This is a genomic window from Parapedobacter pyrenivorans (assembly GCF_014636865.1).
In the GTDB taxonomy this organism is placed as follows: Bacteria; Bacteroidota; Bacteroidia; order Sphingobacteriales; family Sphingobacteriaceae; genus Parapedobacter; species Parapedobacter pyrenivorans.
In genome coordinates this window covers 286,405-401,747 of sequence record NZ_BMER01000006.1, presented here as the reverse complement: position 1 = coordinate 401,747, position 115,343 = coordinate 286,405, and the positions used below count along the sequence as shown (strand labels likewise).

Annotated in this window: 84 protein-coding genes (2 of these 84 only partly in view); 72 read left to right on the top strand and 12 right to left on the bottom strand. The window is 49.0% G+C overall.

All coding sequences use genetic code 11. The features are described 5' to 3' along the window. The 30 genes from IEV98_RS22845 to IEV98_RS22700 all read left to right on the top strand — a co-directional run. Positions 1-1,684, top strand: partial view of a GH92 family glycosyl hydrolase gene (locus IEV98_RS22845; RefSeq protein ID WP_188508360.1) — the 3' portion only. Its footprint begins 485 nt before the window's first position; only the last 1,684 of its 2,169 coding nucleotides appear in the window; its start codon lies off the left edge, out of view; its stop codon occupies positions 1,682-1,684. A 4-nt stretch (positions 1,685-1,688) separates the two neighbouring features. Continuing rightward, complete coding sequence (locus tag IEV98_RS22840) at positions 1,689-2,984, top strand: hypothetical protein (protein ID WP_188508359.1); 1,296 nt, start codon at positions 1,689-1,691, stop codon at positions 2,982-2,984. 185 nt (positions 2,985-3,169) lie between these two features. Continuing rightward, entirely contained in the window at positions 3,170-6,325 is a 3,156-nt protein-coding gene (locus IEV98_RS22835; protein ID WP_188508358.1) for a SusC/RagA family TonB-linked outer membrane protein, read from the top strand. Between the two features lie 11 nt (positions 6,326-6,336). Then, complete coding sequence (locus tag IEV98_RS22830; protein WP_188508357.1) at positions 6,337-8,232, top strand: RagB/SusD family nutrient uptake outer membrane protein; 1,896 nt, start codon at positions 6,337-6,339, stop codon at positions 8,230-8,232. An 18-nt stretch (positions 8,233-8,250) separates the two neighbouring features. Beyond that, on the top strand, positions 8,251-8,955 hold the full coding sequence (locus IEV98_RS22825) for a DUF3823 domain-containing protein (RefSeq protein WP_188508356.1): 705 nt from the start codon (positions 8,251-8,253) through the stop codon (positions 8,953-8,955). Positions 8,956-8,965: 10 nt separating this feature from the next. Beyond that, positions 8,966-10,882 (top strand): GxGYxYP domain-containing protein, encoded by a 1,917-nt coding sequence (locus IEV98_RS22820; protein WP_229738926.1) that lies wholly within the window; start codon positions 8,966-8,968, stop codon positions 10,880-10,882. A 14-nt stretch (positions 10,883-10,896) separates the two neighbouring features. Beyond that, positions 10,897-12,642 carry a GxGYxYP domain-containing protein gene (locus IEV98_RS22815; protein ID WP_188508355.1) on the top strand — a complete coding sequence of 582 codons (1,746 nt, stop codon included), beginning with the start codon at positions 10,897-10,899 and terminating at the stop codon, positions 12,640-12,642. A 49-nt stretch (positions 12,643-12,691) separates the two neighbouring features. Beyond that, a complete protein-coding gene (locus IEV98_RS22810; protein WP_188508354.1) occupies positions 12,692-14,995 on the top strand; it encodes a GH92 family glycosyl hydrolase in 2,304 nt (767 codons plus the stop codon). Between the two features lie 27 nt (positions 14,996-15,022). After that, the gene (locus IEV98_RS22805; protein ID WP_188508353.1) at positions 15,023-16,225 is read left to right on the top strand and encodes a fascin domain-containing protein; all 1,203 of its coding nucleotides are present in this window, start codon (positions 15,023-15,025) and stop codon (positions 16,223-16,225) included. A gap of 75 nt (positions 16,226-16,300) precedes the next feature. Continuing rightward, positions 16,301-19,327 carry a SusC/RagA family TonB-linked outer membrane protein gene (locus IEV98_RS22800; RefSeq protein WP_188508352.1) on the top strand — a complete coding sequence of 1,009 codons (3,027 nt, stop codon included), beginning with the start codon at positions 16,301-16,303 and terminating at the stop codon, positions 19,325-19,327. A 62-nt stretch (positions 19,328-19,389) separates the two neighbouring features. Further along, a complete protein-coding gene (locus IEV98_RS22795) occupies positions 19,390-21,009 on the top strand; it encodes a RagB/SusD family nutrient uptake outer membrane protein (protein WP_188508351.1) in 1,620 nt (539 codons plus the stop codon). Positions 21,010-21,042: 33 nt separating this feature from the next. Then, positions 21,043-21,891: a hypothetical protein gene (locus IEV98_RS22790; RefSeq protein WP_229738925.1), complete on the top strand. Its 849-nt coding sequence runs from the start codon at positions 21,043-21,045 to the stop codon at positions 21,889-21,891. A gap of 11 nt (positions 21,892-21,902) precedes the next feature. After that, on the top strand, positions 21,903-23,213 hold the full coding sequence (locus IEV98_RS22785) for an alpha-amylase family protein (RefSeq protein WP_188508349.1): 1,311 nt from the start codon (positions 21,903-21,905) through the stop codon (positions 23,211-23,213). 105 nt (positions 23,214-23,318) lie between these two features. Beyond that, positions 23,319-25,676, top strand: a complete 2,358-nt coding sequence (locus IEV98_RS22780) for a PSD1 and planctomycete cytochrome C domain-containing protein (protein WP_188508348.1) — start codon at positions 23,319-23,321, stop codon at positions 25,674-25,676. 19 nt (positions 25,677-25,695) lie between these two features. Then, positions 25,696-27,174, top strand: coding sequence for a DUF1501 domain-containing protein (locus IEV98_RS22775; protein WP_229738924.1), 1,479 nt, complete (start codon positions 25,696-25,698; stop codon positions 27,172-27,174). Positions 27,175-27,190: 16 nt separating this feature from the next. Beyond that, a complete protein-coding gene (locus IEV98_RS22770; RefSeq protein ID WP_188508347.1) occupies positions 27,191-28,225 on the top strand; it encodes an NHL repeat-containing protein in 1,035 nt (344 codons plus the stop codon). After that, positions 28,225-30,381: an FN3 associated domain-containing protein gene (locus IEV98_RS22765; protein WP_188508346.1), complete on the top strand. Its 2,157-nt coding sequence runs from the start codon at positions 28,225-28,227 to the stop codon at positions 30,379-30,381. Before IEV98_RS22770 ends, IEV98_RS22765 begins: the two co-directional genes overlap by 1 nt. Before the next feature lie 48 nt (positions 30,382-30,429). Then, positions 30,430-31,263: a class I fructose-bisphosphate aldolase gene (locus tag IEV98_RS22760; protein WP_188508345.1), complete on the top strand. Its 834-nt coding sequence runs from the start codon at positions 30,430-30,432 to the stop codon at positions 31,261-31,263. Positions 31,264-31,266: 3 nt separating this feature from the next. Next, the gene (locus IEV98_RS22755; protein WP_188508344.1) at positions 31,267-32,412 is read left to right on the top strand and encodes a Gfo/Idh/MocA family protein; all 1,146 of its coding nucleotides are present in this window, start codon (positions 31,267-31,269) and stop codon (positions 32,410-32,412) included. Further along, a complete protein-coding gene (locus IEV98_RS22750; RefSeq protein ID WP_188508343.1) occupies positions 32,409-32,975 on the top strand; it encodes a D-lyxose/D-mannose family sugar isomerase in 567 nt (188 codons plus the stop codon). Before IEV98_RS22755 ends, IEV98_RS22750 begins: the two co-directional genes overlap by 4 nt. Before the next feature lie 34 nt (positions 32,976-33,009). Then, a complete protein-coding gene (locus tag IEV98_RS22745; RefSeq protein ID WP_229738922.1) occupies positions 33,010-34,065 on the top strand; it encodes a carbohydrate kinase family protein in 1,056 nt (351 codons plus the stop codon). 11 nt (positions 34,066-34,076) lie between these two features. Next, a complete protein-coding gene (locus IEV98_RS22740) occupies positions 34,077-35,813 on the top strand; it encodes a GMC family oxidoreductase (protein ID WP_188508342.1) in 1,737 nt (578 codons plus the stop codon). A gap of 17 nt (positions 35,814-35,830) precedes the next feature. Then, positions 35,831-36,460: a gluconate 2-dehydrogenase subunit 3 family protein gene (locus IEV98_RS22735; RefSeq protein ID WP_188508341.1), complete on the top strand. Its 630-nt coding sequence runs from the start codon at positions 35,831-35,833 to the stop codon at positions 36,458-36,460. Between the two features lie 22 nt (positions 36,461-36,482). Next, positions 36,483-37,316 carry a sugar phosphate isomerase/epimerase family protein gene (locus IEV98_RS22730; protein ID WP_188508340.1) on the top strand — a complete coding sequence of 278 codons (834 nt, stop codon included), beginning with the start codon at positions 36,483-36,485 and terminating at the stop codon, positions 37,314-37,316. Continuing rightward, positions 37,306-38,208 (top strand): SMP-30/gluconolactonase/LRE family protein, encoded by a 903-nt coding sequence (locus tag IEV98_RS22725; protein WP_188508339.1) that lies wholly within the window; start codon positions 37,306-37,308, stop codon positions 38,206-38,208. The genes IEV98_RS22730 and IEV98_RS22725 overlap by 11 nt, the downstream gene beginning before the upstream one ends. A 19-nt stretch (positions 38,209-38,227) precedes the next feature. Continuing rightward, positions 38,228-39,937 (top strand): IlvD/Edd family dehydratase, encoded by a 1,710-nt coding sequence (locus IEV98_RS22720; protein WP_229738921.1) that lies wholly within the window; start codon positions 38,228-38,230, stop codon positions 39,935-39,937. A gap of 17 nt (positions 39,938-39,954) precedes the next feature. Next, positions 39,955-40,728, top strand: a complete 774-nt coding sequence (locus IEV98_RS22715) for an SDR family NAD(P)-dependent oxidoreductase (protein WP_188508337.1) — start codon at positions 39,955-39,957, stop codon at positions 40,726-40,728. A 45-nt stretch (positions 40,729-40,773) separates the two neighbouring features. Beyond that, on the top strand, positions 40,774-41,439 hold the full coding sequence (locus tag IEV98_RS22710; RefSeq protein ID WP_188508336.1) for a 3-keto-disaccharide hydrolase: 666 nt from the start codon (positions 40,774-40,776) through the stop codon (positions 41,437-41,439). An 85-nt stretch (positions 41,440-41,524) separates the two neighbouring features. Continuing rightward, positions 41,525-42,913 (top strand): Gfo/Idh/MocA family protein, encoded by a 1,389-nt coding sequence (locus IEV98_RS22705; protein ID WP_229738920.1) that lies wholly within the window; start codon positions 41,525-41,527, stop codon positions 42,911-42,913. An 85-nt stretch (positions 42,914-42,998) separates the two neighbouring features. Next, complete coding sequence (locus IEV98_RS22700; protein ID WP_188508335.1) at positions 42,999-43,427, top strand: c-type cytochrome; 429 nt, start codon at positions 42,999-43,001, stop codon at positions 43,425-43,427. A 14-nt stretch (positions 43,428-43,441) separates the two neighbouring features. Here IEV98_RS22700 and IEV98_RS22695 read toward each other — a convergent pair whose 3' ends face one another. Beyond that, positions 43,442-44,341 (bottom strand): AraC family transcriptional regulator, encoded by a 900-nt coding sequence (locus tag IEV98_RS22695; RefSeq protein ID WP_188508334.1) that lies wholly within the window; start codon positions 44,339-44,341, stop codon positions 43,442-43,444. A 244-nt stretch (positions 44,342-44,585) separates the two neighbouring features. Between IEV98_RS22695 and IEV98_RS22690 the strand changes: the two genes are divergently transcribed. The 12 genes from IEV98_RS22690 (at position 44,586) to IEV98_RS22635 (ending at position 65,635) form a co-directional block, all read left to right on the top strand. Beyond that, on the top strand, positions 44,586-47,693 hold the full coding sequence (locus tag IEV98_RS22690) for a SusC/RagA family TonB-linked outer membrane protein (protein WP_188508333.1): 3,108 nt from the start codon (positions 44,586-44,588) through the stop codon (positions 47,691-47,693). Positions 47,694-47,708: 15 nt separating this feature from the next. After that, the gene (locus IEV98_RS22685; RefSeq protein ID WP_188508332.1) at positions 47,709-49,355 is read left to right on the top strand and encodes a RagB/SusD family nutrient uptake outer membrane protein; all 1,647 of its coding nucleotides are present in this window, start codon (positions 47,709-47,711) and stop codon (positions 49,353-49,355) included. Position 49,356: 1 nt separating this feature from the next. Then, positions 49,357-52,050: a glucosidase family protein gene (locus IEV98_RS22680; RefSeq protein ID WP_188508331.1), complete on the top strand. Its 2,694-nt coding sequence runs from the start codon at positions 49,357-49,359 to the stop codon at positions 52,048-52,050. 3 nt (positions 52,051-52,053) lie between these two features. Further along, positions 52,054-53,676 carry an SLC5 family protein gene (locus IEV98_RS22675; protein ID WP_188508330.1) on the top strand — a complete coding sequence of 541 codons (1,623 nt, stop codon included), beginning with the start codon at positions 52,054-52,056 and terminating at the stop codon, positions 53,674-53,676. 15 nt (positions 53,677-53,691) lie between these two features. Beyond that, on the top strand, positions 53,692-54,459 hold the full coding sequence (locus IEV98_RS22670) for a PIG-L deacetylase family protein (RefSeq protein ID WP_188508329.1): 768 nt from the start codon (positions 53,692-53,694) through the stop codon (positions 54,457-54,459). Then, positions 54,452-55,369, top strand: coding sequence for a DUF5107 domain-containing protein (locus tag IEV98_RS22665; RefSeq protein WP_188508328.1), 918 nt, complete (start codon positions 54,452-54,454; stop codon positions 55,367-55,369). The genes IEV98_RS22670 and IEV98_RS22665 overlap by 8 nt, the downstream gene beginning before the upstream one ends. A gap of 28 nt (positions 55,370-55,397) precedes the next feature. Then, positions 55,398-56,573 carry a mandelate racemase/muconate lactonizing enzyme family protein gene (locus IEV98_RS22660; protein WP_188508327.1) on the top strand — a complete coding sequence of 392 codons (1,176 nt, stop codon included), beginning with the start codon at positions 55,398-55,400 and terminating at the stop codon, positions 56,571-56,573. A 1-nt stretch (position 56,574) separates the two neighbouring features. Continuing rightward, positions 56,575-57,333, top strand: a complete 759-nt coding sequence (locus tag IEV98_RS22655; protein ID WP_188508326.1) for an SDR family NAD(P)-dependent oxidoreductase — start codon at positions 56,575-56,577, stop codon at positions 57,331-57,333. A gap of 8 nt (positions 57,334-57,341) precedes the next feature. Continuing rightward, complete coding sequence (locus IEV98_RS22650) at positions 57,342-58,097, top strand: SDR family NAD(P)-dependent oxidoreductase (protein WP_188508325.1); 756 nt, start codon at positions 57,342-57,344, stop codon at positions 58,095-58,097. Positions 58,098-58,332: 235 nt separating this feature from the next. Continuing rightward, complete coding sequence (locus IEV98_RS22645) at positions 58,333-59,184, top strand: fumarylacetoacetate hydrolase family protein (protein WP_188508324.1); 852 nt, start codon at positions 58,333-58,335, stop codon at positions 59,182-59,184. Between the two features lie 15 nt (positions 59,185-59,199). After that, entirely contained in the window at positions 59,200-62,643 is a 3,444-nt protein-coding gene (locus IEV98_RS22640) for a pyruvate carboxylase (RefSeq protein WP_229738919.1), read from the top strand. Positions 62,644-62,689: 46 nt separating this feature from the next. Next, complete coding sequence (locus IEV98_RS22635; RefSeq protein ID WP_307726875.1) at positions 62,690-65,635, top strand: FAD-binding and (Fe-S)-binding domain-containing protein; 2,946 nt, start codon at positions 62,690-62,692, stop codon at positions 65,633-65,635. Positions 65,636-65,653: 18 nt separating this feature from the next. On the opposite strand, the gene IEV98_RS22630 is transcribed toward IEV98_RS22635, so the two are convergent. The 10 genes from IEV98_RS22630 to IEV98_RS22590 all read right to left on the bottom strand — a co-directional run bounded on the left by IEV98_RS22630 (position 65,654) and on the right by IEV98_RS22590 (position 75,717). Then, positions 65,654-66,058, bottom strand: a complete 405-nt coding sequence (locus tag IEV98_RS22630; RefSeq protein ID WP_188508323.1) for a response regulator — start codon at positions 66,056-66,058, stop codon at positions 65,654-65,656. 18 nt (positions 66,059-66,076) lie between these two features. After that, a complete protein-coding gene (locus IEV98_RS22625; protein WP_188508322.1) occupies positions 66,077-68,374 on the bottom strand; it encodes a PAS domain S-box protein in 2,298 nt (765 codons plus the stop codon). 213 nt (positions 68,375-68,587) lie between these two features. Beyond that, positions 68,588-70,024, bottom strand: coding sequence for a Glu/Leu/Phe/Val family dehydrogenase (locus IEV98_RS22620; RefSeq protein ID WP_188508321.1), 1,437 nt, complete (start codon positions 70,022-70,024; stop codon positions 68,588-68,590). A gap of 226 nt (positions 70,025-70,250) precedes the next feature. After that, on the bottom strand, positions 70,251-70,469 hold the full coding sequence (locus IEV98_RS24550) for a CcmD family protein (RefSeq protein WP_229738918.1): 219 nt from the start codon (positions 70,467-70,469) through the stop codon (positions 70,251-70,253). Positions 70,470-70,537: 68 nt separating this feature from the next. After that, entirely contained in the window at positions 70,538-71,206 is a 669-nt protein-coding gene (ccsA, locus tag IEV98_RS22615; RefSeq protein WP_188508320.1) for a cytochrome c biogenesis protein CcsA, read from the bottom strand. A gap of 67 nt (positions 71,207-71,273) precedes the next feature. After that, positions 71,274-71,933 (bottom strand): heme exporter protein CcmB, encoded by a 660-nt coding sequence (locus tag IEV98_RS22610; protein WP_188508319.1) that lies wholly within the window; start codon positions 71,931-71,933, stop codon positions 71,274-71,276. 47 nt (positions 71,934-71,980) lie between these two features. Then, positions 71,981-72,328 carry a hypothetical protein gene (locus IEV98_RS22605; RefSeq protein WP_188508318.1) on the bottom strand — a complete coding sequence of 116 codons (348 nt, stop codon included), beginning with the start codon at positions 72,326-72,328 and terminating at the stop codon, positions 71,981-71,983. Between the two features lie 94 nt (positions 72,329-72,422). Then, on the bottom strand, positions 72,423-74,249 hold the full coding sequence (locus IEV98_RS22600; protein WP_188508317.1) for an ABC transporter ATP-binding protein: 1,827 nt from the start codon (positions 74,247-74,249) through the stop codon (positions 72,423-72,425). Positions 74,250-74,304: 55 nt separating this feature from the next. Beyond that, positions 74,305-74,739, bottom strand: coding sequence for a hypothetical protein (locus IEV98_RS22595; RefSeq protein WP_188508316.1), 435 nt, complete (start codon positions 74,737-74,739; stop codon positions 74,305-74,307). A gap of 198 nt (positions 74,740-74,937) precedes the next feature. After that, the gene (locus tag IEV98_RS22590) at positions 74,938-75,717 is read right to left on the bottom strand and encodes an SAM hydrolase/SAM-dependent halogenase family protein (RefSeq protein ID WP_188508315.1); all 780 of its coding nucleotides are present in this window, start codon (positions 75,715-75,717) and stop codon (positions 74,938-74,940) included. Positions 75,718-75,949: 232 nt separating this feature from the next. Between IEV98_RS22590 and IEV98_RS22585 the strand changes: the two genes are divergently transcribed. The 11 genes from IEV98_RS22585 (at position 75,950) to IEV98_RS22535 (ending at position 85,245) form a co-directional block, all read left to right on the top strand. After that, entirely contained in the window at positions 75,950-76,912 is a 963-nt protein-coding gene (locus tag IEV98_RS22585) for a PhoH family protein (RefSeq protein WP_188508314.1), read from the top strand. Between the two features lie 61 nt (positions 76,913-76,973). After that, positions 76,974-77,924 carry a phosphoribosylaminoimidazolesuccinocarboxamide synthase gene (locus IEV98_RS22580; protein WP_188508313.1) on the top strand — a complete coding sequence of 317 codons (951 nt, stop codon included), beginning with the start codon at positions 76,974-76,976 and terminating at the stop codon, positions 77,922-77,924. 44 nt (positions 77,925-77,968) lie between these two features. Beyond that, positions 77,969-78,352 carry an STAS domain-containing protein gene (locus tag IEV98_RS22575; protein WP_188508312.1) on the top strand — a complete coding sequence of 128 codons (384 nt, stop codon included), beginning with the start codon at positions 77,969-77,971 and terminating at the stop codon, positions 78,350-78,352. Continuing rightward, a complete protein-coding gene (locus tag IEV98_RS22570; RefSeq protein WP_188508311.1) occupies positions 78,349-79,260 on the top strand; it encodes a ribonuclease Z in 912 nt (303 codons plus the stop codon). The genes IEV98_RS22575 and IEV98_RS22570 overlap by 4 nt, the downstream gene beginning before the upstream one ends. Positions 79,261-79,268: 8 nt before the next feature. Further along, the gene (gene hisC / locus IEV98_RS22565) at positions 79,269-80,324 is read left to right on the top strand and encodes a histidinol-phosphate transaminase (RefSeq protein ID WP_188508310.1); all 1,056 of its coding nucleotides are present in this window, start codon (positions 79,269-79,271) and stop codon (positions 80,322-80,324) included. Positions 80,325-80,372: 48 nt separating this feature from the next. Beyond that, a complete protein-coding gene (gene hisB / locus IEV98_RS22560; RefSeq protein WP_188508309.1) occupies positions 80,373-81,512 on the top strand; it encodes a bifunctional histidinol-phosphatase/imidazoleglycerol-phosphate dehydratase HisB in 1,140 nt (379 codons plus the stop codon). Next, positions 81,509-82,102, top strand: a complete 594-nt coding sequence (gene hisH, locus IEV98_RS22555; RefSeq protein ID WP_188508308.1) for an imidazole glycerol phosphate synthase subunit HisH — start codon at positions 81,509-81,511, stop codon at positions 82,100-82,102. Before hisB ends, hisH begins: the two co-directional genes overlap by 4 nt. A gap of 19 nt (positions 82,103-82,121) precedes the next feature. Next, entirely contained in the window at positions 82,122-82,871 is a 750-nt protein-coding gene (locus tag IEV98_RS22550) for a 1-(5-phosphoribosyl)-5-[(5-phosphoribosylamino)methylideneamino]imidazole-4-carboxamide isomerase (protein WP_188508307.1), read from the top strand. A gap of 6 nt (positions 82,872-82,877) precedes the next feature. Continuing rightward, positions 82,878-83,630 carry an imidazole glycerol phosphate synthase subunit HisF gene (hisF, locus tag IEV98_RS22545; RefSeq protein ID WP_188508306.1) on the top strand — a complete coding sequence of 251 codons (753 nt, stop codon included), beginning with the start codon at positions 82,878-82,880 and terminating at the stop codon, positions 83,628-83,630. Between the two features lie 31 nt (positions 83,631-83,661). Beyond that, a complete protein-coding gene (gene hisIE, locus IEV98_RS22540; RefSeq protein WP_188508305.1) occupies positions 83,662-84,258 on the top strand; it encodes a bifunctional phosphoribosyl-AMP cyclohydrolase/phosphoribosyl-ATP diphosphatase HisIE in 597 nt (198 codons plus the stop codon). 63 nt (positions 84,259-84,321) lie between these two features. Continuing rightward, entirely contained in the window at positions 84,322-85,245 is a 924-nt protein-coding gene (locus tag IEV98_RS22535) for a WD40 repeat domain-containing protein (protein ID WP_188508304.1), read from the top strand. 4 nt (positions 85,246-85,249) lie between these two features. Here IEV98_RS22535 and msrC read toward each other — a convergent pair whose 3' ends face one another. Next, positions 85,250-85,723, bottom strand: coding sequence for a free L-methionine (R)-S-oxide reductase MsrC (gene msrC / locus IEV98_RS22530; protein WP_188508303.1), 474 nt, complete (start codon positions 85,721-85,723; stop codon positions 85,250-85,252). A gap of 166 nt (positions 85,724-85,889) precedes the next feature. On the opposite strand from msrC, the gene IEV98_RS22525 reads away from it, so the two are divergent. From IEV98_RS22525 to IEV98_RS22435, 19 genes are all read left to right on the top strand, one after another. Then, entirely contained in the window at positions 85,890-86,969 is a 1,080-nt protein-coding gene (locus IEV98_RS22525; RefSeq protein WP_188508302.1) for a LacI family DNA-binding transcriptional regulator, read from the top strand. 414 nt (positions 86,970-87,383) lie between these two features. Next, positions 87,384-90,455 carry a SusC/RagA family TonB-linked outer membrane protein gene (locus IEV98_RS22520; RefSeq protein ID WP_188508301.1) on the top strand — a complete coding sequence of 1,024 codons (3,072 nt, stop codon included), beginning with the start codon at positions 87,384-87,386 and terminating at the stop codon, positions 90,453-90,455. A 25-nt stretch (positions 90,456-90,480) separates the two neighbouring features. Continuing rightward, complete coding sequence (locus IEV98_RS22515; RefSeq protein WP_188508300.1) at positions 90,481-92,199, top strand: RagB/SusD family nutrient uptake outer membrane protein; 1,719 nt, start codon at positions 90,481-90,483, stop codon at positions 92,197-92,199. Between the two features lie 18 nt (positions 92,200-92,217). Further along, positions 92,218-95,346: a SusC/RagA family TonB-linked outer membrane protein gene (locus IEV98_RS22510; RefSeq protein WP_188508299.1), complete on the top strand. Its 3,129-nt coding sequence runs from the start codon at positions 92,218-92,220 to the stop codon at positions 95,344-95,346. An 18-nt stretch (positions 95,347-95,364) separates the two neighbouring features. Then, positions 95,365-96,849, top strand: coding sequence for a RagB/SusD family nutrient uptake outer membrane protein (locus IEV98_RS22505; RefSeq protein WP_188508298.1), 1,485 nt, complete (start codon positions 95,365-95,367; stop codon positions 96,847-96,849). A 37-nt stretch (positions 96,850-96,886) separates the two neighbouring features. Next, the gene (locus IEV98_RS22500) at positions 96,887-98,245 is read left to right on the top strand and encodes a DegT/DnrJ/EryC1/StrS family aminotransferase (RefSeq protein WP_188508297.1); all 1,359 of its coding nucleotides are present in this window, start codon (positions 96,887-96,889) and stop codon (positions 98,243-98,245) included. Positions 98,246-98,264: 19 nt separating this feature from the next. Next, the gene (locus IEV98_RS22495; RefSeq protein ID WP_229738917.1) at positions 98,265-99,572 is read left to right on the top strand and encodes a Kelch repeat-containing protein; all 1,308 of its coding nucleotides are present in this window, start codon (positions 98,265-98,267) and stop codon (positions 99,570-99,572) included. Positions 99,573-99,633: 61 nt separating this feature from the next. Continuing rightward, a complete protein-coding gene (locus IEV98_RS22490; RefSeq protein ID WP_188508296.1) occupies positions 99,634-100,626 on the top strand; it encodes a Gfo/Idh/MocA family protein in 993 nt (330 codons plus the stop codon). A 22-nt stretch (positions 100,627-100,648) separates the two neighbouring features. Further along, complete coding sequence (locus IEV98_RS22485; RefSeq protein WP_188508295.1) at positions 100,649-101,656, top strand: Gfo/Idh/MocA family protein; 1,008 nt, start codon at positions 100,649-100,651, stop codon at positions 101,654-101,656. An 11-nt stretch (positions 101,657-101,667) separates the two neighbouring features. Beyond that, positions 101,668-102,852 carry a Gfo/Idh/MocA family protein gene (locus IEV98_RS22480; protein WP_229738916.1) on the top strand — a complete coding sequence of 395 codons (1,185 nt, stop codon included), beginning with the start codon at positions 101,668-101,670 and terminating at the stop codon, positions 102,850-102,852. Further along, positions 102,852-104,021, top strand: coding sequence for a dienelactone hydrolase family protein (locus IEV98_RS22475; protein WP_188508294.1), 1,170 nt, complete (start codon positions 102,852-102,854; stop codon positions 104,019-104,021). Before IEV98_RS22480 ends, IEV98_RS22475 begins: the two co-directional genes overlap by 1 nt. Positions 104,022-104,241: 220 nt before the next feature. Then, a complete protein-coding gene (locus IEV98_RS22470; RefSeq protein WP_229738915.1) occupies positions 104,242-107,430 on the top strand; it encodes a SusC/RagA family TonB-linked outer membrane protein in 3,189 nt (1,062 codons plus the stop codon). 18 nt (positions 107,431-107,448) lie between these two features. Then, on the top strand, positions 107,449-109,170 hold the full coding sequence (locus IEV98_RS22465; RefSeq protein ID WP_229738914.1) for a RagB/SusD family nutrient uptake outer membrane protein: 1,722 nt from the start codon (positions 107,449-107,451) through the stop codon (positions 109,168-109,170). A 39-nt stretch (positions 109,171-109,209) separates the two neighbouring features. After that, entirely contained in the window at positions 109,210-110,412 is a 1,203-nt protein-coding gene (locus IEV98_RS22460) for an Nramp family divalent metal transporter (protein WP_188508292.1), read from the top strand. A 21-nt stretch (positions 110,413-110,433) separates the two neighbouring features. Continuing rightward, positions 110,434-111,450: an NAD-dependent epimerase/dehydratase family protein gene (locus tag IEV98_RS22455; protein ID WP_188508291.1), complete on the top strand. Its 1,017-nt coding sequence runs from the start codon at positions 110,434-110,436 to the stop codon at positions 111,448-111,450. A gap of 3 nt (positions 111,451-111,453) precedes the next feature. Further along, positions 111,454-112,518, top strand: a complete 1,065-nt coding sequence (locus IEV98_RS22450; RefSeq protein ID WP_188508290.1) for a dihydrodipicolinate synthase family protein — start codon at positions 111,454-111,456, stop codon at positions 112,516-112,518. A gap of 12 nt (positions 112,519-112,530) precedes the next feature. Then, complete coding sequence (locus tag IEV98_RS22445) at positions 112,531-113,673, top strand: plastocyanin/azurin family copper-binding protein (protein ID WP_229738913.1); 1,143 nt, start codon at positions 112,531-112,533, stop codon at positions 113,671-113,673. After that, on the top strand, positions 113,673-115,154 hold the full coding sequence (locus IEV98_RS22440) for a PQQ-dependent sugar dehydrogenase (protein ID WP_188508289.1): 1,482 nt from the start codon (positions 113,673-113,675) through the stop codon (positions 115,152-115,154). The genes IEV98_RS22445 and IEV98_RS22440 overlap by 1 nt, the downstream gene beginning before the upstream one ends. Positions 115,155-115,190: 36 nt before the next feature. Then, on the top strand, positions 115,191-115,343 hold the 5' end (the start) of the coding sequence (locus IEV98_RS22435; RefSeq protein ID WP_188508288.1) for a PQQ-dependent sugar dehydrogenase. It continues 1,299 nt past the right edge of the window; the window shows 153 of its 1,452 coding nt (coding positions 1-153); the start codon lies at positions 115,191-115,193; its stop codon lies off the right edge, out of view.

The following is a 115,343-nucleotide window of genomic DNA, read 5'->3' as shown; positions in this document are numbered from 1 at the left end:
AAAGACGCAGGGGGATAGTGCCTTTGTCGGCGAAGAACACTATAACGGAATGCGGGTATTTTTCTATGCTTCTTTTGACGGATCCATCAAAGACCTCGACGTGCAGGGACCCGAAGGACGGAGGAATGTGCTCGCAACGGTCGTTTCGGACGGTAGCGTGCTCGAACTGCGGTATGGCGTTTCCTATATCAGCATTGAGCAAGCGAAGCATAATTTGGAAGCGGAAATCGCCGGGAAGGATTTCGCGACCGTGAAAGCGGAGGCTAAACGTACTTGGGCGGGCGCATTGTCGAAAATACAGGTGCGCGGTTGGGACGAAAGCAAGAAGCGGATATTTTACACAGCGCTGTATCGTACTTACGAACGGATGGTGGATATCAATGAATACGGTCAGTATTACAGTGCCTTCGACCAGCAAATTCATCAATCAGATGAGCCGTTTTATGTTGATAATTGGATATTTGATGCACATATTGCTCCCCATCCGTTAAACATGATTCTCGATCCCGAAAAGGATCAGGCCATGCTTCGATCCTACATCGAGATGTACGGGCAAACCGGATGGATGCCGACGTTCGCGGCCACGTTTGGGGATTGGCCCGCCATGGTGGGCAATCATACGGCGGCATGGATGGCCGATGCATGGACCAAGGGCCTACGTGATTTTGATGTGAAGACGGCCTACCAGGGCCTGCGTAAGAACTCACTGGAGGCTACCCTACTGCCTTGGCGTAACGGGCCACCGTCAACATTGGATGATTTTTACAATGCGAATGGTTATATGCCCGGTTTAGTACCCGGAGAGCCGGAAACAGTGAGCGAGGTGGAACCGAGCTGGGAAAAACGTCAAGCGGTTTCCGTGACGCTGGAGAATAGTTACAGCGATTGGTGTGTAGCACAGTTGGCCGAACCTGCCGGTAGAGGTGGTGAAGCGGCCCTATTCTTAGACCGAGCGCAGTACTATCGCAACGTATTTCGCGAAGACAAGGGAATCGTATGGCCAAAAAATGCAAAGGGCGAATGGATCGAACCCTATGATCCGAGCTTAGCCGGACGGGAATACTTTACGGAAAATAATGCCTATACCTATAATTGGCACGTGAAGCATGATTTGGACGGATTGTTTAGCTTGATGGGCGGCAAGGTCGCCGCCGAAGCGAAGTTGGATGAACTGTTTCGAACCGATTTGGGATTGCCCAAATGGAAATTCTGGGCCATTCAGCCGGACGCCTCTGGCCTGGTTGGCCAATTTGCTATGGGCAACGAGCCGAGCTTGCACATCCCGTATCTCTATAACTACCTGGGTAACCCTTGGAAAACGCAGAAGCGCATCCGCATGCTGGTAAATACGTGGTTTACCGATAATGTATTTGGTATGCCCGGCGATGAAGATGGTGGTGCGATGTCGGCTTGGTTGGTCTTCTCGATGATGGGCTTTTACCAAGTAACGCCTGGCATTCCGCTATATGCCATTGGCAGCCCTTCGTTTGAGGAGATCAGTATTCAATTGCCCAACGGCAAATCATTCGGCGTATTGGCTAAGGGTAATACGGACAAAAATATCTACGTGCGTACGGCAAAGCTTAACGGAAAGGCGTTGGACGAACTTTTCTTTACGCATGAACAGCTTATGGGGGGCGGAGTGCTGGAATTGGAGATGGATAGTCAGCGAACAGCACATTAACGAGATGATTTTACAACGTATGAAAGCAATCGGTTTAGTTTGGGCTACCCTATTGGTGGCGGTTGCAACTATCGCGAATCCGACGCATCGGTTAGGTGGCTTGGATAGACCAGCAGCTGATCATGTAGACCAGGAGGGATGGATCAATCTCCGATCTTTTGGGGTATTGCCGTCAAACACCGGAACGATAAACCGTGATAACCTGCAGCGGGCCATTGATGAGGCGTCACGAGACGGTGGCGTGCTGTTTTTGGAGCCTACTGCCGAGGGGTACGAAATTGCATCAGGGGTGGTTTTGAAGGAAAATGTGTCGTTGAGGGGCGGGAGCCCGGTTTCCCCACGAGGGAGCAAGCATCCGGACCGCGCGGCTCCTGTAGGTAGTTTGATCAAGATCGTCGACGATGCGCATCCGTTTATTGCGGTCCAATCGGCGACAGCGATTGCTAACCTCCAATTTTGGTATCCGGAACAAACCCATGCAAACCCCGACGCTATCAAGCCGTACCCGCCCACCATTACCCTGGAGAAATCCGGCCGCGTGGAAGGGGTAACGCTATCTGCATTGACGTTTTATGGCGAATACGAGACAATGGACTTCCGCGCAACCGCAGAACGCCATTGCGAACTGCTATTAATCCGCGACTGTTATGGGTATCCGTTGAGCGGAAAGTTTATTACCATCGATTATTGTTATGATATCCCCCGGATATTGGATTGCCATGTGAATCCGGCAATCATGCGCCGGTTTGATCGCACCTATGGCAAGGCCATGGTAGATGCGGTAATCCGTAACCAAACTTATGCCTACCGAATCGACCATACGGACAATGCACAACTGATCGATGTATTTTGCTTTGGTACCTATGGAGGTATCCTTCTCGGGGCCGAATCGTATGGGCAGTTGACCAATTTCAATTTGGATTGCGTGACCATCGGTATCCATAAATTGGGAGCGAATACATTTAACCGAAACTGGATGGTAGCACAGGGTTCAATCATTGCCAATACCGGTGAAGACATCCAGTCGATCCACCCGATTTTGGTCGAAGGGAGCGGCCATTTATCACTCAATAACGTTGAGGCTTTTTCGGGTCACAATCCGGCACTCACAACAGTGGGCAAGTCATTCGGCTATTTAATGGTGCGCGACGCGAAAAAGTTGACCATTTCGGTCGTGGGCGCACGCATGGCGAACTACGTGGCCGATACGCCAATTTTGAAAGTTAACTCGGACGATGCAACCATCGCAGTTACTGCGTCGTTTGACAAAGACAACCGCTTGGTTTCAGGCACTTTTTGAAAGCAATTAAGATACTCCGGATACGCGCAGGTCACGCGACCGGTTAAAAAACCAACTTATAAACAACATGAATCCAACAAGATTTGATAGTGGAAATACTGGCTGAACTTTCGCATGGCAGCGCTAAGCGATATGAACAATGACAATTCAATAGGTTAAATGATTTGATACTTATACTAACAAAAATGAACAATGTAGTGAAATTAATTGCTCAACGGATCACTAAATGTATTTTGGTGTTATTGGGAGCCTTTTTCTTGGCCAGTCACGTGACCGCTGCAGCACATGGGATAAGCCATGGCCAGGAACAGGTAAACGTAATCGGTGCTGTGCGATCGGGAAATGAACCGCTTGCAGGGGTATCGGTGTCATCTGCAGCTAATCCCGGTTTGGGCGTATCGACGGACGACGATGGGGGGTATCGGATTTCGGTAAATGCCAGTGATACGTTGGTGTTTTCGTTCGTAGGCTACGCCCAGCAGCGCATCGCAGTCAATGGCAGAAGCCGGGTTGACGTGACCCTGCTTCCGCTGGATCAGCAATTGGAGGAAATCGTCGTGGTGGGCTATGGCACACAAAAGCGGGCGAACCTGACAGGGGCGATCAGTACAATCCAAGCCGAGGACATCCAGACAACGACGCACTCCAGCCTTGCACAGAAATTGCAGGGAAAAGTGCCGGGGCTGCAAATACGCCAGAATACCGGTGGTCCTGGCGATTTTAATGCGATGATCAACATCCGCGGATTCGGCTCACCGCTCTATGTCATCGATGGGATTGTGCGCGATGGCGGTAGTGAATTCCAACGGTTGAATCCGGAGGATATCGAAAGCATTTCAGTACTGAAGGATGCATCGGCTGCAGTATACGGCGTGAATGCGGCCAACGGGGTTATCATCGTGACCACCAAGCGGGGAAAGCAGGGGAAACCGCAATTCCAGTATGGAGTGGTGGTCGGAATGCAATCGCCGACCGATATGCCGCAGATCGCAAATGCGGCGCAATGGATGGAGATGCGTAACGATGCGGCGATCAATGTCGGGCTTCCGCCTTATATCTCGAAAGAAGAGTTGGAAAAATACCAGCAAGGTGCCCCCGGTTATGAAAGCACCAATTGGTACGACGAAACGATGAAGCCGTGGGCAGGGCAGCAGCAGCATACGTTGTCCGCGCAGGGGGGAACCGAAAGCGTAAACTATTTCTCGAGCTTTGGTTTTGTGCGGGATGGAGGATTGCTGAAGTCTGAGGCAATTGGTTATGACCGATACACATTCCGTACGAACCTGACGGCCAAGTTGACCAACGAGTTGACGGCATCGGTGGAACTCGCCGGGAGGTATGACCGGAAGGACGGCGCGGGATACAGTATTTTTGATATTCTCCGGGGTACGATATCTGCATTGCCTACAAATAAGCCTTACCTCAACGGGAACACCGATTACCCGACCCACATCACGGATGGGCAGAGTTCCAATCCGGTGGCGATTGCCGACCCGAACATTTCAGGATATACGCAGGACGTCGACAAGCAGTTCCAGTCGGCCGTCACACTGACCTATAAAGTGCCATTCCTGGAAGGATTGCAACTGAAAGGGGTGGCCTCATACGACGGAAATAATTATTTAAATAAGGCCCTATCGAAGAGCTACAAATTGTATTCGTACGATGCTGCCGCCGATCAATACAATGCCGCCACGCTAAGGCACCCTACCGTACTGGGCAATGGGTATTCCGACATGAACCGCGTGAGCGTGCAGGTACAGGCTTTGTATAATACGGTGCTGGCTGATAGCCATAATATTGGCGCCACCTTGGTGTATGAGGAGCGCAATGGATGGACCCGGTCGTCTGGCCTTTCGCGTGAATTCCAGTTCTTTACGAATGATCAGATCGACATGGGCGACCAAAATAACCAACGGACCAGCGGCATGGAAAGCCAATGGGGGAACCGGTCGTTCATCGGTAGGTTAACCTATGATTATGTAGGGAAATACCTGCTTGAGGTTGCGGCCCGGTATGATGGATCATACCGATACCACCCGGACCGGCGTTGGGGCTTGTTCCCTGTGGTATCGGCGGGATGGCGCGTTTCGGAAGAGCGCTTCTTCAAAGATAATGTGTCATTTATCTCCAACCTGAAGCTGCGCGGTTCGTACGGATTGGTGGGTGAAGATGCCGGTAATCCCTTCCAATATGTGCCCGGGTTCTCGACAAGCGGCGGTGGGGGGTATGAGTTTTCCAATGGTGCCTACGTATCCGGCGTGGCTGCCCCCGGAATCGTAAACCAGGAGCTGACATGGTTTCAGTCAAAAATCGCAGATATCGGAGTGGACCTGGGTTTGTTTGATGGGCGCCTGAATCTTGAATTTGACGTGTATCAGCGTGACCGTACCGGACTACTAGCCGTGCGAAATGTATCGCTGCCCAATACGTTCGGCGGGTCGCTACCGCAGGAAAACTTGAACAGCGACCGCGTTCGCGGTATTGAGTTTGCCGCGGGTTATTCCCAAGCAATTGGCGATTTCCGCTTCGATATTGGCGGTAATTTCAACTTCGCACGTACCATGAATGTATATGTTGAACGTGGACCGTTTGTAAACAGTATGGACCGGTGGCGGAACGGACAAGCCAATCGCTGGAGTGATGTGGTGTGGATGTATGACAAAATCGGTCAGTTCCAATCGGAGGATGAATTGCTAGGTGCCCCGATACAAAATGGCGAGCTCGGCAACAGCCGTGAAATGATCGGCGACTTCAGGTATCGGGATGCGAATGGCGATGGCGTGATTGATGGAGAAGACGCACAGCCGTTGGCTTGGGGTGGCAATCCAAAAATGTTCTTTGGGTTGACTTTGGCAGCTAACTGGAAAGGTTTTGACTTCAATATGCTCTGGCAGGGATCCGGCAATTATTCGGTACGGTTTACACATGCGTATGCGGAGACCTTCTGGGGAGACGGTAACCTACCGGCATATTTCTACGACCGTTGGCATCTTTCCGATCCGTACGACCCGACTAGCGAATGGATACCGGGCGAATGGCCTGCCACCCGCAGGATATCTGATATCGGCGCGATGTACCACGAGAGTTCGGTGTGGCGCAGGGATGCCTCTTATGTTCGCCTGAAGAACCTTGAGCTCGGCTATTCCTTCAACCAGCAGTTGTTACAACGCTTGGGATTGCAACGGATGCGGGTATACGCGAACGGATACAACTTGTTGACCATCACGGATCCGTTTGTGAAAGCATTCGACCCCGAACAGATTGAAGGTGCGTTGAACACCGGTTGGGTATATCCACTGAGTAGGAGTTTTAACATTGGGGTTAACTTGACTTTTTAATCCATTATAACATGAAAATACGTATTTTAAGCATAATTATGGTCATGGTCTTATCGGTGTCGGGCTGCCGGGACGTGTTGGATCTTAGGCCATTGGATAAATTGGATGGCGAAACGCTATTTGCGACGCCGGAAGGGGTAAGGGTATACTTAGCCAACCTCTACGGCCAGCTGCCGATTGAAGATTTTTCATTCGGACGGTTAGGATTCAATACCGCAAACATTAATACGGCCGGTATCGCGCCGGCTACGCAGACTGACGATGCGGCAAATTCGGAGTTCAGCCATTTACTAGACGGTGGGGGTAATTTCCAATGGTGGGATCCCGGTTATAAGCTGATCCGGGACATCAACCTCTTACTAGAAACCATTCCGACCGTGTCTTCACTGAACGACGCTGATAAAGCCACGTTATTGAGCGAAGGACATTTCCTCCGCGCATTTACCTACTTTGCATTGGTGAAGCGTTATGGCGGTGTTCCGTTGATTACCAGCGTTCAGCAATATACACCAGACGTGGAGAGCTTAAAAGTACCGAGAAGTACTGAACAAGAGACTTGGGACTTTGTACTGGGGGAGTGTGACGCTGCCATTGAAAATTTACCCACTTCGCGGACGGAAGATAACCGGCGAGCAACGAAATGGGTAGCCTACGCGCTGAAGTCACGCGTTGCGTTGCATGCGGCCTCCTTGGCTAAATATTGGTCGAAGGCACCACTTTCGGGCCCCGCTGTATCTCAAGGTCTTGTGGGGCTGGAATCATCATTGGCCAATCATTATTACGAGCAATGCATCGAAGCGTCGCGTAAAATCATGGATGAAGGCGGTTTTTCTTTGCACAAGCCCACACCTGCCTCTCCAGAAGAGGCCACTGCCAACTATATGGAACTTTTCCAAAATCCCAATGGCGCAGCCAATGAAGTGATTTTTACCAAAGGTTACACCAATCCCGGGTCGTCGGGGCATAGCTACGATTTTTGGTTCAACCCGAACCAGACGTCTGATGGTGCGCCGCATCCAGGCCGGATGAATCCAACACTTGATTTCGTGGATTTGTACGAAAGCTACAGCAACCCGGGCCAGCGTGCGCCAATAGTGACCACTACAGACGGTAATGTAAATGACTACAATGGGTTTAATCCCAGCAAAACGTATCTGCGATTTGACACACCATATGACATCTTCAAAGATAAGGATGCCCGGCTGTGGGCTACCGTCGTATTGCCCGGTACAGAATGGAAAGGGAAAACCATTATTATACAGGGTGGTTATATCCAGCCGGATGGTACCCCGAAAATTGAGACAAAGGATGAAATTGCAGTGAATGGTGTAACGTATTACACCTACGGCGCTGCGAATTGGGCCAACTATTCGGGGTTTGAGGTGTACCTGGGGAATATGACACGCACCGGATTCAGCTTCAAGAAATTCCTGTCGCCGAATCCCGTTCCACCTAACCTTACCTATTCGACAACTGACTGGATTGAATTCCGCTATGCAGAAATCCTGTTGAACTATGCCGAAGCGGTAGTGGAAAGTAACTATACCGCCAACAACGCACAAGCAACGGCCAAAGATGCAATCAATGCAATCCGTAGCCGGGCCGGACATACCGTAGACATTGAACTGAGCTTGGAAAATGTACTGCGCGAACGCCGGGTGGAGCTGGCGTTTGAAAATAAACGCTATTGGGATTTGGTTCGCAGGCGTGACTACCATGAGGTTTTCAACAACACCATCCGCAAGGCATTGGTGCCGATATTGGATTTGCGCGTGAGCCCAGCCAAATACATTTTTGTTCGTAAGAATTTGTCGAGGGAAAATCCGCTGACATTTCCGACCAATTTTTACTATGCGCACATCCCCGGAGTGGGCGCAAATGGCTTAGTTCAAAATCCGCAATACTAACGACTACAAGTGATTCTAATGAAAAAGATAGCGATAAATATAAAGCAAGTGTTAGCCATCGCGATACTGGTGGTTACAGCAAGTGCTTGCGAGTTGGATAATTACGATGCGCCCAATGCGCAGCTTTCAGGAACAATCATTGATGAGGAAACCAATGAATTGGTAGAGCAAGACATCATCCGGGGAACAACCATCAAAATCATCGAGCATGGCTATGATCCTGTTCAGCCACAATACCTGCGTGTGAAAAATGACGGTACCTATGCCAACACGCTGTTGTTTGCCAATACCTACACGATACAGCCGGAGCTACGGAATTTTGTTCAAGTAGCGGAACAGGAAATACAAATAGGTAGCGATACGAAACTGGATTTTCGGGTGCAGCCGTACATCCGGGTGAAGGACGCGTCGATCGTGAAAGAAGGAACAAAAATCGTAGCGACTTTCAAATTGCAGCAAACGGTGCCGGAAGTGGTAAGCAGGATAGGCCTTTATGCCCATGCGGAGCCGATTGTGGGCGAGCCTATCCGGAGCGTTGCTTCTGAAACGCAACTCGGCAGAACGGTTGACGAGGATGAAACGTTTACCTTGGTAATCGATGCTGCGGAAAACCGGGCGGCGTTGAAATCGGGAAGCCAATACTTCTTCCGGATTGGAGCGGTAATCACTGTGCCGGAAGCTAAATTTAACTACGCGCCAGCGATTAGACTAACCATCGATTAATCAGTTTGCTATGCGTGTTGTAAGTCTGTTTGTGTTTATTGTGGGTGTGATGATGTACAACAGCATGTCGTATGGGCAGACCGCTGTGTCGTCCAATACGATTGCTGTATTCGACCTGGGGTATGCATTGGAGGGCACCTGGGCTCATCCCCGCGAAGTGAAACGTGCATGGGACCACGCCCATACATTAGCCACGCTACAAGGAGTGGTCAACCGCGAGTCTCCCCGGTTGTATACCTATTTCGTGAAAAATGGCCAGCACGATATCGACCGTTATTGGTGGAGTAAATACCGTACGGAAGGGGCGTGGTTGGCGGGTAGGGATACCGTGGTGTATCCGGATATCGTTTCCCTGATCGGGGCGTTCCGGAACGACATCGGCGGCGTGGTCGTGTACGATCCTGCGGTGCCGGCTACCAGTAATGTCGCCTCTGCGGTTGCGGGTGCCGAACGGCTGATCGCTGTGCGTTATGACCCTGAAGCGGGGAGCCTGTACCATCAATTGGTGAAGACGGGCCCCCGGCTACCGGTAAAGGTTTGGTTGGTGAAGAAGGATGGAAAGCCGCTTTTCACGGGGTCAGGAACGATATCGGGTACTTCGCGTCCATCCAGCGGATCGGCGAAGAATGATGCTTATCGGTGGTTCATCGAACACTATCTCAAAAAGGGCAAATGCAATACCGCATTCGGTGCGTATTACATCGACCAGCATTGGATGACCGACCCCACGCGGATAAACCGCAACCACCATACGCTGTCCAATCACGACTACTTTGTCAGCAAAAATGCGTTTTTCTTCGATCTCAGCCCCTGGGCTGATGAGCCCGCCACGGACGATCCCAAACAACGGCTGGGGACCGACTTGGAAACGTTGAAGGAATTCCTGTTGCTTGCGTATCAGCAAAACGGCAACGGGAACACATTTACTCATATCGGGGGATTTCCACCATGGGCCTTCAAGTACACTCAGCATGCGGGCGGCAAGCATGACGACGTGCCCACGGAATGGGAATACTCGCGGATCATCAGTGCCTACAATGCATTTAAGGATGCGGATGCCATCGGCTATGGTGCGTTGGCGAATGCTTCGTTCTGGCAGCACTATCCGTTGAAAGACAGCTATCCACAGCAGCGGGTGACCGATGAGGAACTGGTGGAACGGGGCTACCTGACCGCGGACGGCAAGCTGGTTGAAAATGGAAAAGAATACCTGGTATTTTATGTAGGCGATTATGACGCCGCTTCCTGGCTATCGCAGACTACCCCTACGCTTTGGGATGATCCCAACCGGGGGAAGGTACCCTTGATGTGGTGCATCAGCCCGGTGCTTGCACAGCGTGCACCCATGGTTATGGAATACCGTTGGCTATCGGCTACGCCGAACGATTATTTTGCGGCGGCCGATAACGGAGCAGGATACTTGATGCCGGGCATGCTGCAGGCACCGCGCGATGTATCGGGGCTGCCCGACGCGACCCAACAGTGGGCTGCGCACAACATCCCTTATTACAAGCAATGGGGGCTTTCCATCACGGGCTTCGTCATCGATGGAGAGGCACCGGGATTGAATGAGGCAGGTTTGGATGCCTATGCGCGGTTCAGCCCGGACGGCATCGTGCCGCAGAAAGTGCCATTGACATTGTTGCATGGTAAGATGCCGGTATTCCGTTCGGATGAGGACGTCAATCAGGAAGATCCGGCTGTGGCGGCCCAGATCATCGTCAATCGGGTGGATAAGCGGCCGCTGCGTTTCCATTGGTTCCGCAATATCCTGAAATCACCGACGTGGTACGTGCAGGTGGTGGATGAAATCCGCGATCGCAATCCGAATATCGAGTTGCTGGATGGGGCTACTTTTTTCGCGCTGTACCGCAAATACCTCGAGAACACACCGGATGCAGCCAAAGGGCTGTGGCCGGAAAATTAATAAAAGAACCGAGTATGAACGCGATGAATTTTAATAGTTCGAAATGCCTGCTGTTTATGTTGCTATGCGGGATATTGGCGGCTGCCTGTGAGCCGACAGTGCATACAAATAAGCTGTATACCTATACCCTGAGCGGTGATAATACGGCAGACGCCTACGATGAAGCGGTGATGGTGGCTTGCATCCAGGGAATATTGAATAGGAATACGACGCAACTCTATTTGCTTTCCGACACGTATGAGCGCCCAGCATATTGGCTCGATACCTTATCCGCATCGGGCAAATGGTTGGAAAATAAGGAGCACACAGCAATTGCTACCCTGGAAGAACTGATGGCATTGGCAGGCGACCAGGTAAAAGGAGCCATCATCTGGGATCCGGATGTGCCGGCATCCCTGAATGTAGCCACTACGTTGGCAGGATTGGAGGACGGAATTGTCGTGAGCCCTGGGCAGGCAGACCTGTATCTGGATAGGTGGGAGTTGCCCATCATCAAAGATTTCAGGGGGATGTTTACCGGACAGGAAACCGGTAGTAAGAAAAATGACGCCTACCGCTGGGCAATCCGGGAGTTTTTGGAAACGGGCCGATGCGATCCCCATTGGCTGTGTTTGTATGAGGATGCGTATATGACCCGGGAAAAAGGAGATATCAACTACGTCGTAACCCGGGATTGGCCGGTACGCAACCAATCGTTTGTGTACGACCTTTCGCCATGGGGGGATGAGGCGCCGTTGGATGATCCTGATCAACGGCTTGGGACAGACCTGGAAACCTATAAGCTGATGCTGGAGGCAGTAATGAAGCTGACAAAGGGGAAGCAAATGACTGAAGTGGCGGGGTTTTTCTCGTTTCCCAAATATAGCAATATCCCGGGATATGAAAGCAAGCACGACCCCGTTCCCACCGAATGGGAAACCGTACACCTCATATCGCCTTACAATTGCTACCAGAATACGGTTGCCCACCTGTGTTTCAATCAGTCCATACACGCACAAGCAGCTGTAGGTGAATTGCAGCAAGGCCGACCTGAATTGAAGGACCCGGAGGGTGGGAAAACCTACCTCTGTTTCTTGATGGCGGACTACGACTCGGCGACGCCATTGTATGATTTTTTACCCAAGCATTGGAACGATAGTGCACGTGGTGAAATTCCACTGGCGTGGGGTATTAATCCGAATTTGATTGAAACCTACCCGGATGTCATCCAATACTTTTATGACACGAAGAGCCCTAACGATTTCTTCACAGCTGATGCAAGCGCTGCGGGCTATATGAACCCGAATCGGATCGGTTCGGCGCATCTTCCGCTATTTATTGATCACAACAAACGTTTTTATCAGCGGTTGGATATGTCACTCTCGCCCATGGTACTGGACTGGGATGAGCCGACCGCCGCAGTTAAAGATGCATTTACCCAATTTTCAGGTGATGGGTTTTCGACGATTGTAATCGATTTTCACAATGCTGGAGGCAAACTTCCTAAACCGCACGTTTGGAAGGAAATGCCCGTGATGGAGTTGATCAATTCGGCGTGTAATTTTTCAACGCCCCAACAAACAGCCAATGAGCTGTCGCTGGAAATACCTGCTCCCCGTGACGGCGCTAAACCAGCATTCTATTTTTTCCGTATTGTATGGACGAGCCCGAGTCAAGTAATCGCGGCCTTGGAAGAACTGCGAAAATTGAGGCCGGAGCTCGACATCGAAGTGGTAGACCCCTATAATTTTTTCCACTTATTTAAATCTACCGAAGGCTAGGGGCAGCATCATATCGGTAATCAAGAACAAAACGACTAAATATAGATTTATGAATTCATACGCTAGCATTTGTATCAAGTGCGTCCTATCCTTTTTTGTCGTATTTCAAATCGCACCCAGTCAATCACTTGCCGGAATTGACCGAAATCCCGTGGATTGGGTGAACCCTTTGATGGGGACCGATTCGAAGTTCGAATTGTCAAACGGCAATCAATATCCAGTCATTGCATTGCCTTGGGGCATGAATTTCTGGTCGCCCCAAACCGGAAAAATGGGTGATGGGTGGCTGTATCAATATGCCGCGGATAAAATCAGGGGCATTAAGCAGACCCATCAAGCCAGTGTATGGATAGGGGATTACGGCCAGTTTTCACTCATGCCCGTAACCGGCTCGCTGAAAGTAGACGAGGAAGAACGCGCCAGCTGGTTTTCGCACAAGGCGGAGGTGGTTAAACCGCACTATTATAGTGTATACCTCGCCGACCATGATGTGACAGCCGAGGTGACACCCACTGAACGGGCAGCGAAGTTCCGTTTTACATATCCCGAAACGGATAGTGCTTACCTGATCATTGATGCATTTGACAACGGATCGTTTATCAAGGTAATCCCGGAAGAACGCAAGGTGATCGGTTATACCACGAAAAACAGCGGTGGGGTACCAGCGAATTTCAGGAATTATTTCGTCATAACGTTTGATAAGCCCTTTACCTATGCGGCTACGTATGACAATAAGCAAAAGCAGCCCGGCTTGGAATACACTGGAAACCATGCAATCGGCGTCATCGCTTTTCAAACCAAGCGCGGTGAAAAGGTACACGCAAGCGTTGCCTCCTCGTTCATCAGCCAGGAACAGGCGGAGCGCAACCTCAACGAGCTTGGAGACGATGAGTTTGATGCCGTGAAAGCCAAAGGAGAGGCCGTGTGGAATACGGAGTTAGGCCGTATCGCGGTAACGGGCGGGACGGACGATCAATTGCGTACGTTCTATTCCTGCCTATACCGCGTGTTGCTTTATCCACGCAAGTTCTACGAGTACGATGCGAATGGTGGTATCGTGCACTATAGCCCTTACAACGGACAGGTGCTGCCGGGCTACCTATTTACCGACAATGGTTTTTGGGATACATTCCGGGCAGTGTTTCCTTTTTTCAATCTGATGTATTCAACGCTTACGGGGCAGATCATGGAAGGACTGGTTAATACCTATAAGGAAAGCGGTTGGCTTCCCGAATGGGCAAGTCCGGGCCATCGGGAAAGCATGATCGGATCGAACTCGGCCTCCATCGTTGCCGAGGCATACTTGAAAGGTGCCAGAGGGTACGACATCAATACGCTGTATGAAGCATTGTTGAAGAATAGTGAAAAGGAAGGTCCGTTAAAGTCGGTAGGGCGGCTTGGGGTGAACTATTATAATAAATTGGGTTATGTGCCCTATGATGTGGGTATCAATGAAAATGCAGCACGCACGCTGGAGTATGCCTACGACGATTTTGCGATCTACCGGCTCGCCAAGGAATTGGGTCGCCCCGCAGAAGAAATTAAGCGGTTTGCCGCGCGTGCAGGCAATTATAAAAACTTATTCGATCCGACAACCGGATTAATGCGGGGAAAAAATGAAGATGGATCTTTCCAATCCCCGTTCAATCCGTTCAAATGGGGTGATGCCTTTACCGAAGGCAACAGTTTGCATTACAGCTGGTCTGTTTTTCACGATATCCAGGGGCTCATCGACCTCATGGGAGGAAAGGACAATTTCACGGCTAAGCTAGACTCGGTGTTTACCCTGCCGCCGGTGTATGACGAGAGCTACTATGGGATTGTTATCCATGAAATCCGTGAGATGCAGATCATGAATATGGGGCAATATGCCCATGGCAACCAACCGATACAGCACATGACGTACCTATACAACTTTGCTGGCCAGCCATGGAAGGCGCAATATTGGGTGAGAGAGGTGATGGACAAGCTGTACCATTCCGGGCCGGATGGTTACTGCGGCGACGAAGATAACGGACAGACTTCAGCTTGGTACGTGTTTTCCGCATTGGGTTTCTATCCCGTCTGCCCCGCGATGGATCAGTATGTGATCGGGTCGCCCCTCTTCGAAAAAGCAACGTTGATGCTTGAAAACGGAAATCAAGTGGTCATAGAAGCTTCGGGAAACCAATCACAAAGCCGGTATATCCGCAATGCGGCAATAGACGGAAAGAAACTCACCAAAAATTGGCTGGGCCACCAAGAATTGATGAAAGGCGCCAATATCGTGTTCGAGATGTCTGATACGCCGAACAAAAGCCGGGGTGTAAATGAAGCAGACTTTCCCTTCTCACTATCCAAGGACGAACAATAACCATGTTAACCAAATAAAAACCAACTGATGAAAAAGCTGTCTTTTGTAGTCTTGTGCATTGTTGCGATGGGTTGCTCGCATCAAGAAGCGGAGCTGGAGTTAAATACGATAGGCTTAGACGTATCTAGTCGTTTTGGAACAACGCTTGCGGTGCTTCCAAACGGACCGGTAAAGATCCAGTTTGCGGTGACCGGAAAATATGTAGGCGTCCTGAATAGCTATAACGGCGCTGAGGCCCTGAAGAATGGTGTTGGTACGCATGAAGTATATGATGTTGTTGATGCGGGAAGTGGCTACGTGGGGTTAATATCCCGGAGAAACGGGCAATTCCTTCAGGCCGCTGCTACCGGTAATCATTACGTCTATGCCAATGGCGGAACGGCCTGTGATACTGACTGGGAAAAATTCCTTGTGGAAGATGGAATAGGTGGCGGATTCGCGTTCAAATGTAAAGCCAATAACAAATACTTAAACGTTGAGAACATTCCAAATATGCCCATCCGGGCATTTGCCGCTGCAATCAATACGTGGGAAACGTTCGAAGTAAAGCAGGTCGTGGATATGTGGCAGGCGGTTACTGCTTTTGCCGATAATTTTCCCGCGAAGAGCAAGTTTCAAGGCGCCGGTCCGCTAACTGATTGGATAAAATATACCGACGAAAAGCGAAACGGCACGTATTTATGGCAATTCGAATTGTTTGGTACGGATAGCCGTTATCCGAATAACGAACATCCGGTATGGAATCCGTATAGTTTAATGTGGATTGGGGACTGGGAGGTGCTGGTGTCGTATGGTACGCAGCCCAAATATAATCCGGCAGACAATCCAGCTTCCGCTTGGACCATCCCGCGTTGTGTTAGGTATTTGGAGCCTGTCGCTTCGGTATCACCAGCCATTACACGCAACCGGTACTTACTTAATCTGTCAAGTTGTGCAAAAACAAGCACCGCAACGCCTAATGAATACGGATCGAACTCAGCGGCATATATGCTTGATTTAAGTCATGTGGGTTCGCAGGAGAATATGGGTTTGCGTTGGGTCATCAACCTGCATTATAAGGAGGGGCCGGAGTATTTTATCTATGACCTCGGGCCCGCTGCTGGCGTATTTGATCCTAGATACGGGATTGTCGGTTATGACAATGGACTGGGTGTCTGGGAACATTACACGAATATCCAGAATAGACCCGCCCACGACGATATTTATTGCCCATTAGGGGTAGGCGACTAAACACGAGCGGATAGGTGTTCCGTACTCATTTTCGACAACGAACAAAAAATAATACCAACCAAATTATATATTACTATGAATCGATTTTTATGTTTTTGCATGTTGCTTTTTCTTTTTGAGGGAACAGCATTTAGTGCTGGTAATCAACAAGAACAACTCGCTATCATCGGTACCGTATCGGCCAATGATGGCACACCGCTATCGGGTGTATCGGTCACACCCTTATTGTACCCCAATAATAGGGCGGCGACCGGTGCCGATGGTCAATATCGTATCCGAACGGTCGACACCGATACCTTGCTTTTCACATTCGTGGGTTATCAGCAATTGAAAATAGCGGTTGCGGGAAGAACGCAAATCAATGTGGTATTGGAAGGCACAGATACCTTTATGGAGGAAGTGGTGGTAGTGGCTTATGGGGAGCAAAAGAAGGTAAGCCTTACGGGGGCTATTTCCTCCGTTGCCACTAAAGAATTGCGCCAAAGTCCGGTGTCCAATCTGAGCAATGCCCTTGCGGGCAGATTGCCCGGGCTGGTGGCTTTTCAACCTACCGGTGAGCCGGGTAATGATCTTTCCCAGCTGTTCATCCGTGGGGTATCTACATTCAATAATGCTGCTCCATTGGTGGTGGTAGACGGTGTTTTAGGACGTGATTTTGCACAACTCGATCCCAATGAAGTAGAGAGCATCAGTATTCTGAAAGATGCTTCCTCCACGGCGGTATACGGTGTGAGGGGAGCCAATGGGGTTATCTTGGTAACGACGCGACGTGGTAAATCAGGGAAACCACAGATATCTTTTTCGTCAGAGCTCGGATACCAAAGCCCAATCAGATTGCCAAAATTCGTAGGTTCCTATGATTATGCGACACTCTACAACGAAGCGTTGGCTAATGACAACCTCCCTAAGAAGTTCAGCGATCAGGACCTGGAATACTACCGAATTGGTGCGGACCCTTACTTATACCCTAATACCGATTGGTTTGAAGAATTTCTCAAGCCGTTTACACCGATGACAAGGGCGAATCTCAACATCAGTGGTGGTGGAGACAAAGTGCGGTATTTTGTTTCGGCCAGCGCGTTGACTCAAGACGGGGTATACAATTTTACGAAGTTGAATGATTACGATGCTAATGCCAAGTTCAACAGGTACAATTTCCGTTCAAATATTGACATCAACCTGAGCGATAACCTCACTGTTGGACTTGATTTGGCTGGACGTGTCGAGAACCGTAACTACCCAGGGAGGGATACCTGGCTGATTTTTACGATCCTCAATCGGATTCCCCCGAATATGCCGATAAAAAATGCAGACGGTTCACTAGCTGGCGATGGTCTTAATCCAGAGAACCCAATGGGATTGATTGCGCACGGTGGATACCGCGACTTTTACGGAAACTTTCTACAGGGCACGTATCGGATGAGCCATAAGTTGGATTTCCTGACGAAGGGTCTTTCCGCAAGGGCAGCGTTTGCGTTTGACGGATCATTTGACTATAACATCCATGCGAGCCGTGGCTATGCAGTCTATCAGCTGCGTGAGGATGGCGGCTACAACCAATTTGGTAATGATACCGAATTGGGTATTGGCAAGGGATATGCGTACAATCGAACGGTCAATTTTGAGGCGGCCTTCGATTATAACCGCACCTTTGGTGATCATCAGGTAACAGGGTTGGCGCTATTCAACCAAAATAGGCTTGTAAGACATGATGACGGCTATAACATTCCGTTTTCATACCTCGGCTACGTTGGCCGTTTCACGTATGCCTACCAGAGCCGATTATTTGGCGAGGTTAATATCGGGTATAATGGTTCCGAGCAGTTTCCGAAGGGCAGTCGGTTTGGCTTCTTCCCTTCCTTTTCTGCTGGCTGGGTAATTTCAGAAGAAGGGTTCTTCAACAAAGACCAAGAGGTACTCAATTTTGCTAAACTGCGTGCATCCTATGGAGAAGTCGGGAACGACCGGTTGGGAGCACGTAGGTTCCTTTATCAGCAAACCTTTCAAGGAGCTGGCGGATACCGCTTTGGCAGTGCTCAGGCTGGATATGGCGGAATTGGAGAAGGACCGCTAGCTAACGAGGACATCACGTGGGAACGAGCACGGAAGACCAATTTAGGAGTAGAGCTTGGGTTGTTCAATGACCAATTGTATTTAACAGCAGATGTTTTCCATGAACGCAGAGATAATATCTTAACCACCCGTGGAACAGTATCGGCAATTGTAGGTAGGCAAGGCGGTGACCTGCCCCCGGTCAATATCGGGATTGTCCAAAACCGTGGAGTTGATGCAGAATTGACCTATAGAAATCCTTCGAGTAACAAAGTCAACTACAGTATTAGTGGGAATGTGACGTTCGCTCGGAATAAGGTGCTTTTCATGGATGAAGAGAGCCGGGAGTTTGATTACCAATACCGTACTGGATTACGCGTAGGGCAACCGTTTGGCTTAAAATGGGATCGCTTTTTCGAATCATATGAAGACATCAACGCGAGTGCACCTCACACATTTGTAACCCAGGAATCACTGCGGCCAGGGGATATCAAGTATAAAGATATCAATAACGACGGCGTCATCGATGCAAATGATGAGGTACCGCTCGGGTTTAATACCGGTATTCCAGAGTTGATGTTCGGACTATCCGGCCGGGTTTCGTATGCGGGTGTAGACTTCAGCGTGCTATTCCAGGGAGCGGGTAATTCTTCTGTATTTATGGACAACTTCGCAATCTGGGAATTTAGAGGTGGAGGTGCGGGAAAAGTAAATGAGTGGCACATGAATCGCTGGACTCCTGAAACGGCTGCAACAGCTACCTATCCACGCCTTTCCAGTACGGATAATCCGAATAACCAGCGCCTATCTGACTTCTGGATGCGGCCACGTGATTACGTTCGTCTGAAAAACATCGAACTTGGCTATTCGTTTAGTGCGACTGCATTAAAAGCGGTCAAAATCCAGAAAGTGAGGCTGTATCTGAATGCGCATAACCTGGTGACTTGGGACAATGTTAAAATTGTCGATCCGGAGAACCCAGCATGGGCCGGTGGAGACTTTTATCCACAGCAACGGGTTATCAACGGCGGAGTTACAATTGATTTTTAGTCGATACACGGATTACCTTGAATGGTTTTGGTGAAGACTGATAGAAATATAAGAATAACAATATGAAAAGATTATTGAATTTCCTTGTGCTGATCGTTTTGGCAGCAGGGTGTGATAAAAGTATACTGGATCGACAACCCAATGACCAGATGACAGAGGCGGCGGCTTTCGAAGACTTATTAGTTACGGAGAAGTTTTTGAATAATGTGTACAGTGAATTGTATGGAGGTATCTACAACCGCACGCCCAATTATTTGTTGTCATCTACCACAGACGATGCGGATGCAGCAAACCTGACAACAGGGGGATACACCTTTAACATCGGCGCATTGAGCCCTACTGGGAACCCGTTGGGTGATTACTGGGGCATGTATTATTCCGCAATCAGGAAAGCTAATATATTCTTGAAGAACATTGATCATGTTCCAGGAAGTGCAGCGGTCAAAGAACGCATGAAGGGTGAAGCGATTTTCCTGAAAGCATTTTTCTATCAACAATTGCTTAAGGGCTATGGTGCTTTTATCATTGTGGACGGCGTTTTAAGCGTAAATGACGATTTGGCGTTGCCTCGGAATACCGTTGATGAGTGTGTTGCTTATATCACAGGTCTGGCTGACCAGGCAGCAAGCCTGCTTCCTGTTGTTCATGAGTCCAGTCAATTAGGTCGCGCAACGAAGGGCGCTGCGCTCGCGTTGAAAGCAGAAGCGTTGTTGTTCTATGCGAGTCCAATGCACAACCCGCTCAATGACAAACAACGTTGGAAGGTTGCAGCGGATGCAGCCAAGGCCATTTTGGACGACAGCGAGCTTGGTTACGAATTGTTTAACGACTACCGGAACCTGTTTTTGGTTAATAATAATTCAGAGGTGATCTTTGCTTTTATGGCAGGGGGAAGTCTCAACACGATGGAGGTGGCAAATGGCCCTTCAGGGTACGGTGGTTGGAGTGGGACATCTCCTACACAAGAATTGGTTGATGCTTATGAAATGGCTAACGGTGTAGCCCCGTTCTTGGCCGACGGTTCGGTGAACCCGGCTTCAGGGTATGATCCGCAAAATCCCTATGAGAATAGAGACCCTCGGTTTTACGCCAGTATCCTATACAACGGAGCCCCTTGGCAAGGAAGAGCCATTGAATCGTTTGTTGGAGGCGCTGACGGAATCTCCGTTGGAACACACACGAGAAGCCAAACAGGCTATTTTATGAAAAAATTCCTTGATGAGTCGCTCACGGTCAACAGTGCGCAGCGTAGAGCCGCTACGTGGATCCTTTTCCGATTGGGCACGGTGATGTTAGATTTTGCCGAAAGCCGAAATGAAGCGAGCGGGCCGGATGCCGATGTGTATGCCGCAGTTAATGCCGTACGCGCACGTTCGAGTATGCCAGCCTTGGCCGAAAATCTATCACAAGATGAAATGCGGGTTCGCATCCGTCAGGAACGCCGAATTGAGTTGGCATTTGAAGATAATCGGTTCTGGGACGTAAGGCGCTGGAAAATAGGGGTTCAAGCGTTTGGAAGACAAATGCATGGGATGCGCATTACGCGTACAGGTACTGAACTGAAATACGAGCGGATACCCATCAGAGCACGGGTGTTTGACGAGAAAAGACACCTATTCCCGATTCCGCAGTCGGAATTGAATAAAAACCCGAATCTCGAGCAAAACGAAGGTTGGAAATAGCAACAGATAAACCGAATAAACATGAAAACAAAAATGAAAAGGAACAATATGAAACAGGGGTTAGTTTGGGTGCTGGCTTCATTGGTGTTCGTTGCCTGTAAAGAAGATACTAAAATGGCACCCTGTGAGTCCGACTTCTTTTACGACGGTTCGCCATTCCGGCAAGGCGAAGTTGGTACAATATTGCCTGACTACAATTCCGGGGAGGACATTCCCGGAGTTTTTTCTGCCTCAGAAGGGCTCGTGTTGAAAGATAATTTAACGGGTGAAATTGATTTGGCAGCAAGCGCACCAGGGGCTTACTCCATTCGCAAGACCATGATCGGTAACACGACGTGCGGCAATCGGATAGCGATGACTTATCTTTCTATTTTACCGCCACCTAGTGTTTTAAATCGTGCGGATAATGGTGACGGTTGGGGTTGGGCAGGCGAGGGGTTTGTGGATCAAGAGGATAAAATGGAAGGGCTCGCCGCTATAAAGACCAAGGTAAACGGAGCAGGCAACTTGCTGTTGCTACAGCACCATTTATCGGAGCCACTCAATACCCAAGTGAGCAAAGCGTTAGGCGAGTTGCATGTTTGGTTTTATGTATCGGATCCATCTCAGTTTGATCCGATGGCTGAAATCGGTCAGTTCGAGTTGACAAGTTCAGGAGGGCCAGATAAAAATGAGTTTACTTGGCCTATTATTTTAAATAATATGAACATCAATGCCGGGTGGAATGAACTGGTGTTGAAATTTAAGGATGCGTCTATCACAGGTGGTGATCCGGACCTCGCTGCAATTAACTTTTTCCGGCTTTACATGTTTACGAAAGGGGACTCCGATTCGCCGGTTACTATCGGGTTGGATGATTTAAGAATCTTGGCTGCTGAATAAACGGAGAAAAAATGAGATTTATGAATTGGTTGGGGATAGGAGTGATTGCAACATTGTTTGCGTGTGCGGCAAAAACGGATACAGACCATGCTGGCAAGCCACAGGACAAACCGGAGGAAAAGTCAGTTTGGAAAATTGAGGATGGAAAATTTTACCGGGATGGCGAATGGGTATTCCTGAAAATTGCAAAGCCCCTCCGGAATTTTGCCGATGACAATGCTGTACAGCAGTTGATTGGCGACCTGGATCGACTCAAAGCCAAGCATTACAATGTGATTGAGATCAACTGCTATTGGCATCATTTTGACCACGATGGTGATGGGGTTCCCGATGTGTCGTTGGAACCGTTAAATCGGCTGATTAAGACGATCTATGCCAAAGGAATGATGCCCTGTTTGTCGGTAGAAACGTATGCCGTGGGTGGCGGGCAAATGCCCGCTGGTTTTTGGGACCGTTTTCCGGATGCGGATGCCATCAACGATCAGGGAAAGACGGTGACGGATACGGAGTATGGGTTTGGATCAAGGGTGGTGTCGATTTTTCATGACGGCTACCGGGGTGCAGCCAGAACGTTTATCAAAAAACTTGCAGCTGGGGTCGATCACGAAAAAATCCTATATTTTGAGACCACGGTGGAACCACAGTACATGGGCACGATAAATCTATGTTACAGTGAGCATGCGAAGAATGCGTATGAGGGGTGGTTGACCGAAAATGGGATTACCGACGTCGCTGCGAAAATGCCAACAACGTTTCCCACCCCGCAGTCGTTCATCAACAATGCGTATTGGAACAAATTCAGAGCACAGTTTCTAGCCGAATGGGTTAATGGAGATGCGGCCGCATTCCGTGAAATAGCGGGAGCGGATGCCTATATTGCCGTTGATTACCTCGACGCAGACGAAGACACCATGGTAAAAAGGAATGGTAACCCGGAAGAGTTCTTAGCCCATTTGGACGCACCGAATATTATTCAGGTAAATTGGAGCTGGTTTTTTCCGACGAATAGCCCGAACCAAAAAGCCTATGACCGGGTGAAGCACGCAAAGGATACCTACAATCGGGATTGGGCGATTACCGAACATATGACATTTAATGGAAGTGATTTCAACCACTTTAGCGATGAAGAGCTCCGGCAGATTTTAGGGAATACACTGAACCAGGGAACTCGTTTCGGCTGGGAGTTTGTTTCCATCGATAATGCGACAAACGGAAGTTTTAGCTTGTACAACGATGACTGGTCGCCAAAACGGGTAATGGGGATCGTGGATCTTCACTGGGATGAATGGTTAGTCCGCATACGCGAAATGGAAGCACAATAATCATACATTCTCTTGTATACACAAGCTAAATAAGTATATTTGCGTGAGCGTCAATCGTGTTTGGGCTGATTCTGCCTTTTGTAAACGATATTATTGCCTTCTGTTATGATTCAGAAAAAGTTAACCCGTATAGCGGCGAAGCCTTTCCAAAAATGGATAGCGGCGTTGGGTATCAGTGCAATCGTCTTTTCGCTAGCTACTTGCAATTCTAGTGGTGAGCAAGGCGGAGCGGACGTGGGTATTCCAGATGTGGTGGACTATAATTTCCACATTCGCCCGATCCTGTCGGATAAGTGTTTCGCATGTCACGGTCCCGATAACAATACCCGTGAGGCCGGTTTGCGTTTGGATACGGAAGAAGGTGCCTACGGCGCGCTAGCGGACCATCCGGATATGTTTGCCATTGTACCGGGGAAACCGAAGGAAAGCGAAGTATACCATCGGCTGGTCACTGATGACGATACGTACCGCATGCCTCCCGTTTCGTCAAACCTGACCCTGACTGCGCGGGAGATTGATTTATTAACGAAATGGATCGAACAAGGAGCCGTATACAAGCCCCATTGGGCATTTGCGGTACCGACTAAAACCGAATTGCCCGATGGCGATGACTGGGCACGCAATGAAATCGATCATTTTGTTTTGAACAAAATGAAGGAAGTGGGTTTTAAACCGAATGCGGCAGCGGAAAGTTACCACCTCCTGCGGCGGGTAAGTTTAGATTTAACGGGCTTGCCCCCAACAGCCGAACAGATAGACCGTTTCTTGGCGGAGGATTCGCCCGAAACTTATGAGAAGATGGTGGATGAGCTGCTCGCATCGACGGCTTACGGTGAGCGAATGGCATTGCATTGGTTGGATGTAGCGCGTTATGCCGATTCCTATGGCTATCAAGATGATGACATCCGTACCCAGTGGCCCTGGCGCGATTGGGTGATTCACGCATTCAACGAGAATATGCCCTATGACCGGTTCGTCACCTGGCAATTGGCAGGTGATTTGTTGCCCAACGCAACGAAAGAACAGATACTGGCTACTGCTTTTAACAGGAACCATAAGATTACCGAAGAAGGTGGCGTAATCGAAGAGGAGTATCGGGTTGCATATGGACTTGATAAAACCAATACGTTTGCAAAGGGTATCTTGGGCATCACCATGGAATGTGCACAATGCCACGATCATAAATACGATCCCTTTTCTCAGAAAAACTATTACAGCTTATTCGCATTTTTCAACAACACCACCGAGAAGGGGCTTGAAGGCCTTGTCAATTCCGGACCATCGAAGACTCCCCGATTGACCATTACCCAAGAAGATTTGAATGGCATGCTGGATTTTGTTAATAAGTGGGACGAGAAAGAGGAAGTTTCGGTATCGATTATGGGCGAGCTTGATACGTTGAGGCCGACGTTCATCTTGGATCGAGGGGTATACGACTCGCCAACGGAACGCGTGTATCCCGGGACACCCGAATCCGTTCTTCCTTTTGATAGCCTGAAGTTTGCGCAAAACCGGCTTGGATTGGCACAATGGACTTTTAGTAAGGATAATCCCCTAACAGCGCGTGTATTCGTTAATCAAATATGGGCTTTGTTTTTCGGTAGAGGGCTGGTGCCGACAATTGCCGATTTCGGCAATCAAGGTGAGCTTCCCAGTCACCCCGAACTACTTGATTGGCTTGCGGTGGATTTTCAGGAACATGGTTGGGACATCAAGCGGTTGGTAAAGCAATTCGTGATGAGTGCCACCTACCGCCAGTCTTCTCAGATTACGGACAAGCATCGGGAAAAAGATCCGGATAATATTTATTATGCACGCGCAACACGCATTCGGCTGCCTGCAGAGGCAATCCGCGATCAAGTGCTCGCAAGCAGCGGCCTATTGGACCGTACCATTGGTGGGCCAAGTGTAAAGCCGTACCAACCTGAAGGGATCTGGGAGATCGCAAGTCCGGGGAGGGGGGCACTCGCTCATTACGTGCAGGATCACGGTGACGACTTGTACCGAAGGGGGATGTATGTGTTTTTCAAAGTTACGCTACCCCCACCCAGTATGCTTATTTTCGATTCGAGCAACCGGGACATGTGCGAGGTGACCCGCCAGCGCACGAACACGCCACTGCAGGCATTGGTCATGTTGAACGACCCGACAGTACTGGAAGCAGCCCGCGTATTTGCCGGGGAACTGATGGAGACGGGCGACAAGGCTTCGACGGATGAACTGATACAAGCAGCATTCAAACGGATTCTGTGCCGGGTTGCCACGAAAGATGAAGCGGATGTGTTGAGCCAGTTTTATCAAGAAGAGAAGACACGCTTTGATAAAGCCCCTACTACGGCCGAAGCATTTTTGAAAGTTGGGGAAGCGCCGCAATCAGAAAATCTACCAAAGATAGAACAAGCCGCATTAATGGCGGTAATTCACGCGATTTACAACCTCGAGGAGACCGCAACACGAATATAGAACACTTAAATGCTGATGAATGGAAGCGAAGAATAAGTCATCCATGGAAAAAGAAATCGGGAATGCCAAACTGTTTCAAAATCGACGCCAGTTTTTGTCGACATTGAGTGTTGGTATCGGTAGTGCTGCGTTGGGTTCATTGTTGATTCCTAAATTATTTACGGGAGGGCAGCAAGGGCAGGAAGCACTGGCAAAGGCGATTCCGCATTTTGCACCGAAGGCAAAGCGGGTTATTTATTTATTCCAGTCAGGAGGTGTTTCGCAGCTCGAATCTTTCGATTACAAACCCAAGTTGCGGGAGATGATGGGGCAAGATTTGCCCGCGTCTATACAAGGCGGGCAGCGTCTTACCGGAATGACATCCGGACAGGCATCCTTCCCATTGGTAGGCTCGTATTATGATTTTGCACAATATGGCCAAAGCAGGGCATGGGTAAGTGATCTTTTCCCACATACCGCCAAAATAGTCGATGATTTATGCATTATCAGATCGATGCATACCGACGCGATCAACCATGACCCGGCGATCACTTTTTTCCAGACCGGCGCCCAACAGGGTAACCGTCCGAGTATGGGAGCGTGGTTGAGCTATGGATTAGGGAGTGAAAATGAAAATCTTCCCGCGTTTTGTGTATTGATATCCAAAGGAAAGGGTGATAGTCAGGGAATTTATTCGAAACTCTGGACGAATGGGTTTTTGGATTCCGTGCATCAAGGGGTGCAGTTTATGGGTGGCCCCAACCCGGTATTGTATTTGAATAACCCCGAAGGTACGGATAAGGTGAGCAGGCGGAATTTGCTCGATAAGCTGGGGGAATTGAACGCCATGCAGTTTGAGGTTTTTGGCGACCAGGAGATCACGGCCAAGGTGCAGCAGTACGAAATGGCTTATCGCATGCAAACATCAGTTCCTGAGGTGACCGATGTTTCGAAAGAACCCGATCACATCGTGAAAATGTACGGTCCCGAATGTTTGGTGCCGGGAACCTATGCGGCCAATTGCTTATTGGCAAGGAAGCTTTCCGAGAACGGGGTCCGTTTTGTGCAGCTTTATCACCAAGGATGGGATCAGCATGGTGCACTGCCTGGACAGATGGCATTGCAGGCCAAGGATGTCGATCAGGCGTCAGCAGCATTGGTGACGGATTTGAAACAACGGGGATTGCTGGATGAAACACTGGTCATGTGGGGCGGCGAATTCGGTCGGACAAACTATTGCCAGGGGCATATGTCTTTCGACAACTATGGGCGGGATCATCATCCCCGCAGCTTCAGCGTTTGGATGGCTGGTGGTGGTGTAAAGCCGGGGCTTGTGTATGGAGAGACGGATGAGTTTGGCTACAATATTGCCAAAGATCCGGTTCACGTACATGATTTCCACGCTACAATACTCCATCTGCTAGGCTTAGACCACGAAAAGTTGACTTACCAGCATCTGGGTAGGCGGTATCGGCTTACCGATGTAGCCGGTAACGTTGTAAAAGGTATTTTGGCTTAATTTTAATCGATAGAATATGAATAGAAGAGTTTTTATTGGTCGTGCTGCCGTCGGATTAACGGCCATTGCAGCCGCGAAGGATGTGTTGGGTAACGCAGATCCGATTTACGGGCATCATGGCTTGTTTTACCGTCAAGTAAAGGGGTGGGGTGTATTGGATGCCAATCGTTTTCCTGTTAATGACTGCCACGAAATGGTGCAGGATAGCCGTGGACGTATCTTCCTGCTTACCAACGAAACCCGAAATAACGTACTTATATACGATACGAAAGGACGGTTAAAGGCCTCATGGGGTAAAGAATATCCGGGCGCTCATGGGTTGTCCATCGCAGGTGAAGGTTCCGATCAGTTTTTATTGATTACCGATACAGAAAAGCATCAAGTATACAAGACCACATTGGATGGGCGTGTATTAATGACTTTGGACTATCCGCAGGAAGCCGAAATATATGCCAATAAAGATGCTTATGTGCCCACCGAAACGGCGGTTGCGCCGAATGGCGATATCTATGTGGCCGATGGGTACGGACAGCAGTATATTCTCCATTATGGAGCAGATGGCAAGCTGAAAGGATGGTTTGGAGGAAGAGGCGAGGGAGATCGATTTCTTGACAATGCACACGGAATCGCCATTGATCAGCGCGCGGGTAAGCCGACCTTGTTGGTGACAGATCGGACAAGATGTTGCTTCAAGCGGTTTAGCCTTGCCGGCGAGCTTTTGGAAATCATTGATTTACCGGGAGCAGGAGTCTGCCGTCCTGTTATCCATGGAGATCGGCTCTATGCAGCGGTGCTTCGTTCGCCGGATATGAATCAAGCTAACTCCGGTTTTGTGACCATATTGGACAAAGCAAATAAAGTAGTGGCCAATATCGGTGGTACTGAGCCTATCTATGAGGGGGGTAAATTACAAGTGATGACCCAATCGAGCCCGTTGTTCGCTCATCCACATGATGTCTGTGTCGATAAGGATGAGAATATTTATGTAGCCCAATGGGCTTCCGGTAAGGTTTACCCGTACAAATTTGAGCGCGTAGCAGGTAAAAATTAATGAAGGCAACCTATTGGAGGTTTAACTTACTGGTTGGCCTCAATTGTTTTATTGTTTTTTTTCTGCTGGTCGAACATCTGATTAAAGTGCCTTCGGGGATCCAGGTTATTGGGAGAATGCATCCCATGTTGCTGCACTTCCCCATCGTTTTATTGGTGCTTACCGGCCTGTTTGTTAATTTTCCCAAGCGGTTTCAGGAGTCAGTTTCTATTTCGGTATTGATTCGGGAGTTGCTGTTTGTAAGCGCACTGACCAGTGCCCTCACGGTGATTATGGGTTTGCTTCTTGCACGTGAAGGCGGGTATGACGGGCGTGAGTTCCAGTGGCATAAATGGATTGGTGTTGCGATTTCCTTTGTTTCGTGGGGTCTCCTGTGGATACAGGCTAATCAACATAAGCTTCATCGTTATTTCTTTGTCGGCGCTACCAACCTGTGCTTAGTTTTGGTATTGATTGCTGGCCATTTTGGAGCATCGTTGACTCATGGGGCCGATTTCGTATTATCGCCCCTGAGGTCTGGTGATGCAAAGGCCTTTGATTTGGAGCATGCCAAGGTATTTGAAGATGCGGTACTTCCAATATTCAAGGCGAAATGCCTATCCTGCCATAATCCAAGTAAGCCGAAGGGTGATTTGGTGTTGTCGGACTCTGCATCTATTTTAAAGGGTGGTGAAAATGGGCCGTTGCTGCTGGGGGGAGGTACAACGGAGAGCCTGTTGATCCAGCGGTTGTCTTTGGACATCAGTCACGAACACCATATGCCACCGGAAGGGAAGCCACAATTAACTGCGGAGGAACTAGCGCTGCTTGAGGCATGGGTGGCCAACGGTGCTCAATTTGGATTGCCGGTGGCGACACTCAGAGCGGATGACACCCTGATGCTCGCTATCCAGGCAATTTATCAGGTGGAGGAGGAAGAGCATTTCGACTTTCCATCCGCTGATGAAGCGTCGATCAAAAAGCTAGCAAGTCCATATCGTGTAATCAGATCGGTGGCCAACGGATCGCCGGCCCTTGCAGTCAGTTTTTATGGCACAAGTTTTTATAATCAACAGTCCTTGTCAGATTTGAAGCCGATCGTTCAGCAGATCGTCACCCTGAACCTGAGTGGCATGCCGATTGACAAAAAGGATTTGGAGATGCTCAAAAGTTTCAGTAACCTACGGAAGGTAAACCTAAATAATACCCCGTTGGATGATGAAGGCATCGCCTTATTGAATGCCGTGCCAACATTGAAAAGTGTCAGTCTGAGTGGTACCGGTGTGACGGTTGAAGGAGCCAAATCCTTGCTGGCAAACGAGGCGATCCAAAAGCTGTACGTTTGGAATACCGCGATCAATACGGAAGAAGTCGGTCAATTGGCCGCATCCTATCCTACCAAGTATATCGAAGGCGGGTTTGTAAGCGACGAAACATCCCTGTTGCCGCTGACCACACCGCAGGTTACACCTGCCCGCACATTTTTCCGTGATAACCTGGAAATCTCATTGAGCCATGCTATTCCCGGAGTAGAAATCCGCTATTCGCTGGATGGAAGTGAGCCGGATAGTATAACCGGGACTCTATTTGATAACCCCATTGTAATCGATCGCGCACAAAAACTTCGGATGAAGGCCTATAAAAAAGGCTGGCTGCCCAGTGGTATCGTAGAGCGCGAATATGTAAAGTCGCCAAATCTGCCTGATCGGATGGAATTGCAATCTAGGCCCCATTATTTATTCCCCGCGAGAATGGAATTGTCATTAATGGACTTAGAAAGCGGTGGGGACAATCATGCTGATGGCAGATGGCAAGGATACCTTCAGTCATCATTTGCGACGGCGTTGTACTTTGATAAGCCGACCACGATAGATACGCTTATGCTTAGTGTGTTGCAGAACTACGCCGGAGTTACGTATATGCCCGTTTATCCGCCCGAGCATATTGAAATATGGGGTGGAAAAGATTCCGTGAATACGAGATTACTTGCTAAAGTGGCACCGGACCTAATGAAACATGAGCACCTGACAAGAAGAAGACTTATCCATTGCCCGGTGAAGGCATCAAACGTTCAGTATTTGAAATTAGTGGCAAAACCATACCAAAATATTCCAGCTGGCTATCCGGGTTCTGGAGCCCCCGCATGGCTTTTTGTCGATGAGATTATTTTGAAATAAGTTGCATTACTTGTATATACAAGTTGTTTATTTGTTTATATTTGCTTCATGAAAACTTATCGATTAAATAGACTTTTCAATAGCAGATCTGGTAACTGTTTCGATGTTGCTATTGATCATGGATTTTTTAATGAATATCCATTTTTGCAAGGGATTGAAAGTATCAAGAATGCGGTGAATGTATTGGTAGATGCCGCTCCGGATGCCATCCAACTTACAGTTGGTCAGGCCCATTACCTACAGTCTATTCCAGGACGCGAAAAGCCTTCGCTGGTTTTACGCACGGATGTGGCCAATGTCTATGGAAAGCAATTGCCCCGCGCGTTATTTAGCCGGATGATCGAAAATCCCGTGGAGCAGGCAATACGACTGGACGCCGTTTGCGTGGTGGTGAACCTATTCAGTATTCCGGATGAACCGGAGGTGACCGACCAATGCATCCAGAATATCCTGAGAATAAAGCCCGAAACCGAGCGTTACGGTATTCCGCTGATGGTGGAGCCTTTGGTATTCCGTCCGAACAGCGAGGCGGGGGGATACATGGTGAACGGTGATCCCGAGAAAATCATTCCATTAGTGAGGCAGGGTGTAGAGTTGGGTGCGGACATCATTAAGGCCGACCCCACCGATGATGTGAACGATTACCATCGCGTGGTGGAAATTGCGGGCGATATCCCGGTTTTGGTACGCGGTGGCGGGAAAGCGACCGATGAAGAGATTCTGCAGCGGACATATGGCCTCATGCAACAAGGCGTGAAAGGCATTGTATATGGCCGAAACGTCATCCAGCATGCCAATCCAAGCGGGATGACCCGAGCGTTGATGGCTATTGTCCATGAGGGTGCCAAGCCTGAGGAAGTAATCCAATTGTTAAACAGCTAACAAATGAAAACGGTCAATATAGGCATCATCGGCGGCGGTCTGATGGGACGTGAGGCAGCCAGCGCGTTCGGGCGGTGGTTTGCGCTGAAGGATTTTCCGGTTCGGGTGCGACTTACTGCGGTATGCGACCTGAACGAAGGAATATTATCCTGGTATAAACAGATTGACAGCGTTTCGTTGCTGACTACGGACTACAGGGAGCTGATCAACAGCGACGAGGTGGATGTGGTATACATCGCTGTGCCACATAACCTGCACCGCGAGATCTATCTGGATATCCTGCGGGCGGGCAAGGATTTGCTGGGGGAAAAGCCCTTCGGCATCGATCAGGAAGCGGCGGAGACGATTGCCGCCGAAGCCACGAAATTAGGGCGATTTGTACGTTGCAGCTCGGAAATGCCTTTTCTGCCCGGGCCGCAGCGGGTGATCGCCGAAGTGCAGTCGGGAAGACTGGGTCGGATATTTGAAATCCGGTCGGGTTTCCTTCATGCGAGCGATATGAACGCACAGAAGCCCATCAATTGGAAGCGCCAATCGCAATACTGCGGCGAAATCGGTGTGATGGGAGACCTGGGTATGCATGCCCTTCACGTACCACTGCGGTTGGGTTGGAAACCGTCGAAGGTATTCGCTCAATTGCAGAAAATCATTACCGAACGACCTGACGGTAAGGGAGGAATGGCGGTATGTGATACTTGGAACAATGCGACATTGAGCACCCAGGTTGATATCAATGGTGAGCAGGTGCCCATGCAATTGGAAATGAAACGCTTGGCGCCGGGTGAAACCAATACATGGTATATCGAGATTTACGGGACGGAAGGCGGTGTACGGTACAGTACCAAAGACACCAAGGCTTTTTGGCAGTTTACCAATGGTGCAGAGCAATGGTGGAAGCGCACGGACCTCGGATTTCAAATGCCCTTTGAAACCATTACCGGCGGTATTTTCGAAGCGGGTTTTCCCGACTGCTTCATGCAGATGATTGCGGCATACGTTGCCGAGCGCGAAGGCCTGCTGAATGGAAAATTCGGTTGCGCTACACCGGAAGAAGCGGTAGATAGCCATCGGATCTTCAAAGCAGCACTGCTTTCCCAGGAATCCGGTTCCTTCGTAGATGTCTCATTTCCTTCAACGCTTGTGATATGAAAAGGTCAGAAATAAATTATGCAGTTCGATCTGCGATCAATTTTTTTGAACGTAACGGTTGGGTGCTGCCACCCAATCCGGCATGGGATGTGACGGACTTTGGATTGGGTATTTTCCGCAAAGAAGGGCTGGTATTGGTAAACCTTGCCGCTGAATCCGAATATTGTGAAAAACTGATGTATGCCTGGCGGGATCAAACCACACCGGCACATTACCATAAACAGAAAAAGGAAGATATCATCTGCAGGGTGGGTGAACTCGCCGTTACGCTTTGGGGAGAAAGCCCGGATACCGTTGGGGGGCAAGTTATAAACGTCAAAATCAATGGTGAATACCGGGCGGTTAGCAATGGTGAGCCTATTTTGCTAAAAGCCGGAGAACGTATCACGATCACACCGCTGCTTTGGCATGCATTTTACCCGGTTTCTGCCGAGTGCATTATCGGTGAGGTTTCCACTGCCAACGATGACGAAAACGATAATTTCTTTTGGGATACTGAAATCGGGCGATTCCCCGAAATCATAGAAGATGAACCTCCGCTGGTGAAGTTGCTTAGTGAATAGCAAAGCAGCAGCGGAAAGAAGAACCAATTAGACCATGTCAATAAATCAAATGAATCGGTCGGGGTTGCTGATAGCCGGCAACTGGATATTGGATCAGGTGAAGCTGATCGACAAGTTCCCGGCAGAACAGTCTCTTGTAAATATTCTGCACGAGTACACGAGCAATGGGGGGTCGGCTTATAATATTTTGATGGATTTAACCAAACTGGGGGCTCCCTTTCGGTTGGAGGCCGTTGGCTTGGTAGGCAATGACTTCAATGGGGTACGGATCGTCGACCATTGCCGTGAGGCGGGCATCGACGTGCGGCAGCTGCAAATGACCCCTGATACGCCGACGTCCTATACCATTGTGACCTCGGTAAAGCAAACCGGGAAACGTACGTTTTTCCATCACCGGGGTGCCAATTCGCTTTTGGATATCGGTCATTTCGATTTCCGTATTTCGAATGCCAGGATTTTTCACTTGGGTTACCTGCTCCTGCTGGACCGGTTGGATGAAATCCAGGACAACGGCAGGACTAAGGCTTCGCATTTGCTGGAGCAAGCCAAGAAGGAAGGATTTTTGACGTCCATTGATTTGGTGAGCGAAGATTCGGATCGTTTCGCCACGATCATTCCCTGCGCGTTGCCGTACGTGGATTACCTGTTCCTCAATGAATATGAAGCAAGCCGGCTGTCGGGGATCGATGTGATGAACGTGGCAGGCCAGGAGGAAATGGGCAGCCGATGTGTGGAGGTTTTTGAGATCATCTTCCGGATGGGGGTTAACGAATGGATCATCATCCATCACCCGGATGGTGTATGGGCAGCGCACCGGGATGGTAGGCAGTTATACCAGCCCAGCCTGCAACTCCCCCGGGAGCAGGTGGTTGGGGCAAATGGAGCGGGCGATGCCTTGGCAGCCGGTGTATTGCTAGGTATACACGAAGGATGGAAGATGGAAGTGTGCCTTGATCTTGGGGTTTGTGCTGCAGCAGCCAGTTTGTCTCATGTGACGTGCTCAGACGGGATAATCCCTTATCCGGATTGTTTGTCGCTTTCCGAAGTGTATGGGTACCGAGCGGGAAATAAAGTCGAAATTCAGAAATAAAGAATATGCGTATGAGTTCATTTCAAATTAAGGAAAGTCCCGTTTTGTATGACGCTATTGTTGTCGGTTCCGGTGCGGGCGGCGGGATGGCTGGTTATGTATTGGCACATGCTGGATTGAACGTATTGATGCTCGAGGCTGGTCCTTTTTTTGACCCCGCTAAAGATGCTCTTCAAATGCGCTGGCCGTGGGAATCTCCGCGCCGCGGTGCAAGTACAACCCGGCCATTCGGCGACTTCGATGCTGCTTACGGTGGTTGGGAGCTTGACGGGGAACCTTACACGCGGGTTGGCGGCACACAGTTCGATTGGTTTCGGGCTCGTATGCTTGGCGGGCGCACGAACCATTGGGGTCGCATTTCTTTACGTATGGGGCCAGATGATTTCAAGCCTGTTGACGGTGTGACGGATGCTTGGCCGATTAGCTACGACGAGGTCAAACCCTTTTACGACCGCATAGACCGCATGATCGGGATATATGGCACAGTGGAAGGGATAAAGAACGAGCCCGACGGTATATTTTTAAAGCCGCCCAAGCCAAGACTGAATGAACTTTATATCAAACGGGGAGCACAGAAAGCAGGAGTTCCTGTTATCGCCGGCCGCGGTTCGGTACTGACGGAAGCCCTCCCGGGAGTCGAAGGCCGCGGTACTTGCTTTTATTGTGGTCAGTGCGGCAGGTCATGCAAGGTGTATGGTGATTTTTCATCGTCGTCATGCCTCGTTATACCGGCAATGAAGACCGGTAACCTGACGGTCATTGACCATGCGATGGTACGGGAAGTGCTTACCGACAACGAAGGGTTGGCCACTGGTGTTTCTTACGTCAATACACAGAACCTTGAGGAACATACCGTGAAAGGGAAACTGGTGATCCTCGGCGCAAGCGCCTGTGAAAGTGCACGGTTGCTGCTCAACTCTAAATCTTCGGCACACCCGGGGGGACTTGCGAACAGCAGTGGGCTTGTAGGCCGGTACCTGCACGATTCTACAGGCGCAGGAGCAGGCGGACTGCTCCCACAATTGTTGGATAGGAAACGCTATAACGAAGATGGTGTTGGAAGTGTGCACATTTACTCGCCTTGGTGGGAAGACAATAAAAAGCTCAATTTCCCTAGAGGGTACCATATCGAATACGGCGGTGGTTTGCATATGCCTTCCTTTGGCTTTCTGGATGGTGTTCCACATGTAAACCATATGGTGCCGACGAAAGACGGCGGCCAACGCGAACAAGGGGGATACGGTGCTGCCTTGAAGGATGACTATCGACGGTTCTACGGTACCGGCGTGGGCATGGCAGGCCGTGGTACGGCGCTTGCCCGTTATGATAATTACTGCGAAATAGACCCTACAAGGGTAGATAAATACGGTATTCCGGTGCTGCGATTCCATTATAAATGGGGCAGTGAGGAGATTGCGCAAGCTAAGCATATGCAAGAAACTTTTCAAGAAATCCTGCACGAGATGGGTGCCATTGCCATTTCGCCGATGCCGGGGCCTGAAACGCTTTACGGATTGGAAGCGCCCGGTAAGATCATCCATGAAGGCGGCACAACGCGTATGGGAGATGATCCGAAAAAATCGGTACTAAATAGATGGGGGCAGGCTCACGACTGCCAAAATCTGTTCGTTGTAGATGCCGGTCCTTTTGTGCAACAAGGTGATAAAAATCTGACGTGGACCATTCTTGCACTGTCGATGCGCACGGCGGAATATATTATTGAAGAGCGGAACAAACTAACTATTTAACAACAAAATTCTAGCTTATGAATAGGAGAGATTCGATCAAGGTTCTTGGGCTTGCAGCAACCGGTGGGGCGTTGCTACTGGACGCTTGTAGCCCTGGAGCGAAGACAGCAAACGGAAGTAAGGCCGATGTGGAGAAGCTGCCCGGTATTACCGGTACCGAGCATGAACGCAATCAACGGTTAGCGGCCGAAACGTTTTTTACGGACCACGAACTGACCACGATTGCCGTGCTTTCCGATATCATCATCCCCGCCGATGGCGTCTCAGGTAGTGCCACGGATGCGGGGGTGCCGGCATTTATTGAGTTTATGGTAAAGGATATCCCTTCCTACCAGGTGCCGATGCGTGGTGGGTTAAAATGGCTGGATATACAAAGCCATCGGCGTTACGGCAATGCGTTTGTAAAGTGCGAAGAAAAACAACAATTGGAGTTGGTGGATGCGATCGCCTATCCGGCAAAAGCCGATGCTGATATGATGCCCGGTATTGCTTTTTTCAATTTAGTCCGTAATTTGACGGCCTCTGGGTTCTTTACCAGTGAAATTGGCGTAAAAGATATCGGATATATGGGCAACCGTCCGGGAAATTGGGATGGTGTGCCAGAAGACATCCTTCAGCAACATGGATTCGAAAGTGCATGGGGGTAATGATGCTTGTCGTAAACGTTAGATGATGAAGATAAAAATAGTAATGATGTTGGCGGTAGCCGCCTGGTGTGCAGGCTGTACCCCAGGGGAGCAAAACGAAGGCTCCAAAGTAGGGGTTGCCCTATACTCGTTTAATCGCTTCTCGCTGGAAGAGGGATTGCAAAAAGCGAAACAAAGCGGGGTAGATTACGTGGAGGGCTTCTCTTTCCAGCAACTGGGTGGAAAATTCGGTGAGCGACCGCTTTCCGCGTTGAGTGAATCCGAACTTGCTGACGTCCGGTCGCTCGTGCAGGAAAATGGTCTGCGTATGGTTTCCATGTATGCCGACGGTAAGACCAGTGCCGAATGGCAGGTGCTGTTCGAGAAGGGAAAACAACTGGGGTTGAAATTTCTGGTGGGTGAGCCGGAACCGCACCTTTGGGATGAGCTGGATCGTTTGGCCGGGGATTATGGTCTCAAGCTAGCTATCCACCAACATGCCAAGGAACAGAGCCGATTCTGGCACCCCGATTCGGTTCTCGCCGCTTTGGAAGGCCACCCGAATTTCGCGGTCTGTGGCGATCTCGGGCATTGGGTGCGGAGCGGACTTGATCCGGTAGCATGCTTAAAGCAGCTTGAAGGACGCTTGGCAAGTATCCATGCGAAAGACCTTGATGCTTTTGGGAATCCGGATGCGGCTGATGTAAAAGTCGGAAGCGGAATCATTGACTATAAAGCAGTGTTTGCGGAGTTAAGGCGTCAAGGATTCGAAGGATTTATCTTCGTGGAATGTGAGCATGATTGGGATAACAATCTCGATGATGTGAAAGCTGCGGTCGATTTATTGACCGATTGGGATAGGCGCAATGATGTTTAATGAAAAGCAAGTGAAGAAAGTGGATGCCCCAGCCTGCAAGCTGGGTGAAAGTCCAATGTGGCATTCCGGGCGTAACAGCGCTTTCTGGGTAGATATTTTAGGTAATGCCATCTTTGAATACAAGTTGGATGATGGCGCGGTGAAGCAGTACGCAGGAAGCCGGATGATTTCGTTGATCTGCCAAGTCGACGGCAATGATAACCTGCTCGTTGCCGGCGCGCAAGGAGGCATAGGTACTTACAATCTGGAATCGCACGAGCTGTTGTTGATTTCCGATCTAGAGAGGGATTGGGAAAACCATCGCTGTAATGACGGTGCTGTGGACTGTTTCGGAAACCTATGGGTTGGAACAACCCATGTAGACCATGAACCAGGAGCGGGAGATTTGTACCGCGTTTCGGGGTCGTGGCACGCGACTAAAAAAATTGAACGGGTGTCGATTCCTAATGGGATGTGCTGGTCGGCCGATAGGAAGACCCTATTTCATACGGACAGCCCGACGAGGGAGATTAAGGCATACCGGAATGATGTGGCAACCGGTGAGATTACGTTTGACCGGATAGCCGTGCAGGTTCCTGCATCGATGGGATTTCCGGATGGGATCTCGATGGATACGGCGGGGACGATTTGGGTGGCTATTTGGGGTGGGAGCGGTGTTGGCGGCTTTAATTCCGTGACGGGCGAACTAGCGCATTGGATACCCATGCCCGTGCCGCATGTTTCGTCCTGTGCATTCGTAGGCCCAGCGCTGGATCGTTTGCTGGTGACGACAGCCCAGAAAGAAATGAGTGATGAGCAGCTTGCGCAATATCCAGATAGCGGATCCACTTTTCTAGTAGAAATGGCGGTGTCTGGATTGCCAACACACGATTGCCAACTGCCAATTGCATGATTAACAAACGAATATGACGATGAAGAAATTAAGGAGTTCGGATTGGTTCGGTCGTTCGGGTAAGGACGGTTTCATTTACCGGGCATGGATGAAGAACCAGGGTATACCTTCGGACAGTTTCCGGGGAAAGCCCGTTATCGGGATCTGCAACACGTGGTCCGAGCTGACGCCGTGCAACGCGCATTTCCGCGAGCTTGCGGAGTCAGTGCGTCGGGGCGTTCTGGAGGCCGGCGGTTTTCCGGTGGAGTTTCCGGTGATGTCTCTTGGGGAGACGCTGATGAAGCCGACGGCGATGCTGTTCCGCAACTTGGCGAGCATGGATGTGGAGGAGTCGATCCGTGCGAACCCGCTCGACGGGGTGATCCTGCTTTGCGGCTGCGACAAGACGACGCCTTCGCTGGTTATGGGCGCCTGCAGTGTGAACCTTCCGACGATTGTTGTTTCGGGCGGTCCAATGCTGACGGGGAAGTACCGGGGACGGGACATTGGCACGAGCGACCTGTGGCGATTTTCGGAGGATGCGCGGCAGGGGCTGATGACGGAGGAAGAGCTGAACCTGGCCGAGTCGGGGATGTGCCGGAGCCGCGGTCACTGCGCTGTGATGGGTACGGCCTCCTCGATGGCCGCGATGGTTGAGGCGCTGGGGATCACCCTTCCGGGGAATGCGGCGATACCGGCTGCGGATGCGAACCGGAAGGTGTTGGCGCAGCTTTCCGGTCGTCGGATCGTGGATCTGGTTCGGGAGGGCGTAAAGCTGTCCGACGTGCTGACGCGCCGTGCGTTCGAGAACGCGATCCGTGTGAACGCAGCGATCGGTGGATCGACGAATTTCGCGATCCACCTGATGGCCATTGCGGGTCGTATGGGCGTGGAGCTGGAGCTGGAAGATTTCGACCGGTATTCGCGTGATGTCCCGCTGGTGGCCAACCTGCAGCCGTCGGGCAAGTACTTCATGGAGGACCTGTATTATGCCGGGGGGTTGCCAGCGGTGATGCATTCCATCGAGGCATCCCTGCATACCGACGTGCTGACGGTTAATGGCCGGACTATGGGTGAAAATATTACGGGTTGCGAAAGCCTGAATGGGACGGTTATCTCGACGGTGGAGGATCCTTTCAATCCGATATCGGGCATGGTGGTGCTACGGGGGAACCTGTGTGCTGACGGGGCGGTACTGAAGCCCTCCGCGGCCACGCCAGCGCTGATGCAGCATACGGGCAGGGCGGTTGTGTTCGAGGATATCGAGGACTACCGACTGAAGATCGACGATCCGGAGCTGGATGTCGATGAGCGCTCGGTGCTGGTGCTGAAGAACGTCGGACCGAAGGGGTACCCGGGTATGCCCGAGGTCGGCAATATGGGCATCCCGAAGAAGCTGCTGGAGCGGGGCGTTACGGACATGGTGCGGATCTCGGACGGTCGGATGAGCGGCACGGGTTTCGGGACGGTCGTTCTTCATGTTTCTCCGGAGGCTGCCGCGGGCGGCACGCTGGGGCTGGTTGCCGACGGCGACCTGATCCGTCTTGATGTTGCCGGCCGCCGGCTGGAGCTGCTGGTGGGTGCGGATGAGCTTGAGCGCCGCCGTGGGCTGCTGGTTCCGGCTGAGGACCGTTTCAGCCGGGGATATGCGAAACTGTATGTGGAGCACGTGGAGCAGGCGCACCTGGGTGCGGATTTCGATTTCCTGAAGGGCGGATCAGGAAGTGAGGTATCACGAGATTCGCACTGATTAAACCGTAATAACTCATGGACAAGATAACCAAAGGAAGATTTATCGGCAAAACAGCGATTATCACAGGCGCAGGCCAGGGTATCGGATTCGAAATTGCTCATCAGCTAGCGGCTGAAGGAGCTACTGTACTGCTGAATGATATCGATGAAGCGTTGACAGCCCATGCGGCAACACGTATTAACGCCGTGGGCCGGTGCCTACCATGCCCCGGTGATTCGGGCGACCTTGCATTCATCGAAGGGATCGTAGATCGTGCAGTTACGGAAACAGGTACATTGGATATCGTGATTGCCAACGCGGGGATTACGCTATTCGGCGATTTTTTAAGCTATGCGCCCGAGTCGTTTCATAAAGTGATGGCGGTGAACTTGGGCGGCACCTTTTTTCTGGCGCAGGCGGCAGCCAAGCAGCTGATTCGGCAAGGGCGTGGAGGATCGTTGCTTTTCACATCATCCGTTACGGGTCATCAAGCCCACAAAGACCTTGCAGCTTATGGGATGTCTAAGGCCGCGCTGGAGATGCTAGCCAAGAACCTGGTGGTAGAGCTTTCGCCGTATGGCATCAACGTGAACACGGTAGCGCCCGGGGCGACGCTCACCGAACGTACAGCAGCGGATGCGGCATATGCCGCGACATGGGCTTCGATCACGCCGATGGGGCGTGCAGCCAGGCCGGATGACATTGCCGCTGCTGCCTTATTTTTAGTGGGTGACAGCGCCCGGCATATTACCGGGCAGACATTGATCGTAGACGGAGGCTGGACCACAGTGAGCCCGTCGCCTTATTGACCAAATTGTTGGGGTTTTGATTTTTATTAAATTATATATATGTATATGAACAGGTTTTTTTCAATAGCATTATTAGTGCTATTAAGCGTAAGGTCCGTTGCTAGCGATGGAGGTACTGCTGGAGGTGATTCGGATATACCGAAATCGAATGATGGGTGGATTTCTCTTTTCGACGGTAAGACATTGAATGGCTGGAAAGTCAACGAGCACCCGGAAACGTTTAAGGTAGAAAACGGCGCGATTGTGGTAAATGGTCCGACATCACATCTTTTTTATGCGGGAAATGTGAATGATCACGATTTCAAGAATTTTGAACTAAAAGTGGATGTAATGACATTCCCCGGTTCAAATTCCGGTATCTATTTCCATACCCAATTTCAGGAGGCAGGTTTCCCTCGTATTGGCCACGAAGTGCAGGTAAATATTTCCCACACTGATTGGCGGAGATCGGGCAGTATCTATGGTATTGTACACGTGGATACGGTGCCTGTGATCGATAAACAATGGTATACACAACATATTGTCGTGAACGGGAATCAGGTTCGGATACTGATCGATGGAAAGCTCATTTTGGAATACAATGAACCTAGAACGGATATTGAACCCCATACAGGACATACCATTTCAAGCGGAACTTTCGCGTTGCAGGGGCATGATCCGCAGAGCAAGGTGCTGTTTCGGAATATCCGCGTGAAGATACTTCCGGATTGATCGTGTTTTTTCTTGTATATACAAGTTTGATGTGTTATCTTTGTGTGAGGTAAAAGATAACCAATTTTTTAAACCTGTAAATCGAATGTGCAAAGACATGGACAATAACCATTCAACATCACGGAGAAAATTTCTATTGACAGCCGCAACGGCGGCCATGGGCGTACCATTTATGCTAGAGGCCTCAGCTAAAGCACTAGCTGCATTGCCTGGCGGGAAATTGCGGCATGCCTGCATTGGTGTTGGCGGTATGGGCGCTCACGATCTCCAAAATTTCAAATCCCATCCGGACGTGGAAATCGTGGCCCTGTGTGATGTAGATGAAAATAACCTGAAAAAAGCCGCAGAGATTATTCCCGGTGCACGCCTGTATACCGATTGGCGTGAACTCCTTAAAAAGGAAAAAAACAAAATCGACGCTGTAAATATCACGGTACCCGATCATAACCACTTTATCATCGCTATGGGGGCCATCGAAGCAGGCAAACACGTGTATCTTCAAAAGCCCATGTGCCACGATGTAGCCGAAGTACGTGTCCTTACGGAAGCATCGATAAAAGCTGGGGTCGTCACCCAATTGGGAACACAGATTGCTTCTTCAATTGGCGACCGGACGGCCGTTAAATGGATCAAAGCGGGCATTATCGGGAAAGTAAAACATGCCTACCTTTGCTCAAACCGTTCGGGCATTGCGGGTTACCGACTGGCTGGACCGCGACCGGCGCAAGGCCAGGAGCCGCCCGCACATTTGCACTGGGACAATTGGATTGGTACCGCGCCTATGCGACCTTATGCTGCTGATATCTATCATCCCGCGATATGGCGTACCTGGCAGGACTTTGGCACCGGATGGTCAGGTGACATCGGCTGCCATATTTTTGATGCGGTTTGGAAAGGGCTGGACTTGAAGTCGCCTTTATCGGTAGTGGCGGAAGTGCAGAAATCATGGGAGGACTCGCCCGAACGACGTGGCGATACGTGGCCGCAAGGCGACCACATTACCTGGATGTTTCCCGGCAATGAACGGACGGCATCAGATACGTTGCCTCTGGAATGGTTCGATGGCGAATTCTATCCTCCTGAAGAGGTACGTGCGCTATATTCAGGCGGGAACTATCCAGAGGAGGCTGCCATGCTGATTGGTACCGAAGGAGCACTGCTTATTCCACATGGCGGAACGCCTGTACTGCTCCCGGAAAGCAAATTCAAGGACTATAAATATCCTAAACTGGAAGAACGTAACCATTACCATCACTTTGTAGAGGCGTGTTTGGACCGGGCTAAAACAGAATCATATTTCGGCCAAACGGGGCCGATGACCGAGGCGATCCTTTTGGGTACCGTAGCTATTCGCGTACCGGGGAAAGTACTGGAATGGGATGCGGCCAATATGAAGTTTCCCAATTATTCAGCTGCGGAAAAATACCTACGCCGCACCTATCGAAAAGGCTGGCAGCGCAAGGGATTTAGCTAGGGGCTAACATCCCCTATCCAGGCGATCTTGGTAATACGCTTAGAAAAATGCAGTGTTTCCGTATCTTTACCAAAATCCGATGGTCATGTATGTCTCCTTTTCTGATTTTATCGTGTTATTGGTTTTCGTAGTGATGGCGGGATGTACGTCCGAAGCAAGCCGTCGAAGCGGGAATCAGCCACAGGAAAGCAGGAAACTGCCCATTGAGAGGCTAGGAGGAGAAGCAGACATCATGCCTTCGATCGAGTTATTAGATAAAGGAAGGGTATTGATGTCTTATTCCGACTGCGCTACCTGCCACAAAGAAGCCGATAGAAAACGTGGCCCAGCATTCGAGGACATCGCCGCCCGGTACCCGATGAACAGTACCTATATCAATATCCTAGCAAAACGGATCATGCTAGGTACCAAGGGTACATGGGGAAATGTGGTGATGCCCCCACACCCAACACTATCGGAAAAGGACGCAGAAACCATGGTTATGTACATCCTTTCCTTGGCTCGACCGGATTAGTGCACCATCTTGTTTCAATCGGTCTGATTATCCATCACTAATGCCTCATTGGCACCCCGAAAAGCTTTTCGATATTCTTTTGGGCTCTGGTTGGTAATTTCTCTAAATTGCCGGTTGAAATAGGAAAGGTTTTTGAAGCCACTTTCGTAACAAATACGCAAGACGTCCCATTCTTCGGTAAGCAGTAGGTTGGTAGCATGGATGATGCGGACATTGTTGACGAATTGCGAAAAGGTCTGCTCCATACGCCTTTTGAAATATCGGCAAAAAGCCGCTTCATTGAGGTGTATCAAAGTGGCTGCAGTTTTGCTGTCGAGTTCATCCCGGAAGTTTTCGATCACGTATTTAAGCACGGGCTCTAATCTGGCGGAATCCTTATTGGTGAGCTTCATCACAGATAGGGTTTCATTCAGCACTTTCACATCCATTTGTGGCAAACGGGAGACCTCGTTGAGCAATTTTAAAAATGTAATCAGTTCATCCATGCCGTTTTGTTTAGTAAGGGTTGTAAACAAGTCATGAATGGGTGTTGGCGTATGCTGGATATGGAGACCGAAGGATGACTTATCCAACATATCCCTAACACGCACATAAGCGGCATTCTCGAAAAAGCCTTCGCCCAAAAAATCCGCTTTAAAAAATATAGCTACCGCGTGTGCCTTTTCTCCCTGTTCGATAAACGTCTTCTCATTATAGAAACAGTGGCCGAAACCCGGGCCAAAAAGATAAACGTCACCCTCTTGGAAGTTCATGATGTTTTTGCCCGCATAAAGTTTACCATAGCTTTTTTTGATCCAGATAAGTTCATACAAATCGTGAAAATGAAAAGACGACGTGAAGTAGGTTTGTACGTACTCCTTCACTAAAAAGCCCAGTCCAGCAGGGTGAGATTGATGTTCGAAAATTACCTTCATAATTGGTTTTTGTAGTGGCGACTGTAATCATGCTCAGCAACCATTCGAGCATACATAATTAGCTATAAAAACTAAGATTTACAAATTTACCCCCATTTTCCACGTATATGTAAATATTGTACCGGCAATAGCAAATGAGGTAGTGTCACGGTGCGGGAATACCGTATACTTTTGCTTTATCCAATTATGGTAATGCAAATCTTTTGGGCTTCGTAGAAATTAACCAAAAATAGTATGAGAAATTATGAAAAAGCAAAACAATAGACCGATTACCTGCCTGCTTTTGATGCTGTTAAGTTTCATTTTAAGTTTTCCAGTATTCGCACAGCAGGAGATTACGATTAGGGGTCTGGTGACGGATTCCCTGACTAATGAAGTAGTTGAAGGCGTAACGATTGAAATACGTGGAAGTACCGCTTCCACAAAGACAGGTCAGTCCGGTGAATTCTCCATTCGTGTTGTAATACCCGCAACCTTGGTTTTTTCGTCAATAGGACACCGCGAAACTCAATTGGAAGTGACAAATAGCCAGCCCTTGCATATCAACCTAACTCCAATATTGCAAGATCTCGAAGAGGTCGTTGTTGTTGGTTATGGTGTACAAAAGAAAACATCGGTAACCGCCGCTGTTTCCACGTTAAAGGGCGATGCAATTGACGCGGTGCCCGTTGCGAACCTGAGCAACACGTTGGGTGGCCGTGTAGCAGGCGTTATTGTGAAACAAGGGTCAGGTGAACCCGGACGGGATGGGTCAAATATTTTCATACGCGGGATTTCGTCTACAGGGAATAGCCAACCCTTGTTGGTAGTTGATGGTATTCCCAGGGATTTCACGCAATTGGATCCGAATAACATCGAAACATTTACCATCCTAAAAGACGCGGCTGCAGTAGCGCCTTTCGGGGTGGCGGGCGCCAACGGCGTAATTTTGGTGACGACCAAAAGAGGAACGCAAGGGAAACCAACATTAACGTATAACGGCTATGTAGGCTTCCAGAATCCAACGGTCCTGCCAGCATACTTGTCATCGTATGACGAAGCTTCTTTAAAAAACGCGGCTGCTAAAAACGCAGGCTTACCTGAACCCTATTCAGACTACGCCTTGCAGAAGTTTAAAGACGGGTCTGATCCCGACGCCTATCCAAACCACGATGTATGGAACCACATCGTTTCAAAGAACGCGTTGCTGACCAATCATAATGTCGAGCTTTCGGGTGGCAGTGAGTCCATTCGTTATTACGGGAGCTTTGGGTACCAAGAGCAGGAGGGTATGTGGGAGACAACGACGACCAACCGGTTTAATTGGGCTGTAAACCTGGAAATCGATGCGAGCCCGCTCACAACGGTGACAGCCAGTATCATTGGCCGTGCGAATAACAGACGCTACCCACCTTCCGACCAGAATTTGGGTGGATCTGGGCGGACGGGGCGGATCTTCGAACTGGCAGGTTTCGCACAGGTAGGGTACGGGCCACTTTTCTACAGCAACGGCATGTTTGGAAGCTATGTATCATCGGCAATTTTTGGTACCGGCTATGAAAAGGTAAAAAATACGACGCAGTTCAATCAGCTAACCATCGACCAGAAAATCCCGTTCATCGATGGGTTATCGTTTAAAGGTACATTTGCCTACGACCCTGATTTTGCGGATTCGAAATTATGGAAAACACCGATGCACGTCGCCAACATCGACACAACCCAACGGCCGTACGTCATTACCGATGCTATTTTCGGTAACCCGAAGCCGTTGCTGGTCGAGAGCTTCAGGAAATACCAGCAGTTTACTTATCAAGCAAGCCTCAATTATGCGAAATCATTTTCGCTCAACGATCTCACTGCGTTGGTAGCGTTCGAATCAAAGTCAAATGATAGCCGCGGAACGGACATATTTGCACGGAATTACAACCTCACCATAGACGAGGTGGACATGGGCAGTCCAAACCCCGTTGATAACGATGTAGCAGGAACATCCAGCATGGCGAAACAGCTTGGATTGGTATATCGGTTGACTTACGGGTATGCCGATAAGTACCTGGTGGAAGCGAGCGGGCGTTACGACGGCAGTTACTACTTCGCGCCGGGGAACCGGTTTGGCTTCTTCCCTGCATTTTCCCTGGGCTGGAGGATCTCCGAGGAAAATTTCCTTAAAGACCGGTTTGAATGGTTAACCAACCTGAAGCTACGGGGCTCGTATGGAGAGGTGGGCGCGTTAGCCGGCAGTCCCTTCCAGTACCTAAGTTCATACGGCGTAATTGGCGCGGCCTACGGTTTTGGGGGTACAGCGGTGCAAGGCGTTTTCGAACGTGCGGAGGCCAACCCCAACATTACCTGGGAGCGGGCTAAAAAGTTAGATGTCGGATTGGAGCTGGGGCTATGGAACGGCAGGGTTGAGCTGGAAGCGGACTATTTCTTTGAAAAGCGGTCCAACATGTTGTTGAACCCGAATGTGATCATACCCACCGAATACGGCATCGGGCTGAGCCAGGAAAATGCCGGCATTATGAGCAATCGAGGGATCGAGCTCGCACTTCGTACCCGGCACTCCTTTTCTGACGACCTCACGGTATCGCTTGGAGGAAATTTCACCTATGCAAAGAATAAGCTTTTGCAAGTGTTCGAGACCGACGTAACGTATAATAATCCAAATAGACGGGTGACGGGCCGTTCACTAGGGACACAGTTCGGTTATGAGGCACTGGGCTATTTCCAACTGGATGATTTTGATGCGGATGGTAATCTGAACCCCGGTATTGCCGTGCAACCGTGGGGAGCCGTGCAGCCGGGAGACATTCGCTACGCCGATACGGACGGAAATGGGAAGATCGATGAAAGCGACATCGTACCTATAGGTCATCCAAATGGAGCACCGCTGATGTTATACGGCATCTCTCCTTCGGTGAGCTTCAAAGGTTTTACCATCGACGCACTGTTCCAAGGTGCTGCGAAGACCGACTGGTACTATGACGCATCCGCTATAATGCCCTTTTGGAATGGCATGAAGCCCTACAAACACAACTTGGATTATTGGACCCCCGAGAATCCCAATGCCAAAAATCCACGGTTAACAACTTCACCGACGACGAACAACTCGGTAAGGTCTTCATTCTGGGTAGGAAATGCAGCTTATCTGCGCTTAAAAACGATTACGTTGTCTTATACATTGCCAACGTCATTGGCCTCCCGCATCGGTCTACAGCATGCCCGGGTCTATGCTGCCGGTCAAAATCTGCTCACATGGACCGACCTGCTTTATGACCCGGAAATTGGCCCTAACAATTCGTATAACGCGAATAGTGCTTGGTCATACCCACAGCAGAAAGTAGTTTCTTTAGGAATAACGATTGTGTATTAACTTTATTTTTTTGTGATGAAATCTATAAGTCTAACCAACCCTGCGTCGATTTGGATATTACTCGTGGTGATCGCGTTTTTCGGCGCCTGTGACGAATCGCTTGACGTCGTACCAAAAGATCAGGTAAATGATAATACCTTATGGGAAACAACTGAAAACGCAGATCTGTTCCTGAACAATATTTATGCGGCCGTGCCAAGTTACGCGGGCAGCGGTGACCCCTTGGAGAATTTTTCAGATAATGCAATCAACGGCATTGCGGGGAGATACAGTGCTTCGGTGTATGGAAATTCGAGTTATACGCCGAGCAATGGCCCAAGCCAATGGGGGTATTATAATGAAATCCGTAAGTGCAACCTGTTTATTGAAAAAGTCACCGAATCGACATTGCCCGATGATTGGAAAGGACTCCGGTTGGCAGAAGTACGGTTTTTACGTGCGTATTTTTATTCCTTGTTGGCCCTGCACCATGGCGGTGTACCCATTATTACGGATGTGCTCGACCGGTACGAACAAGGCGACGAAATCTTTCGGGCCAGGAACACTTTTGATGAAACAATTGATTTCATCACGAGTGAATGTGCTACTATTGAACCGGGTTTGCCATTAACCGCCGTAACGGGAAGGGCTACCCGCGGGGCGGCCTTAACGCTCAAAGCATGGTGTGAACTCTTTCAAGCCAGCCCGCTCTACAATACGGCGAACGACAACGCGAAATGGCAAAAGGCAGCCGATTCGTACAAAGACGTGATGGAATTGGGGGTTTATGGATTGTTTTCCGACTATAGGACGTTATTTTTTGAAGAGAATAACAGCAATAATGAAGTTATATTTGATCGGGTGCATTTGGGCGGTACGTCGATGGCTAATATGCGGGCATCGAACTATGCACCAACCTTTGTGAATGGCACAGCAAGGGCATTTGCAGGGTCGAACCCCACGCAGGAGTTGGTCGATGACTATGTGATGGCGAATGGTTTGCCGATCGATGATCCTTTGTCTGGCTTTGACCCGCAGCAACCGTACGTTGGACGGGAACAACGATTTTATGACGATATCATTTATGATGGTGCGGAATGGCTGGACGATGAAATTATTATGAGACAAGGCGTTGGAAGTAAAAATCAGACCGATTTGAGTGATAATAACGAAGCCACGAACACCGGTTACTATTGGAAGAAAGCCATAGACCCTAAATATGCGAATCTCAACAACCTGGAGAATGGCGCGAACTATATTATTTTTAGATATGCAGACGTCCTCCTTGGTTATGCCGAAGCACAAAATGAAGCGAATGGGCCCGATGGGTCGGTATATGACGCAATAAACCAGGTCCGCGAGCGGGTTGGTCTACCGGCTGTGGAAAGCGGTTTAACTCAAGCGCAAATGCGGGCGGTTATCCACCGCGAGCGCCGGGTTGAACTGGCTTCTGAAGACAAGCGGTGGTATGATATTATCCGCTGGAAGACCGCCGAAGACTTGTTGAACGGCCATATGCATGCGGTATCCATCGTCAGGGAAAATGGGCAGTGGGTTTATAAATACGTAAATGCCGGCGGCGGCGCAAAAGTATTCCATCCGGAGAAGAACTATGTCTATCCCATCCCGCAGTCGGCTAGGGATGCTAACTCGAAATTAACTCAAAATCCAAATTATGATTGACATGAAGCTTATTTTTCTGACTTTTTTCTTAGCGGTTAGTGTGGGCGCTTTCGCCCAAAAAGTTGACGAAGTTATTCTGGAGTGGAAACAGGTTCCTGAGTCAGGGAGCATCGGTGTAACGCATGGTCGGCTTGCGGGCCTTGAAATCGCTGTCGGAAAGGGAAGGACAAGTGACAGCACCTTCCGGTTCTCTTCCGAGGGCCGCGGGCGGGTACGCTTATTGCTAGACGGCGCCAATACAAAAACGGGTAGCTATTCAACGGTGGTCACGCTGGGGGCACTGACCGGGTCGTTCTCATTCTTCCTGCGCGATGTCACATCGGAGTACCCCATTTACATACCCGAGTTCGGTGTGGTTGTATTGAAAGCCGATGATCCACGGTCTTACGATGCCGTCGAACAAGCGGTTTTATCTAGAAAATCAAAGACCAAAATCCAACAGCTTACCGACGCACCGGAGGAGACGTCTTTCGCTTCCGTGGAAAATCGGACGCGGGATATGTCCGTACCGACATGGTTGGGTACCAGCCGTGATTTCCGGATTTTTCAGATCACGGAAGCACTGTCGGATTTATCGCCAGGGGAGGCCAATATCATTTCGCCACGAAGGTCGGTTTCGGCGGTAACGTTGCCCGAAACCGGAGACCAGGCAGTTAATTACCTGTACACCGTGGGACGTGGTGTCGGTGTGCAAGACAATATTTCGCGCCGCTTGGAACAGGGATCGCTGCCCCTATTGCATAGTACATTGACCGATGACGACATTCAATATCATTCGACTACATTTGTCGGTTTTGAGAAATCGGCCCTCTCGCTTGGGTCGCAATTCGGTACCGACTTTTTGGTAGCCGATAGCCATAGCGGCGGACATATGTTTACGGAGGGCCAGAAGCAATTGCTCGCGGAGAGACAGGAAGAAGTGCTCAACCCGGCGGAAGAAACCGTGTTGTATTTCCGGTCGGAAGCGGTCAATACCGGCACCGTGCCACGATACGCCTGGTTTAAGGCGCCGCGGCCCGGCACGGGTTGGCACCATAAGAAAGACTACACGTTCGACGCGGAGACGGGCTTTTCCACCTACGCATCCGGACGGGTATTCAGCATTTCCCGTTTGAACGGCCAGCCCCTACAGAATGAGGAGATTGCTGTCCTTGTAGCACCGGGCGAAAAGGTGGTGTTTGAATTTTATGTCCCGCATAGCCCCATCGACAAGGAGCGGGCTACGGCGCTGGCCGGCCAGTCGTTTGATCAACGGTATACCGAAACTAAAAAGTTCTGGCAAGATAAACTCGCGCAAGCGGCAACCATCAAGCTGCCCGAAAAGCGGATCGAAGAAATGATCAAGGCCGGTTTACTGCATCTCGACCTGATTACATTCGGTAACGACCCCAACGAGACCTTGGCACCGAACATCGGAGTATATTCACCCATCGGCACGGAGAGTTCGCCGATTATCCAATTTTACAACTCGATGGGCTGGCAGGACGTAGCCAAGCGCTCGCTGACCTATTTTTTGGATAAGCAGCATGAAGATGGGTTCATCCAGAATTTCGGTGGTTACATGGTTGAGACAGGCGCTGCACTGTGGACCATGGGTGAATATTTCAGGTATACCAACGATACGGAATGGGCACGGCAAGCGTCACCGAAGCTGTTGAAATCGGCGGACTACCTTATCGAGTGGCGCAACCAGAATAAGAAGGACGAGCTGGCCGGTCGGGGCTATGGGATGATCTCGGGGAAGGTCGCCGATCCGGAAGATCATTTCCACCAATTTATGCTTAACGGATATGCATATATCGGTATGAGCCGCGTCGCGGAGGTGCTAGCGGCCATCGGTCACGCGGATGCTGATCGGATCGGCAAGGAAGCGGCAGCATGGAAGGCGGATATCCGCGAGTCTTTCTTTAATGTGATGGCGCTATCGCCCGTCGTGCCGCTGGGCGATGGCACATGGTGCCCCACGGCACCACCATGGACGGAGGCCGTCGGACTTCGTGCACTCTATATGAAACCGGAAGCGTTTTGGTCCCACGGTACAGTTTCTGTGTCGGATGCGATGCTTGGCCCTCTCTACCTGGTGTTTTGCGAAGTGCTGGATGCGGATGAGCCAGCGGCCAAGATGCTGCTGGATTACAATAGCGAACTGTTTTACCAAGGTAATGCCGCATTTAGTCAGCCTTACTACAGCCGCCACAACTGGGTGCAGGCGAAGCTGGGCATGACCAAACCGTTCTTAGAAACGTATTACAGTACCTTCGCGGCATTGGCCGACCGGGAGACCTACACCTTTTGGGAGCATCTATACAAATTATCCCCTCATAAAACCCATGAAGAGGGTTGGTTCCTGATGGAAACCCGATGGATGCTCTATATGGAAGACGGGAATGCGTTGGACATATTTAAGACCATACCCCGGGCTTGGATGGCCGATGGCGAAGAGCTTTTAATGGATGGCGTATGGAGCTACTTCGGACCGCTGCGTGTCGAAGCGAAATCACACGTAGAAGAAGGGTACATCGAGGCGACCGTTGAAAGCACGGGAGATCGGAAACCCGAGACCGTACGCGTTAGGCTGCCGCATCCGGCACATAAAACGCCGGTACAGGTAACGGGGGGTACGTACGACGAAAAAACAGAAAGCGTCATTGTGAGTGATTTTACAGGTAAAGCAACGGTCAGGTTAACGTTTTAATATATGTCCGCAAGCACCTTAGACATCCTCACCATTGTCGGTTACTTTACCATCATCATCGTCATCGGTGTTTGGTCTAGCCGCGGCAAGAAAGACGATGCAGCGCAATATTTTACCTCGAAGGGGTTGCTGCCGTGGTGGGCGATAGGTGCGGCCTACGTGGCCACGGGGCTCAACTCGGAGCAGCTCATCGGAATGAACGGCATGGGCTACCTCGTGGGCTTGCCGCTGGTGAACTCGTATTTGATTGCGATTTTTGTCTATACGGCGTTGATTTTCGTGTTTTTTCCGCTTTACCGCCGCAATAACATCGTGACCATGCCGCAATACCTCGGTGAACGGTTCGATAAGCGCAGCCAGAACGTGTTTGGGGTACTATTGCTGCTCAGCTACGTGTTTCTGAGTTTGGCGGTCGTATTGTATGGCGGCGCGAAACTGTTTGAGGTAATCTATGATATACCGCTCTGGCAGGGCATATTGGTGTTGGGTCTGGTGTCGGGTGTCTTTACCATATTCGGCGGCATGTCTTCGATGATCAACGCTTCCGTATTTCAATTCGCGTTGATGTTCGTGGCCGGTGGCATCCTGTTTTACTTGGGGTATGTGAAGCTGGAAAATGGATGGCAAGACATCGTGGACCATGCAGCGGGTGGTTTTCACCTGATGCAGCCCATGGATACACCGATTATGCCTTGGCACGCCGTGCTGTTTTCGCTATTTAACCTCCAATTGTTCTACTCCTGCATTAACCAAACGCTGGTGCAGCGTGGCTTCGGGGCGAAAACGGAATGGGATGTGCGCATGGCCGTCGTATTTGCATTGGCATTTGTGCTGTTACGGCCGTTCCTGGAAATATTTCCGGGGATGATCGCCAGAGCGCTTGCGAATACGGGATATCCGGAATTTGCGGTTACGCCGGATCAAGTGGATAACGTATACCCGATGTTGATTGCCAACCTTATTCCCAAGGGGATGCAAGGGCTCATATTGGTGGGTATATTGGCAGCGATCATGTCGACCATTTCGGCTTTCCTGAATTCGATTTCCACCTTGTTTACGTACGATGTGTACAAGAAATGGATCAACCGGCAAGCCAGCGATAAGCAGTTGGTGCGCGTAGGGATGTGGTGTACCTTCGGGCTGATGGCATTCAGCGTGCTCTATGCGCCGGTGATTAGCAACATGGGCGGGATTTTCATTTATTTCCAGTCGCTATCTACGTATTTGGCGGTGCCTGTGGCTACCTGTTTTTTGGCCGGCATGTTTTGGAAACGGGCTACACCGGCGGCATCCCTTACGGTTTTGACCGTAGGGATACCCCTCGGTGCGCTGATCCAGTTGGTGCTGATCCCCGCGTTGTTTCCTGAAACGGCCATAGCCACTTATGGCTTGGATAATTTTTATGTAATCGGTGGGATTACCCAGATTTTCTGTGTGGCCATTATGGTGGGTGTAAGCTGGTATACTCGGCCGCGTGCCGTTGCCGAAATCAGTAACCTCACATGGACGCCCAAGCTGTTGCGGCTTCCCGAAAATGAGCCGCGCCGGCTGTGGTGGCAATCGGTATGGCTCTGGTGGGGCATTTTAGCCCTTATTTATCTGGTGCTTTACATCCTTTGGTGGTAATTAGTTGATTAAAAGATGACGAATAAAAATACAGTACTCTGCCTGATGGCGCATCCCGACGATGCGGAGATTTTGAGTGGGGGATTGTTGGCACTGTTGGCCGCGAGAGGTTGGCAGGTAACGATAGCTACGATGACGCCGGGGCAAGCGGGTTCTACCCAACTCGATGCCGAAGCGATCAGTGCGGTCCGGCGCAAGGAAGCGGCCGCGGCTGCTGCGGTCATTGGCGGGAATTACCATTGCCTGGAATCGGAGGATATCTTTATTTTATACGACAAACCGACTTTGCTGAAGGTCATTGCGTTGTTCCGGGAGGTACAGCCAACGCTGGTAATTACAGCTAGTCCAGACGACTATATGCTAGATCACGAAATCACCAGCCACCTTATACAGACGGCATGCATGGCGGCGACCATTCCCAATATCGTGACGCCCGGTTTGCCGCTTCTTCGACAGGTGCCACATCTCTACTATGCGGATGCGGTGCATGGGAAAGATCGGGTCGGCCGGGAGATCGTTGGAGACACCATGGTAGACATTACGGACGTAATGGCAACGAAGGAGACGATGCTTTGCTGCCATCATAGCCAACGGGATTGGCTGCGCTCGATATCGAAAGTGGATGAGTTCGTTTTGTTGATGAAGTCGTTTTCGGAACGTAACGGCAAGCTGATCGGCCAACGGTATGCGGAGGGCTACCGGCAGCACTTGGGGTTCAGCTATCCGCAGGATAATTTGCTGGCTACGGAATTAGGGACATTAATCCACGAATACCATGCGTAAGACGCTGATCACCCCGCGTATGGAGCAAGGATTGGATATCATCTGCATGGAGAACGACCACTTGCGCGTGGATGTCATCCCGGCATTGGGCGGAAAAATCAGCAGCGTATTCAATAAGGAATATAAAAAGGAGTTTTTGTGGCATAACGAAAAGCTCGACCTGCAGGAAAACCGCCCGGGGGATGATTACGATAGCCACTTTTTGGGGGGCATCGATGAGTTACTCCCTAACGATCTCCCAGAGGAAATCGATGGCACGGCCTATCCCGATCACGGCGAACTCTGGACGTGCCGTCTGGAGCACGCGGTATCTGAAAATGCGGTCTCGGTGTATGGGGTGCTGCCACTAAGTGGATTGCATTATCGAAAAACGGTGTGTTTGGAGACAGGGACCGCGAAAATTAAGTTGACGTACCACATCATCAACGAGTCGGGCGAACGCCGCCGGTTCTTGTGGAAGCTACATGCCGCGCTACGGATTGCCCCGGGCGATCGGCTCGTTACTCCGGCACGCCAAGCGAAGGTGGTGAACCTGGCGGCGTCACGCTTCGGCGATCCCGGCGAGTTCAAATGGCCGGTCATTGCGGGAGTAGACGCATCGGTGGTGCCGGAGAAAAATGGCACCATGGATTTTTTCTACCTATATGATTCGCCAGCTGGGGAGATGGCGTTACTGTCGGAAAATGGGAAATGCCGCTTTTCTTACCTTTATGACCAGCGGGTTTTCCCCTATCAGTGGTACTTTGCTTCTTACGGTCAATTTCGGGATCATTATACCGCGATACTGGAACCGGCATCTGCGATGCCTGTGCAGGTGAACGAAGCGGCTGACCGGGGGCAATGTTCGGTGTTGGAGCCGGGGGAATCAATCGATACCGTGGTGACGATTTACGCCGGCGGGAATGGATAGCAATCGAAACACAAAAATAAACAGCAATATGAAGATAGAATCAGTAGACTTTTTTTACTTACGGATGCCAGAGGTACTGGATATCGGAGATGGTAGCCAGGATGCAACATTAGTACGCGTGCGGGCCGGGGGCCTGGAAGGCTGGGGCGAATGCGAAGCGGCGCCGTTGCCAACGATTGCCGCTTATGTATGTCCGATGTCGCATAGCGCCTGTAAGCCGGTGAGCTATGGCGTGGAAGGGATGCCCCTGAACGAGCCGGAAGACATCCGGAAAATTGGGCAGAAGGTTCACGCGCACAGCTTTGACTTGTTGCAGGCCGACCATACGTTGTCGGGAATTGACATTGCGTTATGGGATCTGCTCGGAAAAAAATTGGGAGAACCGGTATATCGATTGTTAGGGTATAAACGCGCGTATCCGAAAACCCCGTATGCATCGCAGCTGTTTGGGGATACCCCGGAGCTGACCTACGAAAAGGCGGTGCAATCGCGGGCGTCGGGTTATCGGGCAGTCAAATTCGGCTGGGGGCCGATCGGGCGGGATAGCGCCGCAGTCGACGCTGCCCATTTCCGGGCGGCGCGTGAGGGGCTGGGCGCGGACGCGTACCTGATGATTGACCTGGGTACCGTGTGGGGCGAAGATGTGGCGGTGGCACGCGAGCGGTTAGCCGCGTTGAAAGATGTGAATGCCTACTGGCTGGAAGAACCCTTTACGAATATGGCACTGGGGCCCTATAGCAAACTGGCGAAGAGCGAACCGCGGGTACGGCTGGCGGCAGGCGAAGGATGCAATAACTATGTGCAAGCGGCCGCCATGTTGGATTATGCGGAACTCGGTTTTATCCAGATCGATACGGGCCGCATCGGCGGTATCACCCCCGCAAAGCGGGTGGCTGACGACGCGGCGGCCAAAGGGATTACGTATGTGAACCACACGTTTACATCCCATCTGGCACTCAGTGCTTCCCTCCAACCTTACGCCGGCGTGAAGGAGGACGTGATCTGCGAGTATCCCGTGGAGCCCAAACAACTGGCGCTGGATATCACCACGAATAAAATCCTTCCGGATGAGAATGGACAGATTGTCGTGCCTGATGCCCCGGGTTTAGGAGTTGACGTACAACTAGAAGCACTGAAGGACTATGTGGTAGACGCTGAGATTCGTATCGGCGGATCATTGATATACCAAACACCAGCTATATAAAATGGATAATAAAAGATTCGAAAATCAGGTCGCGGTAATATCCGGCGGTGCGGAAGGGTTGGGCAAAGCTGTCGCGCTTCGGCTGGCTTCAGAGGGAGCTAGGATTGTCTTGTTTGATGTCAATGAAAAGAAGCTGACAGCGACCGTCCGAGTACTCGAAAGCCGGGGTATTGCTGTACTGGGGCGTTGTGTAGACATAGCTGATGAACAGGCGGTGAAATCAGGCTACAAAGCCGCTGAAGAAAAATTCGGAAAAATTGACGTAGTCATTAATTCGGCTGGTATCGTAGGGCCTACCAGCACGTCCATACTGGATTATACCTTGGCAGATTTTGATCGTGTGTATCAAGTGAATTTACGGGGTGCATTTTTGATCGCAAAGTACGGTCTGCAGGCGATGGCAGTAAAAGGGTACGGTCGCATGTTGCTCATCGCCTCCATAGCGGGCAAAGAAGGAAATCCGTTCATGGCGGGCTACTCGGCGACGAAGGCAGGTGTGATCGGCTTGGTAAAAGGGCTGGGCAAGGAATTCGCCGAAAAGGGAATAACTGTCAATGGGTTGGCTCCCGCCGTTATAAAGACAGCGATGAATGAAGATACAGCCCCGGAACAGCTAGCTTATATGACGAGCAAAATTCCTATGGGGCGACTAGGTACCGTGGCGGAGGTAGCTGCTATGGCCGCTTTCATTGTTTCGCCAGAGAACAGTTTTTCCACGGGGTTTGTTTATGATATTTCAGGTGGTCGAGCGACCTATTAATAAGCGATATGTCAAGAAAAAAAGTAGTGGTTTTGGGTGGTTCATCCGGTATCGGAAAGGCCATCGCCGAACGGTTTGCAAAAGAAGGTTGGTTGGTCATTATAGCCTCTTCCGATCAATCCAAATTAGATATAGCGTATGGTGGATTGATAGGGGGCGGGCACGAGGCCATTCAATTGGATATTAGGAACGAAAAACACCTGAAAAGTTTTGTAACACATATTGCAGATAAGTATAATAAATTTGATGTACTTGTTAACAGCATCGGCGTGTCGGCGCATATGGACTTATTGGAGTCCAATTTTGTGGATTGGGATAATGCACTACAGGTGATGTTATACGGCACGGTAAAAAGCTGTCGAAGTTTGGTGCCCTTGATGAAACATGGTGGGCGTATCATCCATATTACTTCCATCCACAACAATCGGGTCGAGAAAGGAAGTTCGGCTTACGGAATGGCAAAAGCCGCCATTACACAGTTTACACGGTCACTGGCCTTGGAGCTGGCACCTGAAAATATCCTGGCCAACACGATTGCGCCGGGTTTTATTGACACGCCGATGTCTGTGGATGATAACGGGCAGAACGAGTTGGAGACCGAATGGTTTCGTGATAATTATATCAAATATGATCACTTGCCATTGAAACGCCCCGGGCGCCCTGAAGAGGTGGCTGGCGTGGCTTACTTCTTAGCAGGACCGGATGCGTCTTATATGACGGGTTCGGTCGTTACAGTTGATGGCGGGCTAACGATAACATTTTAGTTTTTCGAAAAATGGAATGGCGTTTTTTACAGTCAAGCAAATAATGTATCAACTCTAGCAAACCTAAATTTATTAAGCAAGTATGCCAATGTCCATGCTCGTTATCCAATCTTATCAATATCGGATGTTATATTGCCATTGTGTGGGGAATATAGTTGAGCTTGCCTATTTTTGAAGTGCGAGTTGTCATGTATATACAAGCAAATAAATAGAGATCGATATAAATTCATACATCATGAGATTAATCCGTTTTGGCAATCCGGGGACTGAACGCCCGGGAATTTTGGATGAACACAATATTAGACGGGACCTGTCAGGCCGTTTCCGCGATTGGGATCGGGCGTTTTTCAACGATGGCGGACTGGAAAAGCTAAATGAATACCTATCCATTAACCCGCGTCCAAGCGCCGTAGCAGACGACGAACGTTGGGCTGCACCCATTGCCCGGCCGGGTAAAGTGATCTGTATCGGATTGAACTACTCCGACCATGCCAAGGAATCCAACATGGCTATCCCGCAGGAACCCATTGTCTTCCAAAAAGGCTCCAATACGGTGGTAGGTCCGTATGACCCCATCATTATACCACGTGGCAGCGAAAAGACTGATTGGGAGGTCGAGCTCGGTGTAGTTATCGGTAAAGATGCACGTTACTTGCAAACCAAGGAGGAGGCGAAAGGCTATATCTTGGGATACTGCGTGGTCAACGATGTATCCGAGCGGGCATTCCAATTGGAGCGTGGCGGGCAGTGGACAAAGGGGAAATCGTGTGATAACTTCAGCCCCACCGGGCCTTGGCTACTAACTGCAGAGGAGGTGGCGGATGTACACAACCTCAGCCTAAAGCTAACCGTGAATGACCATACCATGCAAGATGGCAATACGAAAAATCTGATTTTCGATGTATATCATATCATCCATTACCTCTCTCAGTTCATGACCCTGGAAGCTGGCGACTTGATTTTAACAGGTACGCCTGCCGGTGTCGGATTGGGAATGAAGCCACCGCTATACCTGAAGGCGGGTGACGTAGTGGAGTTGGGCATTGATGGACTCGGTGAGCAGAAACAGGTGTGCGAACAGGCGTAGTGCCACGATCAAAGCATGATGAACATCAAAAAAGTACTCATCGCCAATCGTGGTGAGATTGCTATCCGAATCAGCCGCGCTTGCAACGAACTTGGAATCGGTACCGTGGCCGTTTATACCTTCGAAGATCGGTATTCGTTGCATCGCTATAAGGCGGATGAGGCTTATCAGATCGGCTTGGATACAGAGCCGCTGAAGCCTTACTTAGATATCGAAGCTATTATCGCTATTGCCAAAGATTGCGATGCGGATGCGATACACCCGGGCTATGGCTTTTTGTCCGAAAACGCGACGTTTGCACGTCGGTGTGCGGCAGAAGGAATCATCTTCGTGGGGCCGTCGCCGACCGTGATGGAAATGCTCGGCGATAAGGTGAGTGCTAAAGAGGTCGCTCAAAAAGCAGCGGTACCCATTATCGAAAGCAGTAGAGGGACCTTGGATGTTGTAGCGGCGGCACTTTCCGAAGCGTGGCGCATCGGCTATCCATTGATGTTGAAAGCCGCCGCCGGTGGTGGAGGACGTGGCATGCGCGTAGTTCGCAATGATGTGGAACTGGAAGGGGCTTTTGCCAGCGCCCGCAATGAGGCCCTGAATGCGTTTGGCGATGGTACGGTATTCCTGGAAAAGTACATCGAAAACCCAAGACATATCGAGGTTCAGATCGTAGGCGACCAACATGGCAACATCAGGCATTTATACGAGCGTGATTGCTCTGTGCAACGTCGCTTCCAAAAGGTGGTAGAAGTGGCCCCCGCTGCTAATCTGCTGACCGAAACACGTGAGCAATTGTATGCTTATGCGACAGGTATAGCCAAGGAAGCAGGATACGACAATGTGGGAACCGTGGAGTTTCTGGTAGATGCCAACGGGCGGGTATATTTTATTGAAGTAAACCCACGCATCCAGGTGGAACATACAGTCACGGAGATGGTGACGGGTATAGACCTGATCAAAACACAATTATATATTGCTTCGGGGTACCGGTTAACTGACAAACAGGTGTCGCTGGATGAGCAGGCGGCCATTCCGCTGAATGGTTATGCCATTCAATGCCGGATTACCACCGAGGATCCGGCAGAGGGCTTTAAACCCGATTATGGCACCATCATTACTTACCGTAATGCCGCGGGTTTTGGCGTACGGTTGGATGAGGGTAGTGCCTATCCGGGCATGAAGGTAAGCCCATTTTTCGACTCGATGCTGGTAAAGTTGAGTACGCATGGCAACACCTTGGCTGAGGCTGCAAAACGTATGGATAGGGCGCTTCGGGAATTCCGTATCCGGGGAGTAAAAAATAATATCGGGTTCTTGGAAAACTTAGTCACTCATCCAGTCTTTTTGGCTGGGGAGGCCACGGTGGGGTTCATCGCAGCTCATCCTGAACTGCTCAAGCCGGCTGGCCGGTTGGATCGTGGTACCAAATTGCTGGAGTTTCTTGGAGATATTTCGGTAAATGGCAACCCTGATGTTAAAGGGCAGGCCAGGCCGTCCCGGTTGGATCAACCATCTATGCCGGCGACCGACGTTCAGGCGGCTTATCCAAAGGGAACCAAAGATCGCCTTACGGAACTCGGCCCGGAAGGGTTTTGCGAATGGTTGTTTAACGAAAAGCGAATACATTACACCGATACGACCCTACGTGATGCCCATCAATCGTTGCTGGCTACCCGCTTACGCACGTATGATATGTTGAAGGTGGCTGCCGGATTTGCAAAGGCACACCCACAACTATTCAGTATGGAGGTGTGGGGCGGAGCTACTTTTGACGTATGCCTGCGCTTCCAATTGGAGGATCCTTGGCAGCGATTGGCGAAATTGCGTAAAGCGATTCCAAATATCTTACTGCAGATGCTCATCCGGGGGTGTAACGGCGTGGGCTACGCTGCCTATCCGGATAACCTCATCGAGGCGTTCGTGGAAAAAAGCTGGGAGACGGGGGTGGATATCTTCCGCATTTTTGACTCGCTCAACTGGATGGAGAATATTGCTCCCTGTATCGAAATGGTGCGAAAGCGCACAGGTGGTCTCGCCGAAGGAACCCTTTGCTATACCGGAGACATCCTCGATCCTGCACGTACGAAATATGACCTCAGCTACTATGTAAGAATGGCTAAGGATTTAGAGAATGCAGGAGCTCACATACTGGGCATTAAGGATATGTCGGGCTTGCTGAAACCGTATGCGGCGCAAGAACTCATCACCGCATTGAAGGATACGGTTAAGATACCGATACACCTGCATACACATGATACGTCGTCTTTGCAGACCGCTACCTACCTCAAAGCCATAGAGGCGGGAGTCGATGTGGTGGATTGTGCATTGGGTGCGCTCTCGGGCCTTACCTCACAGCCCAACCTTAATGCCGTTGCGGAAATGATGCGTTTCCATAGGCGGGAAAATCTATTCGATATGGATAGTTTGAATGCGTATAGTGATTATTGGGAGCATGTCCGCACGTACTACGCACCGTTTGAATCAGGGCTGAAAGCAGGGTCAGCCGAGGTTTTTCAGCACGAAATCCCGGGAGGGCAATATTCCAACCTGAAACAACAGGCTACAGCTTTGGGCCTGGGTGATCGTATCGCGGATATCAAGCACAGCTACGCGGATGCCAACAGTTTATTTGGTGATATTGTAAAGGTAACGCCCAGTTCAAAAGTGGTGGGTGACATGGCACAGTATATGGTGGCCAATAATCTTTCAAAAGATGATGTGATGACAAAAGGAGGGAGCTTATCATTTCCCGACTCGGTCGTGTCGTTTTTTAGAGGAGATATCGGGCAGCCGGAGGGTGGTTTTCCGGCAAAACTACAAAGAATGGTGATGAAGGGCCAACCGGCCTACACTGAACGCCCGAATGTGCATCTGCCCCCCTTGGATTTGGAACAGGATTTCAAAACATTCCTGCGAGAATATGGGATGGATTTTGTCTTTACGGACTACTTAAGCTATAAGTTCTATCCGAAAGTATTTACCGAGTACGCGAAAGCGTATCGGAAATACGGCGATGTTTCCGTAGTGCCTACGCGGTATTTCCTGTATGGGATGGAACCCGGAGAGGAAACGACCATTGAGATAGCCAAAGGGAAAACCCTCCTGGTAAAACTCGTGTCTATCGGGCCGTCCGATACGGAGGGCAACTGCACGGTCTTCTTCAAGTTGAATGGTCAGACACGTAATCTGGAAATACATGATGCCAGTTCAAATGTGGTACGAAAAGAGAATAAAAAAGTGGATATAGCCGATGGCCGGCAGGTGGGGTCGCCGTTGCAGGGCATGCTATCGACGGTGTTTGTGACTGTAGGCGATACGGTAAGGGTAAATCAACCGCTTTTTATCATTGAAGCGATGAAAATGGAAACCACCGTAACCGCTGCGGTGGAAGGACGGGTTAAGCAGGTTGCACTTGCGACTGGTACGTTGGTAAATACCGATGACCTTGTGGTAGAGATGGAATAGTATCGTGGATGTGTCCTATTAAATGAAGGAAACGTATCTTTAAGACGTGAATAGAAGTGTCGATAATATGCAAGATGGTTTAGCCAAATTGGCGGGGGCATTAAAGGGAGCTTTTTACTACAATTCAAGTGCCGAACACCAAACATTGCTCCGTGCGTATTCCACGGATGCATCGGTATACCAGGAACGCCCGCTAGCGGTAGCAGTACCCATGAATGGGGAAGACTTAAAAACGTTGATCGCATTTGCTTCCGCTCACGGTGTGACCCTTATTCCGCGCACAGCTGGCACGTCGCTGGCCGGACAAGTAGTAGGCCGGGGTATCGTGGTGGATGTATCCAAGCATTTCAATGGAATACTTGAAGTAAATGCGCAGGAACATTGGGTACGCGTACAGCCCGGTGTGGTTCGCGATGACCTGAATGCGCATCTTCGACCGTATGGGGTGATGTTCGGGCCTGAGACATCCACGGCAAACCGGGCGATGGTTGGCGGTATGGTGGGTAACAATTCATCGGGCTTGCATTCCATCGTATGGGGAGACACACGCAGCCACTTGTTGGAAGCAACCGTTCTCCTCGATGATGGATCGGAAGTGGTTTTTCGGGCATTGGATGATGCGACATTGTTCGATAAGCTAACCTTGTCGACCCGGGAGGGCGATATCTACCGCCGGATGAACGATTTGCTCTCGGATGCCGACAATCGCGAAGCCATAAAGACCGGTTATCCAAAGCCTACGCTCACACGGCGTAATACCGGATACGCACTGGATATGATGGTCGATACCGGACAGCCCTTTAATTTCTGCAAACTGCTTGCCGGATCGGAAGGAACACTAGGCATCCTTACGGGGGCTAAACTGAACTTAATCCCGCTGCCGCCGAGTGAAGTAGGATTGCTGTGTATACATTGCAGTACACTCATCGAATCCCTGCACGCCAACATCGTGGCGTTGCGCCACCATCCTGAGGCGTCCGAGTTGGTCGATAAATACATCATGGACTTCACCAAAGAGCATCCCACCTACCGGTATAACCGGTTTTTCATCGAAGGTGATCCGGCCGCATTGTTGATGGTGGAATTCAGAGGTGATACTATTGACGAGGTGCAACAGAAAGCCGCGGCGTTGAAGGCAGAGCTAATGGCCGTTGGATTGGGGTACGCTTATCCACTGATTACCGGCCCGGAGACCAACTTGGTGTGGGATGTCCGCAAAGCAGGCTTGGGATTGATCCGTAACTTGCCTGGTGATACCCAGCCGGTAAATCTTATTGAAGATTGTGCCGTACCACCGGAAAACCTGCCTGCATATATCGAAGATCTGCAGCAGATACTTAGTCACCACGGATTGGATGCGTCGTATTATGCGCACGCCGGAGCTGGTGAATTGCATGTGGAACCGTTGATTAATTTGAAAACCGATGAAGGGAAACGTGTATTCCGTGCGGTGCTGGCCGATACCACCCAGCTGGTTAAGAAGTATAATGGCTCATTGAGTGGCGAGCATGGCGATGGACGGCTCCGTGGCGAATTTATCGGTGCCGTGCTGGGTGAAGCCGTATATGGGTTGCTCAAAGAGGTGAAAATGATCTTCGACCCAAAGGGGGTATTCAATGCAAACAAGATCGTAGACGCACCGCCGATGGACAAATTCCTGCGCTACGAACAGGATACGAGCGCCATTAAGATCGATACCGTCTTTGATTTCCGTAAACAGGAAAGTATTTTACGGTTGTCTGAAAAGTGTTCCGGATCCGGCGACTGCCGCAAAACGCATATCTCCGGTGGCACGATGTGCCCCTCGTACATGGCCACACGGGAAGAAAAGGATACGACCCGCGCTCGAGCAAATATATTGCGTCAGTTTCTAACCACGTCAACGAAAGCTAACCGCTTTGATCATCCCGAAATCAAGGAAGTGATGGATTTATGCTTAAGCTGCAAAGGCTGCAAAACAGAATGCCCATCGGGCGTCGATGTGGCAAAAATGAAAGCCGAGTTCCTGCAGCATTATTACGATGCCAACGGGACGCCGTTCAGAACCTGGGTAATCGCCAATTTCACCAAATCACAGCAACTCGCTTCGTATTTCCCTAAATTATACAATGCAACGATTAGCAGCCGGATACTGTCGCCATTGGTGAAGCAGGTGCTTGGCTTTGCGAAGAATAGATCGCTGCCCAAGGTTGGGCGGACGACGCTGCGCAAGTGGATTGAAAAACAGCAACCGCCAAGCGGTTGGCAGCCTACGCAAAAAAAGCAAGTTTACCTATTTTGTGATGAATTTACAGAATATAATGACGTGAGCATCGGCCAAGCCACCTATCGGCTACTCACCGCATTGGGTTATCAAGTAGAACTGGCCAGGCATGTCGAAAGTGGTCGTACTTATCTATCAAAGGGTTTGGTACGGAAGGCCAAGGCAATTGCCAATACCAACGTCAACTACCTGAAGGACCTCATCACCACTAACACACCATTGATTGGTATTGAGCCTTCGGCTATTCTTACTTTCCGGGATGAATACCCGGATTTGGTCGACAAGGAGCTGCAGAAAGACGCTTATCAGCTGGCAAAACATACACTGCTTATCGACGAATTCCTGGCAATGGAAATGGAGGCTGGACATATTGTCGAGTCCATGTTTAGTGACGTGCCCCGCCAAGTAAAGCTGCATGGACATTGTTACCAAAAGGCGTTTCATTTGGTGGAACATACCGCGAAGATACTTGCATTTCCAAAAGGATATGAAGTGACGGTAATCCCATCGGGATGTTGTGGTATGGCAGGCTCGTTTGGTTATGAGAAAGAACATTACGACGTGTCCATGAAAGTGGGGGAATTGATACTGCTCCCAACGGTACGGAGTACACCCGATGAAGTATTAATCGCTGCTCCCGGTACGAGCTGCCGCCACCAGATTAAAGATGGTGCCCAGCGTACTGCATATCATCCTGTTGAAATCCTTTGGGAAGCATTGCGCAGGTAATAAGTTCGCATATATTAATCAATACGAAAAGAAGTCAGTTAATGCGATCACGTTTTTCAGGGCAATCAGCTTTTCCCGCTTTATGGGCTTAACCATGTAACCAATTACTCGCTCGTAACTCATTGCTTTTGCTTTGTCGGCCTCATCTATTGATGAAGTGACCATGACGACGTAAATAGGAGGTGGGCACGCAAGTTCTTCGATCCGCGCTAATACCTCCCACCCGCTCATCATGGGCATATTGATGTCAAGGAATAGTAGAAATGCTGTATCTTGGGTAGTAGGCGATAGTAGCAAGGCCAACGCCTCTTGACCGCTGGTGCAGCTTATTGGATTGATTGTGATACCCGTGTTACGCAGTAGCACCGTCGTCATCAAATTGAATATTTTGTCATCATCAATGATCATCACACGTAGCTCCATTGTCAGGTCCTTTTGAATTTACGTGAGATTGATCTGCTCGGCTTTTGCGGTGATGCTCCTCAAGATGTCGTCCAGTTCGATGGCAGAACTATTGATTGCATCTAATAATTCGCTGTTTTCAATGCCTGATTCCGGTACGTGTTGAATAAGGTCAACCAATCCCATAATGCGGGCTAACGGTGCTCGTACCATATGGGATTGCATCCAAGCGATTTCCTGTAGCTTTTTGTTTTGTGCTTCAATGGCCTCAATGTAGTACAGTTTTTCCGTAATGTCCTGTGCTAAAATGATCTCGGCTTTTCGGCCATGGGATTTGATGATATTGCTCCGAACCTCCACATGGATAATCTCACCGTTCTTTTTGCGGTGTTTATATATGCCTTTACTGAATAATTTGTCATGCTGCCTTGATAAAGCAACGGCTGCTTCCATTTTTTGTATTTCGGATGGAGGCCGAATGTCCTTGATGGTCATGGACATAAATTCCTCCCGCGTATAACCATAGTGGGTAATGGCCGCAGCATTTACATCCAGATAGCGGTAAGTTTCCAAATCATACACCCACATCGGTTGCGGACTGAGATGGAAAAGATCACTATATTTCTTTTCAGATTCTTCTACTTCCTTAAGGTGCTTTTCCAGTTCGGCATGGAGATTTTTTAGCGTCAATTCAGCTTGCTTGGTTTCGGTAATGTCTAGGCAGGCTCCAATTAACTTTATCGGCACGTTATCGCCATTGGTAAGGAGCCGTGCCCACGAACGTATATGGCGGATCTCTCCACTTGGGCGTACGATCCGTTCTTCGAAGACCGTATCGTTGCCGGTTTGGTGTATCTGTTTAACGATATGCATAACTCGCTCCCGGTCATCCGGATGTACAAGTGCCAGATAATGCTCGAAGCTGGGAAGGTATGCTGCCGGATTTATACCGTAAATATCACACAATGTCGGAGACCAGGTGGTCCGATCTGTTTCGAAATCCCGCTGCCAATTGCCAAAGCAGGCCAGTTCCTGTCCTTGGGCCATCATAGCAGTCGTTTCTTGAGCCAAATCGGCATTCTGGCGGCTTTCGATGATTGTTTTTAATAGCGAACTCGTACGGTCAATGATAATCAGCTCGTCGTGATTAGGGGTCTTGACTTGCTTGTAATACATGCCGAGCACGGCAATGACCTCGCCCCCGGAATCCATGATGGGATGAGACCAACAGGCTTTGAGGTCATGTGGTAGCGCCAGGTGCTTGTAAGCTGCCCATCGGCTGTCGTTGGCAATATCTTTGGCAATTACACGCTTTTTTGAATAGGCCGCCGTGCCGCATGAACCTGTTTTTTTACCAATGGGCAGGTTGTGAAGGGAAGAGGTATATGATAATGGCAGCGAAGGAGCGACCCAATTAAGCAAATGGCCGTCCTTTACCCGGTGTATGGAGCAGTATATACCCGGAAGAAGCGCTTCGAGGCCTAACAGGTAATCGGCTAGGATAGCTTTAAGCGAAGTGGTTCGCTGGGCATTCAATTCCAGTATAGTTCGTTCGAGATGATCTAAGTCTGTGAGCCGCTTGGTGTCAGTGATGTCCTGTGAAATCCCGTAAACGCGTATGCACGTTCCATCTACCAAATCGGCTTTTCCAACTACAGACAGCCAGCGTCTATGTCCTTTGGCTGTGGTGATAGGAAGCGCGATATGGAAGACCGTACCGTCCTTCATGGCTTTTTGAAAAGCTTGCTTGATTTTCTGCCGATCCGATTCGTCCGGATAAAAGGCCATCGTGGAGTCAAAGTCCGGACAATAATTGGACGCTACTTCGTAAATTTTCCGCAAGCCCACCGACCACGTAACTGTCTGACGAGCCATGTTTACTTCCCAGCTCCCTATCCGGGCCGCGTGTTGTGTATCTTCAAGAAATCTTTCATGATAAATGGTATCGGTCACGTCTGTCATCGACCGGATGATAAACTCGATTTCACCTTCGGCGTCTAGTACTGGTGTATTGACTACCTCTAGGTATTTTACGTCAAGACGGGCGGGTACGTCTGCCGTGGGGAATGCATATTTTTGCGGTGCTACTTTGCAAGGCTTTTTTCTACGGATGACTTCGTCGAAAATGTTTTTCCATATCGTGTCGCTAAGATAGGGGCTGTTAGGAAAGATTTCGAAAAACCCTTTGCCGATCAAGTCGCAACGGTTGGTATTGGTCACTTCAGCATAGGCATCACTCACATTGATGATCGTAAACTCGGGCGCGTTAGGAAGCAAGACCAAGCAGGGTATAGGCAATGCCTGAAACACAACCGAATAATGCTGCTCGCCAATCATCGCTGTTTGAATGGTTAAGTAACTATGCGTTTTATGTTTAAAAAAATAAAGTTAAGTCTTTTTAATGAAAATCCTAACATTTTTGACCGTCGCTTACTCGTCCGGATTGCAGGCGGATCTTTTACTAAAATATGGCAAACCGTCGGGTAGCCAACAAAAAGCCCACGGTTTAAACCGCAAAAGAGGTTTAGACCGTGGGCCAGGAAGTGTTAGTTATGGCCAGATGCCTAAGTTCTGATAAGAAACTGCAATCTTATTGATTGATCCGACAAAAGCAGCCGTCCGTAATGTATCAATTGCCTGATTGGAATTTTTAATCTCGCGGATCTCATGGTAGGATCGGATCATGGTATCTTCCAGTCCGGAATTAACCAATTCCAGCTCGTCTGCCCCTTTCACAATAGCCATTCGCTGAGCGGAAGTGAGTGACTTGCCGGTAATGGTTTCGACGGTATTAACCAGATTGAGATTAGACATTTCCTCATACCGTTTGTCCATACGGCCAAAGGAAACGTGCGACAGGTTTTTTAACCATTCGAAATAGGAAACCGTTACGCCACCGGCATTGCAGTACATATCCGGGATGATGATACCGCCGTTTTTCACGAATGCATCTGCGGCACCGGGAGTAGTGGGGCCATTGGCACCTTCAGCGATGACCTTGGCTTTGATACGACCGATGTTTTCTTCCGTCAATTGATTTTCCAACGCAGCCGGAACTAAAATATCGCAGGCTTGTTCTAAACCTTCGGCGGGGGTTTTGAACGATTGGGTGGCCTTCTTATAGCCCAGTATAGAACCTGTGTTTTTGCGGTGTTCGAGGATCGCATCGGGGTCTAATCCATCTGGATTATACAATGCGCCATCATACTCGCACACGCCTACAATGATCGCCCCAAATTCGATAAGCACCTTGGCGGTATTATAACCGACATTGCCCAATCCTTGTATGATTACGCGTTTTCCGGTGATACCAGGGGTGAGACCGATCCCTTTCATGTCTTCGGCTACATCCATGCATTCCCGTATGGCAATGGCAACCCCACGTCCGGTCGCAGCCTTCCGGCCGCTGATGCCGTGCAGGGACAAAGGCTTTCCTGTCACACAACCAAAGGCGTCTAACTGGCCCGGGTTCATCGTGGTATAAGTGTCTGCTATCCAACTCATCTCCCGCTCGCCCGTTCCATAATCCGGTGCAGGAACATCAATGGCCGGTCCGATAAAATTCTTCTTGATTAATTCTACAGTATATCGCCTGGTTATGTTTTCTAATTCGCTGACAGAGTAGTTTTTTGGATTGATGGCTATTCCACCCTTAGCACCGCCGAAAGGAACGTTCACAATGGCACATTTATAGGTCATTAGCGCAGCAAGCGCCATCACTTCATCTTCGTTGACCATATCGCTATACCGAATACCGCCCTTGGTGGGCGACATGTGTTGTGAGTGCTCTACCCGCCAAGCATTGATGACTTCAATTTGATCCCCCCTCCTGAATGGGAAACTAAAGCGGTAAACGCTGTTGCACACTTTAATCTGGTTCAATAGTCCTTGAGGATGCTTGGTGAATTGCGCTGCATGATCAAAGAACGCGGATACATCATCAAAAAAATGGGGCTCTTGCGCTGTTTTTGCTATTGACTTAGCCATAACAATAGTTATTTAATAGATAATTAGTGACTTAATTAATCCGTTTTTTTCCAATGGTTATGTTGTCGTCATTGCGAAACTGCATTAGTGACCGTGAGCTTAAACTCATCCATGCGCCCAATACGTCGAAATGACGAAAACATGGCCATTTATCCATTCATTGGATTTCCAAAATCCTGAAATGTGCTGACGCCGTGGGAAGATTTGGGCGAAGTGCTGGTAATGATTATCGTTTCTGCTGTTTTTCCAATCGCGCGAGTTTCCTATCGATGGTAAATAAATAAACAGCCAAACCTAAAAAAAGGACAACCAAAACGGCAACAACCACATAAATCTTGCCCGAACTACGTAACCCCGTGGCCATCTCAACCCCGGTATTCGATTGGGCAAAACTACACATTAACCCATTGATAACTAATAGCAAAAAAAGAATTGTTTTTTTCATATTGTTTAGTGACAAACCTTGTCAATTTTTATTGTTTAATCGATTTATAATTGCCATTATACGAATATTTATAAGGTTGCCGTATGGTTTTGGTATTCCAATTTACGGATGCGGAATCGTAGTGTCATCAGCCATATACCGATGAGTATCCAACCTAAGGAAGCGGGATATAGCACAGCTTTCATCGAGCCATCCAGGTCAAATTGACCAAACCCTGAGTTGCCGCCGGCACCGGGGTGGAGGGAGTCTGTGGTTTTGGGAAGGATGTACATGAGGGCGATCATGATGGGAAAGGCGAATATGTTGTAGATTGCTGATATCCGAGCCCGTTTCTGTTCTTCTTCCAGGGCATTACGCAACACCAGGTAAGCAAGGTACATCAGCGTTGCAATAGCTGATCCGTTCAGTTTCGGATCGTTGGGCCAGGGAGCACCCCAGGTGAAATTAGCCCATAGCATCCCGCTAAGTAATCCAAATATGCAGAATATGATTCCCACATTAACACTTTCGACTGCCACAAAATCGTGCTGGGGATTAGCCGACGACAAGTATTTAATGCTGTAAACGACCGAAACGATGTATAGGGTAAACATCGTAAACCACATCGGCACGTGGAAATATACATTCCGGATTGTTTCATGAACGATGGGCAAGGCTGGAACATGGCCCAAAAGTCCCATGATGATGCTATATATTAACAGTATAATCCCTAAGATTTTCCACCAGTACTTTTTCATTTTTAAGACATTGATATTAGACGCTAGCTATTAAACCAACCATCGAGGTTTAGTTACCTACTACGGATTAGTCCCTCCAAAGGTAAGGAAATAACAACAAAGAAATGGCAACGGTAAGGATGTTGATTGCAGCGAGAACGGTTAATTCGTCATAACTAATACTTCGCTCCAATCCGTCCATGGCATTTTTAGAGACCTTGATGAGCACGAGGAGTAATGGAATGATGATGGGGAAGCTAAGGATAGCCATGAGCGTGCTGTTGTTGCCTGCTTTGGCACTTATCGCGGAAACCATGGTAAATACTGCAGCGAATCCGATACCTCCGAGCGAGACTGCAATTAGATAAAGTATGGGGTCACCGAGGGGGGTGCTGAAAATAATGGAGTAAACGAGATAGGCTATTGACGACAGCAATAACATCATTAGCATATTATAGACGATTTTCGAAAGAATAATCGCTTTCGCGCTGGCGATGGTATAATAATAAAACTGTCGGCTTCGGCTTTCCTGCACGAAACTTTTATTGATGGCATTCACCGAGGCAAATAACAGAATAATCCAAAATAATGCATTCCATGTGGTAGGATCCACGGACTTAAAGGCTTGATAGCACACAAAGACCGTAGACACCACATAGAGTACGATGCCATTAATGGCATACTTCGACCGCCATTCTAAGACGATATCTTTTCGGATAAGAGATTTAACCTCTTTGAATAGACTCATTCCCGCAAAGATACGATTCGTTCGTTACTGCGGGTATAGCCACGATGTTATATTTCTTCCTGAGCTTTGCGTTTGGCTGTTTTTGCCGCATTGCGTGCTTTGTCGATGCCATCCTTTGCAAAGCGATCCGCTTTATCAATCGTCGACTGACCTTTGTTTTTTGCTTGGGCACGCAGGTTGTCAATTTCTGCTGTAGCACGGTCAGCTAACTTTGATGCTTTTTGAATCCCGTCTTTGGTGGTCTTTCGGATAGTTTTGGTGAGTTCCCGTATGCCATCGCTTGCACAGCCCAATTGTTTTCGGCCTTCTTTGGTGCCTAAAAGCAGCCATGCTGCCGTGCCGGCAGCCAGCCCTACCAATGCGTATGTAATAATACTGTTTTTTGTCTTCATCATCGTGTCCTTTTTTATCTTACCGTTTTCGTTTTTTGCTTTCATAAACTAAAAACAACGGACAGTTTAAAATGTTTGCGATGAACGATACAGCTCCCTATTTATCAACAAGCTGGAGCTTGTACAAATGATGATACAACCCTTCGCCTTTCTCCATTAACGTTTGGTGTGTGCCCGAAGCCACTACCTCTCCACATTCGACCACTACGATTTTATCGGCTTCACGGATGGTAGACAGACGATGGGCGATGATGATGGAAGTACGGTTTTTCATCAGCTCTTCCAGGGCTTGTTGTACCAAGCGCTCGGACTCGGAATCGAGTGAAGATGTAGCCTCATCGAGGATGAGGATTGCGGGATCTTTGAGCAACGCACGCGCTATGGCGACGCGCTGGCGTTGACCGCCCGATAATTTCACTCCACGCTCGCCCACTACGGTATCATAGCCTTCTGGGAATTCCATGATAAAATCATGCGCATTGGCACGTTTCGCGGCCGTAATAATTTCCTCGGCGTCTGCACTCAACTTTCCATAGGCGATGTTTTCACGGATGGTTCCTCCGAACAACAACACGTCCTGAGGCACAATAGCTACCTGATTGCGAATATCTGTCAGCGGATATTCGTCGGCCGGGCGATTATCGAAGAGCACGCGGCCGCTATCGGGTTTGTAGAATTGCAATACCAAAGCGGCGATAGTAGACTTACCCGTTCCGCTTGGCCCCACGATAGCGAGTTTCTCACCCGCTTGTGCCTCAAAGGATACGTTTTTCAAAACGGTGATCTCGCGGCGCGATGGATAGGCGAAGGTGACGTCTTCGAATGCGATCGTGCCCTCAATGAAATTCTCAATATGCTTTTCTTCTTGCAGCAAACCGATGTCTTCTTGTACTTCATCCAAGATTTCGATTACGCGCTCACTCGCACCTATGGCCTTTTGGATATTGGCGTATAGCTCAGGGAAACTGCCCATCGAGCCCGCTACGACCATGGAATAAAGGATATAGATCGTCAGGTCGCCGACGGAAATGTTCCCTGCAGCCACCAGCGCCGAGCCGTACCAGATAACCGCAACGACCGCACCGAAAAGGCAGAAAATAATAAATGATGCAAAGATACCCCGATAAGTCGCTCCTTTGACAGCGATTTTGACGACTGCTTCGAGCGTCTTGGAATAACGTGATGCTTCATAAGCTTCATTAACGAATGCCTTTACATTGCTGATGCCCTGCAGGGTCTCTTGTACAACGGTGTTCGATTCAGCTAGTTTATCCTGTGCTTGGCGTGATAATTTGCGGATAAACCTTCCAAAAACAACTGCAATCACAACCAGGATAGGCAAGATGCTGAGGTTGAGTAAGGTTAGTTTGATGGATACGGTAAAAAGCAGGATAACACAACCAATCAAGAAAACGATCTGCCTGATCATTTCCGCAAAGGTGGTCGTCATCGTATCTTGTATTTGCGCCAGATCAGCGGATAACCGGCTGTTGAGTTCCCCAACCCGGCGATTGGCAAAAAAATCGAGTGGCATCGTAATAAGCTTGTGATACGAATCACGACGAATATTAGCCAGGGCCTTTTCGGCCACTTCTACGAACAAACGTATGCGAAAAAATGAAAACAGCGACTGGAAAACTAGGATAACAAATGCGATAGCACCAATTATTCCCAAATCGGCCGGCAATGAAGGATAGGTTTGTTTACCTTGGGCGGCATCAATCATCGCGCCCAAAAGAGCGGGAAAAGCAAGGAAGGTGAGGCTGGAAAGGAGTAGAAAAACCATGCCCACGATGAATTTACCCCGATAAGGTCTCAGGTAGGTTAGCAGTTTGCCTGCTTTTTTAAGAGTTGTTTTTGTGAGTTTCGGTTTGGGTAGATCCTCCGATGGCGTATGCCCACTGTTTAACCGTTGTCTTGCCATGTCCTATCATTAAAAACTATAGGGGCAAAAGTATAGACAATAACATTGACGCATATCACGCTTTCGTCAATTTTTGGCGGCGTAGAATGAGGAAGATGCCTGCACCCACAATGGATAGTCCCAGTAACACCAGCATGCCCTCATAAAAACGGGTGGATTTTTCAAGTGCATCGACTTCTGCGGTTAATCGTTCTTGTTCGCGTTGTAGTTTGCTGATGGTCTTAATATAACCGTTGATACGCCCGTCAAATTCATTGGCCTGTTCGGCGATTTGCGACTTTTCAAAATCTTTGTAGTCGAGCAGCATCTTCGTTTCCCGGAAAATGTTATTGTCCGTCATGACGATCTGCTTCAAGATATCGATCGAGGACTGCATGTCTTTTTTGGTCTTTAAGCCGAAGATACCGGTGCGTTTTTTGAGGCTCTCATCAAATTGGCCAAACCGTGCACTGCGCTGCTGCAGGAGTTCATTCACTCTCTGACGTTGCATTTCGTAACCGGAGGTGTCGGATGTCGACTGTTGGGCAAACGACGGGATATAGACGAGCAGTAAGAAAGTAAGTGTGCAGGCAACGCTGCAGGAACGAAAAAACCGCGATCTGCGAGGCACACTTGTTAGCTGATAGGGTCGCATAGGGGGCGTAGGCTCAAAAAACGGACCAAAATCGGCATGCGAGCGCCGAATAGGCTACTTTCCAAATTCCACACGGAGGATGTCTCCTTTGTTGAGCCCCAGCAGACCACTCGCATTCCCTTTGTTGATGGCGATTTCCAAATAATTACTGATGCCAAACAAACACAGCTTTTCCCCTTCAGGCACATCGTTATAATGCCAGCTCATCTGTTCGATCGTCTCATTGCGCCTGAAATATAATACGAAATTCCGACTTCGTTGCACCTTGTTGAACAGCTCTTTATTGATATTGCTGATGACGTTGCCGAATGAATCAATGAAGACCACACTGCCCCGCAGACTGTCTTTTTCGACGACGGGTTGCACCAGCGTACGGTCCACTATGGCAGTAACCGGATCGCCGATATCGTTGAGCACACCACCTTTCGCAAGCACGCATGCTGCCTTGGCGAAAATGTCGGTCAAGGGAAAATGCAGGTATTTCAGGTCTTGGATGATGTTCAGCTCAACCACTTCTTCAGGAACGCCATCCAGGATCAGCGAAAAGATGCCATTGTCTGCACCGACGAAATAATGCCCGTTGTGCTGTAAGGCTAGGTAGCGCGTATCCTGGTTGAAAACCGAATCAATGCCCACAAGGTGAACGGTTTTTTTTGGAAAATAAGGATATGCGTTTTTGAGAACGAAGGCCGCGTATTGAATATCGAAGGGCGGGATTTCATGAGAAATATCGATCAAGTTCGCCGTTGGGAATTGACTAATGATGCTACCCTTAAGCGCAGCTTGGTAAAAATCTTTGTGCCCTAAATCAGTTGTTAAGGTAATGATACCCATACCCGCTTTTCTTGAATCGTTGCAAACTTAGATAAAGTTGGTATTATATCCAATTATTCAGAATTGTCGGCAAAGGAGATTTTTTAATTCGCAGATATGAATGGCAATTTATCGCTATATTTGAGGGCTGTATCGCCTATAGGAATCGGCAACAGCGTATGGGAGTTGAAATATAAACGAAGAAGGATCTAAGCTGATAGCCAAGGGCAGAAAGCTGATAGCTGATAAAAGATTGAACGAGTTAAATATTACGTTGGAATATGTGAATCCCGCTGTATTGTGGGGGGCACAGAATGAGCATTTCGAGGTGTTCAAAAAACAATTTCCGAAGTTAAAGATCGTGGCTAGGGGCAATGAAGTGAAGGTGCTTGGGGATGAACGAGAAATTACCTTGTTCAAGGATGATTTTGACAAGGTTGTTGCTCATGTCGAACAGTATAATAGCCTAACTGCCAATGACGTGGAGACCATTTTGGGGAATACCAAAGCAGGTATTATAACCAAAAATGGGGAAAAAGCGGTTGCCGGTGGCGTAGGTGCCGAACCCATCGTTTTCGGCCCCAACGGTATCGTGGTAAAAGCACGGACAGCAAACCAACGGCGGATGGTGGAGAGCATACTCAAAAATGATATCCTCTTTGCCATCGGGCCCGCAGGAACAGGTAAAACATATACCGCAGTAGCGCTTGCCGTAAGGGCGTTGCGCAATAAGGAGGTGAAGCGTATTATCCTCACGAGGCCCGCCGTGGAGGCTGGTGAAAACCTGGGGTTCTTACCGGGTGATCTCAAGGAAAAAGTAGATCCATATCTTAGGCCGCTTTATGATGCGTTGGACGATATGATTCCTGCTGAAAAATTGAAGATCTTTCTGGAAAACCGGACAATTGAAGTCGCCCCCTTGGCGTTCATGCGTGGCCGGACACTCGATAATTGTTTTGTCATCTTGGATGAAGCCCAAAATGCCACAGATATGCAGGTGAAAATGTTTCTTACCAGGATGGGACCGACGGCAAAGTTTATCGTCACCGGTGACGTCACGCAGATAGACCTGCCCAAAAAGCAGCAATCCGGCTTGCCGACCGCATTGAAGTTGCTCGACGGTATCGAAGGGATTGATATCATTCACCTAAGTGGCGGGGATGTCGTGCGGCACAGACTCGTAAGACGGATATTGGAAGCGTATGGGGATATTTGATTTAGCCATAAGCCACTAGTCATAAGCTGATCGTCGATATCCGAAAGCTGATAGTTAAAACATGAATACCATAAAAGAAACCAATTTCAATTTCGAAAGGCAGCAGGCCTTTTACAGAGGTAAAGTACGCGACGTGTATACCATTGCCGATAAATACCTGGCGATGGTAGCGACAGATCGTATATCGGCATTTGATGTGGTGTTGCCACGGGCAATACCCCACAAAGGTCAGGTACTCAACCAGATTGCTGCGAAATTTCTCAAGGCTACCGAAGATATCGTGCCCAATTGGGTCATCGCTGTGCCCGATCCTTGTGTGACCATCGGCCATCTTTGCCAGCCGTTTAAAGTAGAAATGGTCATACGCGGATACCTCTCCGGCCACGCTTGGCGTGAATACCATGCCGGTAAACGTGAAATCTGTGGCGAGCCACTCCCGGACGGCCTTCGTGAAAATGATCGCCTACCTGAGCCGATCATCACACCGACTACGAAAGCAGCCGTAGGACACGATGAAGATATTTCACGCGCTGAAATCCTAAAGCAGAATATCGTATCTGCAACAGACTACGCACAGCTAGAAATCTATACCAAAGCATTGTTTAAACGTGGTACCGAACTAGCGGCCGAAAGAGGGTTGATCTTGGTGGATACCAAGTATGAGTTTGGTAAGTTGGATGGGAAAATATACTTGATCGACGAGATACATACGCCGGATTCGTCCCGCTATTTTTATGCTGACAGTTTTGAGCGCTTGCAGCAGGAAGGCAAACCACAACGACAATTGTCAAAGGAATTTGTTCGGAAATGGTTGATTGAGAATGGCTTTCAGGGGAAAGAAAATCAACAGGTGCCCGAAATGACAAATGAAATCGTATCTTCGATTTCTGAAAGGTATATCGAGCTCTTTGAGCACATAACCGGGGAGCGGTTTATCTTTCCGGAAAACGCAGATGTCCTGAGTAGGGTGGAGCGTAATACAACGGCTGCTCTCCGGCACATCACTGATTAAATAGGAACAGGGGTTATCAGGCCATAAAATAAACAATACGTAAAATGAAATTCACCATTGATAAGCACGAAAAATACGTGATCATACAACCCCATGTCGAGCTATTGGATGGGGATTCGGCACCTAAGATAAAATTGGAATTCTTGCTTCGGAATAGTGGTGGCCAACGGAACATTGTATTTGATTTATCGCATGTAAAAGACGCAGATTCATCGGGCTTGCGTACGGGATTGTTGGCGCATCGTTTGTGCAAGGCGGCTGGCGGTGTATTTATCTTGGCGTGTGCAAACCAACGGATCAAGAACCTCATCTCCGTATGTAAGCTGGATGGCGTGTTGACGGTTGCACCAAATACCGCAGAAGCAGAGGATCTGATATTTTCGAAAGAACTTGAAAAGGATTTGAGAGGTGCCACGGAAGAGGGATGAAATTTGAGGTATTGATATTAGGAAGTAGTTCCGCCACACCAATATATGGTCGCCATCCCACTGCTCAACTCGTCAATGTCAATGAACAGCTGTATTTGATAGATTGCGGTGAGGGTACACAGGTACAGCTGATTAAATATGGCGTCAGGAGCAACCGTATCAAACATATTTTCATTAGCCATTTGCATGGCGACCATTACCTGGGCTTAATCGGTCTTATCTCCTCCATGCATTTGGTGGGGCGTAAAGATGAATTGCATGTGTACGGCCCCCCAGGCTTAAAGGAAATCATCGACTTGCATTTTTTGCATTCCCAAACGGTATTGCGCTATGCTTTGCATGTGCATACCACGCAGGATGATGTGCAGGATGTGATCTTTGAAAATGAGAATTTATTAGTGAGTAGTTTTCCCTTAGATCACCGGATCGCATGCACGGGATTCCGGTTTGATGAAAAAAAACATTTGCCAACCATTGATCGTGAAAAAACCGAAGCGATAGGGGTGCCCAGCGCGTATCTTTCCCTGGTTAAGCGCGGATATGATTATACGGCATCAGATGGGACGATATATCGTTGGCAGGATTTGACTGTTGCACCCCCCGCTCCGCGCAGCTATGCATATTGCTCTGATACGGTAAGGACGCCGAGCTACCTACCCTTCATCCAGCAAATAGACTTACTGTATCACGAAGCCACTTTCCTGCATGAGATGGTTGACAGGGCAGTTGATACCTACCATACTACCGCGCTGCAAGCTGCGGAGGTCGCTATTGAAGTAGGAGCGAAGAAATTACTCATCGGGCATTACTCGGCGCGGTACAAGGATTTGAAGCCGCTGCTTCAAGAAAGCAGGGAGACCTTTGCGGAAACGCAATTGGCGTTGGAAGGAAATTGGTATAGGATATAAAATTGAAAATGACAACGACATTTGAGCTAACAAAATTGTTGAGGGAGAATATTCAAAAACTCGTTCCGTATTCGTCGGCCCGCGATGAATTCAAGGGGGAAGCTTCCATATTGCTGGATGCCAATGAAAATGCATACGGGTCACCTTTGGAACGAAATTTTAATCGGTATCCCGATCCGTTACAACATCAGTTGAAATTGAAGTTAAGTGGTATTAAAGGAGTTCCGGCACGGAATATGTTTTTGGGCAACGGCAGCGATGAAGCGATCGATATCCTGTATCGGGCATGCTGCCGGCCCGGGATAGACAACGTCATTCTCGTACCCCCTACCTACGGCATGTACGAAGTATCCGCCAACATCAATGATGTGGCCATCAAAAAGGTAAACCTGACCGCCGATTTTCAGCTCGATCTTAATGGCATCGCAGAGGCAATCGATGCCAATACGCGGATGATTTTTCTGTGTTCGCCAAATAATCCCACGGGAAACTCATTGCATCGGGAAGATGTGGAGACGGTCTTGGCCAACTTCAACGGACTGGTGGTCATCGATGAAGCGTATATCAACTATTCTCGGCAAAAGACATTCATTCAGGAGCTCACCGAATATGGTAACTTGGTGGTGCTGCAGACGTTATCAAAGGCTTGGGGTTTGGCCGGACTGCGGTTGGGGATGGCCTTCGCAAGCGAGGAAATCATCGAAATCTTTAATAAGATAAAACCTCCTTACAACATCAATCTAGCTACGCAGGAGCTGGTGCTAAAGGCATTGGACAATATCGATACCGTAAACGCATGGATTAAGGAAACTGTAGCTGAGCGTGACGGGCTAGCCGAAAAGCTACACGCGCTCCCCTATGTATTGCATGTATACCCATCAGATGCCAATTTTATATTGGTAAAGATCGATGAACCAAGAAAGCTGTACGAATATTTAGTTGCCAAGAGCATCATCGTGCGTGACCGGTCTAAGGTGGAACTATGTGCCGGCTGCTTGCGCATTACGGTGGGTACGCCGGATGAAAACAAAGAACTTATAAGCGCGTTGGAAAAATTTAGTTAAGTTTGGCGGTTCAATACAACCATGATTCAAGGCAATATAGGAAAATCGATGCCTGATACGATTAAAAGACTACTTTTCATAGACCGGGATGGTACATTGATTGTGGAGCCCGAAGACGAGCAGATTGATTCGTTTACCAAATTGAGGTTTTATCCGGGTGCGCTGCAATATCTGCCGCGCATTGCGAACGAACTTGATTTTGAATTAATCCTGGTCTCCAATCAGGATGGATTGGGCACAGACTCGCACCCTGAGGAGAATTTCTGGCCGGTGCACCATTTTATCATCAACACCTTTGCAGGTGAAGGGGTGGCATTCGCTGCAGAACACATCGATCGCACATATCCCCATGACAATGCGCCCTCGCGCAAACCGGGAACAGCATTGTTGACTGCTTATTTTGATCAAACAAAGTATGACCTTGCACAGTCGTTCGTGATTGGCGACCGGGTTAACGATGTGAAGTTAGCACAGAACTTAGGTGCCAAAGCGATTTGGTTGCGGAATAACGATGCGCTTGGCGCTGCCGAAGCGCATCTGATCGATGAATCCGTGGTGGCGTTGGAGACCCCAGATTGGAAAGCCATCTATGAGTTTCTAAAGTTGAGCAGCCGAGTAGGTGAATATCATCGTAAAACCAATGAAACGGATATTTATATCAAGCTTGATCTCGATGGCAAAGGCAAAGCCGACATCAATACAGGACTGCCATTTTTTGACCACATGCTTGATCAACTAGCCCGTCATGGCCATATTGACCTTACGGTACGCGCAACCGGTGATCTTCATATCGATGAGCACCATACCATAGAGGACACCGGAATAGCGTTGGGGGAGGTTTTCGCTAAAACACTGGGCGATAAACGCGGTATTGAGCGTTATGCCTTTTCACTGCCGATGGACGATTGCTTGGCGCAGGTGGCCATTGATTTCGGCGGGCGCAGCTGGATTGTTTGGGATGCCGAATTTAAGCGCGAGAAAATAGGCGACATGCCTACAGAAATGTTTTTCCATTTTTTCAAGTCTTTTTCGGATGCCGCCAAATGCAACCTCAATATCAAGGCTGAAGGAGAAAACGAACACCACAAAATAGAGGCAATTTTTAAAGCGTTTGCCAAATCCATTAAGCGGGCGGTAAAGCGCGATGCGGAACACATGGAATTGCCAAGTACAAAGGGGATGTTATGACAGGTATCATTAATTATGGAGCTGGCAATATCTTTTCATTGACTGCGGCATTAGACCGTTTGGGTATCCGTTATGGAATGGTTAATAAGGCCGATGAGTTAGCGACTTATGACCGGATTATCATTCCAGGGGTGGGCCATGCAGGAGCCGCCATGCAGAAATTGCAGGCGTCCGGCCTAGCAGCCCATGTTGGGCAGCTCACGAAACCGGTATTAGGAATATGCGTGGGGATGCAGTTGTTGACCGCCTATTCGGAAGAAGGTAATAGCCCTTTGTTGGATATCATTCCCTTGAAAACGTTACATTTTGAAGACCGTATCGATGAGAAAGTGCCGCATGTGGGCTGGAATCGTGTTTTTCAAGAAAACAACTGTCCGATATTCGATAATATAGCGAAAGATGCCTACTTTTACTTTGTACACGCTTACTTTATCGAATATAATACTACTTTTACGGCCGCTTTTACCCAATATGGGCTGAAATTTTCAGCCGCTCTACAGGATAGAAATTTCTATGGAGTGCAATTTCACCCAGAAAAGTCCGGTGCGGCAGGTGAACAGTTATTGTTGAATTTTTCAAATTTATTTTAGAATCAACCTTAAGAGTGCTATGTATATCATTCCAGCTATAGATGTATTGGACAAAAAAGTTGTTCGTCTGCGTGAGGGCAACTACAATGAGGCGACCGTGTATGAGGTGAGCCTCGAAGAGATGATCGAAAAGTACCAGTCAAACGGTACTGAATTTGTGCATATTATAGATCTCAATGGTGCCAAGGGTGATTTTTCCAATCAGGCCTACCTGTTTGACATTATCCGTAACACAGACATGAAGGTGCAATATGGTGGGGGCGTGCGCAGTATCGAGAAGGTAAAGGAGCTTATCGACGCAGGCATCCATCGCGTGGTGGTGGGTACACAAGCCATTACCAATCCGACTTTTTTGGATGAGCTTAGTCAGCTCAATCTCGGGAAGCGCAAATATGCCGACCATGTTGTGATCGCCATTGATGTGCTGGATGAAGTGATTAAATATTCCGGTTGGATGGAAAGTTCACCGGTGAAGCTACTGGATTACATCGACAGGTGCCTGACCCTTGGGTTTTTCCGTTTTCTTTGCACGGATATCAACAAAGATGGTAAACTTGGTGGTGCGGGAGTGGATCTGTATAGGAAATTACTGGATCATTCGCCCATCATTAAACTCATCGCTTCAGGAGGCATAAGCTCCATGGAAGATATCCATGCCCTGGACGCCATCCGCGTGGAGGCATGTGTGGTCGGTAAGGCGATTTACGAAGATCATATTACTATTGAGCAGATTAAGGAATGGAACCTGAAATCCCTTATCCGCTTTTAGCTCATCATGTTAACAAAACGTATCATTCCTTGCTTGGATGTCAAAGATGGCCGCACCGTAAAGGGGGTTAACTTCGTTGATTTACGCGATGCGGGCGATCCAGTAGAATTGGCTTGGCAATATTCGCGTCAAGGTGCGGATGAGTTGGTGTTTTTGGATATCACGGCTACACACGAACGGCGTAAAACTACGGTAGAATTAGTGAAAGCGGTAGCAAGACAAGTCAATATTCCGTTTACGATTGGCGGCGGGATCAACGAACTGGGCGATGCGGATGTGCTGTTGCATTCGGGCGCGGACAAAATTTCGATCAATTCAGCGGCTGTACGTAACCCGATGTTGATTGACCAACTGGCAAAGGCTTTCGGTATACAATTTGTCGTCGTTGCGGTGGATACCAGGCGTGTGGATGGCAAGAACTACGTACACCTCAATGGGGGGCGGTTGAAAACGGAGATCGAAACTGCGGATTGGATCAGGGAGGCCGAAAGCCGTGGGGCAGGGGAGATTCTGTTGACTTCCATGGACCATGACGGTACCAAGAATGGATTTGATTGCGAGTTTTTGAAGGAAATTAACGATAGTTTATCGATCCCCTTGATCGCTTCTGGCGGTGCGGGCAATAAGCAGCACTTTGTGGATGTATTTCAGCAAAGTAATGTCGACGCAGCGCTGGCAGCTTCGGTATTCCATTACGGGGAGATACTGATTCCCGATTTGAAAGACATGCTACGTAAGCAAGGGATTAGCGTAAGGTAATTGGCAAATCTGCAGTTCCACAAGTAAGCAAATGAAAGAACGTATTATAGATTTCGAAAAAAGCGGGGGCCTGATACCGGTTATCATACAGGAGGCGCAGACATTGGAAGTACTGATGCTTGGCTACATGAATGAAGATGCTTGGAAGAAGACGCAAGCCGAACAACGGGTTACTTTTTTTTCGAGGAGCAAAAATAGGTTGTGGACAAAAGGGGAGGAGAGCGGAAATTTCCTTGAAGTGGTCAGTACTCATATCGATTGTGACGCGGATACCCTGTTGATAAAAGCGCGGCCGAAGGGGCCGACATGCCACACGGGTAGCAGGAGCTGCTTCAATACGGAGTACAACCAGAATTTCATTTTTGAACTTGTAAACGTCATCAATGACCGGTACGACTTTCCGACAGCCGATTCGTATGTAAACAAGTTGCGGGAGCGTGGATTGAACAAGATTGCGCAGAAGGTAGGCGAAGAAGCCGTTGAATCGGTTATTGCCGCCTTGGCAGAACAGGATGCGGATTTTGTCAATGAAGTATCCGACTTGGTATTTCACCTGTTGGTGCTGCTAAAGGAAAAGGATGTTTCGCTCGATGCAATTGCGAAGAATTTGGAAAGCAGGCACCAATAACTAATTGAAATAGGCAACCGGGAGCAAACCTAATGCCTGCGCGGCTCTCAATATCGATTTGTCATGAGTAAACTCCAAATCAGTAAGGCAGGCACACTTTCTGGGCACCAAAATCCGATCTTCGCTGTAGAGAATGGCCCCGACGCTCATACGCTATTTACAGGCGGTAATGATAAAGGCGTTGTACAGTGGAACCTGGAAAAGATGGCATTTGAGCGTATCCTGTATCCTGTACAGTTTTCCGTGTATGCGCTTCACCTGATTGCCCACACACCCCTGTTGGCTATCGGCACCCGAGATGGTAAGGTCAACATTGTACATACGGGCACTCAAGAGCTGGCGAGCCAGCTCCAACACCACCAACGGCCGGTCTTTGATATCAAATCTTTCAACAATAAGCCTGAACTGATACTATCTTCCGAAGACGGAACAGTTTCGATTTGGAATACGGATACATTCAGTCTATTGTATCATTTTAAGGTAGCAGAGCAGACCATCAGAACCATAGCCATCAGCAATGATGAGAAATGGGTGGTGTTTGGGACAAAAGATGGGAACGTTAAATTATACAATGCATCGGATTATTCCTTCGTCGCGGCGTTGCCGGCGCATACCAAACCGGTGACCTCGCTTTGTTTTTCGCCTGATGGCCGGCATTTGCTGACAGGAGGGCGGGATGCGCAGCTCAACGTCCTGGAAACAACTGGCTTTTCAGCAATCAAAACCTTCACCCCGCACCTGTTTACGGTATACGCGATTAAATACCATCCCGATTTGCCGATCTTTGCCACCGCAAGCCGAGATAAGAGCATCAAAATATGGGCGGCGGATGATTTCCGGTTGTTACGTATCATCAGCTTTGAAAAGGGCTTCGACAGCCACTTTTTGTCGATCAATGATATCGTATGGAACAGCTATAAAAACCAACTCATTTCCGTAAGTGACGATAAGCGGGCAATGGTTTGGGATATTGGGAATCAACAATAGTGCATTACGTCCTGAGCAAGTTGACGATTTGTGCCAAATAGGCGGCATCTACGTCGTCAAAGTGTTTCAGGTATTCACTGTCTACATCCAATACTGCAATAACTTCGTCTTCCAAGACGACCGGAACCACAATTTCCGATTTAGCTAGTGAGCTGCAGGCGATGTGACCGGGGAAGGCATCCACATCCGGCACGATGAGTGTTTTTTGTTGTTCCCATGCCCTACCGCAGACGCCCTTGCCCTTAGCAATGCGTGTACAGGCTAGCGGCCCTTGGAAAGGGCCAAGTACCAATTCATCCGTTCTAACCAAATAAAAACCTATCCAAAAGAAATCGAACTGTTCCTTAAGTACCGCAGCTAGATTAGCCATATTGGCGATTAGATCGCGTTCCCCTGCAAGCAATGCATCGATTTGGGGTACTAATGCCTGATATTGTTCTTCTTTGCTACCCGCTGCTATTAAGAATTCTTCTGCCATCGTCATATGAATTTATGATGCGCCAAAAATACGGAAATCTTCCAGCTAAAGAGCGGTCGCAAGTCTGGCCTGTATGAAGAAGCCAACCATTACCGGGAAGCTCGGTAGAAGTTTTAGCGGGCACAAATTTCGGAAATTCAACAAATCAGTTATTTTTGGCATTATTATGAGCTTGAAAAAAAGACAAACAACGGGGCATCTTTCCGGTGTGAAAGAAATAGCACGAAGGGCTAACGTTTCAATTGCCACGGTAGACCGTGTTATCCATAATCGGAAGGGCGTTTCGGAAACAACCCGGCAGAAAATCAATGAGATTATTAAAGAAATCGGATTTCAGCCTAATATTTTGGCCAGTCGTTTAGCATCGAAGAAGGTAAATCGTTTTGCTTTTTTGATTCCAAATGCCAAGGAGACCGACTACTGGAAAGCATCGTTAGATGGGATCGAACGGGCATTTCAGGAGATCAAACAATATGGTATCTTTCTGGATAGCTATTTGTTTGATCTCAATGATAAAGGCACGTTCGCAAGACATGTGAATGACATCGTTAAAAACAATTATGATGGTGTGGTTATCGCACCCTCGTTTATCGAAGAGGCCGTCAATTTTGCCTCTATTTGTCAAGATAGGCAGATCCCCTATGTGTTTATTAATTCTGATGTGCCAAACACCAATAGCCTTACCTACATTGGCCCTCATCTGTATAAAAGCGGTTACCAGGCTGGCCAGCTCGTTCGTTTTGGATTGAAAAAGGGGAAAGTGCTGATTATTAACATATCGAAAGAAATAGATGCGTACCATCATTTGCTTCGCAAGGAAGACGGTTTCCGTCACTACATGGAAGATACCAATACGCCCGAAGCCTATATTACCATAGAAAAAATAGATATTACAAATACGACGGATGAGTCCGTTCGAAGTGCGCTCGACACTTTTTTAAAAGAACACACGGATGTAGACGCGTTTTTTGTAACCAATTCCAGGGTGCGGAGTGTAGCAAAATATTTGCACGAGACTACCCTGCGACAACGGATCTTGATTGGGTATGACTTGTCAGAAGACAATATCCGCTATTTACAAGACGGCACGATTGACTTCCTGATCGGGCAAAAGCCCGAGGAGCAGGGGTACTTAGGGGTCATGTCGTTATTCCAGCTTGTGGTAGCGGGTAAGCGAGTGGCCAAAGAACAATATATGCCGATTGACATCATTACGAAGGAAAATTTTGAATTCTACCTGAATTAATTAACCTAACCGACCAGTCGTTTGAAAAAAGTAAACTAAATTTTGGAAGTAAAAGATTTTATAACGTAATTAGCGGGTACGTTACCGAACGGCGATTATAAACAGATACAAAATTGAGTGAAAGAGGGAAGATATAGGGCGCGTTTTTACTTTTGGTAAATAACGGGTACGCACCCGCAGTAAATAAAGCCATTTTCGGGTGGCCTCATCATACAATTTTATTATGGATAGAAGATATTTATTTAAAGTTCTACCCGCGCTGCGTTACTGCGGGATATCCGTAGCGGGCTGATTGTCGATTGGCTTGGCAATGCCTGATGAATGACAGGTTGTAATAGGCTCCGCATCTTATGTAGCGGCAGGGGAGGATCATGCTTTGAATATCGCTTAATAGGCAACAAATCAAAAAGATATATGAAAAAAAGAAGCTGTTTCTTTGTGTTTTCCAATGTGTTTATTGCGAGTGTGTTTGGCTTTTCTGACCGAGTACCCATCGCGCCATGGCATGATTCGGCGACTATAACCATCGTTGCACCGCAGCAACTGTCTATTACCGGCATGGTATCTAATCGACAGGGTGAGCCACTGGAAGGCGTTAGTGTAAGTGTTAAAGGTTCTGACGTGGGCACCGCTACGGATGCTGCGGGAAAATTCATGCTCGTAGGGGTAGATGCGGATGCAATTTTGGTATTCCGAAGTATCGGATATCAAGAAAGTGAAAAAGCAGTGTCGGGCGATACGATCATCGATGTCATGCTGGAAGATGATATCGCCGGGTTGGACGAGGTGATTGTCGTGGGTTATGGAGTAGCGAAGAAAAGCGACCTAACGGGTGCGGTCTCCCGGATTTCCATGGAGGACCGGATGTTGCAGGCGAATACCAATATTACGCAGGCGCTTACCGGAGTTGCCGGAGTAAACGTAGACGCCAGAGGGGGTGCCAACAGTGATCCGTCGTTTTCTATCCGGGGGCAAACGTCCTTGTCAGCGAACGCAAAGCCGTTGATCGTCATCGACGGCATTATCTTTAACGGTTCGTTGGCCAGTATCAACATGAACGACGTGGAGCATATCGACATCCTCAAGGACGCATCGGCAGCTGCGGTTTACGGATCCCGGTCGGCCAATGGAGTGATCCTGATCACCACCAAGTCGGGAAAGAACCAGAAACCGACGGTTTCGTTTGATGCCTACGCTGGTTTTCAAGACATGACCAACAACCCCATGCGGGTGATGAACGCAGAGGAGTTTGCGTTGCGTTCGTTGGATTGGTACTGGCAGCAAGATGTCTATAATTGGTATCGTACCAATCCAACGAGCGCCGAAGGGCGACCCGCGAGGCCAGACGTCAACGATCGCGACGTGGTGGCGTCCTATCTGCCTACCTACGAAGAGCAACAGAACTATTTAAAAGGCAATGAAATCGATTGGGTGGATGAGGTGTTGCAAGTGGCACCGATGCAAAATTACAGTTTGAGCCTGCAAGGAGGAGCGGACCGGACTACATATTACATTTCGGGATCGCATTCTAATGTCGAAGGCATCCAGCTGAACGATCAATTCAAGCGGTACACACTCCGCAGCAATCTGGAAAGCAAGGTGAATGACTGGTTGACCCTCGGATTGAATACGTCCTATGCGTTTCAAGATAATTCAGGAACCCCAGCTAGCTTGGCAAATGCCCGGGTGGCGAGTCCCTTGGTCGACAACAAAATCGGACAACCGAATTACGACATTTACCTGGGCGGTGAACTTTATCAACCCTATCCACTGGTGTACCTCCAAATCGACAACAAAGATATCCGTAATGAACTTTTTGCGATTGGCCGTGCAGTTGTTGATGTGCCCTGGGTAGAGGGGCTGCGCTATGAATTTAACTATTCACAGACGTATTTCAACACCGAAGTCAATTCGTTCCATTCCAACCGTACTCCCCAAGGTTCGACCAATCGCGGATATGCAATTAAAGAACCGAAGGAAGAGCGAAACTGGATCCTGAATAACATCGTCACCTATATGCGTGATTTCGGAGACCATCAGATCAATTCCACGTTGCTGTTTAGCCGGGAAAACATTCGTGGGAGTGCCTCGAAATTGACCGCACAGGGGTTCAACAACGAATCATTGGGTTTTAATAACATGGGGATCGGTGAGATTGCCACCGTTGGGTCAGGGGCCTACGAAGAGAACAGCTTGGCGTACATGGCTCGTGTGAATTATACCTATAAGTCGCGCTATCTCTTAACCGCGACGGTGCGTAAAGACGGGTATTCCGGATTCGGTAAAGGCAACAAATGGGCAACGTTCCCTTCGATTTCCCTGGGATGGGTACCGTCTGAAGAAGCTTTTTTGAAGGATAAGGGACTGTACCTGAAAGTAAGGACTTCGTATGGTGTAAACGGCAACCAAGGAATTGGCCGCTATTCAAGCTTGTCGTCCATGGGGACCACCTATTATATATATGGCAGCAATACGGCGATTGGCCTCTTTCCGGAAACGTTGGGCAACCCCGATTTGAGTTGGGAAGAAACCACATCGTTCAATGCCGGTATAGACTTTGGGATATTGAGCAACCGGATCACCGGATCCATCAATGCCTACGATGCAAAGACCAAAAATGTATTGGTGAGACGGCAGCTACCCCCGGCGGCGGGCTATCCGAATATTTGGGCGAATATCGGGGGGCTCGCCAATAAGGGCCTCGAATTGGAGCTGAATACCGTGAACATTGACGGCGCAGAATTTAGCTGGAAGAGTAATTTTGTTTTTTCCATCAATCGGGATAAAATCAGCCGGCTGTATGGTTCAGGCGACGATGCGGACATTGGCAATGCTTGGTTTGTCGGCAAGCCGATCGAGGCACTTTATGACTACCAGATGGCTGGTGGCGTGTGGACAGAGGAGGAATTTTTCAACGGGAACGTACTGGCTGGTTGGTATCCGGGGCAATTCCGGTATGTAGATCAAAATCAGGATGGAAAGCTCGATCCGGACAACGACCGCACGGTCGTTGGCTATGAATCACCCAATTACCGATTTAGTCTTAACAATTCACTGTCCTATAAGAACTTTACCTTGTCTGTGTTCATTAACTCTATCCAAGGCGGAAACGGCTATTATTTAGCTAACAATGCGGAAATAGTCAATCCGCTTTATACCATGACGCATCGCAGGAATAATTCGGCGATCAATACCTATTGGTCGCCCGAGGCTCCGACGACCAACACGACAGGGATTTACAACAACCCCCAACGCCAAAGCGGAATCTATCAAAGCCGCAGCTTTATACGGTTACAGGATGTGTCGCTGGCCTATCGATTCGGCCAACCGTTATTGGATAAGCTGAAGCTGAACGATTGCCAGGTGTATGTATCCAGCAAGAATCCGTACGTCTGGACCAATTGGCAGGGATGGGATCCGGAAATCGGAGTGAGTGACACGCCGCTAATGCGAAACCTGGTATTCGGTGTCAGACTGAGTTTATAGCTATTTATACATTACGATAGTAATCATGAAAACGTATTTAACTGACTTTTTATCGAAATTTTTAAGCCCCGCGTTGGTGCTGTCGCTGGCATTGTCTTCGTGCAACGACAGCGTATTGGAGGAAGTCCCCTTGGATTTCTTTTCGCCTGACAACTCATTTACCACGGAGGCCGGGGCCTTGCAAGGGATCACGGCGCTACACGACCGGGTACGTACCGCATATTACAGTTATACCGAATTTGGAACGATGAATTGGGCAACGCACGGCTCGGACCTTGGGTTTAATGGCGAAATACCGGAAAGGGGAAGCCCGTACCTGAATTCTTACCGCGATATGACGCCGATTTGGAAACCGGTTGTCGACCATTGGACGGCCGGCTTTAAAATTATCCAATGGGCCAATGTGTTGATTGATCAGCTGGAAAAGTTGGATCCTTCGGTGTTTGCTGCGGGCGAAGAAGGGAAAAATGGTTATATCGGTGAAGCGCGCTTTTTCCGGGCATTTGCGTACCGAAACCTGGTTTCAACCTTTGGCGATATTCCGCTACTGGACCGTCCTGTGGAGACGGCTAAGGCAGACTTCGTCCGGGATCCGGTGTCGTCCGTTCTTAAATTGATGGAAGAAGATTTCAAGTTTGCAGCGACCTATTTACCCAAGCAAGGGCAAGAAGCGGCACCGGGGAGGATTACGCAGGGTGTGGCTTGGCATTACTTGGCAGAAACGTATTTGGAACAAGAAAATCCGGAATCGGCAGTTGAAGCGGCTTCGCAGGTGGTCGATGGCTACCATTACAAATTAATGACCGAGCGCTTTGGGAATCGGTTGGGTAACGATTACCTGGGATCCGGAGATGTATACTACGATCTATTCGGATATTCCAACCACAACCTTGCCAATAATACAGAGGCCATGTGGGTCATCCAGATCGAGCCTAACGTAACCGGAGGGAAACAAATTTCATCAGCTTATATTTACGGACCCCGCTATTTTGACATCGGACTTACACCTGATGGGAAGAAAGCCATTCTGGGGAACTTTTATAACGGAAACTATACCGGATATAACGATACACTGAGTAGACCAACAGGTAACGCAAGGGGTACCAATTTTGTCCACTATTACATGTGGGAGGGCGAATGGAACACTGATATCCGAAATGCGAAGCATAACATTAAGCGAGATTTCTATTTCGATAATCCGGAATCCACGTACGATGGCCATAAAATAGATTTCAGCTTGTATACGAATCCAAAAAGGTCAAACCTCATGTTGGATACCTGTAAAATCTTGTTTCCTACCTTCATGAAATTCCATGATCCGGGTAATTATTTCGTTGATCCCGGACGTTCTGGCGGCGGGGTTACCCATAAAGATTGGTATGCGCTTCGTTTCGCGGAAACGTTACTGCTTCGGGCCGAGGCTTATCTTGGTATCGGTAGACCTGATTTGGCTGCGGAAGATATCAATAAAGTGAGAAATCGTGCGCATGCAACGCCTGTATCCGCAGCAGAGGTTGATATCGATTACGTCTTGGATGAACGCGCGCGGGAATTGTACGGTGAGGAATGGCGGCTTATCGCGCTGCGCCGAACGGGAAAATTGATCGAACGGGTACAAAAATACAACGATAATCCCATGTGCCCGGGAGCAGACATTGAAGAACACAATGTATTGTGGCCCATCCCCCAGAGTCAGATCGATCTGAATATCGATGCTGATTTTCCACAAAATCCTGGGTATTAAAAAGCAAATCCAATAGTCATGAGAAAAGCACATTATTTCCTTTTATTGGCGAATCTAACTGCATACAGTGCCCTCGCTTTGGACGATCCGATTCGGACAAGCCGTGCGGATAATCAGGTAGTCAAAATCGAAAATGGATCGCAGCAAACGGTCTCGGGCACCGTCCGTGATGATACAGGTACTGCCCTAGAGGGGGTGAGCGTAACGGTAAAACGAACCGGATCGGGAGTAGCTACGGATGCCGCGGGAAAGTTTGCCCTGGAAGGAGTTGAGCCTACTGATGCCTTGGTTTTTCGAAGTATCGGATACCAGGATTTGGAGGTTGAGGTTGCCGGAAAGACCACTGTCGATGCGGTTATGGAAGCGGATGTAGCCGGCTTGGACGAGGTAGTGGTGGTGGGGTATGGAACACAGCGCAAGAGCTCGGTGACGGCCGCGATTTCCAAGGTGGAAAACAAAAATCTGGATCAGATTCCGGTTGGGCGCCCTGAGCTTGCGTTGGTTGGACGATTGGCCGGTGTCAACATTTCGAATACCCGGAGCAACCCCGGTTCGGCGCCGACTATCCGGGTACGAGGCTCCGGATCAATTTCTGCCAGCAATGATCCGCTAGTGGTGATCGATGGGTTTCCGGGAGGAAGTATGAGTAGCGTAAATATGAATGACGTTGCGTCTATCGAAGTCTTGAAAGACGCATCTTCTGCGGCCATTTATGGTTCGCGCGGTTCGGGTGGCGTTATTATTATCACCACAAAAAAGGGAACTGTCGGAAAGCCGCAACTCCAGTTGAATGCCTACGCTGGGGTCGCCGAGGCCTTGGGGCACGACGATTGGATTTCCGGCGACGAATTTCACGATTACGTGGCCCGTTATATGAATCGGGAATATGCATGGCAGGGTGGCGATGTATCGATTCCGCTTTGGGGTGACGATCGCAGGCCGCCCAATTTTCGGGTCAACCCTGTCATACGTGAAGGAAATTATATTTGGGAAGATATTCTGTTGCGCCCGGCGCCCATGCAAAACTACAGTTTGTCTGTGCGTGGAGGAACAGATAACGTGACGTATTATGTTTCCGGGACCTACCGTGATGAGCAAGGAACCTTATTGACAACGGGCTATAAGACCTATGCTTTTCGGGCCAATGTGGATGCGAAATTAGCACCCGGTATTAATGTAGGCATCATGGTAAGCCCCAATTGGGCGGATCGACGAACTTCACCCGTGACGATGGAGGCGATCGTAAAAACATCACCGTTTGTATCTCCCGAGCCTTATCCGGATGGAACGTATCCCCGGCCGCTAGACTATTGGGGTAACTCGGTATCGGGGCAAACAAGTCCACTGGCTACATTATATGGAACGTTCAATACCTCGTCGTCCATGAACAATGTCGGCGAGATGTACGCCGAAGCTCAGTTAGGAAAGGGTTTATCCATCCGGTCATCATTCGGTGCAAATATCACCTACGGTATTGCCGAAAATTTCCAATCGGCTTCCGCGACTTCCAATGGGCTTAACTCGGGGTCTGCACGTGATACCAGGTCCCTTAATCTACTTAACGAAAACGTATTGCGGTATACCAATGACTTTGGGGGTGACCACGATTTTAATGCCATTCTGGGTGCCTCTTTCCAAAAAGCAACTTCCCGCACGGCATTGCAGACTGCGGTAGCTGGAAGCTTCAATAACGAGACCATCCGTACACTCAACAATGCGATTATTGATCCTTCTCGATCGTATACCACCAAATCCAGATGGGGGCTTATTTCGTATTTCGGTCGTGTAAATTACGCGTACAAAGGGAAATATCTGGTATCCGCCTCGTTCCGAACGGATGGCAGCTCTCGATTCGGGCCGGATAATCGATGGGGGAATTTCCCGTCGGCATCCATCGCTTGGCGGGTTTCGCAGGAGGACTTTATGCAGGGGAACACGGTGATCAGTGAACTGAAGCCCCGGGTTAGTTATGGCGTAGTCGGTAATTTCAATATCGGCGATTTCAGCTACCTCGGCACGATCGATGATGTATACTACTCACCTGACGATGCACTGACTAAGGGATGGGCACAAAATGCCATCGGTAACGGCGGACTGCAATGGGAACGGACGGAAAGCTACAATATCGGACTGGATTTGGGGCTGTTTAATAACCGACTGACGATGGCGGCCGACTATTACCAGAAGAAGACGACTAATCTATTGTATGATGTTTCGGTGCCTGCTATTTCTGGTTTCCCGGCCGCGCTGGTGAACGTGGGAGATGTCCGTAACACCGGTTTTGAAGTTGAGTTGAACTCACAAAACCTAACAGGCGTCTTCAAATGGTCGACAGCGTTTAATTTTTCGCGAAATAAAAATGAAGTGGTCGACCTGGGTGGGGTGGATGAGGTCATCAATACCCATACGCGGGGAATGGCTTGGATTCTGCGGAAGGGGGAGCCGATGTTTTCTTTCTATGGATACAAATTAGCAGGCGTGTTGGTTGATGAAAATGATGTGGCCAACTCACCCATCATGGATGGGTCAAAACCAGGAAATACAAAATATGCCGATGTGAGCGGACCCGATGGTGTACCTGATGGGAAAATCACGCCGGATGATCGGGTGATCTTAGGTAGCTACCTGCCTACCATGACATTTGGTATGGTCAACGACTTCTCCTGGAAGAACTTCGACCTAAGTATCGCCATGCAATCCTCAGTCGGCGCCAAGGTTTATAACTTAGAAAACTTGTATTATCAGGGCGCAACGGTCAGTGCAATCAGGCGCTCGTTGGTAGAAAATCAATGGTGGTCAACAGCTGAACCAGGCAACGGCAAAGAACCGGCCACGGCGCTTAGCCAGTTAGCTTGGGTATCCAACAGCGATTACTACCTAGAGGATGCCTCTTTTCTTGCCATCCGCAATTTGAACCTCGGCTATACCGTGCCCCAATCTTTTTCAGAACGATATAAGATTAACAGTTTTCGCCTTTTTGCGTCCATCAGCAACTTGCTGATGATCACCAAAAAAGGATTCCATGGATATAATCCGGAAGGCTTTACAAGCGGCGAAATTGATGGCATTAAGAGTATGCCCGGGTTTAATAACGGCTCGGAACCGATCAATCGGGTATACACGTTTGGAGTGAATGTAATTTTTTAAACCCAGAACAAACGCATCATGACACGAACTATAGTGAAGCAATTGACCAAAGGCGTATTGTTGGCGATCTTATTGGCCTTTGGAGCCTGTAATAACATTTTGGAACTGACGCCGGATTCGGAATTGACCGAGGCTAACTTTTTTAAGACCGCGGCCGACATGGACGGCGCCGTATTGGGTATTTACAGCAACTATCAATCAAGGTTTCCACGCGATTGGACCATTTCCGAAATGTTATCGGACAATACCTATCGTACGGGATATTTTAACATTGGTGGTATCGACGAATTGAATAATTTATCGATTACGTCGGAGAATCCACTATTTGCCAGCTTCTGGCAAAGTGCTTACCAAGGTATCTTTCGAGCCAACTCAGTTATTTTCTATATAGATAATCCAACGGACTATGCAGAAAACCAGCAAGCACAGCTCACTGGCGAAGCGCTCTTTATGCGCTCGTTGCTTTATTTTAATTTGGTGAGGGTATTTGGAGGTGTTCCATTGGTCACATCCAAACTTACGGTGGAAGAAACTTATGGCGTGCCACGGTCGTCCGAGCCGCAAGTGTATCAACAGATTACTGAAGATCTGAAGCAGGCGATCGACCTGCTGCCAATGAAGGCAGCTATAGCCGGAGGCCGGGCTAGCAAGGAGGCCGCGGTCTCGTTACTGGCCAAAGTGTATGTTTATCTGAAGGAATGGGATGAAGCGAAGACCTATTTGGATATGGTCGAGGGATTTAACTTTCAACTGGAACCCGAATTCAAGTCGCTTTGGTCGATCAGTTCGGAAAATAATGAAGAGGTCATTTTTGCAATGAAATACCTCGACGGCGAAAATGGACAGCCGCTTTCGACGGACTTTCTGCCTTATTTTGGAGTAACGGGTATATCGTCGCGTGGTAATGAAAATATTTTCCCTACATGGAGTTTATACAAGTTGTATGATGACGGAGACAGCCGGAAAGATGAGACCATTACACCCTATTGGAAATCGCCGAATAGTCCCCCTGCCGACCCAGCGGTATGGTATCCGTTTGTGAGCAAATTTGCGGTCCAGCATACGCCTAATTCCAGCGGATTGGATTTGCCTGTGTTACGGTATGCAGATATGGTCCTGCTGAAAGCTGAAGTATTATATTACCTTAGTCAACCGGATTTAGCGCTGGTCGAACTCAATCGAGTCAGGGAGCGCGCTTTTGGAAATGAGGGACACCATTATACCTCGGCTGATATCGCAAGCGAAGCTGCGTTCTTGGACAAGCTCTTGCTAGAACGCCGATTGGAGTTTGCCTTTGAGAATGAGCGGTGGTTTGATTTGGTTCGGACCGGACGTTACATGACCGAATTGAAGTCGGTAGAACGGTATTATAATCCATCAGACGGCTCCGTTCAGACCGTGCAATTAAATCCGCAGGAACACCATCGGTACATGCCGATTCCGCGGAGCCAGATTGATCTGGTGGGACCGGATGTGCTGCAGCAAAATGAAGGATACAATTAACGAGTCACTAACTATATGAGAAGGAGGATGGTGTATTATGGATATTTCTAGAAGGAAGTTTATTGTCAGCAGTTCTGTATTAGGCGCCGGAATGGTCGCCTCACCGATGGTTTTCGGTAAGCGGGTTTCGGTAGCCGGCAAGCCTGCCATTTTGGGCGGCGAACCAATGCTCGCCCAAAAGGTGTGGCCGAAATGGCCGAGATGGAATCCAGCCACGGATGAAAAGCACGTCGTTGAGGTGCTGCGAAGCGGCGTATGGTCGCGTGCAAAGGTGACCCAGCGTTTCGAAGAGAAGTGGGCGAAAACCATTGGCACGAACCGATGTTTGACGGTAGTCAACGGTACGAACGCCTTGATTACGGCGCTGACTAATTTCGGCGTGGGGCCAGGTGATGAGGTTATCCTTCCACCATACACGTTTATAGCAGTGCCCTTGGCTGTGCTTGCCGTTGGGGCAATGCCCATATTTGCAGACGTAGAACTGAAAACATTTCAACTGGATCCCGATCAGGTAGCACAAAAAATCACACAGCGAACAAAGGCGATCCTTGCGGTCCACATCGCTGGTGTATCGGTCGATATGGATCGGATTATGGCATTAGCCAAAGAGCGAAACCTGATTGTGATCGAGGATGCCTGTCAGGCGCACTTGGCGGAATACGGCGGTAAACGGTTGGGTTCGATCGGCCATGCAGGATGTTTCAGTTTTCAGAACTCGAAGAACCTACCCATCGGGGAAGGGGGGGCGGTTGTGAGCAACAACGGTGATTTTATGGATCGATGCTATTCCTATCACAATCTGGGTTTGCCATACGGATCAATGGTTGGTATTGTATCCGCGAGCAGTGTCTTGGCGGGCACAAAAATCAGGCTCACCGAATACCAGGCAGCCATTGGTTTGGCCTTGCTGGAACGCTTGGACGAGGAGACCATAATACGTGATGAGAATGCCCAGTACTTAAGCAGTATGTTGAGTGACGTGCCGGGGATCTATCCGATGGAATTGTACGAAAAGGCGAACAAGGGTGCATACCACTTATATCCATTCCGCTACGTTGAAGCCGAATTTGGTGGGTTATCAAGGGAACAGTTCATGAAAGCGCTGCGCGCGGAAGGGGTTCCCTGCAGCAGCGGTTACGCGGTGCTAACCGACCAACCCTACCTAAAAGACGCATTTGATTCTCCGCTATACCAACATGTATACCCCAAAGAGCAGTTGGATTTTGATGCGTATGTGGTTGCAAACCGTTGTCCGAATAACGAGACATTGTGTAAAGAACAAGCCGTTTGGTTTACCCAAAACCTCTTATTGGGCCCGAAAGCAGACATGGAATTGATTGCGACTGCCATAACGCGGATACATCAGCATGCCGCGCAAGTGGCGGATATTAAGTAGAAACGAAGAACGATACGTAATGATGATAACGACGGACCGTACCGAGAAGCAGGGAGGACTAATTGCGCGAAAATATTATTCGGGATTCCCATACGCACACGATACCTATAATGCGATATCACGGGCGAGTGACGGTAAAATTTATTACATTCTTTCGTCAGAGCGGATGGATGAGGGAGGTAAAATGTATGTTTATGACCCCAAAACGGATGAAACCACATTTTTAGCGGATCTTACAGCTATATGTGGTGAAGCCGGACAGCACGCGGTGGCACAGGGAAAATCGCATGCCCGTTTTTATGAATACGAAGGCAAGCTTTACTTCAGCACCCATGTTGGCTACTACCAGCTGATCGGTGGCATGGATAGGATGGCTGAAAATCTGCCGGAGGGCATACTACCCTATCCGGGGGGACACTTTTTAGCCTTCGACCCCAATACGGGAATATTTGAGGATCTGATCACCGTGCCCGGCGGGGAAGGATTGGTGGCGATGAACATGGATGTCAATCGCGGTCAACTCTTCGGGATCACCTGGCCAACGGGGCAGTTTGTTCATTATGATGTGAAGAACAAGAAACTACACACATTACGGCCAACTTCAGAACGCGGAGAAGCGGGCGAACCCGGTGTTGATTTCAGGACGCTTTGCCGTTCATTGCTGATTAACCCCATCGACGGAAACGTCTATTATACAGTAGCCGAAGGCCACATCTTTTGTTATAGCCCGACTAGCCAGTCACTTCAGAAGCTCGAAGTGGACTTAAAGCTCGACTATTTTGGCCGTTATGACCCGAAGATGCCGGGAAGTATGGGCTATAACTGGCGCAAGATTTTCTGGTATGCGCCGGAGCAGGTCGCCTATGGCATACATGGGAATTCAGGCTACTTATTCCGTTTCGATCCCGATAAGCAGACGATCGAACTTGTTCAGCGATTGACGTCTCAATCGTCCCAGCAAAGCGGGATGTTTGACCAATTCAGCTATGGATATTTGGGATTCCAGCTTGGGCCTGATGCGGAAACGATTTATTACTTGACAGGAGGACCCGTTTATGAACAGGGCAAACGAATTAAAGGGCAGGACCATATCGCAAAAGGCGCGGCCAAGGGAATCGAGAACCTGCATCTTATCACGTATAATATCCGCAATGGATTATACATTGATCATGGCCCGGTTTTTTATACGGATGGAACTAGGCCTTCTTACGTGAATGCGATTGCAGTGGGAAGCGATGGATTCGTGTATACATTGGCCAGGTTTAATCATGAAGGAAAGGAAATATCAGATTTGATAAAGATTCCAGATCCATTAGTTAATCGCTGATAATCAGAGTTTAATCGATTTTTAACGAAATATCAGCATGGACAACCATAAATATATAATCATGGATAGAAGAAAATTCATAAGGAATGCATCGCTGGCTGCCGCCGGAATTGGAATAGGGGTCAATGCGGCAAAAGCAGTTAACAGGCAGTCGACGGCACCAGGCAAGCGTGTTGGCATCATTGGACTGGATACGTCGCATAGCATGGCATTTACAAAGGGATTGAATGACCCTTCAAGCGCATTAAGCAATTCGGGTTACCGGGTTACCGCCGCTTATCCTTATGGTAGCACGATTGAAATCAGTACGAGCCGCATCCCCGGCTACATCAAGGAGATCCAACCGTATGGAGTGAAGATTGTCGAATCCATTACTGCCCTGTTGGCTGAGGTCGACTATGTATTATTGGAGACCAACGACGGCAACCCGAGGTTGGCGCAGGCTACCGAAGTCATCGAGGCCGGCAAACCTATGTTTATTGATAAGCCTGTTGCGGCCTCATTGGAAGATGTTCAGAAGATCTATAGTTTGGCGGAAAGGCGGCAAGTTCCTATTTTCTCCACGTCATCGTTGCGATACATGAGCACTATTCAGGATGCTATCAACGGCAAGATAGGAAAGATCCTAGGTGCCGATACCTACAGCCCTGCCACCTTGGAACCCCATCATCCGGATTTATTTTGGTATGGAATTCATGGTGTGGAGTCGCTGATTGCTTTGATGGGAGTGGGTTGCAAAGAGATCAGGCGTATGCACACGGAAGGTACGGATGTCGTAGTAGGTAATTGGGCAGACGGCCGTATCGGTATATTCCGGGGCACGCGTACAGGCAAGCACACGTATGGTGGCACCGCCTATGGAGAAAAGGGTGATCTGACATTGGGTCCCTACAACGGTTATGATACATTATTAAGTAAGATTATCACTTTTTTCGATACGGGGAAGTCTCCGGTGGATGCCAATGAAACACTGGAGATTTACCGGTTTATGGCGGCAGCCGATTTGAGCAAAGCTCGTGGCGGAGCTAACGTGGCATTGTCAGAGGTGGGCTAGAAACGCTTAATTGTTGAATATCATGGAAGTAAACCGAAGAAGATTTTTAAAGGGCCTGACGGCAATGGGAATTGGATTGTCCGCCGTATCCATCGCTAAATTGGGCGTTTCACGCGAGGCATTCCAAGGCAAACGTGTAGGGATCATCGGCTTGGATACGTCACATAGTGTAGCGTTTACAAAAGCAATGAACGCTCCCGGAGCAGATACCAAGCTAAAGGGATATAAAGTAGTGGCTGCATATCCCTATGGAAGTAAAACGATTGAAAGCAGTGCGAAGCGTATTCCGGGATATGTGGAGGAGGTAAAGAATTTTGGGGTAATGATTACGGACTCTATCACGGCACTGCTTGAGCAGGTAGATGTCGTACTGCTGGAAACCAACGATGGCCGACTTCACTTGGAGCAGGTCCTGCCCGTATTTAAAGCTGGAAAACGTGTATTTATAGACAAACCGATTGCAGCGAGTCTGGCTGATACGAAAGCGATTTTTGCAGCGGCAAGGCAATATAACGTACCTACTTTCTCATCGTCTTCCTTGAGATATATCGAAAATATTCCCAACCTCGCTTCAGGAAAGGCAATCGGGGCCATTACTGGCGTAGATGCGTTTGCACCTGCAACATTGGAATCTACACACCCCGACCTGTTCTGGTATGGCATACACGGTGTTGAGCTATTATATGCACTATTGGGAACCGGCTGTAATGAGGTTCGGCGTGTATACGGCGAAGGTACGGACATCGTAGTCGGTACCTGGTCCGATGGCCGTGTAGGCATTTTCCGTGGTATACGGCAGGGAAAAGGCGGGTTTGGTGGTATGGCGTATGGAACGGATGGGCAGCAGGCGCTCGGTACATATGGCGGATACCTTCCGTTGCTTTACCGTGTCGTTGAATTCTTTGACACGGGCTCGGTTCCAGTCAGTCCGGAAGAAACCACCGAATTGGTGGCGTTTATGGAAGCGGCTGATGAAAGTAAACGGCGGGGTGGGGCGGCAGTAAGTATAAAAGAACTATTAAAAGTTTAATTCGGGTAGCAATGGATAGACGACGATTTTTGGAAAACGGGATGTACGGACTTGCAGGAATGGCCTTCAGCGGGGTTTCTGTGGAGAAATTGTTTGCTAGGGATAACGATCCGCTACGGATTGGAATGATCGGTTTCGGTAGCCGCGGCAGTGGGGTTGCAAGCATTATGAAGAACATTCCAAACCTGAGTTTGGTTGCTTACTGTGATATCATAAAGCAGCAGATGCACGCTGCGGAGACGTTGTTTCCGAATGCCGTCGGTTACAGGGATTATCGGAAATTATTGAATTCATCCTCGATTGAAGCAGTTTACATTGCACTTCCCGAACATCTGCATTTCGTTGCTGCAACAGAAGCGTTGGAGGCAGGGAAACATGTGTATCTGGAAAAAACGATGACCCACACGCCTGAAGAGGCCGACCAGTTGGTTGACTTGGCGGGCCGGTATCCAAAATCCGTCTTACAGATAGGTCATCAATACCGATACTATCAACTGTATCACAAAGTCTTCGAAGTGATTCGTGGAGGTTTTATCGGGGATGTCAAACAGTACGAATGCCAATACAACCGGAATTCCAATTGGAGAAGACCTGTATCCGATCCGTCGTTGGAAAGGCAGATTAACTGGCGGATGTATAAGGAATATTCGGGCGGACTAATGACCGAGCTATGTGCCCACCAAGTCGACATCCTTAATTGGTTCAATAGGAGTCATCCGCTTTCGGTTGTCGCAATGGGGGGCATAGATTATTGGCAGGACGGTCGAGAAACCTTTGATAACATCCGGGCTGTCTATGCCTATCCGAATGGCGTGAAAGCCAGTGTGACTTCGATTTTAAGTAATTCATATAATGGATACTCCATTCGTGTTCTGGGCACAAAAGGCACCATCGAAATACAGCGAACCAAAGCATTTGCTTTTCCCGAGGTACGCAGTACCGAGCTTACAACGGTCGACGGCGTTACGGGTGCAACCGCAGAGTCCTGGGGACAGGGAAAGCCAATGGAGTTGGAGTTCCAAAATCAGGACGATCAGAACCGCGATCCGACGGCCTATGCACTCATGGATTTTATAACGTGTGTGAAGGAAGGGAAAAGACCGTTTTCGAATGTTGAAACGGGTAGAGAGGTCGCCAAGTCAGTCTTATTGGCAAACCGAGCTGCCGAAAGTGAAACGATGCAGTATTGGGCTTAATGAGAGGTCTTTATAGCTATTGTTTGCTTGCGGCGTTATTGTTGACCGCTAACGTACACGGACGTGCCATAGACTCGATAGGTCATTCGTCAGCGCAGGACACCGCGCTATGGATCGAGATCGCGCCATTTTTTTCACCTCCCGATTCACTGAAAGCACAATTTGGCGATTTCTCATCGCCCCTGCAATTTGATGGCGGCATGTGGGTGAAGAATAACGAAGATTGGCAGCGTCGGCGATCAGAGATTCAGGAAAGATGGCACGGGCTGATGGGTGAGTGGCCTCCGTTTTTGGACCAGCAAATACTCCGTATCGATTCCTCGCTCCAGCAAGAAGGATACGTACGCCATCATGTACGATTTAAATGGCTGCCAGATGAATGGACAGCCGGCTATTTATTGATTCCAGATACTAAGGGAGCACAAAGGCATCCGGCAGTAATTACCGTGTTTTATGAGCCCGAGACCGCGGTGGGCATCAGTGGCAAACCGCAACGGGATTTTGGGTTACAACTGGTGAAGCGCGGGTTTGTCGTACTTTCCCTAGGCACCCGTGAAGCTTCCCAACGTAAGGAATACTCACTGTATTACCCAACAATTGAACACGCGGAGGTCCAACCATTGTCGATGTTGGCATATGCCGCGGCCAACGCCTGGCATGTATTAGCTAAAGTGCCAGAAGTAGATTCAACGCGCATCGGTATCACTGGGCATTCGTTTGGTGGTAAGTGGGCGATGTTTGCGTCCTGTCTGTTTGATAAGTTTGCCTGTGCCGCATGGTCAGATCCTGGCATTGTCTTCGATGATACCAAAGGAAGTGCCGTTAATTATTGGGAACCCTGGTACCTGGGCTATTATCCACCACCCTGGGAAAACGTATGGCGAAAGACCGGCGATCTGGAAAATGCCAAGGGTGTTTATCCCAAGCTCATCCACGAAGGTTATGATCTCCACGAGTTGCACGCGTTGATGGCGCCGCGGCCCTTCTTGGTATCCGGAGGTTCTTCCGATCCGATACAAAGATGGATACCGCTCAACCATACGATTCGGGTAAACGAGCTTTTAGGGTACAAAAACCGGGTAGCGATGTCGAATAGAGAAAGACACGATCCGAACGCACAGTCGAATGAGCTAATAGGTGATTTTTTTGAATATTTTCTGAAGCCATAGCAATAAGGCACCATCCTAACAGTCAATCGCTAAAAGTGAAAAAAATACGAATATTAGAAAATATGTTATTATTTTAGACAAAGTTATAACCTTATCGCCCGCGGGCACATGTACGTATTTTTTTTAATAACACGACGGTAACGTTACCGTTTGATTCGGTAACGTTACCGAAGAAGGGTTTAAATGAAATGATATTATAAAATTTATACAAGCTTAGATTATGGTAAAATTTATTGGAACGTTTAGCCTTCTCGTAGTATTCAATTGCTATGGGATGGCGCTTTATGCCCAATCGCTTATTCGCGGCACGGTAAAAGATGCGGGCACACAGGAATTGCTCTCCGGAGTGACAGTCGCCGCTGGCAGCCGGACGGTTCAGACTGACGATCAGGGCCGCTTTGAGATTGAAGGGAGTGTGGGCATGATGTTGAGCTTCTCATTTCTGGGCTACAAGCTGTTGGAAATTCCGGCAGAAACGGGCACGATGGCCATCTCGCTCGAAACACAGGCTGCTGATTTGGAAGAGGTGGTGGTAGTAGGCTACGGTACGCAGAAAAAAAGTAACCTAACCGGTTCGATTGACGTCATTTCGGGCGATCGGCTCAAAGACCGCGCGGCAAATAACGTTGCTGATCTGATAAAAGGAGCTTCGCCCAACCTCAATATTTCGATGAATATGCGGGGCGGTGAGCCGGGCTCTGCCAGTAGTTGGAACATCCGCGGCATGGGCTCTATCGAAGGCGATGCTTCACCGTTGATCTTGGTAGATGGGGTAGAGATGAATATCAGCAACGTCGATCCGGAATCCATAGCGAGTGTTTCGGTATTGAAAGATGCATCGGCTTCTGCGGTCTATGGTTCGCGGGCACCTTTCGGGGTGATTTTAATCACCACCAAAAAGGGGAGTAAAACAGGAGGTGTAAATATCCAGTATACCGACAACCTAGCATTTAGCAGCCCTGTCCGGTTACCCAGCTTTGTAGATTCGTATACATGGGCCACCGCTTATAATCAAGCAGCGTTAAATGCCGGAGCTACCGTAGTGTACAGCGAAGAGCAGATGGAACGAATCCAAGGCTATTTGGATGGCTCGTTCCCATACGAATACAATCCGGACGACCCAATAGACAACCTGTGGGGTGGCCGCCGGGATGGAAATGCCAACAACGATTGGCCGCAGCTGCTGATGCGCGATAATTCGTTCAGCCAAAAACACAACATCAACGTATCCGGTGGCAACGAGCATAGCCAATACTATGTTGCAGGGGGATACGTTGAAGAAAACGGGTTGTACGAATGGGGGAATGACAGTTACAAGCGCTATAATTTTATGGGCAACTATAATACCACGATTACTTCGTGGCTTAAATTCAACTCCAGTGTGAAGTATACCTCCGGAAAAACGGACTACCCCATTGGTTATACGACCGTAGGACGAGAGCACTTCTTTAACGGAGTGCTCACCTTCGCGCCGATGATGCCGTTTTACAACATCAACGGGACAGTGCAAAGTCCCTTGGTGAGGTATCTGGAAGGTACTGGCAGGGACAATGGTTTTACGAATGATTTTTTCCTGACATTAGGCGGGGAATTGGAGCCGATCAAAGGATGGAAAACCTCATTCTCCTACAATTACAATAATCAGGGCCTTCGGAGTACGTCCAACCCCCGGCCTGTACCGGTTGAACTGGGTACGGGAGATTTCGGCAATATCGGCAAACCCGTTGCAGGCTACGGATCGGCTTTTTCCCAAAACATCTATACGCTGATTAATGGGATGACGTCGTACGAAAACACGTTCGACAGGCATTATTTTAAAGCGATGGTGGGATACGAACAGGAATATCGCTATTATACAGGAATTAACGGGTCGGGAGCCAATTTGATCAATTTGAATGTGCCTTCGATTAGCACGTCGCTGGGGGAACGGGTGTTGTCGGATCAAATTTACCATTGGGCTACACAAGGCGTATTCGGCCGGCTCAATTATAATTTCGATGAAAAGTACTTGGTTGAAGTCAGTGCACGGTACAACGGTTCTTCTCGGTTTCCCGAAGGAAAGCGATGGGGCTTTTTTCCGTCGGCCTCCGTCGGGTACACGATTTCTAAGGAAAGCTTTTGGGAACCGATTACCGATCATGTGAATAACCTAAAGTTCAGGGCTTCGTACGGTTCGTTGGGTAATCAGAATATTTTTCAAACTGGAAGTCAAAACACCCGGAATTACCGGTACCTGGCCACGATACCTACGGGCAGCCAGCTTAACTGGATTATCGATGGTGAGCGGCCGCCGTATGCAGACGTACCGCTATTGATCAGTGACAACCTCACGTGGGAAACCATCACTTCATTCAATGCAGGGATCGACGCAGCATTTTTGAATAATCGATTGAATCTGACATTCGATTGGTACAACCGGATAACCTCCGATATGGTAGGACCGGCCATTACCTTGCCGTACCAACTCGGAGCCGCTGTCCCACGCACCAACAATGCAGAGCTGTCAACGAAGGGATTTGAGTTGGTATTGTCTTGGGATGACCGTCCATCGCCCAGTTTTGGATATAATGCCAGTGTGAGTTTTGGTGATAACCGTTCGGAAATTCTCAAATACCGCAATGACAAAGGAACGGTGGATGGCTGGTATGCGGGTAAGCAAGTTGGGGAAATCTGGGGCTTGGTGAGCGATGGACTTATTCAGACTGAAGGTGAAGCAATGGCGGACCAATCCAGGTACTGGGATTCTTGGGGCCCCGGTGACATGAAATACCGGGATTTGAATGGCGACGGTTTTGCCAACGATGGCGAACGCACGTTGGATGACCACGGCGATTTGGTGGTGATTGGCAACGATCAGCCAAGATATAACATCGGCATTACCGGAGGTATAAACTGGAAGCAGTTTGATTTTTCAATGTTTTGGCAGGGGGTTGGAAAGCAAGATTTTTATCCGGGCACCGATTCGCCGGTATTCTGGGGGTTGACCACGGCATGGGGTGGCTCAGCGATTTTCAAAGATTCGCCCAATTTGGATTATTGGCGCCCGGCAAGCGAAACCAATATCCTAGGTCCGAATACCGATGCTTACCTGGCCAAACCTTATTTTACGGCAGAAACGAATAAGAACAGGCAAGTACAAAGTCGATATTTGATAAACGCAGCTTACCTAAGGCTTAGGAATATACAGATAGGTTACAATTTGCCGGCTGATTTCCTGAGTCGGTTTAAGATTGCAAATGTTCGGGTATATTTTTCAGGCGAGAATTTGTTGTTGATTACGAATGTCCCCAAAGCCTTTGATCCGGAAACGATGATTGCATCGGATAGGGGGTTTGGAGGCTATCAGACAGCGGGCATGATTTACCCTCAGACCAGCTCATTTTCGTTCGGATTGAATCTAACCTTCTAACTTTTTATTATGGATGTCATGAAAAGGTATTTCATTTGCATAGCACTATTCTTCGCGCTGTTTAACAGCGCTTGTGATAAAGATTTCCTCAATCGTCGCCCCGAGGACGCGACTACATCGGACGTTTTCTTTGAAACGCCTGACCAGATGCGCACTTATATCAATACGTTTTACAATAGTGGCATGTTCCCCAAATATGCCAACCACGGAAGCGACTTTGATAGCGATAACCAAGTTACCGGTACCGCGAACCAACGGTTACAGGGTACGCGCACGATTGCAACTACGGGAACCATCGGCTTTACCAATGTACGCCGCATTAATTTTTTCTTTGATAACTATCGCAGAGTGGAGGCGAATCATGCGTTGGATGCGTACCAGCAATACCTGGGGGAAGCATATTTCTTTCGGGGATTGATTTATTTTGATTTGATGCAGAGCTACGGGGATATGCAGATTCTAACGAAGGAATTAACAACCGATTCACCCGAATTGTACAGTCCCCGGGATCCGCGTAATGCGGTGGCTGATTTTATCATTGGCCAATTGGATTCGGCAGCGATGTACTTAACGGCTGATAAAACTTCGGGTGCTGGTCGGATAAATCGTTGGATAGCGTTGTTGATCCAAAGCCGCGTGGCACTTTACGAGGGATCTTGGGAGAAATACCATGCGGGAACACCCTTCGGCGTGACAAATCCCGATCCGGATAAGTATTTTGCAAAAGCCGCAGAAGCAGCTGAAGAACTGATCGATGCCGGGGTATACAGCGTATACAGTACGGGTAATCCGAAATCGGATTACAGAGCGCTGTTTGCCCAGTTGGACTTTTCGACCAATAGTGAAGTGATGTTTTGGCGCAAGTACGACAACAACCTGACCCAAGGTGATGGAGACTTTACTAACGATCGTTTTTTCCGAATGGAAACACCGTCCAACAAAAGCATCACCAAACAGCTGGCTGATGCGTACTTGTGTGCGGATGGTCGGCCCATCAGTGGAAATGCATTGTTCGGCGGATACAACACACTAGCTTCGGAAGCCGAAAACCGGGATCCCCGGTTTTATCAAACCATCGCCACGCCAGATCAAATCTGGAAAATTGACGAAAATAGTGATACCACTTATTGGAGTGAGGCGTATGATCAGCTAAACTCAAGGGCAGATTTAAACGCGCCTAGTGGTTACATTATCCAGAAAGGATATAACCCGAATCTCGTTTACCATGTGCAGCAATACGAAGAATCACCGGGTTTGATCTATCGATATGCCGAGGCGTTGCTCAACTTTGCGGAAGCCAAAGCAGAACTGGGTACACTTACTCAGGATGATATTGATAAGTCCATTAAACCATTGCGTGACCGTGTCGGCATGCCCGACTTGCTATTGGATGATATTGCAACGGATCCCAACTGGAATTTTCCGACATTGTCGCCAGTGATTAATGAAATTCGGCGTGAACGGCGGGTGGAATTGGCGGCTGAAGGCTTCAGGTGGAATGATATCGCCCGCTGGGCAGCGGCAGATGAACTGATTGTCGGCACGCGTCCAAAAGGGTTCATGGCTTCGCAGGTTGCTAAAAATCCATTTCCGATAGACGACGATGGATTTCTTGATCCGCTGAAAAATGCATTGCCGTCCGGATATGGTTTTAAACTGGATCGGGATTACCTCAACTCGATTCCGATTAGCGAAATTGTGCTCAATGACAATTTGACCCAAAATCCGGGCTGGCAGTGATCTCGTTTATTTGATGAAACATAAAATCATGACAACAATATGCCCAAAATAAGAAATTTTTTCATGGCGCTAGCGCCAGGCATCGTTACAGCGGCCATCGTATTTGGTCCCAGTAAGATTACCATCACGTCAAAAATGGGGGCAATGTACAGCTATAGTTTGCTATGGTTGGTAGTCGTCGCTATTTTTTTCATGATTATTTATGCAAATATGGCTTCCAGAATTGGGTTGGCGACTGACGATTCCTTGCTGGTGACCATACGGAAACACTATGGGAGATGGGCTGCCGGCTTGATTGGGTTTGGTATTTTTTTGGTAGCCACTTCCTTCCAGGCTGGAAATTCGATCGGTGTCGGGCTTTCGATTGCGGAAGCAACCGGCACGCCCATGGCACCTTGGATTATCTTGTTCAACACAATTGGGATTACGCTCTTGTTTTTCCGCAACTTTTATAAGGTTTTGGAACGGCTGATGATCGCAATCGTGGTACTGATGTTATTTGCGTTTATTACGACTACGTTTTTGGCTAAACCTTCCGTTTCCGGCATGGTATCGGGCTTAGCGCCGAAAGTACCCGAGGGATCATTGGGACTATTAATTGCCTTTTTTGCTTCTTGTTTCTCGGTCGTGGGGGCCTTCTATCAAACTTATTTGATTCAAGCACGAAAAAAGGCGAACCCAACATTAAATATCAGCACAAGTAGAGGAACAGGGGGAATGATCATTTTAGGCCTGATGTGCGTGGTAGTGATCACCTGTGCTGCAGCAGTGCTGCATGAAAATAATATTGCTGTAAACAAAGCTTCGGATATGGCTAAGGCCCTAGAGCCTTTGTTTGGCAGTGCTGCTTCTTATTTGTTTTTGATTGGATTGTTTGGTGCTTCGTTTTCTTCCCTGGTTGGCAACGCCACTATTGGCGGCACACTTTTGTCGGACGGACTGGGATATAGCAGTTCCCTAGATTCAAAAGTAGTGAAAAGCTTAATTGCTGCAGTCATGGTGACTGGCAGTATCATTGCGATCGGGTACGAAAAGCCGCCGTTGGAGATGATCGTTCTCGCCCAAAGCGTCACTATTTTTCTGGTTCCCTTTATTGCGATCGTCATGTACCTGCTATCCAACAATCGAAAATTAATGGGACAATATACCAACTCGCCTTTCGTCCGCATGGCGGGTTTGATTGGACTCATCGTACTGGTTGTGCTGGCGGTATATAATTTTAAGGAACTATTTTTGAAATAAATGAATAAACATTGAACGAATATGGATGAATTGATCAGTTTAGAGCAACGTATGCTCGAACCTTCACCGGCATTAATTGATGATGTAAGCCGCATTAAGGGAGACATCTTGCTACTTGGTGTGGCGGGAAAGATGGGCCCCACAATGGCGCAAGTGGCCCGTAAGGCGGTGGATGCCGCAGGAAGTGGGCAACGGATCATCGGTGTTTCCAGATTTTCGAATCAGACCTCGCGCAATGAGCTGGAAAACGTGGGGGTGGAAACAATAGCTGCCAATCTGTTAGACGATCGAGAACTAGCCAATCTCCCGGATGCGCCAAACGTTATTTATTTAGCGGGTCATAAGTTCGGTACTACAGGCAACGAGGCTTATACATGGGCTATGAATACCTATTTACCCGGACGGGTCGCCGAACGATACCGGAACTCAAATATCGTGGCGTTTTCCTCCGGCAATGTCCTTCCCTTCATGCCGGTGACTTCCGGGGGAGCGTCCGAGGACGTGGCTCCGGAGCCACTCGGCGAGTACGCACAGTCATGTCTCGGTCGAGAGCGGGTTTTTGAATATTTTTCAGAAAAGAATGATACACCTATGTTGATTTATCGACTAAATTACGCCGTCGATTTTCGCTATGGTGTGGTATTGGAGGTTGCAAAATCAGTACTTGCCGGAAGGCCGATCGACCTGCGTACCGAAAACGTAAATGTCATCTGGCAAGGCGATGCCAATGAAATCGCTATCCGTTCGCTGCTCCATTGTGAGTCGCCGGCAAAAATGTTGAATGTAACGGGGCCGGAAACGTTGTCTACCCGTTGGCTAGCCAGACAATTCGGCCTGATATTCGACAAAGAACCCCAATTTATAAACGAACCCGCCAGTACGGCATTGCTGAACAATGCCTCGGAGTGTCATCGGCTATTTGGATATCCTCGGGTAACCATACGCGAAATCATCGAGCTCACGGCACGATGGCTACTTGATGGCGGTGAACTATTGGATAAACCCACGCATTTTCAAGAACGAGCAGGTAAATTTTAACCCATGGCAACACAACAATTATCTTCGATCAAAGCAACGTTATTAAAACAGGGGACGGTAATACCCGCACATCCCCTGGCGCTTAATGCGAATAGGAAGCTGGACGAAGAACATCAGCGATTATTGACCCGATACTACCTGGCATCTGGAGCCGGCGGTGTGGCGGTTGGCGTACATAGTACACAATTCGCTATACGCGATCCGGATGTGAATCTGTATGAAAAAGTATTGGCGCTCGCTGCCGAAGAGATAGCTGCATCCGGTAAGAGTGCGCGTTTTCTTGCTGTGGCTGGTGTCTGCGGAGATACGGATCAGGCACTGAAGGAAGCGATGGTTGCCCTGAAATATGATTATGATCTCGCTTTGTTAAGTATGGGCGGCCTGCAGGGAAAAACGGAGGCGGAGCTATTGGATCGTACACGGGCGGTTGCAGCAATAATCCCTGTTTTTGGTTTCTATCTCCAGCCAAGCGTCGGCGGACGTATTTTTTCCTACGATTTTTGGAAGGCATTCGCGGAGATTCCAAATGTTCACGCCATCAAAGCTGCGCCGTTTAATCGTTACCAAACGTTGGATCTTATCCGCGCGGTATGCCATTCCAGCCGGAACGACGAGATCACCCTCTATACGGGCAATGACGATAACATTGTGGCCGACCTACTGACAACATACGAGTTTGAGATAAATGGCAAGACGGTAAGAAAGCGTTTCGAAGGCGGGCTATTGGGGCATTGGGCGGTGTGGACACATGCTGCCGTCAACTTATTCAACGAAGTGAAACGGTGCCGGGAAAATGATTACCAAGGAACTGCGGACCTGCTGAAGAAAGGCGTTGCGGTTACCGATATGAATGCTGCGATCTTTGATCCCGCACACGGTTTCCACGGTTGCATCCCGGGTATACATGAAGTGTTGCGTAGACAAGGTCTCATAAAAGGCATTTGGTGCCTGGATCCCGATGAAAAGCTTTCTCCGGGACAAGCCGAAGAGATTACGAGGGTGTGTGAGGCCTATCCGGAACTGATTGACGACGGTTTCGTAAGCGACTTTCTGGGAAATAATCCATAGCCGCCGAATGTGATGAGGCAGATACAGGTGGTGATGCGAACATCCGTAAAGCGATTGGGAGTTGCCGCATGGTTTACCTTGGCTATCGGTACCTCGGTATTTAGTCAAACCGATTCGACAACAACCATCAAGATGGGGGTGTTGCCAGGATTGCAATTCAGTGTCGTCCGCTTCACGGTGAAACCAGGGGATCAGGTTAAACTACTGCTGGATAATACCGACGATATGAGCCACAATCTTTTAATTGTTAAGCCCGGTACCCGGGAAAAGGTAGTGGCGCTGGCCAACAACCTTGGTGAGGCCGGACCTGCTGCCGGATACATCCCCGAAACCCGTGATGTACTTTGGGCAATACCCGTTACAGCACCTGAAGAATCCAGGACCCTGGTTTTTAAGGCACCCAATGAAGAGGGCGTGTATCCCTACGTGTGTACTTACCCGGGCCACGGTACAATGATGTTTGGGGCGATGTATGTAAGTGTATCCGGTGAAATGCCACAACTCGCGGAGGATTTGAATATTCCGGAAAGCCGTCGTGACGGCAAAACCGATGAGAGTGCTGGGCACCTCGGGCATGCAAACGAAAAGCCGGTCATGCTGCATCCGTATACGCCTGTGCCCCCTTATCATTATCGCGTATTCATAGCGGGAGCCAGTCCGGCGGCAATTGCCGTCGCGCTGCCCCACAACGTGTCGTATTGTTGGGATGCGGGTACTTCTACGTTACGGTTTGCTTGGATGGGTGGGTTTCTGGATAACGCAGATCTCTGGAAAGGAAAAGGAGATGCCGAATCAAAGATAGTCGGGGAGGTTTTCTTTCGCAGTAAAATCGACTTTCCGATTCAAATCGGCAACAAAGCCCCTGTGCGGATTGCATACAAGGGCTACCGGATGAAAGATCGCTACCTGGAGTTCCACTATCAGGTAGATGGGACGGACGTGTACGAATTGATCCGCGAGACGACTGACGGGAAGGGGATAGAACGGAATTTCCGGATCCCGGATGCGCCTACGAGGGTGACATTCCGTTCATCCCCCTACGAAGGAGTGATGTATATTGCTTCAAAAGGCGTGTGGAAACATCATGTGCTGCAGTTGACGGCTAACGAAGCGCGTGCGTTTACCCTAACCCTGACGAAAACAGAAAAACAGTGATGAAAGGTGTTTTTTTTGCCTTGTCGATTAGTCTGCTGATGGCTTGTTCACCTGCTCCGGAGTCGGGGGAGGCCTACATGGTGGAAAATATCAAGACGCCCAAAGGGCTGGCCAGTCAGGTCGGAGCACTGGAGTTCTTGCCTAACGGCAAACTGATTGCTGCGTTTACCCGAGGGGAAGTCATGACCTACGATACGATAACAAAAGAATGGCACCTGTTTGCCGAGGGCTTGCACGATCCGTTGGGAATTCATGTGGTAGATAACGACGAGGTATTGGTGATGCAGCTTCCGGAACTGACGCGGTTAAAAGATACGGATGGCGACGGCGTAGCTGATCTGTATGAGAACGTAACGGATGCTTTTGGCATAACGGGCAATTACCATGAATTCAATTATGGCCCGGAGATGGACAGCAGAGGCAATTTCTATATCGCATTGAATTCATCCTCCTCTGGTGGGAAAATGCGCGATGAAGTAAGGGGAACGATCAACCTGGACGGTCGCGACGGGACGACGGGGAATCGACAGATGTTTTCCACCGTTCCCTATAGGGGATGGGTAACAAAGCTAACCAAGGATGGCACATTGCATCCCTTTGCAGTTGGATTCCGCTCGCCGAATGGGATCGTAGTCGATGGAGCGGATAATTTATTTGTAACCGACAATCAGGGGGATTGGGTGGGAACAAGCTCATTGTTTCATGTAGAACCAGGAAAATTTTACGGACACCCCGGCGGATTGGTATGGACGTCGGGATGGAGCCGTGGTAATCCGTTCCGGCTTCCGCTAGATACACTTGATAGCATGCGTACGCCTCCTGTGGTTTATTTTCCACACGGTATCATGGCCAATTCTCCCTCACAACCGGTATTCGATTACACGGACGGAAAATTCGGGCCTTTCGAAGGGCAGCTCTTCGTTGGCGAAATGAATCGTGGACGGATCGTTCGGGTGATGTTGGAAAAAGTGAATGGCAAATTCCAGGGGGCATGCACCCCCTTTTTGGATAGCTTGGGATTACGAAAAGGGAATAGCCGACTGGCATTTGCTCCAGATGGTAGTTTGTGGGTAGGGCAGAATGCACATGGCTGGCTCGGGGATGTTGGGATACAGCGAATTGTATTCACAGGCAAGCAACCCGTCGACGTGTATACGATGCGGCTTACATCCGATGGGTTCGAACTGACGTTTACACAACCCATACAAGACACCGCGGCACTAAATCCGGATAACTATCAATTCGCTAGGTATTATTATTTATATCATCAAAAATACGGATCCCCTCAACAGGAATTGGAAAGGATCCGCGTCACGGATGTGAAGTTGTCTCGCAATCGAAAAACCGTGACCCTCCAACTGGCTTCTTTAAAACCAGGTTTTATTTATGAGCTGAACTTGGGTGATCTGCGGAGTAAATGGGGGCAGCCGATACGTAGCGGGTTGGTGTGCTATACGGTAAATGAATTGATCAAGGATTAAGACATGATAAATGTACGGCTTATAAGCTCCGTTGCTTTGCTTTTTTTTCTAGGGTGTAGTACACACGATAAGAACGCTCCTGATGACCAGTTTCTGATGGGTGGAACACCACTTGGTGTGCAAACGATAGCGACCGATTTGGACGTACCATGGCAGTTGGTTTGGGGGCCGGATAACCACATATGGTTT

Excerpts from the sequence above, each read along its gene's own strand:
- IEV98_RS22495 (WP_229738917.1), top strand. The coding sequence starts at position 98,265 with ATGATGATAACGACGGACCGTACCGAGAAGCAGGGAGGACTAATTGCG.
- IEV98_RS22660 (WP_188508327.1), top strand. The coding sequence starts at position 55,398 with ATGAAGATAGAATCAGTAGACTTTTTTTACTTACGGATGCCAGAGGTA.
- hisH (WP_188508308.1), top strand. The coding sequence starts at position 81,509 with ATGACAGGTATCATTAATTATGGAGCTGGCAATATCTTTTCATTGACT.
- IEV98_RS22765 (WP_188508346.1), top strand. The coding sequence starts at position 28,225 with ATGAAGGCAACCTATTGGAGGTTTAACTTACTGGTTGGCCTCAATTGT.
- IEV98_RS24550 (WP_229738918.1), bottom strand. The coding sequence starts at position 70,469 with ATGAAAAAAACAATTCTTTTTTTGCTATTAGTTATCAATGGGTTAATG.
- IEV98_RS22815 (WP_188508355.1), top strand. The coding sequence starts at position 10,897 with ATGAACGCGATGAATTTTAATAGTTCGAAATGCCTGCTGTTTATGTTG.
- IEV98_RS22700 (WP_188508335.1), top strand. The coding sequence starts at position 42,999 with ATGTATGTCTCCTTTTCTGATTTTATCGTGTTATTGGTTTTCGTAGTG.
- IEV98_RS22505 (WP_188508298.1), top strand. The coding sequence starts at position 95,365 with ATGACACGAACTATAGTGAAGCAATTGACCAAAGGCGTATTGTTGGCG.
- IEV98_RS22680 (WP_188508331.1), top strand. The coding sequence starts at position 49,357 with ATGAAGCTTATTTTTCTGACTTTTTTCTTAGCGGTTAGTGTGGGCGCT.
- IEV98_RS22715 (WP_188508337.1), top strand. The coding sequence starts at position 39,955 with ATGGACAAGATAACCAAAGGAAGATTTATCGGCAAAACAGCGATTATC.
- IEV98_RS22535 (WP_188508304.1), top strand. The coding sequence starts at position 84,322 with ATGAGTAAACTCCAAATCAGTAAGGCAGGCACACTTTCTGGGCACCAA.
- IEV98_RS22790 (WP_229738925.1), top strand. The coding sequence starts at position 21,043 with ATGAAAAGGAACAATATGAAACAGGGGTTAGTTTGGGTGCTGGCTTCA.
- IEV98_RS22525 (WP_188508302.1), top strand. The coding sequence starts at position 85,890 with ATGAGCTTGAAAAAAAGACAAACAACGGGGCATCTTTCCGGTGTGAAA.
- IEV98_RS22730 (WP_188508340.1), top strand. The coding sequence starts at position 36,483 with ATGATGAAGATAAAAATAGTAATGATGTTGGCGGTAGCCGCCTGGTGT.
- IEV98_RS22750 (WP_188508343.1), top strand. The coding sequence starts at position 32,409 with ATGAAAAGGTCAGAAATAAATTATGCAGTTCGATCTGCGATCAATTTT.
- IEV98_RS22490 (WP_188508296.1), top strand. The coding sequence starts at position 99,634 with ATGGATAGAAGAAAATTCATAAGGAATGCATCGCTGGCTGCCGCCGGA.
- IEV98_RS22655 (WP_188508326.1), top strand. The coding sequence starts at position 56,575 with ATGGATAATAAAAGATTCGAAAATCAGGTCGCGGTAATATCCGGCGGT.
- IEV98_RS22455 (WP_188508291.1), top strand. The coding sequence starts at position 110,434 with ATGGATGAATTGATCAGTTTAGAGCAACGTATGCTCGAACCTTCACCG.
- IEV98_RS22465 (WP_229738914.1), top strand. The coding sequence starts at position 107,449 with ATGAAAAGGTATTTCATTTGCATAGCACTATTCTTCGCGCTGTTTAAC.
- IEV98_RS22470 (WP_229738915.1), top strand. The coding sequence starts at position 104,242 with ATGGTAAAATTTATTGGAACGTTTAGCCTTCTCGTAGTATTCAATTGC.
- IEV98_RS22665 (WP_188508328.1), top strand. The coding sequence starts at position 54,452 with ATGCGTAAGACGCTGATCACCCCGCGTATGGAGCAAGGATTGGATATC.
- IEV98_RS22600 (WP_188508317.1), bottom strand. The coding sequence starts at position 74,249 with ATGGCAAGACAACGGTTAAACAGTGGGCATACGCCATCGGAGGATCTA.
- IEV98_RS22580 (WP_188508313.1), top strand. The coding sequence starts at position 76,974 with ATGAATACCATAAAAGAAACCAATTTCAATTTCGAAAGGCAGCAGGCC.
- IEV98_RS22575 (WP_188508312.1), top strand. The coding sequence starts at position 77,969 with ATGAAATTCACCATTGATAAGCACGAAAAATACGTGATCATACAACCC.
- IEV98_RS22740 (WP_188508342.1), top strand. The coding sequence starts at position 34,077 with ATGAGTTCATTTCAAATTAAGGAAAGTCCCGTTTTGTATGACGCTATT.
- IEV98_RS22840 (WP_188508359.1), top strand. The coding sequence starts at position 1,689 with ATGATTTTACAACGTATGAAAGCAATCGGTTTAGTTTGGGCTACCCTA.
- IEV98_RS22800 (WP_188508352.1), top strand. The coding sequence starts at position 16,301 with ATGAATCGATTTTTATGTTTTTGCATGTTGCTTTTTCTTTTTGAGGGA.
- IEV98_RS22820 (WP_229738926.1), top strand. The coding sequence starts at position 8,966 with ATGCGTGTTGTAAGTCTGTTTGTGTTTATTGTGGGTGTGATGATGTAC.
- IEV98_RS22550 (WP_188508307.1), top strand. The coding sequence starts at position 82,122 with ATGTATATCATTCCAGCTATAGATGTATTGGACAAAAAAGTTGTTCGT.
- IEV98_RS22510 (WP_188508299.1), top strand. The coding sequence starts at position 92,218 with ATGAGAAAAGCACATTATTTCCTTTTATTGGCGAATCTAACTGCATAC.
- IEV98_RS22590 (WP_188508315.1), bottom strand. The coding sequence starts at position 75,717 with ATGGGTATCATTACCTTAACAACTGATTTAGGGCACAAAGATTTTTAC.
- IEV98_RS22735 (WP_188508341.1), top strand. The coding sequence starts at position 35,831 with ATGAATAGGAGAGATTCGATCAAGGTTCTTGGGCTTGCAGCAACCGGT.
- IEV98_RS22620 (WP_188508321.1), bottom strand. The coding sequence starts at position 70,024 with ATGGCTAAGTCAATAGCAAAAACAGCGCAAGAGCCCCATTTTTTTGAT.
- IEV98_RS22835 (WP_188508358.1), top strand. The coding sequence starts at position 3,170 with ATGAACAATGTAGTGAAATTAATTGCTCAACGGATCACTAAATGTATT.
- IEV98_RS22610 (WP_188508319.1), bottom strand. The coding sequence starts at position 71,933 with ATGAGTCTATTCAAAGAGGTTAAATCTCTTATCCGAAAAGATATCGTC.
- IEV98_RS22690 (WP_188508333.1), top strand. The coding sequence starts at position 44,586 with ATGAAAAAGCAAAACAATAGACCGATTACCTGCCTGCTTTTGATGCTG.
- IEV98_RS22685 (WP_188508332.1), top strand. The coding sequence starts at position 47,709 with ATGAAATCTATAAGTCTAACCAACCCTGCGTCGATTTGGATATTACTC.
- IEV98_RS22830 (WP_188508357.1), top strand. The coding sequence starts at position 6,337 with ATGAAAATACGTATTTTAAGCATAATTATGGTCATGGTCTTATCGGTG.
- IEV98_RS22675 (WP_188508330.1), top strand. The coding sequence starts at position 52,054 with ATGTCCGCAAGCACCTTAGACATCCTCACCATTGTCGGTTACTTTACC.
- IEV98_RS22630 (WP_188508323.1), bottom strand. The coding sequence starts at position 66,058 with ATGGAGCTACGTGTGATGATCATTGATGATGACAAAATATTCAATTTG.
- IEV98_RS22520 (WP_188508301.1), top strand. The coding sequence starts at position 87,384 with ATGAAAAAAAGAAGCTGTTTCTTTGTGTTTTCCAATGTGTTTATTGCG.
- IEV98_RS22785 (WP_188508349.1), top strand. The coding sequence starts at position 21,903 with ATGAGATTTATGAATTGGTTGGGGATAGGAGTGATTGCAACATTGTTT.
- IEV98_RS22780 (WP_188508348.1), top strand. The coding sequence starts at position 23,319 with ATGATTCAGAAAAAGTTAACCCGTATAGCGGCGAAGCCTTTCCAAAAA.
- IEV98_RS22805 (WP_188508353.1), top strand. The coding sequence starts at position 15,023 with ATGAAAAAGCTGTCTTTTGTAGTCTTGTGCATTGTTGCGATGGGTTGC.
- IEV98_RS22570 (WP_188508311.1), top strand. The coding sequence starts at position 78,349 with ATGAAATTTGAGGTATTGATATTAGGAAGTAGTTCCGCCACACCAATA.
- IEV98_RS22795 (WP_188508351.1), top strand. The coding sequence starts at position 19,390 with ATGAAAAGATTATTGAATTTCCTTGTGCTGATCGTTTTGGCAGCAGGG.
- IEV98_RS22775 (WP_229738924.1), top strand. The coding sequence starts at position 25,696 with ATGGAAGCGAAGAATAAGTCATCCATGGAAAAAGAAATCGGGAATGCC.
- IEV98_RS22480 (WP_229738916.1), top strand. The coding sequence starts at position 101,668 with ATGGATAGACGACGATTTTTGGAAAACGGGATGTACGGACTTGCAGGA.
- hisC (WP_188508310.1), top strand. The coding sequence starts at position 79,269 with ATGACAACGACATTTGAGCTAACAAAATTGTTGAGGGAGAATATTCAA.
- IEV98_RS22695 (WP_188508334.1), bottom strand. The coding sequence starts at position 44,341 with ATGAAGGTAATTTTCGAACATCAATCTCACCCTGCTGGACTGGGCTTT.
- IEV98_RS22460 (WP_188508292.1), top strand. The coding sequence starts at position 109,210 with ATGCCCAAAATAAGAAATTTTTTCATGGCGCTAGCGCCAGGCATCGTT.
- hisIE (WP_188508305.1), top strand. The coding sequence starts at position 83,662 with ATGAAAGAACGTATTATAGATTTCGAAAAAAGCGGGGGCCTGATACCG.
- IEV98_RS22625 (WP_188508322.1), bottom strand. The coding sequence starts at position 68,374 with ATGATTGGCGAGCAGCATTATTCGGTTGTGTTTCAGGCATTGCCTATA.
- IEV98_RS22770 (WP_188508347.1), top strand. The coding sequence starts at position 27,191 with ATGAATAGAAGAGTTTTTATTGGTCGTGCTGCCGTCGGATTAACGGCC.
- IEV98_RS22485 (WP_188508295.1), top strand. The coding sequence starts at position 100,649 with ATGGAAGTAAACCGAAGAAGATTTTTAAAGGGCCTGACGGCAATGGGA.
- IEV98_RS22755 (WP_188508344.1), top strand. The coding sequence starts at position 31,267 with ATGAAAACGGTCAATATAGGCATCATCGGCGGCGGTCTGATGGGACGT.
- hisB (WP_188508309.1), top strand. The coding sequence starts at position 80,373 with ATGCCTGATACGATTAAAAGACTACTTTTCATAGACCGGGATGGTACA.
- IEV98_RS22475 (WP_188508294.1), top strand. The coding sequence starts at position 102,852 with ATGAGAGGTCTTTATAGCTATTGTTTGCTTGCGGCGTTATTGTTGACC.
- IEV98_RS22605 (WP_188508318.1), bottom strand. The coding sequence starts at position 72,328 with ATGATGAAGACAAAAAACAGTATTATTACATACGCATTGGTAGGGCTG.
- IEV98_RS22440 (WP_188508289.1), top strand. The coding sequence starts at position 113,673 with ATGAAAGGTGTTTTTTTTGCCTTGTCGATTAGTCTGCTGATGGCTTGT.
- ccsA (WP_188508320.1), bottom strand. The coding sequence starts at position 71,206 with ATGAAAAAGTACTGGTGGAAAATCTTAGGGATTATACTGTTAATATAT.
- IEV98_RS22760 (WP_188508345.1), top strand. The coding sequence starts at position 30,430 with ATGAAAACTTATCGATTAAATAGACTTTTCAATAGCAGATCTGGTAAC.
- IEV98_RS22640 (WP_229738919.1), top strand. The coding sequence starts at position 59,200 with ATGATGAACATCAAAAAAGTACTCATCGCCAATCGTGGTGAGATTGCT.
- IEV98_RS22515 (WP_188508300.1), top strand. The coding sequence starts at position 90,481 with ATGAAAACGTATTTAACTGACTTTTTATCGAAATTTTTAAGCCCCGCG.
- IEV98_RS22745 (WP_229738922.1), top strand. The coding sequence starts at position 33,010 with ATGTCAATAAATCAAATGAATCGGTCGGGGTTGCTGATAGCCGGCAAC.
- IEV98_RS22825 (WP_188508356.1), top strand. The coding sequence starts at position 8,251 with ATGAAAAAGATAGCGATAAATATAAAGCAAGTGTTAGCCATCGCGATA.
- IEV98_RS22595 (WP_188508316.1), bottom strand. The coding sequence starts at position 74,739 with ATGCAACGTCAGAGAGTGAATGAACTCCTGCAGCAGCGCAGTGCACGG.
- IEV98_RS22650 (WP_188508325.1), top strand. The coding sequence starts at position 57,342 with ATGTCAAGAAAAAAAGTAGTGGTTTTGGGTGGTTCATCCGGTATCGGA.
- IEV98_RS22705 (WP_229738920.1), top strand. The coding sequence starts at position 41,525 with ATGTGCAAAGACATGGACAATAACCATTCAACATCACGGAGAAAATTT.
- IEV98_RS22450 (WP_188508290.1), top strand. The coding sequence starts at position 111,454 with ATGGCAACACAACAATTATCTTCGATCAAAGCAACGTTATTAAAACAG.
- msrC (WP_188508303.1), bottom strand. The coding sequence starts at position 85,723 with ATGGCAGAAGAATTCTTAATAGCAGCGGGTAGCAAAGAAGAACAATAT.
- IEV98_RS22725 (WP_188508339.1), top strand. The coding sequence starts at position 37,306 with ATGATGTTTAATGAAAAGCAAGTGAAGAAAGTGGATGCCCCAGCCTGC.
- hisF (WP_188508306.1), top strand. The coding sequence starts at position 82,878 with ATGTTAACAAAACGTATCATTCCTTGCTTGGATGTCAAAGATGGCCGC.
- IEV98_RS22720 (WP_229738921.1), top strand. The coding sequence starts at position 38,228 with ATGAAGAAATTAAGGAGTTCGGATTGGTTCGGTCGTTCGGGTAAGGAC.
- IEV98_RS22645 (WP_188508324.1), top strand. The coding sequence starts at position 58,333 with ATGAGATTAATCCGTTTTGGCAATCCGGGGACTGAACGCCCGGGAATT.
- IEV98_RS22500 (WP_188508297.1), top strand. The coding sequence starts at position 96,887 with ATGGATATTTCTAGAAGGAAGTTTATTGTCAGCAGTTCTGTATTAGGC.
- IEV98_RS22445 (WP_229738913.1), top strand. The coding sequence starts at position 112,531 with ATGAGGCAGATACAGGTGGTGATGCGAACATCCGTAAAGCGATTGGGA.
- IEV98_RS22670 (WP_188508329.1), top strand. The coding sequence starts at position 53,692 with ATGACGAATAAAAATACAGTACTCTGCCTGATGGCGCATCCCGACGAT.
- IEV98_RS22810 (WP_188508354.1), top strand. The coding sequence starts at position 12,692 with ATGAATTCATACGCTAGCATTTGTATCAAGTGCGTCCTATCCTTTTTT.
- IEV98_RS22710 (WP_188508336.1), top strand. The coding sequence starts at position 40,774 with ATGAACAGGTTTTTTTCAATAGCATTATTAGTGCTATTAAGCGTAAGG.